General features: G+C 31.5%; 121 protein-coding genes, 1 tRNA gene, 3 pseudogenes and 1 riboswitch (1 of these 126 cut by a window edge). Of the genes and pseudogenes, 22 read left to right on the forward strand and 103 right to left on the reverse strand.

Annotated elements, in window-relative coordinates; all coding sequences use genetic code 11:
• The 10 genes and pseudogenes from TCEL_RS13515 to TCEL_RS08385 form a co-directional block, all read right to left on the reverse strand.
• Positions 1 to 378 (reverse strand): annotated as a pseudogene (locus TCEL_RS13515) (transposase); the annotation flags it as partial.
• Between the two features lie 131 nt (positions 379 to 509).
• Positions 510 to 2,858, reverse strand: a complete 2,349-nt coding sequence (locus tag TCEL_RS08345; protein ID WP_198010654.1) for a glycoside hydrolase family 65 protein — start codon at positions 2,856 to 2,858, stop codon at positions 510 to 512.
• A 61-nt stretch (positions 2,859 to 2,919) separates the two neighbouring features.
• Positions 2,920 to 4,155 carry a sugar ABC transporter substrate-binding protein gene (locus TCEL_RS08350; protein WP_018663116.1) on the reverse strand — a complete coding sequence of 412 codons (1,236 nt, stop codon included), beginning with the start codon at positions 4,153 to 4,155 and terminating at the stop codon, positions 2,920 to 2,922.
• A gap of 50 nt (positions 4,156 to 4,205) precedes the next feature.
• Entirely contained in the window at positions 4,206 to 5,024 is an 819-nt protein-coding gene (locus TCEL_RS08355; RefSeq protein WP_018663118.1) for a carbohydrate ABC transporter permease, read from the reverse strand.
• Positions 5,024 to 5,866 carry a carbohydrate ABC transporter permease gene (locus TCEL_RS08360; RefSeq protein WP_018663120.1) on the reverse strand — a complete coding sequence of 281 codons (843 nt, stop codon included), beginning with the start codon at positions 5,864 to 5,866 and terminating at the stop codon, positions 5,024 to 5,026. The genes TCEL_RS08355 and TCEL_RS08360 overlap by 1 nt, the downstream gene beginning before the upstream one ends.
• A complete protein-coding gene (locus TCEL_RS08365) occupies positions 5,866 to 6,903 on the reverse strand; it encodes a LacI family DNA-binding transcriptional regulator (protein ID WP_242823442.1) in 1,038 nt (345 codons plus the stop codon). The genes TCEL_RS08360 and TCEL_RS08365 overlap by 1 nt, the downstream gene beginning before the upstream one ends.
• 109 nt (positions 6,904 to 7,012) lie before the next feature.
• Positions 7,013 to 7,945, reverse strand: a complete 933-nt coding sequence (hflC, locus tag TCEL_RS08370; protein ID WP_018663123.1) for a protease modulator HflC — start codon at positions 7,943 to 7,945, stop codon at positions 7,013 to 7,015.
• A 2-nt stretch (positions 7,946 to 7,947) separates the two neighbouring features.
• Positions 7,948 to 8,916: an FtsH protease activity modulator HflK gene (hflK, locus tag TCEL_RS08375; RefSeq protein WP_018663125.1), complete on the reverse strand. Its 969-nt coding sequence runs from the start codon at positions 8,914 to 8,916 to the stop codon at positions 7,948 to 7,950.
• A 190-nt stretch (positions 8,917 to 9,106) separates the two neighbouring features.
• Entirely contained in the window at positions 9,107 to 9,427 is a 321-nt protein-coding gene (locus tag TCEL_RS08380) for a putative heavy metal-binding protein (protein ID WP_018663126.1), read from the reverse strand.
• 18 nt (positions 9,428 to 9,445) lie between these two features.
• Complete coding sequence (locus TCEL_RS08385; RefSeq protein ID WP_018656090.1) at positions 9,446 to 9,763, reverse strand: hypothetical protein; 318 nt, start codon at positions 9,761 to 9,763, stop codon at positions 9,446 to 9,448.
• Between the two features lie 170 nt (positions 9,764 to 9,933).
• Here TCEL_RS08385 and TCEL_RS08390 point away from each other — a divergent pair, with 170 nt between their 5' ends.
• Entirely contained in the window at positions 9,934 to 10,200 is a 267-nt protein-coding gene (locus TCEL_RS08390) for a hypothetical protein (RefSeq protein ID WP_341348978.1), read from the forward strand.
• Between the two features lie 157 nt (positions 10,201 to 10,357).
• On the forward strand, positions 10,358 to 12,472 hold the full coding sequence (locus TCEL_RS08395) for a methyl-accepting chemotaxis protein (RefSeq protein WP_018663128.1): 2,115 nt from the start codon (positions 10,358 to 10,360) through the stop codon (positions 12,470 to 12,472).
• A 35-nt stretch (positions 12,473 to 12,507) separates the two neighbouring features.
• Here the strand turns inward: TCEL_RS08395 and TCEL_RS08400 are convergent, their stop codons facing one another.
• The 9 genes from TCEL_RS08400 to TCEL_RS08440 form a co-directional block, all read right to left on the reverse strand.
• Positions 12,508 to 13,863, reverse strand: coding sequence for a glucose-6-phosphate isomerase (locus tag TCEL_RS08400; protein ID WP_018663129.1), 1,356 nt, complete (start codon positions 13,861 to 13,863; stop codon positions 12,508 to 12,510).
• Positions 13,864 to 14,077: 214 nt separating this feature from the next.
• Positions 14,078 to 14,635, reverse strand: coding sequence for a flavodoxin family protein (locus TCEL_RS12850; RefSeq protein WP_018663130.1), 558 nt, complete (start codon positions 14,633 to 14,635; stop codon positions 14,078 to 14,080).
• 125 nt (positions 14,636 to 14,760) lie between these two features.
• The gene (locus tag TCEL_RS08410) at positions 14,761 to 15,561 is read right to left on the reverse strand and encodes a pyruvate, water dikinase regulatory protein (RefSeq protein ID WP_018663132.1); all 801 of its coding nucleotides are present in this window, start codon (positions 15,559 to 15,561) and stop codon (positions 14,761 to 14,763) included.
• Positions 15,562 to 15,692: 131 nt separating this feature from the next.
• The gene (galT, locus tag TCEL_RS08415) at positions 15,693 to 16,634 is read right to left on the reverse strand and encodes a galactose-1-phosphate uridylyltransferase (protein WP_018663133.1); all 942 of its coding nucleotides are present in this window, start codon (positions 16,632 to 16,634) and stop codon (positions 15,693 to 15,695) included.
• Positions 16,635 to 16,677: 43 nt separating this feature from the next.
• Positions 16,678 to 17,493 carry a carbohydrate ABC transporter permease gene (locus tag TCEL_RS08420; protein ID WP_018663135.1) on the reverse strand — a complete coding sequence of 272 codons (816 nt, stop codon included), beginning with the start codon at positions 17,491 to 17,493 and terminating at the stop codon, positions 16,678 to 16,680.
• A gap of 12 nt (positions 17,494 to 17,505) precedes the next feature.
• On the reverse strand, positions 17,506 to 18,423 hold the full coding sequence (locus TCEL_RS08425; RefSeq protein WP_018663137.1) for a carbohydrate ABC transporter permease: 918 nt from the start codon (positions 18,421 to 18,423) through the stop codon (positions 17,506 to 17,508).
• Positions 18,424 to 18,469: 46 nt separating this feature from the next.
• Positions 18,470 to 19,696, reverse strand: a complete 1,227-nt coding sequence (locus TCEL_RS08430) for an ABC transporter substrate-binding protein (RefSeq protein ID WP_018663139.1) — start codon at positions 19,694 to 19,696, stop codon at positions 18,470 to 18,472.
• Between the two features lie 50 nt (positions 19,697 to 19,746).
• Positions 19,747 to 20,766 carry a LacI family DNA-binding transcriptional regulator gene (locus TCEL_RS08435; RefSeq protein WP_018663140.1) on the reverse strand — a complete coding sequence of 340 codons (1,020 nt, stop codon included), beginning with the start codon at positions 20,764 to 20,766 and terminating at the stop codon, positions 19,747 to 19,749.
• Positions 20,767 to 20,843: 77 nt separating this feature from the next.
• Positions 20,844 to 23,123 carry a glycoside hydrolase family 65 protein gene (locus TCEL_RS08440; RefSeq protein WP_018663142.1) on the reverse strand — a complete coding sequence of 760 codons (2,280 nt, stop codon included), beginning with the start codon at positions 23,121 to 23,123 and terminating at the stop codon, positions 20,844 to 20,846.
• A gap of 293 nt (positions 23,124 to 23,416) precedes the next feature.
• Between TCEL_RS08440 and pgmB the strand changes: the two genes are divergently transcribed.
• On the forward strand, positions 23,417 to 24,058 hold the full coding sequence (gene pgmB / locus TCEL_RS08445) for a beta-phosphoglucomutase (protein WP_018663144.1): 642 nt from the start codon (positions 23,417 to 23,419) through the stop codon (positions 24,056 to 24,058).
• A gap of 48 nt (positions 24,059 to 24,106) precedes the next feature.
• Here pgmB and TCEL_RS08450 read toward each other — a convergent pair whose 3' ends face one another.
• The 6 genes from TCEL_RS08450 to nhaC form a co-directional block, all read right to left on the reverse strand.
• On the reverse strand, positions 24,107 to 24,973 hold the full coding sequence (locus TCEL_RS08450) for a DMT family transporter (protein ID WP_018663146.1): 867 nt from the start codon (positions 24,971 to 24,973) through the stop codon (positions 24,107 to 24,109).
• A gap of 5 nt (positions 24,974 to 24,978) precedes the next feature.
• Positions 24,979 to 25,818: a YjjW family glycine radical enzyme activase gene (locus tag TCEL_RS08455; protein ID WP_018663148.1), complete on the reverse strand. Its 840-nt coding sequence runs from the start codon at positions 25,816 to 25,818 to the stop codon at positions 24,979 to 24,981.
• Entirely contained in the window at positions 25,815 to 27,299 is a 1,485-nt protein-coding gene (locus TCEL_RS08460) for a YjjI family glycine radical enzyme (RefSeq protein WP_018663150.1), read from the reverse strand. The genes TCEL_RS08455 and TCEL_RS08460 overlap by 4 nt, the downstream gene beginning before the upstream one ends.
• A gap of 98 nt (positions 27,300 to 27,397) precedes the next feature.
• Positions 27,398 to 28,288, reverse strand: a complete 891-nt coding sequence (locus TCEL_RS08465; RefSeq protein WP_018663152.1) for a D-alanine--D-alanine ligase — start codon at positions 28,286 to 28,288, stop codon at positions 27,398 to 27,400.
• On the reverse strand, positions 28,285 to 29,730 hold the full coding sequence (pdxR, locus tag TCEL_RS08470) for a MocR-like pyridoxine biosynthesis transcription factor PdxR (protein ID WP_018663154.1): 1,446 nt from the start codon (positions 29,728 to 29,730) through the stop codon (positions 28,285 to 28,287). Before pdxR ends, TCEL_RS08465 begins: the two co-directional genes overlap by 4 nt.
• Positions 29,731 to 29,823: 93 nt before the next feature.
• Entirely contained in the window at positions 29,824 to 31,230 is a 1,407-nt protein-coding gene (nhaC, locus tag TCEL_RS08475) for a Na+/H+ antiporter NhaC (RefSeq protein ID WP_018663156.1), read from the reverse strand.
• Between the two features lie 339 nt (positions 31,231 to 31,569).
• On the opposite strand from nhaC, the gene TCEL_RS08480 reads away from it, so the two are divergent.
• Positions 31,570 to 31,794, forward strand: a complete 225-nt coding sequence (locus TCEL_RS08480; RefSeq protein WP_018663158.1) for a DUF378 domain-containing protein — start codon at positions 31,570 to 31,572, stop codon at positions 31,792 to 31,794.
• A 6-nt stretch (positions 31,795 to 31,800) separates the two neighbouring features.
• Here TCEL_RS08480 and pyrE read toward each other — a convergent pair whose 3' ends face one another.
• The 8 genes from pyrE to TCEL_RS08520 all read right to left on the reverse strand — a co-directional run bounded on the left by pyrE (position 31,801) and on the right by TCEL_RS08520 (position 38,059).
• Positions 31,801 to 32,349 (reverse strand): orotate phosphoribosyltransferase, encoded by a 549-nt coding sequence (pyrE, locus tag TCEL_RS08485; RefSeq protein WP_018663160.1) that lies wholly within the window; start codon positions 32,347 to 32,349, stop codon positions 31,801 to 31,803.
• Positions 32,350 to 32,359: 10 nt separating this feature from the next.
• Positions 32,360 to 33,256 carry a dihydroorotate dehydrogenase gene (locus TCEL_RS08490; protein ID WP_018663162.1) on the reverse strand — a complete coding sequence of 299 codons (897 nt, stop codon included), beginning with the start codon at positions 33,254 to 33,256 and terminating at the stop codon, positions 32,360 to 32,362.
• On the reverse strand, positions 33,249 to 33,980 hold the full coding sequence (locus TCEL_RS08495; protein WP_018663164.1) for a dihydroorotate dehydrogenase electron transfer subunit: 732 nt from the start codon (positions 33,978 to 33,980) through the stop codon (positions 33,249 to 33,251). Before TCEL_RS08495 ends, TCEL_RS08490 begins: the two co-directional genes overlap by 8 nt.
• Positions 33,970 to 34,821 (reverse strand): orotidine-5'-phosphate decarboxylase, encoded by an 852-nt coding sequence (gene pyrF, locus TCEL_RS08500; protein ID WP_018663167.1) that lies wholly within the window; start codon positions 34,819 to 34,821, stop codon positions 33,970 to 33,972. Before pyrF ends, TCEL_RS08495 begins: the two co-directional genes overlap by 11 nt.
• Positions 34,799 to 36,010, reverse strand: a complete 1,212-nt coding sequence (locus TCEL_RS08505; RefSeq protein WP_018663169.1) for a dihydroorotase — start codon at positions 36,008 to 36,010, stop codon at positions 34,799 to 34,801. Before TCEL_RS08505 ends, pyrF begins: the two co-directional genes overlap by 23 nt.
• A 1-nt stretch (position 36,011) precedes the next feature.
• Complete coding sequence (locus tag TCEL_RS08510; protein WP_018663171.1) at positions 36,012 to 36,443, reverse strand: aspartate carbamoyltransferase regulatory subunit; 432 nt, start codon at positions 36,441 to 36,443, stop codon at positions 36,012 to 36,014.
• A complete protein-coding gene (gene pyrB, locus TCEL_RS08515; RefSeq protein ID WP_018663173.1) occupies positions 36,436 to 37,368 on the reverse strand; it encodes an aspartate carbamoyltransferase in 933 nt (310 codons plus the stop codon). Before pyrB ends, TCEL_RS08510 begins: the two co-directional genes overlap by 8 nt.
• 160 nt (positions 37,369 to 37,528) lie before the next feature.
• The gene (locus TCEL_RS08520; RefSeq protein WP_198010655.1) at positions 37,529 to 38,059 is read right to left on the reverse strand and encodes a hypothetical protein; all 531 of its coding nucleotides are present in this window, start codon (positions 38,057 to 38,059) and stop codon (positions 37,529 to 37,531) included.
• Between the two features lie 91 nt (positions 38,060 to 38,150).
• On the opposite strand from TCEL_RS08520, the gene TCEL_RS08525 reads away from it, so the two are divergent.
• Complete coding sequence (locus TCEL_RS08525; protein WP_040683790.1) at positions 38,151 to 38,345, forward strand: DUF378 domain-containing protein; 195 nt, start codon at positions 38,151 to 38,153, stop codon at positions 38,343 to 38,345.
• Between the two features lie 29 nt (positions 38,346 to 38,374).
• On the opposite strand, the gene TCEL_RS08530 is transcribed toward TCEL_RS08525, so the two are convergent.
• The 12 genes and pseudogenes from TCEL_RS08530 to TCEL_RS12860 form a co-directional block, all read right to left on the reverse strand.
• Positions 38,375 to 38,812 carry a hypothetical protein gene (locus tag TCEL_RS08530; protein ID WP_040683791.1) on the reverse strand — a complete coding sequence of 146 codons (438 nt, stop codon included), beginning with the start codon at positions 38,810 to 38,812 and terminating at the stop codon, positions 38,375 to 38,377.
• Complete coding sequence (locus tag TCEL_RS08535) at positions 38,793 to 39,545, reverse strand: EFR1 family ferrodoxin (protein ID WP_018663180.1); 753 nt, start codon at positions 39,543 to 39,545, stop codon at positions 38,793 to 38,795. Before TCEL_RS08535 ends, TCEL_RS08530 begins: the two co-directional genes overlap by 20 nt.
• Before the next feature lie 4 nt (positions 39,546 to 39,549).
• Positions 39,550 to 39,912 (reverse strand): hypothetical protein, encoded by a 363-nt coding sequence (locus TCEL_RS12855; protein WP_156874041.1) that lies wholly within the window; start codon positions 39,910 to 39,912, stop codon positions 39,550 to 39,552.
• Entirely contained in the window at positions 39,905 to 41,143 is a 1,239-nt protein-coding gene (locus TCEL_RS08545) for a DUF1576 domain-containing protein (protein ID WP_018663184.1), read from the reverse strand. The genes TCEL_RS12855 and TCEL_RS08545 overlap by 8 nt, the downstream gene beginning before the upstream one ends.
• 97 nt (positions 41,144 to 41,240) lie before the next feature.
• Positions 41,241 to 41,402: a hypothetical protein gene (locus tag TCEL_RS13855; protein ID WP_040683792.1), complete on the reverse strand. Its 162-nt coding sequence runs from the start codon at positions 41,400 to 41,402 to the stop codon at positions 41,241 to 41,243.
• A 457-nt stretch (positions 41,403 to 41,859) separates the two neighbouring features.
• Positions 41,860 to 42,270 (reverse strand): Hsp20/alpha crystallin family protein, encoded by a 411-nt coding sequence (locus TCEL_RS08555; RefSeq protein ID WP_018663186.1) that lies wholly within the window; start codon positions 42,268 to 42,270, stop codon positions 41,860 to 41,862.
• A gap of 91 nt (positions 42,271 to 42,361) precedes the next feature.
• Positions 42,362 to 43,036, reverse strand: coding sequence for a heparan-alpha-glucosaminide N-acetyltransferase (locus tag TCEL_RS08560; protein ID WP_018663188.1), 675 nt, complete (start codon positions 43,034 to 43,036; stop codon positions 42,362 to 42,364).
• A gap of 17 nt (positions 43,037 to 43,053) precedes the next feature.
• A complete protein-coding gene (locus TCEL_RS08565; protein WP_040683793.1) occupies positions 43,054 to 44,007 on the reverse strand; it encodes an acyl-CoA dehydratase activase in 954 nt (317 codons plus the stop codon).
• Complete coding sequence (locus TCEL_RS08570; RefSeq protein WP_018663192.1) at positions 43,995 to 45,083, reverse strand: 2-hydroxyacyl-CoA dehydratase; 1,089 nt, start codon at positions 45,081 to 45,083, stop codon at positions 43,995 to 43,997. Before TCEL_RS08570 ends, TCEL_RS08565 begins: the two co-directional genes overlap by 13 nt.
• Positions 45,055 to 46,044: pseudogene (locus tag TCEL_RS08575) on the reverse strand (acyl-CoA dehydratase activase-related protein); the annotation flags it as partial. The gene TCEL_RS08570 and the pseudogene TCEL_RS08575, both read right to left, overlap by 29 nt.
• Before the next feature lie 49 nt (positions 46,045 to 46,093).
• Entirely contained in the window at positions 46,094 to 46,858 is a 765-nt protein-coding gene (locus TCEL_RS08580; protein ID WP_018663196.1) for an exodeoxyribonuclease III, read from the reverse strand.
• A gap of 103 nt (positions 46,859 to 46,961) precedes the next feature.
• Positions 46,962 to 48,134, reverse strand: a complete 1,173-nt coding sequence (locus TCEL_RS12860) for a transglutaminase domain-containing protein (protein ID WP_018663198.1) — start codon at positions 48,132 to 48,134, stop codon at positions 46,962 to 46,964.
• A gap of 167 nt (positions 48,135 to 48,301) precedes the next feature.
• Between TCEL_RS12860 and TCEL_RS08590 the strand changes: the two genes are divergently transcribed.
• Positions 48,302 to 48,745 (forward strand): cell wall hydrolase, encoded by a 444-nt coding sequence (locus tag TCEL_RS08590; protein ID WP_018663200.1) that lies wholly within the window; start codon positions 48,302 to 48,304, stop codon positions 48,743 to 48,745.
• Between the two features lie 16 nt (positions 48,746 to 48,761).
• Positions 48,762 to 49,139 (forward strand): hypothetical protein, encoded by a 378-nt coding sequence (locus tag TCEL_RS14400; protein WP_018663202.1) that lies wholly within the window; start codon positions 48,762 to 48,764, stop codon positions 49,137 to 49,139.
• Positions 49,140 to 49,286: 147 nt separating this feature from the next.
• Here TCEL_RS14400 and TCEL_RS08600 read toward each other — a convergent pair whose 3' ends face one another.
• From TCEL_RS08600 to TCEL_RS08610, 3 genes are all read right to left on the reverse strand, one after another.
• The gene (locus tag TCEL_RS08600; RefSeq protein ID WP_040683794.1) at positions 49,287 to 50,234 is read right to left on the reverse strand and encodes a phosphoglycerate dehydrogenase; all 948 of its coding nucleotides are present in this window, start codon (positions 50,232 to 50,234) and stop codon (positions 49,287 to 49,289) included.
• Positions 50,235 to 50,351: 117 nt separating this feature from the next.
• Positions 50,352 to 50,933 carry an AAA family ATPase gene (locus tag TCEL_RS08605; RefSeq protein ID WP_018663205.1) on the reverse strand — a complete coding sequence of 194 codons (582 nt, stop codon included), beginning with the start codon at positions 50,931 to 50,933 and terminating at the stop codon, positions 50,352 to 50,354.
• 139 nt (positions 50,934 to 51,072) lie between these two features.
• Positions 51,073 to 52,221, reverse strand: coding sequence for a THUMP domain-containing class I SAM-dependent RNA methyltransferase (locus tag TCEL_RS08610; protein ID WP_018663207.1), 1,149 nt, complete (start codon positions 52,219 to 52,221; stop codon positions 51,073 to 51,075).
• Positions 52,222 to 52,324: 103 nt separating this feature from the next.
• On the opposite strand from TCEL_RS08610, the gene TCEL_RS08615 reads away from it, so the two are divergent.
• From TCEL_RS08615 to TCEL_RS08635, 5 genes are all read left to right on the forward strand, one after another.
• Entirely contained in the window at positions 52,325 to 53,134 is an 810-nt protein-coding gene (locus TCEL_RS08615) for an aminotransferase class IV (RefSeq protein ID WP_018663209.1), read from the forward strand.
• Positions 53,135 to 53,545: 411 nt separating this feature from the next.
• Entirely contained in the window at positions 53,546 to 54,586 is a 1,041-nt protein-coding gene (potA, locus tag TCEL_RS08620) for a spermidine/putrescine ABC transporter ATP-binding protein (RefSeq protein ID WP_018663212.1), read from the forward strand.
• A gap of 1 nt (position 54,587) precedes the next feature.
• Positions 54,588 to 55,403, forward strand: a complete 816-nt coding sequence (locus TCEL_RS08625; protein WP_018663214.1) for an ABC transporter permease — start codon at positions 54,588 to 54,590, stop codon at positions 55,401 to 55,403.
• On the forward strand, positions 55,397 to 56,179 hold the full coding sequence (locus TCEL_RS08630) for an ABC transporter permease (protein WP_018663216.1): 783 nt from the start codon (positions 55,397 to 55,399) through the stop codon (positions 56,177 to 56,179). The genes TCEL_RS08625 and TCEL_RS08630 overlap by 7 nt, the downstream gene beginning before the upstream one ends.
• Entirely contained in the window at positions 56,180 to 57,238 is a 1,059-nt protein-coding gene (locus TCEL_RS08635) for an ABC transporter substrate-binding protein (RefSeq protein WP_018663218.1), read from the forward strand.
• A 45-nt stretch (positions 57,239 to 57,283) separates the two neighbouring features.
• Here the strand turns inward: TCEL_RS08635 and TCEL_RS08640 are convergent, their stop codons facing one another.
• Positions 57,284 to 57,814, reverse strand: a complete 531-nt coding sequence (locus tag TCEL_RS08640; RefSeq protein ID WP_018663220.1) for an ECF transporter S component — start codon at positions 57,812 to 57,814, stop codon at positions 57,284 to 57,286.
• A gap of 181 nt (positions 57,815 to 57,995) precedes the next feature.
• On the opposite strand from TCEL_RS08640, the gene TCEL_RS08645 reads away from it, so the two are divergent.
• Complete coding sequence (locus tag TCEL_RS08645; protein ID WP_018663223.1) at positions 57,996 to 58,508, forward strand: hypothetical protein; 513 nt, start codon at positions 57,996 to 57,998, stop codon at positions 58,506 to 58,508.
• Positions 58,509 to 58,649: 141 nt separating this feature from the next.
• Here the strand turns inward: TCEL_RS08645 and TCEL_RS08650 are convergent, their stop codons facing one another.
• The 14 genes and pseudogenes from TCEL_RS08650 to TCEL_RS08715 form a co-directional block, all read right to left on the reverse strand.
• A complete protein-coding gene (locus tag TCEL_RS08650) occupies positions 58,650 to 59,138 on the reverse strand; it encodes a 4Fe-4S binding protein (RefSeq protein ID WP_018663225.1) in 489 nt (162 codons plus the stop codon).
• Positions 59,139 to 59,149: 11 nt separating this feature from the next.
• On the reverse strand, positions 59,150 to 60,295 hold the full coding sequence (locus tag TCEL_RS08655; protein WP_018663227.1) for an NADH-quinone oxidoreductase subunit D: 1,146 nt from the start codon (positions 60,293 to 60,295) through the stop codon (positions 59,150 to 59,152).
• Positions 60,295 to 60,780 (reverse strand): NADH-quinone oxidoreductase subunit C, encoded by a 486-nt coding sequence (locus TCEL_RS08660; protein ID WP_040683795.1) that lies wholly within the window; start codon positions 60,778 to 60,780, stop codon positions 60,295 to 60,297. Before TCEL_RS08660 ends, TCEL_RS08655 begins: the two co-directional genes overlap by 1 nt.
• A pseudogene (nuoB, locus tag TCEL_RS08665) lies at positions 60,761 to 61,249 on the reverse strand (NADH-quinone oxidoreductase subunit NuoB); the annotation flags it as partial. The gene TCEL_RS08660 and the pseudogene nuoB, both read right to left, overlap by 20 nt.
• A gap of 120 nt (positions 61,250 to 61,369) precedes the next feature.
• Positions 61,370 to 62,254 (reverse strand): respiratory chain complex I subunit 1 family protein, encoded by an 885-nt coding sequence (locus TCEL_RS08670; RefSeq protein ID WP_018663232.1) that lies wholly within the window; start codon positions 62,252 to 62,254, stop codon positions 61,370 to 61,372.
• On the reverse strand, positions 62,251 to 64,125 hold the full coding sequence (locus tag TCEL_RS08675) for a proton-conducting transporter transmembrane domain-containing protein (protein WP_018663234.1): 1,875 nt from the start codon (positions 64,123 to 64,125) through the stop codon (positions 62,251 to 62,253). The genes TCEL_RS08670 and TCEL_RS08675 overlap by 4 nt, the downstream gene beginning before the upstream one ends.
• A gap of 10 nt (positions 64,126 to 64,135) precedes the next feature.
• On the reverse strand, positions 64,136 to 65,584 hold the full coding sequence (locus tag TCEL_RS08680) for a complex I subunit 5 family protein (protein WP_018663236.1): 1,449 nt from the start codon (positions 65,582 to 65,584) through the stop codon (positions 64,136 to 64,138).
• Positions 65,581 to 65,940: a sodium:proton antiporter gene (locus tag TCEL_RS08685; protein ID WP_018663238.1), complete on the reverse strand. Its 360-nt coding sequence runs from the start codon at positions 65,938 to 65,940 to the stop codon at positions 65,581 to 65,583. Before TCEL_RS08685 ends, TCEL_RS08680 begins: the two co-directional genes overlap by 4 nt.
• A 2-nt stretch (positions 65,941 to 65,942) precedes the next feature.
• A complete protein-coding gene (locus tag TCEL_RS08690; protein ID WP_018663239.1) occupies positions 65,943 to 66,686 on the reverse strand; it encodes an MnhB domain-containing protein in 744 nt (247 codons plus the stop codon).
• Positions 66,676 to 66,921, reverse strand: a complete 246-nt coding sequence (locus TCEL_RS08695) for a Na(+)/H(+) antiporter subunit B (RefSeq protein ID WP_018663241.1) — start codon at positions 66,919 to 66,921, stop codon at positions 66,676 to 66,678. The genes TCEL_RS08690 and TCEL_RS08695 overlap by 11 nt, the downstream gene beginning before the upstream one ends.
• Positions 66,914 to 67,237: a monovalent cation/H(+) antiporter subunit G gene (gene mnhG, locus TCEL_RS08700; protein ID WP_018663243.1), complete on the reverse strand. Its 324-nt coding sequence runs from the start codon at positions 67,235 to 67,237 to the stop codon at positions 66,914 to 66,916. The genes TCEL_RS08695 and mnhG overlap by 8 nt, the downstream gene beginning before the upstream one ends.
• Position 67,238: 1 nt before the next feature.
• Complete coding sequence (locus TCEL_RS08705) at positions 67,239 to 67,487, reverse strand: MrpF/PhaF family protein (protein ID WP_018663245.1); 249 nt, start codon at positions 67,485 to 67,487, stop codon at positions 67,239 to 67,241.
• The gene (locus tag TCEL_RS08710; RefSeq protein ID WP_040683796.1) at positions 67,487 to 67,960 is read right to left on the reverse strand and encodes a Na+/H+ antiporter subunit E; all 474 of its coding nucleotides are present in this window, start codon (positions 67,958 to 67,960) and stop codon (positions 67,487 to 67,489) included. The genes TCEL_RS08705 and TCEL_RS08710 overlap by 1 nt, the downstream gene beginning before the upstream one ends.
• Positions 67,961 to 67,983: 23 nt before the next feature.
• Positions 67,984 to 68,253, reverse strand: coding sequence for an ArsR/SmtB family transcription factor (locus TCEL_RS08715; protein WP_018663250.1), 270 nt, complete (start codon positions 68,251 to 68,253; stop codon positions 67,984 to 67,986).
• Positions 68,254 to 68,505: 252 nt separating this feature from the next.
• Between TCEL_RS08715 and TCEL_RS08720 the strand changes: the two genes are divergently transcribed.
• On the forward strand, positions 68,506 to 69,459 hold the full coding sequence (locus TCEL_RS08720; RefSeq protein WP_018663252.1) for an arsenic resistance protein: 954 nt from the start codon (positions 68,506 to 68,508) through the stop codon (positions 69,457 to 69,459).
• An 88-nt stretch (positions 69,460 to 69,547) separates the two neighbouring features.
• On the opposite strand, the gene TCEL_RS08725 is transcribed toward TCEL_RS08720, so the two are convergent.
• The gene (locus TCEL_RS08725; RefSeq protein WP_018663254.1) at positions 69,548 to 69,928 is read right to left on the reverse strand and encodes a desulfoferrodoxin; all 381 of its coding nucleotides are present in this window, start codon (positions 69,926 to 69,928) and stop codon (positions 69,548 to 69,550) included.
• A 185-nt stretch (positions 69,929 to 70,113) separates the two neighbouring features.
• Here TCEL_RS08725 and TCEL_RS08730 point away from each other — a divergent pair, with 185 nt between their 5' ends.
• A complete protein-coding gene (locus TCEL_RS08730) occupies positions 70,114 to 70,539 on the forward strand; it encodes a flavodoxin family protein (RefSeq protein WP_018663258.1) in 426 nt (141 codons plus the stop codon).
• Between the two features lie 91 nt (positions 70,540 to 70,630).
• Here the strand turns inward: TCEL_RS08730 and TCEL_RS08735 are convergent, their stop codons facing one another.
• The 10 genes from TCEL_RS08735 to TCEL_RS08780 form a co-directional block, all read right to left on the reverse strand.
• Positions 70,631 to 71,392 (reverse strand): aminotransferase class IV, encoded by a 762-nt coding sequence (locus TCEL_RS08735; protein ID WP_051150552.1) that lies wholly within the window; start codon positions 71,390 to 71,392, stop codon positions 70,631 to 70,633.
• Positions 71,389 to 72,717, reverse strand: a complete 1,329-nt coding sequence (gene pabB, locus TCEL_RS08740; protein ID WP_018663261.1) for an aminodeoxychorismate synthase component I — start codon at positions 72,715 to 72,717, stop codon at positions 71,389 to 71,391. The genes TCEL_RS08735 and pabB overlap by 4 nt, the downstream gene beginning before the upstream one ends.
• A complete protein-coding gene (locus TCEL_RS08745; protein ID WP_018663262.1) occupies positions 72,710 to 73,285 on the reverse strand; it encodes an anthranilate synthase component II in 576 nt (191 codons plus the stop codon). Before TCEL_RS08745 ends, pabB begins: the two co-directional genes overlap by 8 nt.
• A gap of 82 nt (positions 73,286 to 73,367) precedes the next feature.
• Entirely contained in the window at positions 73,368 to 73,625 is a 258-nt protein-coding gene (locus TCEL_RS08750) for an ATP cone domain-containing protein (protein ID WP_018663263.1), read from the reverse strand.
• A 106-nt stretch (positions 73,626 to 73,731) separates the two neighbouring features.
• On the reverse strand, positions 73,732 to 73,911 hold the full coding sequence (locus TCEL_RS08755) for a hypothetical protein (protein ID WP_018663264.1): 180 nt from the start codon (positions 73,909 to 73,911) through the stop codon (positions 73,732 to 73,734).
• A 48-nt stretch (positions 73,912 to 73,959) separates the two neighbouring features.
• Positions 73,960 to 74,691: a radical SAM protein gene (locus tag TCEL_RS08760; protein ID WP_018663266.1), complete on the reverse strand. Its 732-nt coding sequence runs from the start codon at positions 74,689 to 74,691 to the stop codon at positions 73,960 to 73,962.
• Positions 74,692 to 75,117: a 6-carboxytetrahydropterin synthase QueD gene (gene queD / locus TCEL_RS08765; RefSeq protein ID WP_018663267.1), complete on the reverse strand. Its 426-nt coding sequence runs from the start codon at positions 75,115 to 75,117 to the stop codon at positions 74,692 to 74,694. It abuts the gene before it with no gap.
• Positions 75,117 to 75,794: a 7-cyano-7-deazaguanine synthase QueC gene (gene queC / locus TCEL_RS08770; RefSeq protein WP_018663270.1), complete on the reverse strand. Its 678-nt coding sequence runs from the start codon at positions 75,792 to 75,794 to the stop codon at positions 75,117 to 75,119. The genes queD and queC overlap by 1 nt, the downstream gene beginning before the upstream one ends.
• Positions 75,791 to 76,555 (reverse strand): acyl-CoA dehydratase activase, encoded by a 765-nt coding sequence (locus TCEL_RS08775; RefSeq protein ID WP_018663272.1) that lies wholly within the window; start codon positions 76,553 to 76,555, stop codon positions 75,791 to 75,793. Before TCEL_RS08775 ends, queC begins: the two co-directional genes overlap by 4 nt.
• Positions 76,552 to 77,550 carry a 2-hydroxyacyl-CoA dehydratase family protein gene (locus tag TCEL_RS08780; protein ID WP_018663274.1) on the reverse strand — a complete coding sequence of 333 codons (999 nt, stop codon included), beginning with the start codon at positions 77,548 to 77,550 and terminating at the stop codon, positions 76,552 to 76,554. The genes TCEL_RS08775 and TCEL_RS08780 overlap by 4 nt, the downstream gene beginning before the upstream one ends.
• Positions 77,551 to 77,800: 250 nt before the next feature.
• Between TCEL_RS08780 and TCEL_RS08785 the strand changes: the two genes are divergently transcribed.
• The gene (locus TCEL_RS08785) at positions 77,801 to 78,850 is read left to right on the forward strand and encodes a GerMN domain-containing protein (protein ID WP_018663276.1); all 1,050 of its coding nucleotides are present in this window, start codon (positions 77,801 to 77,803) and stop codon (positions 78,848 to 78,850) included.
• Between the two features lie 40 nt (positions 78,851 to 78,890).
• Here TCEL_RS08785 and TCEL_RS08790 read toward each other — a convergent pair whose 3' ends face one another.
• The 3 genes from TCEL_RS08790 to TCEL_RS08800 form a co-directional block, all read right to left on the reverse strand.
• Positions 78,891 to 79,610, reverse strand: coding sequence for a glycerophosphodiester phosphodiesterase (locus tag TCEL_RS08790; protein ID WP_018663279.1), 720 nt, complete (start codon positions 79,608 to 79,610; stop codon positions 78,891 to 78,893).
• Positions 79,611 to 79,733: 123 nt separating this feature from the next.
• Positions 79,734 to 81,026 (reverse strand): diaminopimelate decarboxylase, encoded by a 1,293-nt coding sequence (gene lysA, locus TCEL_RS08795; protein ID WP_018663280.1) that lies wholly within the window; start codon positions 81,024 to 81,026, stop codon positions 79,734 to 79,736.
• Positions 81,027 to 81,208: 182 nt separating this feature from the next.
• Positions 81,209 to 82,975, reverse strand: coding sequence for a sigma 54-interacting transcriptional regulator (locus TCEL_RS08800; RefSeq protein WP_018663282.1), 1,767 nt, complete (start codon positions 82,973 to 82,975; stop codon positions 81,209 to 81,211).
• Between the two features lie 97 nt (positions 82,976 to 83,072).
• On the opposite strand from TCEL_RS08800, the gene TCEL_RS08805 reads away from it, so the two are divergent.
• The 3 genes from TCEL_RS08805 to TCEL_RS08815 are packed head-to-tail and all read left to right on the forward strand — an operon-like array spanning position 83,073 to position 86,700.
• On the forward strand, positions 83,073 to 84,533 hold the full coding sequence (locus TCEL_RS08805; RefSeq protein WP_018663284.1) for a spore germination protein: 1,461 nt from the start codon (positions 83,073 to 83,075) through the stop codon (positions 84,531 to 84,533).
• The gene (locus TCEL_RS08810; protein WP_018663286.1) at positions 84,530 to 85,600 is read left to right on the forward strand and encodes a GerAB/ArcD/ProY family transporter; all 1,071 of its coding nucleotides are present in this window, start codon (positions 84,530 to 84,532) and stop codon (positions 85,598 to 85,600) included. Before TCEL_RS08805 ends, TCEL_RS08810 begins: the two co-directional genes overlap by 4 nt.
• Positions 85,601 to 85,605: 5 nt before the next feature.
• Complete coding sequence (locus tag TCEL_RS08815) at positions 85,606 to 86,700, forward strand: Ger(x)C family spore germination protein (protein ID WP_040683798.1); 1,095 nt, start codon at positions 85,606 to 85,608, stop codon at positions 86,698 to 86,700.
• Here the strand turns inward: TCEL_RS08815 and TCEL_RS08820 are convergent.
• From TCEL_RS08820 to TCEL_RS08840, 5 genes are all read right to left on the reverse strand, one after another.
• The gene (locus TCEL_RS08820) at positions 86,680 to 87,354 is read right to left on the reverse strand and encodes an ATP-binding cassette domain-containing protein (RefSeq protein ID WP_018663290.1); all 675 of its coding nucleotides are present in this window, start codon (positions 87,352 to 87,354) and stop codon (positions 86,680 to 86,682) included. The genes TCEL_RS08815 and TCEL_RS08820 overlap by 21 nt on opposite strands.
• Before the next feature lie 2 nt (positions 87,355 to 87,356).
• Positions 87,357 to 88,046, reverse strand: a complete 690-nt coding sequence (locus tag TCEL_RS08825; RefSeq protein WP_018663292.1) for an ABC transporter permease — start codon at positions 88,044 to 88,046, stop codon at positions 87,357 to 87,359.
• Between the two features lie 16 nt (positions 88,047 to 88,062).
• Entirely contained in the window at positions 88,063 to 88,872 is an 810-nt protein-coding gene (locus TCEL_RS08830) for an ABC transporter substrate-binding protein (RefSeq protein ID WP_242823459.1), read from the reverse strand.
• 1 nt (position 88,873) lies between these two features.
• Positions 88,874 to 88,991: riboswitch (molybdenum cofactor riboswitch) on the reverse strand.
• Between the two features lie 2 nt (positions 88,992 to 88,993).
• Complete coding sequence (locus TCEL_RS08835) at positions 88,994 to 89,410, reverse strand: secondary thiamine-phosphate synthase enzyme YjbQ (RefSeq protein ID WP_018663296.1); 417 nt, start codon at positions 89,408 to 89,410, stop codon at positions 88,994 to 88,996.
• Positions 89,411 to 89,579: 169 nt separating this feature from the next.
• Complete coding sequence (locus TCEL_RS08840; protein WP_018663298.1) at positions 89,580 to 91,619, reverse strand: alpha-amylase family glycosyl hydrolase; 2,040 nt, start codon at positions 91,617 to 91,619, stop codon at positions 89,580 to 89,582.
• Positions 91,620 to 91,802: 183 nt separating this feature from the next.
• On the opposite strand from TCEL_RS08840, the gene TCEL_RS08845 reads away from it, so the two are divergent.
• Entirely contained in the window at positions 91,803 to 92,870 is a 1,068-nt protein-coding gene (locus tag TCEL_RS08845) for a C40 family peptidase (protein ID WP_018663300.1), read from the forward strand.
• A gap of 13 nt (positions 92,871 to 92,883) precedes the next feature.
• On the opposite strand, the gene TCEL_RS08850 is transcribed toward TCEL_RS08845, so the two are convergent.
• The 3 genes from TCEL_RS08850 to TCEL_RS08860 form a co-directional block, all read right to left on the reverse strand.
• Positions 92,884 to 93,168 carry a hypothetical protein gene (locus tag TCEL_RS08850; RefSeq protein WP_040683799.1) on the reverse strand — a complete coding sequence of 95 codons (285 nt, stop codon included), beginning with the start codon at positions 93,166 to 93,168 and terminating at the stop codon, positions 92,884 to 92,886.
• 261 nt (positions 93,169 to 93,429) lie between these two features.
• On the reverse strand, positions 93,430 to 94,491 hold the full coding sequence (locus tag TCEL_RS08855) for an HD-GYP domain-containing protein (protein WP_018663302.1): 1,062 nt from the start codon (positions 94,489 to 94,491) through the stop codon (positions 93,430 to 93,432).
• A gap of 147 nt (positions 94,492 to 94,638) precedes the next feature.
• On the reverse strand, positions 94,639 to 95,271 hold the full coding sequence (locus tag TCEL_RS08860; RefSeq protein ID WP_018663304.1) for a hypothetical protein: 633 nt from the start codon (positions 95,269 to 95,271) through the stop codon (positions 94,639 to 94,641).
• Between the two features lie 158 nt (positions 95,272 to 95,429).
• On the opposite strand from TCEL_RS08860, the gene TCEL_RS08865 reads away from it, so the two are divergent.
• Positions 95,430 to 95,503, forward strand: a tRNA-Gly gene (locus TCEL_RS08865).
• Between the two features lie 3 nt (positions 95,504 to 95,506).
• Here TCEL_RS08865 and TCEL_RS08870 read toward each other — a convergent pair.
• From TCEL_RS08870 to TCEL_RS08945, 16 genes are all read right to left on the reverse strand, one after another.
• The gene (locus TCEL_RS08870; protein ID WP_018663306.1) at positions 95,507 to 96,085 is read right to left on the reverse strand and encodes a class D sortase; all 579 of its coding nucleotides are present in this window, start codon (positions 96,083 to 96,085) and stop codon (positions 95,507 to 95,509) included.
• Between the two features lie 11 nt (positions 96,086 to 96,096).
• The gene (gene glsA / locus TCEL_RS08875) at positions 96,097 to 97,014 is read right to left on the reverse strand and encodes a glutaminase A (protein WP_018663308.1); all 918 of its coding nucleotides are present in this window, start codon (positions 97,012 to 97,014) and stop codon (positions 96,097 to 96,099) included.
• Between the two features lie 2 nt (positions 97,015 to 97,016).
• Positions 97,017 to 97,868 (reverse strand): triphosphoribosyl-dephospho-CoA synthase CitG, encoded by an 852-nt coding sequence (gene citG / locus TCEL_RS08880; protein ID WP_018663310.1) that lies wholly within the window; start codon positions 97,866 to 97,868, stop codon positions 97,017 to 97,019.
• Positions 97,858 to 98,358 (reverse strand): citrate lyase holo-[acyl-carrier protein] synthase, encoded by a 501-nt coding sequence (citX, locus tag TCEL_RS08885; RefSeq protein WP_018663312.1) that lies wholly within the window; start codon positions 98,356 to 98,358, stop codon positions 97,858 to 97,860. The genes citG and citX overlap by 11 nt, the downstream gene beginning before the upstream one ends.
• Complete coding sequence (citC, locus tag TCEL_RS08890; protein ID WP_040683801.1) at positions 98,355 to 99,380, reverse strand: [citrate (pro-3S)-lyase] ligase; 1,026 nt, start codon at positions 99,378 to 99,380, stop codon at positions 98,355 to 98,357. Before citC ends, citX begins: the two co-directional genes overlap by 4 nt.
• Before the next feature lie 4 nt (positions 99,381 to 99,384).
• The gene (gene citF, locus TCEL_RS08895) at positions 99,385 to 100,926 is read right to left on the reverse strand and encodes a citrate lyase subunit alpha (protein WP_018663316.1); all 1,542 of its coding nucleotides are present in this window, start codon (positions 100,924 to 100,926) and stop codon (positions 99,385 to 99,387) included.
• A 4-nt stretch (positions 100,927 to 100,930) separates the two neighbouring features.
• Positions 100,931 to 101,806, reverse strand: a complete 876-nt coding sequence (locus TCEL_RS08900; protein WP_018663318.1) for an HpcH/HpaI aldolase/citrate lyase family protein — start codon at positions 101,804 to 101,806, stop codon at positions 100,931 to 100,933.
• 13 nt (positions 101,807 to 101,819) lie between these two features.
• Positions 101,820 to 102,080, reverse strand: coding sequence for a citrate lyase acyl carrier protein (gene citD, locus TCEL_RS08905; RefSeq protein ID WP_018663320.1), 261 nt, complete (start codon positions 102,078 to 102,080; stop codon positions 101,820 to 101,822).
• Positions 102,081 to 102,088: 8 nt separating this feature from the next.
• A complete protein-coding gene (locus tag TCEL_RS08910; protein ID WP_018663322.1) occupies positions 102,089 to 102,646 on the reverse strand; it encodes a Fe-S-containing hydro-lyase in 558 nt (185 codons plus the stop codon).
• Between the two features lie 10 nt (positions 102,647 to 102,656).
• Entirely contained in the window at positions 102,657 to 103,499 is an 843-nt protein-coding gene (locus TCEL_RS08915; RefSeq protein WP_018663324.1) for a fumarate hydratase, read from the reverse strand.
• Positions 103,500 to 103,642: 143 nt separating this feature from the next.
• Positions 103,643 to 104,920 carry a methylaspartate ammonia-lyase gene (locus TCEL_RS08920; protein ID WP_018663326.1) on the reverse strand — a complete coding sequence of 426 codons (1,278 nt, stop codon included), beginning with the start codon at positions 104,918 to 104,920 and terminating at the stop codon, positions 103,643 to 103,645.
• A gap of 16 nt (positions 104,921 to 104,936) precedes the next feature.
• On the reverse strand, positions 104,937 to 106,394 hold the full coding sequence (locus TCEL_RS08925) for a methylaspartate mutase subunit E (RefSeq protein WP_018663328.1): 1,458 nt from the start codon (positions 106,392 to 106,394) through the stop codon (positions 104,937 to 104,939).
• 12 nt (positions 106,395 to 106,406) lie between these two features.
• Positions 106,407 to 107,795, reverse strand: a complete 1,389-nt coding sequence (gene glmL / locus TCEL_RS08930) for a methylaspartate mutase accessory protein GlmL (RefSeq protein ID WP_018663330.1) — start codon at positions 107,793 to 107,795, stop codon at positions 106,407 to 106,409.
• A 15-nt stretch (positions 107,796 to 107,810) separates the two neighbouring features.
• A complete protein-coding gene (gene glmS, locus TCEL_RS08935) occupies positions 107,811 to 108,230 on the reverse strand; it encodes a methylaspartate mutase subunit S (protein WP_018663332.1) in 420 nt (139 codons plus the stop codon).
• 21 nt (positions 108,231 to 108,251) lie between these two features.
• The gene (locus TCEL_RS08940) at positions 108,252 to 109,211 is read right to left on the reverse strand and encodes a GntR family transcriptional regulator (RefSeq protein WP_018663334.1); all 960 of its coding nucleotides are present in this window, start codon (positions 109,209 to 109,211) and stop codon (positions 108,252 to 108,254) included.
• A gap of 214 nt (positions 109,212 to 109,425) precedes the next feature.
• Positions 109,426 to 109,959: a hypothetical protein gene (locus tag TCEL_RS08945; RefSeq protein ID WP_018663337.1), complete on the reverse strand. Its 534-nt coding sequence runs from the start codon at positions 109,957 to 109,959 to the stop codon at positions 109,426 to 109,428.
• Between the two features lie 325 nt (positions 109,960 to 110,284).
• On the opposite strand from TCEL_RS08945, the gene TCEL_RS08950 reads away from it, so the two are divergent.
• Complete coding sequence (locus TCEL_RS08950) at positions 110,285 to 111,532, forward strand: dicarboxylate/amino acid:cation symporter (protein ID WP_018663338.1); 1,248 nt, start codon at positions 110,285 to 110,287, stop codon at positions 111,530 to 111,532.
• Positions 111,533 to 111,558: 26 nt separating this feature from the next.
• Here TCEL_RS08950 and TCEL_RS13225 read toward each other — a convergent pair whose 3' ends face one another.
• On the reverse strand, positions 111,559 to 113,034 hold the full coding sequence (locus TCEL_RS13225; protein ID WP_242823460.1) for a sensor histidine kinase: 1,476 nt from the start codon (positions 113,032 to 113,034) through the stop codon (positions 111,559 to 111,561).
• A 107-nt stretch (positions 113,035 to 113,141) separates the two neighbouring features.
• Positions 113,142 to 115,343: the 3' portion of a YhgE/Pip domain-containing protein gene (locus TCEL_RS08960; protein WP_018663342.1), read on the reverse strand. Its footprint extends 303 nt past the window's final position; only the last 2,202 of its 2,505 coding nucleotides appear in the window; its start codon lies beyond the right edge, outside the window — the gene reads right to left on this strand; it ends in the stop codon at positions 113,142 to 113,144.

Raw genomic sequence — 115,343 nt, forward strand, 5'->3', positions numbered from 1 at the left:
TATCAAAAWTTTTTGTGCTATATCTGTATCCTTAAAACGTCTTCTCCTATTTTGACTTATAGTTGAATGATCAGGAATCTTATCTGTAAGTGAGAAACCTAAAAACCATCTATAGGCAACATTAACTTCAATATCCCTAACGAGCTGACGCTCGGATCTAATACCAAATAAGTAGCCTATAAATAACATTTTAAAAAGAACAACAGGATCAACAGCAGGTCGTCCATTATCATGACAATATAAGTCCTTAGTTAATTCACGAATAAAAGAAAAGTCAATATATTTATCAATTTTCCTCAGTATATGATCCTGAGGAACTAAATCTTCAATGTAAACCATTTCTAATTTTTGTTGTTTTGATTTAATTTCATTAATCATTGGGCACCTCCAAATTTATTTCTCTATATATAATTCTACATAGATGTTTAAAATCCTTTTTGCTACGCAAAAAAAACTGTTGACAAAATTTGTTTGTCAACAGCCTGTAGCCACCCATTAGGGTGGCTTAATTACATTTGCACCTTAATTACTTCAACATCCTTATTCTTTGAAAGAATTATAGGATTATCATACACATCAACCTTTATATCTTCCCCTTCTAAAAGAGATAATCTAACTAAATTCTTTTCTACCTCTACTTTAATTAAACGTCCTTTACAATTAACCCTAAATGAATATTTTTTCCACTTATCAGGTATAATTGGGTTAAACTTTATTTTTTCTTTATAAACTCTAAATCCTCCAAAACCAAATACTATCCCCATCCAAGAACCTGCCATATTTGCTGCATGAATTCCATCTTTGGTGTTTCCATGGTGGTCATCTAAATCCATTCTTGCTGTTCTCATAAAATAATCATATGCCTTATCCTTATAACCTATATCACAGGCAACAATACTAAATATACATGGTGAAAGTGATGAGTCATGGGTTGTTACCCTTTCATAATAGTCATAATCCCTTTTTTTCTGTTCCTTTGAGAATTTCTCGCTGTGTAAAAATAGCGCAAGAACCCAGTCAGCCTGCTTACATACCTGATGTCTGTATATAACAAGTGGATGATAGTGTAGAAGCAAAGGATATTTATCCTTTGGTGTATTTTCAAAGTCCCAAATCTTCTTATTTAAAAAAGTATCATCCTGTGGATGTATTTTTAATTTTTCATCATAAGGAATATACATATTATCTGCTGCTCTAATCCATTCGTCAAGCTCATTATCATTTAAGTTAATCTTTTGTTTCAATGCTTCATATTTTTCTATATATTTATCCTTTAACATTTTTGCAATTTCATAGGCAAAACTTAGATGTTCCTTTGCCATTATGTTTGTATAGGCATTATTGTTCACCATTGCAGTATATTCATCTGGTCCTGTAACACCATCTAAACAAAAACCTTTCCCTTCTACGTAGTGGCCCAAATCTACAAATATCCTCGCTGTTTCAAAAAGTATTTCTGCTCCATAATTTAATATAAAATCTACATCATCAGTCGCCTCATAATATCTTTTTATGGCATATGCAATATCTGCATTAATGTGGTATTGTGCAGTAGATGCTAGAAAGTATGCAGAACACTCCTCTCCATTTATTGTTCTCCATGCATAGAGCGCCCCATTTTTATGAGACATCTCCCTAGCTCTTTCCCTTGCCTTATCAAGAGTATTATATCTATATTCAAGGAGTTTTCTTGCTATAAAAGGCATTGTATAAGTAAATAGAGGAATAATATACATCTCAGTATCCCAAAAATAATGTCCTTCGTAACCCTCTCCAGTTAATCCCTTTGCACCTATATTGGTTAGACCATCTTTACCTGTTGACTGCAGGATATGGAAAATGTTAAATCTAAGGCCTTGTTGTAAAAAATCATCTCCTTCAATTTCTACATCAGCCCTATTCCAAAATTCCTTTACATATTTTATCTGTTCTTCCCTTAATCTATCATAGCCATATTCTAAAACTTGTTTTATTATTTCCTCCTTATTTTTGATAATATCATTTTCATTATATTCTCTTGAATTTACATAAACTATATATTTAATTAATTCAAATTCCTTTCCCTTTTCAGCCTCTATTTCATATGAAAATCCAACCTTTAAATCATCATTTAGTTCTTTCCTATTAAGAATGATACAGTTTTTAACATCTTCAGTTATAGAGCAAATTAACTTTAATCTTGATTTTTTGGTTGATGCATATATTTCGTAATAGTTTTCATCTATAACTTTTTTTTCTATTTCAAATGCTCTTCCAGTAATTCCTGAACCAACTCTTGGATCATCCTCTGCTGTTAAATTCTTTACATCAGCATCTAGTAGAGAGTCCACATTGATTTTTCCATCAAAATTAATAGGTTTTATTTTGACTCTTATCGCAGCAGAATTTTTTATAGTGAAACTTGCAAGTCTCTCAAAGTTAATTTCCAATTCTTTTCCTGATTTTGTCCTCCAAACTACTCTTCTTTTTAAAACCGCTTCTCTTAAATCTAATATTCTTTCATATTCCAAAATATCTGCATTCATCATATTAAATTCTTCATCATCAACCTTGATCTTTATTACCTTTGGATTAAATACATTTAACATAGTCTGGCCAATTTCAGGAAAGGCATAGGCCTTTTCACCATATTTTATATCATGTATTTCATAAAAACCATTTATATAATTACCTTCTATAGAATATTTTTTATCTAGACCTTCTTCAAATGTTCCCCTCATTCCTATATAGCCGTTAGCAATTGCGAATATTGTTTCATTCTTTACATTATTCTCTAAATCAAATTCCTTTTCAATTATCCTCCATTCATCAACAAGTATATTATTTCTTACTTCATTCATTGCAACATCTCCCTTCATATGACTTTTAATTGTCAACAATTCATCCTATAAATTTGGCATGCGTTACGCATGCCAAATTTTATTTTCCTGCTTTTTGTTTTGCATCTTCAATTACCTTATGGTATTTGTCTAAAGTAGCCTTAACATCCTTTCCTTCTAGAACAATTTCCTTTAATGCATCGTTTAAAGCCTTATCTACATCTGCCCAATATACTAAGTTTGGTCTTGGTTCAGCAACCTTCATAGCCTCATTAATTGCATTAAAATATGGTTTTTGCCATTCTTCAACTTGACCGTAAGCATCACTTCTTGCTGAAGGCCAAGCAAGTTTTGAAGCTAATTTTTCTTGAACAGGCTTTGACATTAAGTATTCAATAAACTTCAACGCTAAATCTTTATTTGGTGAACCAACTGGTATACCTAATACGTCTCCACCTAAAACCTTTGAAGCCTTAACAGGTCCTGCAAATCCTTCATATGCCTTTATTTCCTTCTTGCCACCATCTTTTACTATTACATTAACACCAAATGGCCAGTTTGCCGCAAGGTACATTGATTCTTCTGCAACAAATCTATTTGTTGTGTTCCAGTCAGCCTTTAATGAATCAGGTGATAAATATGGCCAAAGTTCCTTTAAGAATGTATAAGCCTTTATACTTCCTTCATCATTTAACACTAATGGATCTCCACCTGCTTGTCTTATAAATTCAAATAATTGTACAGTAGTATTTCCATCAAATACAGCCTTAATTCCAACCTTTCCTATTCCCTCTTTTTCCTTCAATACCTTAGCAACATTTAATAGCTCTTCCCATGTTTTTGGTGGTTTTAAACCATATTTATTAAATTTGTCTTCATTATAGAAATTGATTTCAACATTTGGTCTAAATGGTAGGAAATATAATTTTCCATCAAATTCGCCAACCTTAATTAATGATGGTATTATTTCTGCTGGTATTTTGCTTCTAAATTCTGATAAATCTTCAACAAGTCCCTTTTCAACAAGTGGAGCAAGTGCCATATTGTCTTGAGCAATTAGGTCAATTTCTGTCTTTCCTGCCTGTTTCATAGCTTCAAGCTTCTTTACAACGTCCCCTGATTCTACTTGAATAGCTTCAATCTTACAATTATTAGCCTTTTCAAACTCTGGGAAAATATCTTCCCTCATTACCTTCCATTCTTCTTCTCCTAATCCCATTGTAACTCTTAATGTTTTTGGTTCATTTGTAGTGCTCTCTTTTTTACCACATCCAGCAAATAACCCAGCTGTCAAAACCAATGCCAAACCAACAGCAAAGAATTTTTTTAGTTTCATCCAAATTCCCCCTTATTATTTAATTTTTATATAAACTGCATATTGCAGTTTTAACCCTTTATGGCTCCTCCAAGATAATCTGATCTTATATATCTTTGAAGTGCAAATGTAATTATTAATACTGGTATAGTTAAAATTGTTGAATAAGCTGCCTGTTGGAAGAAACCACCCCTTAGCACATAATAATAAATCTGAAGTGGCAATGTTTTAGTTGTTAAGGATAAATAAAGTGCATAAGTAAACTCATTCCATGAATTTAGCCAAGTAAACATAGCTGCAACTGCTAAACCAGGTGCTGCTAGTGGGAATACAACCTTAATTAATGTCTTAATCCTTCCTGCTCCATCTATAGCTGCTGCCTCTTCTAGGTCTATTGGAATCGTTTCAAAGGTTGAGACAAGTATCCATGCTATAAATGGAAGTTGCTCTATCAAATGAGCCATAATCAGACCAGTATTAGTATCTAATAAATGCCATTTTAAAAATGTAACCGATATAGGAAGTGCAATACCTACATTAGGAAACATTCTTGTAAAAAATAGTGTTAATATAACAGCATATTTTATTTTTTTATTAAATCTTGATATGGCATAAGAAGCAGGTGCTGCAATAATAAGTGCAAATATCATAGTGAAGGTTGCTACTATTAGACTTTTAAGAAGGGGGGGCCACAAGTTTCCTGACTTAAACACCTGCTCCCAATGTCTAAAATCAAATTTTGTAATCAAAAATTTAGGATGGCTTGTCAATACCTCTGACGGAACAGCAAAAGATATTCTAAATAGTATATAAACAGGAATAACCATAAACAATACTATTAATGCTATTCCAGTATAAAATAATATATTTTTTATAACTTTACTCTTCATTATTTATTCCCCCCTCCTTCTACAGCCCTTAGATAAATAAACATAAAAATTATAATTATAATTAGTAAAACAGTTGAAGCAGCCGCTGAAGCGTTAATATTGTTATATGCATATTCATCATAGGCAAAAGTTGCTAAGAACGGTGTAACCCTACCTGCAAGTATTTTAGGTAGCTCAAATATTCTAAAGGAATCCACCGCTCTTAATATAACTGTCATTGTTATGGAAGGCTTTAATAGTGGGAGAGTTATGTTAAAAAATGTTTGTATTTTGTTTGCACCATCAATAGCACTTGCTTCATATACGTCTGTCGGAATCGATTCCAAACCAGCCAATAATAAAAGTACTACAATGGGTAGAACCTTCCATGAATCTGCCACAGCAATCACGAATATATTTTTTATTCCTCCTGATGTCCAAGCAATAGGTTTTGTAATAAGTCCTAATCTATATAAAAATTCATTTAAATATCCTTGAGTACCAAAAATATAAAGTAGTGTTACACCTGAAACAAGCGTTGGTACACCCATAGGAAGAAGCACCAATGACCTTACAAGTCCCTTTCCTTTAAAGTTATATTTTAAAGCCATAGCTATAAACAGGCCTAAAATAAGCTGTAAGCTTACACCTACTACTGTAACAGCAATTGTATTTATTATAGACATATTAAAATCCTTTTTAGAGAATAAATATTTATATGTTTCAAAACCAAAATTACCAGCCTTATCTTGAAAACTCAAAAGAATAGTTTTTAAAATTGGTAAAATTGTAAAGCCCAAAATATATAAAGCAAGAGGCAGAATTAGTAGTATTTCTAAATAATACCTTTTTATTTTATTCATCAAATTCCCCCCATTTCTCTACATGACTTCCTTTCTATTATTTCATAATCCAAAACAACACTCTTTTGCTTTGTTTCTCCCCTTAAAATATCAATTAAAAGTTGCATCCCCTTTGAACCCATTTCATATCTTGGCTGCTTAACTGTTGTTATAGGTGGATAAAAATATTCTGCAAGTTCAACACCATCAAAACCAACTATTGAAAAATCCTCTGGAATATTAAACCCCTTTTGCATAGCACATGAAGCAGCACCAACTGCCATTGTATCTGAAGCTGCAAAAATTGCAGTTGGACGCTCTTTTAACATAAGTATTTTCTGCATAGCATCATAACCACTTTTAAATTTATAATTTCCATAGAAGATTAAATTCTCATCTACACTAATTCCACTTTCTAATAGAGCTCTTTTATATCCCTCAAGTCTTGTAATACCAGCATTAGGATCATCCTTTGGTCCAGAAATTATTGCTATTTTTCTATGTCCCATTTTGATCAAATAATTTGTAATATCAAATGCTGCCCTTTCATTATCAATTGTTACACTAGGGATTTCACCTTCTAAATCCTTTGTTGAAACTAAAACTACTGGTATGCCAGTTTTTTTAAATTCCCTCTTTAAATTTTTATTTACTGTGTTGCTTATAAATAAAATTCCATCTGCCTTTTTCTCCTTAAGCATATTTAAAGCTTCTTTTTCCTTTTCTCTTTTCAAATCAGTATTAAGTAAGATTATGTTATAACTTAAATCCTTTGCTGCATCCTCAATCCCTCTTACTATCTCAGGATAAAAGGCACTTGAAATATCTGGTATGATAACCCCTATAGTTTTGGTTGATTTAATTTTTAAACTTCTTGCTATAGCATTTGGCTTATAATCTAACTCCTCTATAGCCTGTAAAACCCTTTTTCTTATTTCATCTGAAACCGAAGGGTGATTATTTATTACCCTTGATACAGTTCCTACACCCACATTTGCTCTCTTTGCTACATCCTTTATTGTTGCAGTCATTTTATCACCCTCTTGGAAACGTTTCATCAATTTAATATTATCATAATTTTTCTAAAATTTCAACTAATTTAAATGAATATTTCATTTTCTTAAAGATTAAAGGTGTCGTACAACATTCTACGACACCTTCATTCTTTTACTTTGAATTAAATAAGTATTTAGCAAACTCACTGTCCTCTGGAATTACAAGTTTCACCTTTTCATTCATGATTTTTTTGTATGCCTGCATGCTTCTGTAGAATTTATAAAACTCAGGATCTCTATTGAAGGCTTCATTGTATATTCTTGTAGCCTCAGCATCTCCTTCACCTTTTAATTTCTGTGCCTTTTCATATGCTTCTGCCTCAATAATTGTTGCCTCCTTCTGTGCATTTGAAGTTATTTTTAAATATTCCTCTTCACCTTCACTTCTATATTTTTTAGCCATTTGCTCACGCTCTGTTTTCATTCTATTATAAATGTTTTCCCTATTTTCTGCTGGAAGCATTATATTTTTAATTCTAAAATCAAATACCTGAATACCGCTCGAACTTAACTCTTTATTTGCTCCTATTATAACATCATTTAATATCTTTTGATTTATATCCTTATTTCCTACTAAATCATCCGCATCAAATAAAGAAACCCTTTCCCTTATCTTTGAATAAAGTATATCATCTATTCTAATATGTGCATTTCGTATATTCCCCATTGTTATTTTAAAAAGAGCTGGATTGGTAATTCTCCATTGGGCATAATTGTCTAATATAAGCTTTTTCTTATCTCCTGTAATAACATCACAGGGACTTGTATCATATGTTAAAAGCCTGCTATCATAACTTGTTACAGAGTCAATAAATGGCACTTTAAAACATAGTCCCTTATTTGTCAATATACTTATTTTTCTAAACCTATTATCGTTACTAAGCTCATTTTTAACTGCATCATAATTTTCAACATTTACATAAATCTTTTTTATTTCCCCAAACCTACTAACAACAACTTGATCCTGTTCCTTCACTATAAAGGTAGAACTTGTAAAAAGAATTAATAAAGCAACTATTAAAATATACCTAATATATTTAAACATAATCACTCACCTGCCTTTTTATCCATGTTGATTATATTCCTTTCTAATGGAATATACTTTAATGTATTTCCTGATTTATCAACTATGTAAATCTCCATCTTTGGAAGAACCTCCTCCATTGTTTCAAGGTACATTCTAGCTCTTGTAACTTCTTTACCCTGTATATATTTTTCATAAATGCTTAAGAAACTTGCTACATCACCCTTTGCTTCTGATATTCTTTTTTGTTTATATCCTTCTGCTTCATTTATCATCTGCTGTGCTCTACCCCTTGCCTTCGGAATTATTTCATTGGCTACTGTTTTTGCTTGATTTATTCTACTCTCTTTATCTTCTCTCGCATTAATTACTTCCTTAAAGGCAGCATCCACAGCCTTTGGTGGAACAACATCCTGTAATTGAACTGCCCTTATCTGTATTCCTATTTTATATGTATCACAGAGCTTTTGTAGTTCAGTCTTCATCTCCTCCTGTATTTGTTCCTTCTTTGTAAGCATAACCTCATCTATATTGTAACTGGCTATAACCCTTCTTCTTACTGATTCTGCCATTAGTTTTAATGTACCTAGCTGATCATCAACCTTAAAAAGATAAAGTTCTGGATTGTTTATCCTATACTGAAAAACTGTTTCTGCATTAATGAGTGCACCATCCTTTGTTAGAAGCATAAGTTCCTCTTCTATTTCCTTGTATTGATTGCCGTCATCAGTTCTAAATCCAAATTCCAATCTTTTTATTTCATTTACATTTATAATAACCTTTGTTTGAATAAAAGGTATTTTAAAATGTAACCCTGGTTTGTTTATGGTTTTATGGTATTTTCCTAACTGTATGATAACAGCCTCTTCTCCTGTCTTTAATGTATATATGTTTGACATAATAAGCAATAATACTAAAATTGCAATAAAAATAAATATTATGCGTTTTAGTATTTTTGAACCAAGACTAAAATTAAATTTTTTATTATTCATCTTTTATCCCCCTTTAAATTTTTTAATCAAATGAACCTAATTTAGTTGTTTAAATAGAACTAGTAATTAATACGCATATATAAATCCAAATATTACCTTAAAAGTGTATTCGACACTTACATTTAATAACCTTTATTTGTTATTAAAACTTAAAACAAATTTTTTAAAAAAAAATAGGCAGTAATACTGCCTACTCTACAACAACTGCTGTACCTGATGCTGTTACCATTAGCATACTTCCTGACTGTCCTAAAACCTCATAGTCTATATCAACACCAACAACAGCATTAGCACCTAATGCCAATGCCCTCTGCTTCATCTCTTCTATTGCATTGTGCCTTGCATTTATTAACTCCTCTTCATAAGTAGTTGAACGTCCACCAAAAAAGTCTGAAAGTCCTGCCATAAAATCCTTTACAAAATTAACCCCACTTATAACCTCTCCAAAAACTATTCCCTTATATTCAACTATTTTCTTTCCTTCTACTGAAGGCGTTGTGGTTACTATCATTTTACTTCCCCCTTTTTATCATTTACATCCAAAGCAACTTGAACAACTTGATTTTATTGGTCTTAAAGAGGTTACAATAAATCCCTCTTTTGGTTCAGTTACATAATCAATTTTAATGCCATCTGAATACTTTAAAACATTTTCATCAGCAAAATATATAATATCTCCAACCTTTTCTGTTACATCCCCTTCTTTTATATCATCAAAGGCAAGGCCAAACTTTGCACCATGACAGGCTACAGCCTCTACATAAATTCTTAGTTGATTTTTTTCATTATAGGTCTTAATTGCCTCTAATATCTTTTCCTCTGCTAGTTTTGTAACATGAACTTCCATTTTGACACCTCTTTTTAAAATGTATTTTTAAAATCCATATGATCTTAAAATTATCATCTAACATATATCTTATTCCAATTTATAATTTGTCCAATAAATATTTTAATTTATTTTCATTCATGCTATTATTAATTATTATACCTTACTTTAAAATAAAAACAATAAGGGCGGTGCATAAATTGAGACTTTGGGGAAAGATATACAAAAATAACAAATTAATAAAACATGAAGAAGCAACATTTAATAATGGAAAAGATTATCAAGAAAATCTTAAAATGTGTATAACAGAAATTTGTCAAAAACTTGATATACAAAAACCCTATTGGCTTCCTAAAAATTTAGAAGAATACAATAGATATTCAAAAACATCCTTTAAACAGGATAATTTCATAGAAGAGATAGACTTTGACTATTTTGAAATTGTAGAACTTGAGTAAAACCTATTTTTTAAACACATAAACTTTCCCCTGTAAAAATACAGGGGATTTTTATATAATTACGCTGTTTATTAACTTTTATTAAAACGTTTGCATTATAATAATTTTTTTAATATAATTGATTTGCAGACATTAACTAAATTTGGGGGGAACTTAAATGAAGCTTCTACTTAAGAATAAAGAAATAGGTTTAAATTTTTCAAAATTCAAAAATTTTTATTATGGATTTAAACGTTTAAACAGATCTAGAAAATCAAACACCAATAGCTTTAAAATTAAACTAGTTATAATGCTTTGTTTAATTTCTCTTTTACCCATGTTAATTGTAAGTACATTTCTTAATAAAAAATCCATTGATATAACTAAAAATGACGCGTTTAAAAATCTAGAGACAATGCAGGCATATATATCAAATAATATATCAAAGACAATTAATCAATATATTAACTTTGCAACTATAATCACAACCAATGATATAATTAAAGATTATACATATAAAATACAGACACAACAAAATGATGAGCTAAGTACTTATTTAAACAACACCTTAAGTAGCTATATTAATAATATTGATGGGCTAAACTCAATCTTAATTACTGATAAAAATGGTAAAGTAATTGCAGAACCTAATAAATCAACAGGACTCAAATCCTTCAAGGATACAGATTTATCTAATTATGAATTTTTTAAAAAAGCAAAATATCAAACAAGACCTATAATATCTAATGCTATATTTGATCAAAATTTTATAAATCCATCAGTAGTTATTGCTGCACCAATAAAAAGCATTTATGGGGATTTTGCTGGAATATTAGTAATATCCTTAGACCTTCAAAAACTTTCAAATAGATATATAGAAGAAGTAAAGCTAGGTAAGAATGGATATATTTTTGTTCTTCAAAAAGATGGTACTACATTAGTACACCCAGATAAAAAGGAAATAATGAATAAAAACATATCAACCAAGGAATATTCCAAAATGATACTATCACAAAAGGTTGGAAGAATCGAATTTAAAGAAAATAATAGAAAATATATTGGCTACTTCAGTACAAATGAATTTTTGGGATGGAAGTTTACTGCTGTTATGCCCTATGAGGAGCTTTTAAATATTAGTAATTCTATTAAAAATACTACAGTTATAATAATAATACTTTTACTACTTATACTTCCTATCGTAGTATACTTTATAACTAAAATGGTAACAAAACCTCTTTCTCAAATATCTTGGGCCATGAAAAAAGTTTCTGAAGGAGATTTAACTGTAAATATTAAATCAAATAAAAATGATGAGTTTGGAGTTATAACTCAAAATATTAACTCTGTATTAGACCTTATTCAAGGTTATATATTAGAAATAAAAAATACATCCCAAAAAATACTTTCAGTTTCAAATACTCTAAACTCATCTTCAAATACAATGCTTATTTCATCAAATGAAGTTTCGGCTGCAATTGAGGATGTTTCAAGAGGAGCTCAAGAGCAGGCTTCAGATTTATTAAATATATCAAATCAGCTTCAAAGCTTTGCATTTGAACTTAATAACATTATATATGCACTAAACAATGTAAGTAATAAAACAAATGAAGCTGAAGAAAAGGCAGGTATTGGTAAGGAGAAGATATCAAATCTAATAGGATATTTTGAAGAAGTACTAACAGCCTATAGATTGGTAATATCACGCTTTGGTGAACTTGCAGATAGAATTAAGAGTATTTCAAATATATCAGATGTAATTAATAATATTTCAGAACAGACAAACCTACTATCACTTAATGCTGCAATTGAAGCTGCACGTGCAGGAGAAGTTGGAAGAGGCTTTGCAGTTGTAGCAGAAGAAGTAAGAAAGCTTGCTGAAAAGTCAAAGGAATCATCAAATGAAATTAAAAAATTAGTTGACTCTATTATCTACGAAACTGGAAATGTAATTAATACTTCAAATAAAGTAGATAGTTTAATAAAAGAACAGATAGCATTGGCACAGGATTCTATAAATTCATTTAATGATATAATAGACTCAATAGAAAACATTCCACCCTATATAGATGAAACATTTAAAGCAGTAAACAAAGCAATTGAGACTAAGGAAATAATTCTCTCAAAAGTTGATTGTGTAACATCTGTTTCTGAAGAAGTATCTGCCTCATCCGAAGAAATAACTGCATCATCTCAAGAAATGCAACAGATAATAAATAATGTTGCAGAGCTATCTAATGAGTTAAAATCTATATCTGAAAGATTAAATGAACAAATGAGTAAGTTTAAAGTATAAAAATCCAGTTTGGTCAACCCAAACTGGATTTTTAATTATCTCTTATTTAATCTTCTTTCAAGCTCTTCTTTTTGTGCTTCAAATCCTGGTTTACCAAGAAGTGCAAACATATTCTTCTTATATGCTTCAACTCCTGGTTGATCAAATGGATTTACTCCTAGAACATATCCTGAAACTCCACAAGCCTTTTCAAACATGTAAACTAGCTTACCAAAATAGTATGGTGTTATTTCTGGTATATTGATTACAATGTTTGGCACACCTCCATCATAGTGTGCAAGAAGTGTTCCTTCAAATGCCTTCTTGTTAACAAAATCCATTGTCTTTCCAACAAGGAAGTTTAAACCATCTATATTATCCTTGTCTTCCTTTATTTCAACATCGTATCTTACCTTTTCGATGTTAAGAACAGTTTCAAATATGTTTCTTAAACCTTCTTGTATGTACTGGCCAAGTGAATGTAGATCTGTTGAAAAATCTACTGAAGCTGGGAATATACCCTTGTTATCCTTTCCTTCACTTTCTCCAAATAGTTGCTTCCACCATTCTGCAAAGTAGTGCATACATGGTTCATAGTTTACCATTATTTCTGTTGTCTTGCCCTTTCTGTAAAGTGCATTTCTTACTGCTGCATAAAGGTATGCTGGATTATTAAACACATCACGAACTGCACATTCATCCATTGCATCCCTTGCACCCTTCATCATTTCTCTTATATCAACACCTGATACTGCAATTGGCAGAAGTCCAACTGCTGTTAATACTGAATATCTTCCACCTACATCATCTGGAATAACAAAAGTTTCATATCCTTCAGCATCTGCAAGCTTCTTTAATGCACCCTTTTGCTTATCTGTTGTTGCATAAATTCTCTTTCTTGCCTCTTCTTTTCCATATTTTTGTTCCATATACTCTTTGAAAATTCTAAATGCTATTGCTGGCTCAGTTGTAGTACCAGACTTTGAAATAACATTTACTGATATGTCCTTACCTTCTAAAACATCTAATAAATCCTTTAGATAAACTGGACTTATGTTATTTCCAACAAAATAAATTTCTGGAGTTTTTCTCTTATCCTTTGGAAGTACATTGTAGAATGTATGATTTAGCATTTCAATTGCTGCTCTAGCTCCAAGATATGAACCACCAATTCCTATAACAACAAGTACATCTGAATCTGATTTTATTTTTTCTGCAGCCTTAATAATTCTTTCGAATTCTTCCTTATCGTAATCTTCTGGTAGTGTAACCCATCCTAAAAAGTCATTTCCTGCTCCTGTTTTGTTATGTAACTTGTCATGTGCATCTAATATTTGTGATTCTAGATACTTTATCTCATGTTCACCAATGAAACCTAAAACCCTTGAATAATCAACTGTTATTTTAGACATATTTCTACCTCCATTATTAAATTTTGACTTTTATTTTAATACATTTTTGTTAAATTTGCAACCACAACCTGTATGAAATTCATTGGGTAAAATGAAATAAGAAAGGTTACATTTATTTATCTACATTAATAAAAAAGCCCCATGAATGGAAGGTATTTAATGCAATAATTCCTTTGAATGCATTCATGGGATTTTATTAGAAATTTTTATTTAATTATATAACCATCTTTTGTCCAACTCTGTAGGCATGTTCTAAAACGTTTTTATTAATATCTTCCACTTCAAGTGTTAGGCCAGCTGCAATTATTTGAGATACTGTTTCTATTCCATATGAGTTAAAGAAATTTATTAAGTCATCTGCTACTCTTCTATATGCACTTTCTACTTGATGCCCTTGTGTTAAAACAATAATTGCCTTCTTTCCCTTTGGAAGAGTAACTTCGAAATGTTCCTTCATATAAGCAAACATTCTATCCATAAAATTTTTGCCTGTACCAGTTATATGTCCCATATAAATTGGTGATGCAAATATAATTAAATCTGCATCGTTTAACTTACCATATAAAAGTTGCATATCATCCTTTTGAATACAACCTTCTCCCTTTTTACATGAATAACAAGCTTTACATCCATTTATATTCATAGTTGAAAGCTTATACTTATCTACTACTGCATCCTTATGGCCATCAAGTATTCCAGTAATTATTCTGTCTATTATTTTATCACAGTTACCGCCAACCCTTGGACTACATGAAATAGCAACAACCTTCATTTAATCATCTCCTTATTGTTAAAATTCCAACACATATATTATAACATAAATATAAGCATATTGCTATATTATTTTTCGCAATATGCTACATTATTTTACGTTTTTTATACATTCTTCGTCATATTTCAATCATGCCATCCTATATAGTCCATAATAATTGCAGCTGTATCTTCAATTGCCTTTTTAGTAACATCTATCACCTTACATCTTAGTTTTTTCATAACTTTATCTGCATATTCATATTCAAGCATAATTCTTTCAACAGTTGCATATTCAATTTGACTTAAGTTTCCTCCAAGTCTATGAATTCTATTTTTTCTTATTTCAATTAATTCCATTGGATCTATTGTAAGCCCAATTATTTTGCTTCTATCAATTTCGTAAAGCTCCTTTGGAAGTGGTACCTCTGGAACTAAAGGAACATTTGCAGCTTTAATCCCTTTATTTGCTAGATACACACAAAGTGGAGTTTTTGAAGTTCTTGAAAGTCCAAGAAGAACAACATCAGCATTTTTTATTCCTCTATCGTCTTTACTGTCATCGTAGGCTATTGCAAACTCCATCGCTTCAATCTTTCTAAAATAGTCATTATCAAGCTTTCTTACTGCTCCTGGTTTAAAAATAGGCATTTTATTTAGTATCCTTGCCGTTGTAGCAATACAAGGCCCTAATATATTTACAATATGTATCCCCTTTTCCACTGCTAAACTTGTTAAAAAATCTCTTATATCTGCCATAACAATAGTGGATATAATCAAACATTCTTTTGTATCCTCTATTGAATCTATAAAGGATTTAACATCGTCATATGTTGTAAGATAAGGAATTCTTTTAATCTTTATATCATGATCAAACTGACTTGCTGTAGCCCTTGCTACTTGATCAGCTGTTTCACCAATAGAATCAGAAACTGCATAAATTATCATACCCACACCCTCTTTAGTTTTATTTAAATATATTTTACTACAATTTTAAAAAAAATAAAATTATTCTTTCTATTGTTTTGAAATTACTTGATAATAAAAAAAGTAAACAAAAGGTAATTAGTACCTTTTGTTTACTTATCAAATGATTTTAATAGCTCTGCTGCATCCTCTGGGTAAACACTGTTTATTATGGCTCCTGTTGATATTTCAAACCCTGCATGAATATTAGTTCTAGGACATATATCTATGTGAAGATGATACTCTTTGACTTCCTTGGAAATAAAGTGAAAATACATATTATAGGCTATATCTCCTAAACATCTTCTATATCTATTTAATAAATCCTTAAGCATAGCAGATAAGGACTTAATTTCAGCATCAGTTAAGCTAAATAATGAACTTATATGCCTTTTTGGAAGTATCTGTGTTTGATATTGATACATTGATGCATAGGGACATATTACAATAAAGTGCTCATTTTCAATTACAATTCTTTTATTTACAACTATCTCCTTCTCAATTTCATCGCAATAAATACAACTTTCCTTTCCATAATAATAATCTCTTGATATATCAAGTTCCTTTAGTATATTATTAGGAATAAAGTTCACACCTATTATCTGGGAATGCGGATGTTCTAATGATGCACCAGCTTCTCTTTTATAGTTTTTAAATATCTGTACATATTGTATTTCTGGATTTTTATACATATCTGATGCTACAGTTATATAAAGCCTAATTAGTTTTTCTAATTCTTCAACATCAAAGCTGTCTATATTTCTATTGTGCTTATTACTTTCTATAACAACATAATGAATGCCTTTAACAAATTCATCTGTATTCATTGTTACGGCTGGAAACTTATTTTCAACAACTCTCATAATCCATGGTTCCCCTACTTTATATACAGTAGGCGGAGTATTCTCTTCATTACCTACACAAAACGGACAATCTTTTTTGTGCTCTAATGAATTAATGTCATCACTATAATTAAAATCCTTTGGTCTTGCTGCCCTTTTTGCTGAATATATTACCTGTTCTCCAGTTTCAAAACTTATTCTGAAGTTAGACATGATGACCTCCTAATTAATAGTGTACTACTATAATATGCTGAAATTATTCTTTCATTCCTGTAGTTGCAATTCCCTTTATAAAGTTCTTTTGGAATATCAAGAATATTATTATTGAAGGTATTGAAAGAATCATAACTCCTGCAAGTACCTGATCCCAGAACTGAAAATACTGTCCATAGAAGGAATTAAGTCCAACAGGCAATGTATACATCTTGTCACTTGTAGCAAGTAAACTTGGCCATAGGAAGCTGTTCCAGTTACCTGTAAACATTAATATAAATTGTGTTGTAAGGGCTGGTCTTGCAAGTGGAAGTACTATTCTAAAGAATATACCAAATCTGCTTAGTCCATCAATCATAGCTGACTCTTCAAGGGATTTTGGTATCGATAAAAAGAACTGTCTCATCAAAAATATTCCAAACAAACTTGTCAAAAAAGGTATTGTAAGGCCCTTGTAAGTGTTTACCCAGCCAAGCTTAGTTAAAAGAATAAATGTTGGTACCATAACAACTTGACCAGGAACCATCATAAATGCAAGTATTGCTAAAAACAACGCCTTTTTTCCTGGAAATTCTATTCTTGCAAGTGCATAACCTGCCATTGAATTAAAAAGTAGGTTACCAAAAGTAACAACAAGTGCAACCCATATACTATTAAACATCCATCTTGCAAACGGAAACTTTTTCCATAAGAAAACATAGTTCTTAAAACTTAGCTTACTAAAATCTATAGCCAAATTGTTGATCTCACTTGTAGGTTTTAATGATGTAATTACACTCCACAAAAATGGACCTATTGAAATTATCGCATATCCTATAACTAAAAGGTAAAATAGCACCTTTAATATTCTTTTTCCCATTATTTCACCACCCTATTGATATTGAGTCTCTTCGCCAAATAGCTTCTTTTGTATTAATGTTAATATGAAGATTATTGCAAATAATATAAATGCTATTGCACAGGCATACCCCATCTTAAAATCTCTAAATCCTGTTCTATATAGGTATAAAACAACAGTCATTGTTGAATTAAGAGGTCCTCCATTACCTCCTGATACAACATAGGCTTGGTCAAATACTTGGAAAGTACCAATAAGTGATACTACTAAATTAAAGAAAAATGTTGGTCTTAAAAGGGGTAATGTGACATACCAAAATTGCTGCCACTTATTCGCACCATCTATCCACGCAGCCTCATATAAAGAATGTGGAATATCCTGTAGCCCTGCAAGGAATATAATCATATATAAACCTACTGATGACCAAATAGCCATACCCATAATTGAAGGAAGTGCTAATCTTACATCTCCAAACCAATTGTATGGCGGTATCCCAAATAGCTTTAAAAATTTATTTAAAAGTCCATCGGTTTTAAAAATAAACATAAACATAACTGATACTGCAACAGTTGAAGTAACTGTTGGTATATAGTAGGCTACTCTAAAAAACGTCTTTCCTTTTATATCTGAATCCACAATCAAGGCTAATATTAAAGCAATAACAAGCTGAATTGGTACAACCCCTAATGAATAAAGAGTTGTATTAAGTAGGGCTCTTTTAAATATAGGATCCTTAAAGGCATTTATATAGTTATCAAATCCAACCCATTTAGCCTGCCATATTGTGTTTTGATCTAAAAATGAATACTCTTTAAAACTTAATATAAATGCAACAACAAGTGGACCTGCAAAAAAAACAAGTGTACTTATTACAAAAGGCATCACAAAAAGCCAACCGTCTATTTTTTCCCTTGTTTTAACTCTTGAAAGTGTACCTTTTTTTGAGCTCATAGAATACCTCCTTTAAAAAAGGAAGCACTCAAGGTGCTTCCTTTTATTATTGTCCTACTTCTTTGGCAGCTTCTTCTAATGCAGCCTTGCCATCTTTTACTTTATTAAATAATAGTTTTTCACCAGCTTTGTTTAAAGCATCCATAATCTTAGTTGTATTAGCACCAAATTGGAATACTTGTGCACCCTTTGTACCTTCTACAAGTGGAGTTCTTTCTGGATATTTTTCTGTATATAGCTTTTCCATTGACTTTCTTGATGGAATAGCAAGACCACTTTCTGCAACCATCTTTAATGCTTCTTTTCCTGTTAAGAACTTAATTACTTCAGCAGCTTCCTTCTTATGCTTTGAATTTACACTCATAGCATATGCAACTGTAAATGCAAGGTTTCCTTCCTTATCTCCCTTTGGAAGCTTAGCTATACCATACTTAACATCTGGACCTGCATCCTTCATAAATGGAATCATCCAGCCACCTTCTATAACCATAGCAACCTTCTTGTGAGCTAGAGCATCTCCATTCCAACCTTCTCCAAGATCCTTTGGTTGCTTTGCATATCCCTTCTTAATTAATGAGAAATAGAAATCTAATCCCTTTGCAGCCTCTGGAGTGTTAAATGCTACATTATCACCTTCGTTAATCTTTCCTCCAGCTTGAAGCATAAATGGTATAAATCTTGCTGCATCAGCACTTAGAGCCATTCCATATACTCCATCCTTAGTTAGCTTCTTTGCAGCCTCTTCAAGTTCTGCCCAAGTAGTTGGTTCCTTAACTCCTGCCTTCTCAAACATTTCTTTGTTATAGAATATTGCAAGTGAGTTGAAGTCTTTTGGAAGTCCATAAATTTTGCCATCCTTCTTAAATCCTTCTAGTAGGAACTCTTCAAAGTCCTTTACATCTTCCATATCAAGGTAGCTGTCTAATGGTTCTACAACTCCCTTTGATATGTAAGCTGGTGCTTGGAATACATCAAGGTAATAAACATCTGGTTCAGTCTTTGAAGCTATCTTTGCTTGCATTGCTTGGTTGTAGTCGCCAGTTATAACTTGCTTTTCAATCTTAATGTTTGGATGTGTTTCTTCAAACTTCTTAATTTGGTCATCTAGAAGTTGTGTTTCTGCAGGTGATGAACCCCAGCAACCAAGCGTAATTGTAACTTTTTCTTGTTTTGGCTGCTCTGTTGATTGTTCTTCCTTTTTACCGCAGCCTACAAATAAAGATGAAGCAATTACAAGTGCTGTAGCTGTAGCTACAAAGCGTTTGAATTTCATATATTTTCCCCCTCTTATTTTAGTTTTTATAATTACTGCTTAATGCAGCTTTAAACTGATTTAGTTGATTCCCTCTCTAATAGTTCTGGTTCAATTACTACTCTTCCTATCCTTTGTCCTTGAATTATATTAAATAGTAAATTTGCTGCCGCTTCACCAATTTTTGCTGTATCCTGCTTTACTGTTGTTATTTTTGGTGAAATGCACTGTGAAAGATAGATACCATCAAATCCAATTATTGATATATCATCTGGTATTGAGTATCCTAAGTCGTTTAGCCTGTTTACTACACCAATTGCCATGATATCACTTGCACAAAATATAGCAGTTACATCCCTATGCCTATTAATTAATCTTTCTACTGCTTCTTCTGCACCTTTATCTGTAAAATCAGCATATTCTATTAATGAATTATCAACGGTTAAACCATATCTATTATGGGCTAAAAAATATCCATCTAATCTTTCATAGCTTACATAGGCATCCTTGTGACCATTTATAAAACCTATCTTTTTATGACCTAACTTAATAAGATATTCAACTGCTAAGAATGCTCCCTTTGTATTATCAACTCCGACACATCCAACATATGGATTATTTATGTTTATATCATATAGAACACAAGGCTTATCTATCTGAGAAAGCTCTCTATAGTATTCATCTGTCATTTTAAGGCCCATTATAAACATTCCATCTAATTGCTTGTCTGTAAAAAGTTTAGATAACTTTTCATTTTTCTGTACATCAGATGTCGTTGATAAAAGCACTGTTTCATAACCTAATTTAGTAGCTGTGTTTTTAAAATTCATAAGTATCTCAAAAACAAGAGGATTTAGCATTCCAGATAGATCATAGTCTTCTACAAGCATGCCTAGTCTAAAATTTCTATTTGAGCTTAAACTTCTAGCAATTATATTAGGCTTATATCCAAGTTCCTCTGCAATTTTTAATATTTGTTCTCTTGTTTCTGGATTTATATCGCTATAGTTATTAAAGGCTCTTGAAACAGTGCTTACAGAAACACCTGCTTTTTTTGCTACATCCTTTATAGTTACAGTCTTGTTTTCCATAAATCCACCTCACAAATTACTTTTATATTAATAGTATTACATCTGTAAGCACCATTCAAGCTACAAAGCAGCTAAGCTTATCTTGATACAACCAACTTTTTATTTGCCTCAACTCTATAGTCTTTACCATAAACCTTAACATCAATATCCTTTTCTGAAGTGATATTTACATCATTCTTATCCACAGTAACAACAACCTTTGAGCCTCTCCAGTTTATTGTATAAGTAAATTCTTCCCAAACATCTGGTATCCATGGATTGAAGTTTGGAACTTCATTTTCATCAACGCTAAATCCACCAAATCCAAATACAGCACTTTGCCATGATCCACCAGTTGATGCAGCGTGTAATCCATGTCCTGCATTCCCTTGATTATCTTCAAGGTCTGTTAGTATAGTTTTTAAGAAGTATTTATATGAATTTTGAGTATCTCCAACAGTAAGCCCCATTATTGAGTACATTGATGGGCTAAGTGATGACTTATGCATTGTTCTCTTTTCGTAGTATTCGTAATTGATCTTCTTTGACTCTAGATCAAATTCTTCTCCTAAAACAAGCATGAGCATAACAACATCAGGTTGCTTTATAAGTTGTGTTTCGTGAAGCTTGTATCCTTTTAAATCTGGCCATACAGGCATTCCATTTTCATCGTATTCTGTAATTTGTATATCCACTAAATCAAAGTATCCTTCAAATTGCTCAATCAACTTTCCATCCTTAGCCATTGGTATATATATTTTATTTAGCTTATCTTCCCATTCTTTAAAATCTACATCTGATATTCCTAATTGATTACATAGAGTTTCATATTTTGTAAAGTCCTTTTCCTTTAGCCACTCTTTAACCTCTAGGGCCTTTTTCATATTCCATTTAGCAAGGTAGTTTGTGTAAACATTATTATTTACATGTTCATGGAATTCATCTGGTCCTATTACCCTATTTATCTCATATCTGTCTTCCTTCTCATTATATTCCAATCTACTATTCCAGAACTTTGCTGTATCAAGAAGTATTTCTGTACCATAGTTTATAAGGAACTCTTCATCTTTAGTTGCTCTAAAATATTCCCATATACCAAAGGCTATATCTGAGTTTATATGATATTCCTCATCACCTGTCCATATTCTAACTGGGTTGCCGTCATAATCAACTCCCCACTTTGGAGTAACCTCCATACCATCATCTGCTGACTCCCATGGGAATTGAGCTCCCTTAAATCCATTAAGCTGAGCGTTTCTTCTTGCTCCATCTAATGTGTTATATCTGTACATTAATAAAGACTTTGCAACCTCAGGGTTTGTATAAACAAAGAATGGAAGCATAAATATTTCTGTATCCCAGAAAACATGTCCCTTATATCCTTCACCATGAAGTGCCTTTGCTGCAACACTTACCCTTGGATCGTCAGCATAGGCAGATGATGCAAGCTGGAACATGTTAAACCTTATTCCCACCTGAGCTGTATCATCACCCTTTATTTTTATATCCATTCCATCCCAAAGCTTTGTCCAAACAATTGAATGTTCCTCTTTTTCCTTTTCATAACCTTCATTTACAAAATCAACAAGCTCCTTATGGGCTACTGCAAATAACTCTTCCTTTGTATCCCTTGATGTATATGTCACTCCATATTTATAAACCACATATTCTTTACCTTCTTCTACAAAGAACTCATAAAGCTCCCTTACTCTTTCACCTAACTTTGCATATTTTCTTATCTTAAATACATTTCCATGCTCATCTTTAGATAAAACCTTTGTAGCCTCAACTATTTCAATTTTGTTATCATATGTTCTTGTTTTTAATGCAATTCCAGGCTTTAAATCTAAAGCATCTACTACCTCAAAATGTTTTGTTAACCATGCTGGATCCTGAGCACTGTTTACCACAGTTCCATCTATAATATTTTCAATAAACATCTTAGCTTTAAAGTTTACTGGTATAATTGTGTATTTAGCTGCCCATCTATGAACATTCTTTCTGCTTACAAATCTTTCAGTTTTTATTTCAACAATTCTTCCACTTTTAAGTTCTAACTTATAGTTTGAATATAAAATACCATTTTTCATATCTAAAGTTCTATTGAAATCTAAAACATTTGCCTTATCTATATCAACTAATTCATTATCAACATATATATTGAACACAAGAGGATCTTGACAGTTTACAATTTCGGTAACTTGTGCTGTATTTTTATCAAATACTCCAGCTATAAAATTTCCTCTTTCGCCTACCTTTGAAAATTCTATTGCTCCTCTAATCCCTCTGTAGCCATTTGCTAATGTAAATATAGTTTCATATTTTCTATTTTGATTTGAATTGTATTCCTTTAGTTCAACATTCCATAACTTGTCCATTGCTCTCCTCCTGTTTCGTAAACGTTTTTGTTCATTTTCATTATATATTAATCCAAAAACGTTTTCAATAGTTTTTTGAAAAAATTTTTAGACGATTTAAACTTCAATTTTCTCTGTTTTTCATCAAAAATCTTCATTTTTCTATGTCTGAAAACATATCCTTTTCTCACTTATTTAATATATTAAAATTTTTTATCATTTTTTCAAAACATTTTTGTATAAAATCTACTTTATTTACAAAATCGTTTTTGTTATAATTGATTAAGAGTTAAGCTAAAAGGAGGCCAAAGAGGATGATAAAAGGATGTATATTTGACCTAGATGGAGTTATTGTTGATACAGCAAAATATCACTATCTTGCTTGGAAGAGACTTGCAAATGAATTAGGCTTTGAATTTACAGAAGAGGATAATGAAAGACTTAAAGGTGTAAGCAGAATGAAATCCCTTGAAATATTACTTGAAATCGGGAACAAACAATTTGATGAAGAAACAAAAATTAAACTTGCTGAAAAAAAGAATGGCTGGTATGTTGAATACATATCTAAAATGGATGAAAGTGAAATATTAGATGGAGTTAAAGATTTCCTAACTGAGCTGAGAGAAAAGGGAATAAAGATATCATTAGGCTCTGTAAGTAAAAATGCAATGACAATACTTAAGAACATAAATCTTCTTCCATACTTTGATGCAGTAATAGATGGGACAAAGGTTACAAATGCAAAACCTGATCCTGAAGTATTTTTAAAAGCTGCTCAAGAACTTGGATTAAAACCAGAAGAATGCTGTGTTTTTGAAGATGCAGTTGCTGGAATTGAAGCAGCAAGACGAGCAAATATGAAGGTAATTGGAGTTGGATCACCTGAAATTTTAGGTGATGCAGATAAAGTTATAAGCGGATTTAAAGGAGTTACATCAGATATACTAAATTTCTAAAAATAAAAGGATAAGTCTCTGCTCCCCCTTCGACTTATCCTTTTATTTTTAACTCCTTTTCAAATATATAATACTCATAACAACTATAACTATACCTATTATCTGTATTGGTTTAAGTACCTCGTTTAAAAATATAAAACCAAGCACAGCAGAGGAAGGTATCTCAAGTGTACTTATTATTGAAGTGTTAACGGGACCTATATGTTTTATTGCTGCATATAAAAGAGTTAGGGGAATTATTTCACAAAACAGAGCCAAGTTTAATGCATTGTTAATTGATACAACATCTACATAAGGTAGTTTAAATATAAAGTTATGATTAAATACTAACAATACTATTAGTGAAAATAATGTTGTGTAAAAAGTAATTACAAGCTCATTTACATCCTCAACAATCTCCTCTGCATATATGTTCATAGCTGAATAAAAAACAGCAGATAATAGACCGTATATAATACCTTTGTATATATCATAAGTTAATTCAATATTAAATAGATTCAAAACAAGTATACTACCTACAAACGCAAAAATTATAGATATTATTTTTTTATATCCAATTCTCACCCTTTTAAAAACAGAAGAATAAATCGCAACCATTGATGGATAGGTATAAAGAAGAAGGGTTGCCTCAGCTGCATTTAAATATTTAAAAGAAGTATAAAAAAATACAGTCATTAGGGTATTAAATATTGCACCCTGTATAAATAATTTTTTAAATAAACTTTTATTAAGTTTCAAAGATTCCCTATATTTTAATAGACAAATAATAAATAGAATTACTCCTGCTATTATATATTGAAGCATTAATAGATCTACAGGTGAAAAATTGTTGCTATATCCCTCTTTAACAAAAATACCGGCTGAACCAAATAGTACAGCCGAGACTATTGCATATATAAATCCCTTTGTCTTCATCTACATCAGTCCTTTTTTATTGCTCTATCTTTAAGCACTTTATAAATTTCGTCATAAATTATATCATACTTTTGCCTGTTATATAAAGGTAAATTTTTAAAATATGTTTTAACTCCAAGTGGTCTAAAGGGTATTAGTACAAGTCTAGTATAATCATTTAAGTTTTTTATAAGCTCTGCTAAATATTTAACCTGCTCTACACTATCGTTATATCCTTCTACTAAAACATATCTAACCTCATATAAAAGATCTGTTTTGGCAAGCAATTTTAAATTTTTAAGAACAGTTTCATTTGAAACCCCTGTTAGAAATCTATGAGTATTATCATCTATTGCTTTAACATCCATCATAAATCCATCAACACATGAAATCAACCTATTTAAATCATTTTCATTTATAAGCCCATTTGTATCTATAAAGGCTGTAAGATTGCTTTTTTGTTTAACCTTCTCTACAACATCAACAATAAAATCTGTCTGAAGAGTACACTCTCCACCTGAAAAGGTTATACCATCTAAAAAAATTTCATTATCAAGTATAATTTTAACAAGTTCATCCGACTGCATTTCAAAATATTTAGGAGAGGAAAATTCACTACATACCTCAAGACACCTATCACAGCCAATACACTTTTGCTTATTATAATTTATTTTACCTTCTTTTATACTCAAGGCTCCTTGGCTACAAACTTCTAAACATCTTCCACAATTAATACACATTCTTTGTGTCTCTGGATTATGACAATAAAGACAACCCATATTACATCCCTGCAAAAATATAGCCATTCTGTTTCCAGGTCCATCTATAAAACTATTTTCAATGATCTTATTTATATACCCCTTCATTCAACCTCTCTAACCCTTCTATCTAATGTTTTATTATTCTTTATACTCTCTGCACCAAGCTTTACAGTATCTTCACGAAGCACTTCACCGCGATTATACTTTTCTATATCACTTCTTTTAACAAGATATCCTGTTATTCTTATAAGCTCTGAATCACTTGTATTTAGAGCAAAAACTTTTATACCACTCTTCATTGCTGCATCTATTATTTTCATAACTCCATCAACATTTTGCCTTGCAGTTTTGTCAAAGACATAGATATCGCTTACACCTGTATTGAAGTATTTATGAAGCCTTCCTTCTGTTTTTATCTGATTATATATGCTTGGCTCATTACCTATTTTTATTCTAACTCCTGCAGTTACATCTATGTCAGAATCAATGCCTGATTGAGCATGAAAGCCTATTTTTCCGTCTGTTCCAAAGCATCCATATCCTTCATTGCTATCTATTACTTCCTTAATTTTATCTAAAATTTCTTCACCATATTTTAGCGCTTCTTCATCATGTCCAAGCTTAAGCCCTTTTAAAGTTTCAATACATTCATATAGACCAAATATACCTGCCATGGAAGTAAAGTTATTTATATCTATAAGCCCTTCTTTTGCAAGGAAGGATGTTTCAAAAAATTTTGCTTCTTCAACTATAAACTTTGCCCTAGCGTTTATTACTTCACAAAGAGAATCTACTACATTTGGTAGAACATTGTCTATAAAATCTCTATAATCCTTTGCCTCCTGAGATGCCTTCTTTAAATTCAACCTTACTAATGTATAGCTTCCTCCACCTATCTTTAGAGTATTATAACAGCTTGCAATTCCATAGTTTTCTCCTAGCAGATTCTTTATCTCCTCATGGTTTACAAAATATGGTTTACCAATCTCAAGTGCTACCTCTGCAGCGAATTTTGCAAAATCTAGAGGTGTTTCCTCCTTTGAATATTTAAGTGATATGTTTGGAACTGCCTTTTTAAGCTCTCTTTCTATTTCTAAAATAATCCTTCCTGCTCTTGTTTCCTTAGGACCTATATTCATGTGAACAAATGCATCGGGTAGAGTCTTTTCTATATTTATTAATAACATCTTAATAAGGTTTCTAGCTTCTCCTTCTGAAACAGTATCTAAAAAGTTTTCAAGTATATAGTCAAGCTGTCCAACATAGACAGGGTATCCTGTTATAGATGGAACATATTGATATATAACCATAAGTGCATTAACCACTTCATACATATCCTTTGGAGGTTTTATTCCTAAATACTCACTTCCATTTTTTATATACTTCTCATAGTCTGGAAGTATATATCTTGGTCTATAAGGAGCATGGCCCTCAAATATATCGCATAAAATACCCTTTTTTAAGTGTTTTTCAGTCTTAACACTTAAATTTACATAGCTTAAAGTATTCTCAGCAGCAAGCGCTAAAAGATGTCTTTTTTCCTTATAGTCTATGTTAGTGTTTGATATAATTTCAAAAACATTCATAAAATCACCTCAATTTTAGTATACCACAGCCAAGTATTTTGTAAAATAAATAATAGGTTACGTTAAGTTTAACTTAAACGTAACCTATAAAATACACATTACTTTGTAGATTTTTCAATTATAATATCTAGTAGCTGTGAAAAACTTATTCCTGCTGCCTTTGCACTCTTTGGGAATAGGCTGTTTCTTGTCATTCCTGGAAGCGTGTTAACCTCTAAAATGTATGGTACCCCTTCTTTTATAATCATATCCACTCTAGCATATACCCTGCATTTTAAAAGTTCATAAGTTTTAACAGCCATAAATTCTATCTTTTGCTGAAGCTCCTTTTCAAATTCCACAACAAATTCATCTGCTCCACCATCTGCATATTTTGAAGTATAGTCAAAGAAAGCTGATTTTGGCTTTATTGCAAGTATTGGAAGCATCTTACCATCAAGTATTGGGCAAGTTATCTCATCACCCTTAATATATTCTTCTATCATAACTTCTGTATCATATTTAAGGGCCTCTTCAACTGCCTCCATAAGTTCTTTATCGTTATTAACTATCCTTGTTGCAACACTTGAACCACCTGAATTTGGCTTTACAACAACAGGATATCCTATTTTGTTTACCTCATTAATATCAAAATTTAAATCCCTAACTACTATCCAATTAGCAGTATTTAGTCCACCAAATCTTAATATTCTCTTTGTCATATCTTTATCCATACAAACTGCACTAGATAGTACTCCACATCCTGAATAAGGTATATTTAAAGTTTCAAGAACACCCTGTACTGTTCCATCCTCTCCAAAGTGTCCATGAAGAGCTATAAATGCAAAGTCTATTCCCTTAACCTTTTCTATAAGCTCTTCCTTTTTATCTATTTGAATTGGTATAACTTCATATTTTGACTTATCTAGATTATTTACTATTTCCATTCCTGTTTTTAGTGATATTTCTCTTTCTGTAGATATTCCACCCATTATTACTCCAATTTTCATTCTAATCCCTCCATTTTTTTTACTACATCTCCTATTATTTTAAAACCTCTCTCTATTTCCTCGTTTGTTACCCTCGATATTCCAAGCCTTAATGTATTTTTTCCCTTTTCATCTATATAGAATATATCCCCTGGAGTAAATATTACATTTTTCTTTAGACATTCCTTCAACACATCCCTTGAAGATGCTCTATTTAGCTCCAAAAATAGATGCAATCCTCCCTCGCCTAATATTCTTTTATGAGGAATATACTTTTTGGCACATTCAAGTGCCCACTCAAACTTATCTCTGTAAATCCTCTTTACTTTATTAATATACTTTTCAAGATTTCCACCATTTAAATATTCGTATAATATAGCTTGATCTAAAAAGGATGTGTGTATATTAAGGCTTCTTTTTAAACTTTCAATATAGTTTATTAATTCTTCATCTGCCAGTATCCATCCTATCCTTAATCCTGGGAAGAGTACCTTTGAAAAACTACTTATATATATTATGCTATTTCCTTCATCAAGTGCAGCAAGTGGTAGTATATGGGAACTATAATATCTTAGCTCCTCATTAAATCCATCCTCTATTATAGGAATTTTATACATTCTTGTAATATCAAGTATCTTAAGCCTATTTTCTGGTGAAAAAACAACTCCTGTAGGATTATGATAGGATGGTGTTAAGTATAAAAATTTAGGATTTGATTTTTTAATTTTTTCTTCTAGCATATCTGTATTAAGCCCATAATCCTCAATATCAATAGGCCTTAAATTTAATCCCTTTAACTTCATTATATTTATTGCTGTGCTATGGGTTGGATTTTCACAAAGCACTACATCATCTTTTTCAACAACAGCATTTAAAACTAAATTTAATGCTTCTGTATAACCATTTGTAATTAAAACATCCTTCCCATCTAGGGATATCCCCTTTAACTTTAAGTATTTTTTTATTTCATCTATAAGAGGCCTATAACCCTTTGCATAACCGTAGTTTAATATTTTTCCTTCTTCTATTGAAATTCTACTTAAAAAGGCTCTCTTTAGCTCATCTATATCAAATATATTAGGATCTGGGGATATGCTTTTAAAAGAAATCATCCCCTTTTCCCATCTTGCTTCATGTTTTGTAATATCAAGCTTATCCGAAAGTATGGCTAAGTTTGTTACCCTTTCTCTCCAATTAATTCTATAGGATTTTTTCTCATGCTTTTGTATTTTAGAGACAAAATAACCCTTTGCCTTCCTCTGATATATAAATCCCTCATCTTCTAAATAATTATAGGCCTCAATGATTGTATTTCTTGAAACACCTAAAATCTTTGAAAGTTCCCTTGTAGACGGCAATCTTGTATCAGCCTGTATTATTCCTTTTAATATAAGCTCCTTAACATAATCTTTAACCTGAAGATAATAGGGCTTATCTTCATTTAACTTAAAATCATCAAACATACACTATCACCTAATTATATTGTGGCATATTTAAAACAAAAAATAAAGGACCACAGAATATATTTGTTTTATATTCTGTGGTCCCAAAATACATTATACAGTTACTGTTTCTGTTTTAACATTATCTATCTTTTCCATAGTTATTCCTGTATATCCATAGAATATTGAAACAAGTGGATTAATTAGATTTAAGAATGCATATGGTAGGTATGCAAATGGATGTACTCCTAATGTACTGTACATAAATGCTCCACATGTATTCCATGGAACAAGTGGTGATGTTAATGTTCCTGAATCTTCTAGGCATCTTGATAGATTCTTTGGATGTAGTCCTTTTTTATCAAATGCATTCTTATACATTCTTCCTGGTATAACAATTGATAGATATTGGTCTCCTGAAACAAAGTTAGTAAATATACATGAAATTATTGTTACTAGAACTAAGGAACCTGTGCTATCTGAGAATGAAAGCAGTCCTTCTGCAAGCACTTCAAGGAATCCTGCCTTTTCCATTATACCTCCAAATGTCATAGCACAAAGAATAAGTGATACTGTATACATCATGCTTTGAAGACCACCACGAGTAAGAAGCTTATCCACTATTTCAAAACCTGTTTCTGACACATAACCATCATTTAATACATTTATAATTGTACCAATTGATTGATGTTGGAATACTGCTGCAAATACTGCACCTAAAAGTGTTCCAGTAAATAATCCTGGTATTGCTGGAACCTTCTTAACAACCATTATAATAACAATAATTGGTGGAATAAGTAGCCATAAACTTATTGAGAATTGATTTGAAAGTGCATCTAATATTTGATTTATTTTTCCATAATCAAGTTCCTTACCTGCATACTTAGCACCCAATATTCCATATAAAACAAGTGATATAAGTAAGCTTGGACCAGTTGTATATATCATGTGTCTTACATGGTCAAATAATGTAGCTCCTGCCATTGCTGGTGCAAGGTTTGTTGTATCTGAAAGTGGTGACATCTTGTCTCCAAAGTATGCACCAGATATAATCGCACCCGCAACCATTGGTAGTGGAATTCCAAGTCCTTGTCCAACTCCAAGAAGTGCTATACCTACCGTACCTGCTGTTGTCCATGAACTACCTGTTGCAAGTGAAACTATACAACATATTATTGTTGTTGCAACTAAGAATATACCTGGTGATAAAATCTTTAAACCATAATAAATCATTGCTGGAACAGTACCTGATATTATCCATGCACCTATTACTGTTCCTATAATCATAAGAATGATGATTGCTTGCATTGACATTGAAATAGTATCTATAATTCCCTTTTCTAAGTCTTGCCACTTGTAGCCAACTTTAATTGCCATAAGTCCTGCAACTAATGCAGCAAATACAAGTGGAATGTGTGGGCTTCCCTGAAATTTAATGATTGTAACTGAAAGAAACACCACTAAAGCAATAACTGGAATTAACGCCTCCCAAACAGCAGGCCTTCTTGGAATGTTTGACATATGTTACCCCCATCCTTTCAATAAGGTTTATTTTAATATAATTTTAACATCATAATTATACACCCGCAAGAATTTTTGAAATATTCTTAAAATATAACAATTCGATAAAATACGACACATAAAATGCAAATACTTTTGCATATTTTAACAATTTAATATTTTATCATACTAAACTGTACTTTTAAGATTATACTATCAATCTTATAATTATGCAATACCTTTTATAAAATTAATTTTGTTAAATAATTGACTCTAAATATTAATTAAACATATTATTTTATTCAATTGGTTAACATAATAATAGAAATTTTTTCTAATAAAAATTTAGGGAGGTATTATATGAATAGACATGTTATTGATTTGCTATCACTTATTGCTGTTGTTGTAGGAGGTGTAAACTTAGGACTTACTGCACTTTTAGGATATGACCCTCTTGCAACTATACTTGGTGGATATACAACTTATTATACAAAGGTTGCATACATAATAATTGGAGCTGCTTCTCTTTGGACATTTTATGCATACCTTTTAACCCCAGGAGAACAAGAAGTGTCACCTAGGTGACACTTCCTATTTTCTACTTCCTGGCTTTATATATGGAATTCCTTCTTTACATAATGGACAACTTTCTGGATCATAGGTTTCTAAATCAATCTTTAGGGCACTAAACACTTTGTATCCTATATCTCCTACTGTTCTATCAACAAGACATGCTATTCCAACAACCTCTCCTCCACATTCCTTTACAACCTCTGCAACCTCTAAGGATGACTTTCCTGTTGTAACTACATCCTCTGCTATTAGTACCCTTTCTCCCTCCTTTATTTCAAATCCCCTTCTTAGATTCATAACCCCATCTTCTCTCTCTGTAAAAATTGCTCTTTTATTTAGCTGCCTTCCTATTTCATAGGCTACTATTATTCCTCCCATTGCAGGACCTACCACAACATCTATATCTAAATCCTTTATCTTTTCAACAACTTCCTTTACAACAATCTCTGCCTTATCTGGATACATAAGTACCTTTGCACACTGCATATATCTATTGCTGTGTCTTCCTGATGATAGTAAAAAGTGTCCCTCTAATATTGCCTCTGTCTCTTTAAATATGTTAATCATAATCTCCCTCCTATACTATTCCTCTTATCTCATCTAAGGATTTTATATTTTCCCTTTCCATAAACCTTTCAATTCCTTCAATTATTTCAATACTTGCCCTTGGGTTCATAAAGTTTGCTGTACCTATTTGTATAAGATGTGCACCTGCCATAATAAATTCTACTGCATCTTTATAATCAATAATTCCACCTAGTCCACATACAGGCACATCAACTGCCTTTGAAACCTCATATACCATCCTTAGTGCAATTGGCTTTATTGCTGGGCCTGATAAACCTGCAAAAGTGTTGTTAAAAACAGGCCTTCTTTTATATATGTCTATTGCCATTCCCTTAAAGGTGTTTACTAATGATATAGCATCTGCTCCAGCCTCGACACACTTTACAGCCATATCAACAATATCCTCTGCATTAGGAGATAGTTTAACCATAAGAGGCTTCTTAGTTGAAGCCCTTACAGATTTTACAACCTCCTTTGCAACGCTGGATTTTATTCCAAAATTCATACCACCCTCTTTTACATTAGGGCAGGATATATTAAGCTCAATCATATCTATATCTGTCTTGTCTAACCTTTCTGCTCCCTTTACATAATCCTCTATAGATGAGCCTCCTAAATTTGCTATTATTGGAACACCATATTTCTTCATCCCCTCAAGGTATTTTTCTATGAACTCATCTATTCCAGGATTTTGAAGTCCTATGCTGTTTAACATTCCTCCCCTTACCTCGTGTATCCTTATTCCTTCGTTTCCTTCCTTCTTATTTAGTGTAAGTCCCTTTGTAATAAGACCTCCAAGCCTTGATACATCTATGATTTTTTCATACTCCATTCCAAAGCCAAATGTTCCTGATGCCACAAGTACAGGGTTTTTAAAGTCTATTCCACAAAACTTTACATCAAGCACTAAACATCACATCCGTTCCCTTAAATACTGGTCCATCTACACACACCCTTTTTTTGCCCTCCTTAGTGTTGCAGGCACATCCAAGACAAGCTCCTACCCCACAGGCCATTTTGTTTTCCATAAGAACATATACAGGCGTTGCATAGTTTTTACACATCTCAACAACCCTCTTCATCATAACCTCTGGTCCACAGCATATTACAACATTATACTCAAAGGGATTAAAAATCTCTGTTATAAATCCCTTAAAGTAGCCTTCATCCTTTTCAGATGTAACATATATATTTGTACAATACTTTCTAAATTCATCTATTAAATAGGGGCTTTTATTAAATCCTGCATAAAGGTCAATCTCTCCATCTAGCCCCTTTGCTATCTGAAGCATTGGAGCAATTCCTATTCCACCAGATATTAGTGCTATTTTTCCTTTAAATTTTTGTGTATCAAGTCCATTACCAATAGGTCCTAATACATATACTTTATCCTCAGGCTTTAGACTACTTAATATTTTTGTTCCTCTTCCCTTTACCTGATAAGCAAACTTTACTACTCCATCCTCTACACTATGAACACTTATTGGCCTTGCAAGAATAGGCTCCTCATCCCAAGCCTTAAGCATATAAAACTGTCCTGCCTTAACATCATCACCTATTATTAAGCTTAAAACGTATATATCCTCTTCAACCTTTATGTTTGAATAGACTAAAACCTCTTTATATTCCATTTAAAATCTCCTCCCTCATATTTAATACCTCTTTTCTTGCAGACGCATCAAAGGCATCATCATACTTTTTATATGCAAGAAGAACTGCCCTTGAGGAATTTACAACTCCTCCATTTTTGCCGTTCATAAGTTTTCTTACATCCTCTTTAGTTCCTCCCTGTGCACCATAGCCTGGTATTAAGAAGAAGCTATCTTTATACCTTTCTCTTATATTTACTATCTCTTGTATGTCAGTACATCCTACAACAAAACCTATACTGCTGTATCCATACTCACCTTTATATTCTTTTGCCACTTTATAGAACAAATCTCCAACATGTTCATATACTCTCTTGCCATCATTTAGCCTCATCATTTGTATGTCCCTTGAACCTCTATTTGAGGTTTTTAGGAGTATAAATATGCCCTTCTCCTTATCCTTTACATAGCCTAAATATTCATCTATGCTATCTAATCCCATATAGGGATTTAGTGTTATAAAATCTCCCTCAAAGTCCCCTTCAAAGTGTGCCTTTGCATACATCTTTGCTGTACTTGAGATGTCACTTCTCTTTATATCACATATTGCTATAAGTCCCTTTTGTCTTAAATACTCTAAAGTCTTCTTATAAACTTCAAGCCCACAAATTCCAAGTACCTCATAATATGCTATCTGAACCTTGTAGCAGGAGGCTATATCTTCAGTTGCATCTATTATCCTTCTATTGAAATCAAATAGGGCACTATATTCATCCTTATGCTTTTTTATAAAATCTTGTGGTATATAATCTATTGAAGTATCAAGTCCAACACATACAGGACCTCTTTCTTCTACATATTTATACAACTTGTCTATTATCACTTTCATCACCTCTTTTATAAACAACCCTTCCTGCCTTTATTGTCATTACAACCTCTCCATAAATCTCCATATCGTTAAAGGGTGTGTTTTTACCCTTTGAAACAAAACATCTTGAATCAACTCTATACTTTTTATTTAAATCCACCAAAACAACATCCCCATCAAATCCTACATCTATCTGTCCCTTATTTAACCCCATAAGCTTTGATGGATTTTTAGACATTAGCTTACTTAGGGTTTTTAAGTCAATATGGCCCTCTTTTACAAGATATGTGTAGCATACCGAAAAGGCAGTCTCAAGCCCTGAAATTCCAGGTGCTCCCTTTTCCTTATCCTCCTTTGTATGAGGTGCATGGTCAGTTGCAATTACATCCACATATCCATTCTTTATTGCATATATTAATCTATCCACATCCTCCTTTTTTCTAATTGGAGGATTAACTTTGTAATCATTATCAAATAGAGCTATATGGTGGGGAGTAACCTCACAGGTAACATTTACACCCTCCTTTTTTGCCCTAATTATTTCATTTATCGATTCCTTAGTGCTAACGTGGGCAACATGAAGGGATGCTCCTGTAAATTTTGCAAGGGAGATATCTCTAATTGTCATTATGTTTTCAGACAGCCTTGTATCAACCTTTGAAATGTCCTCATCCTCTGCGTGAGAAATTACAGTTATACCCATCTTTTTTGCCTTCATCATAGCATCCAGCATAACCTTGCTTCTTAATACTCCCTTTCCATCATCTGATATAAACCTTGTTGGAAATTTCAATTCATCAAGATGTGATATATCCGTTCCTTCCATATTTCTTGTGATTGTAACGGTTTGATGAATATCAATTAGATTTATCTCCTTAGATTTTGATATGACGTATTCTAAAATACTACTATTTGAACAGGGTGGATTTGTATTTCCCATTAGATTTACTCCAGTATATCCTCCCTTTACAGCTGCTAAACTTCCTGTTAATATGTCTTCCTTGTAGGTAAACCCTGGGTCTCTAAAATGGCAGTGCATATCCACAAATGAGGGAAGAAGCACAAGGCCCTTCCCATCAATAATGCTACACTCCCTATTAATTCCTAATCCTACTTCCTTTATTACTCCATTTTCTATATAAACATCTAATATTTCATCCCTATTTAAATCTACAACCCTTGCGTTTTTAATTAAAATATTCATATTACACCTCCATATTTGAATAGGCCTCATCACAGTATAAGCATCTATATTCTCCTCTCTCGCTATCAACAAGGTAGAATATATGCTTTATATTAGGCTCTATGGAGGTTACACATCTTGGATTTTTACACTTTATAATATCAACAACCTCTTCTGGCAAAGTAAGTTTTATCTTCTTTGTTATAACTTCATCTTCAATTATGTTTATTGTTATATTTGAGTCTATTAGCCCTAAAACCTCATAATTTAAATCAATTATATTCTCAATTTTTACAATATCCTTTCTTCCAAGCTTACTACTCTCTGCATTTTTAATAAGTGCTACATTATAATCTGCCTTATCAAGTCCTAAATATTTAAATATGTGTATTCCAAGACCAGCCTTTATATGATCTATTACAATTCCATTTTTAATGCTATCTATATTAAGCATTTTCTTCCACCCCCAAAAGTTTCATAATAAGTGCCATTCTAACGTACATTCCGTACTTTGCCTGTTTAAAATAGCAGGCCCTTTTATCTTCATCTACCTCATAGTCAATCTCATTTACCCTTGGAAGTGGATGCATTATAATCATGTCTTCCTTTGCCCTATTTACCTTTTCCATATCAAGTATATAGCTGTCCTTAAGCCTTAAATATTCCTCTTCATTAAAGAACCTCTCTCTTTGGATGCGTGTCATATAGAGTATATCAAGTTCTCCTATAACCTCTTCTAACTTTTCTACTTCTACATACTCTATACCCTTTTTATCTAACACTTCTTTTCTTATATAATCTGGTACTCTTAATTCCTTTGGGGATATTAAAATGAACCTGTTGTTTTCATATCTTGACATGGCCTTAATTAAGGAATGAACAGTTCTACCAAACTTCAAATCTCCACACAGACCTATTGTAAGATTTGAAAATTGGCCCTTTAGACATTTTATTGTAAGAAGATCTGTTAATGTTTGAGTTGGATGTTGGTGTCCACCATCACCTGCATTTATAACAGGAATAGATGAGTACATTGAGGCAAGTTTTGGTGCTCCCTCTTTAGGATGCCTCATAACAGCGATATCTGCATAACAGGATATGGTTCTTATTGTGTCTCTTATGCTTTCTCCCTTTGCAACTGAAGATGAGTTTGGTTCTGAAAAGCCTATTACACTTCCACCCAGCCTTAACATTGCAGCCTCAAAACTAAATCTTGTTCTTGTGCTAGGTTCATAGAAAAGAGTTGCTAAAAGTTTTCCTCTGCAAGCATCTTTAAATCTGTCTTCATCCTCAATTATCTTTTCTGCTAGTGAAAAGATTTCATCAAGCTCGTAAGTTGTAAAATCCATGGGGTCAATTAGGTGTCTTCCCTTTAACATATTATCTCCTCCTTTTTAGCCTCACTGGGCTAATTTAAAGGTATAAAAAATCCTTCCCCTGCGGGAAGGCATAATACACCCGTTGATCTTCTCAACCTTCCCAGCCTCTCTGGACTGTTTTTAAAGGTTTTTATTATAGTACCATATTTTTTATTTCAAGTCAATTATTTTTCAACTCATTAACCAGCTGTTTTATTTTCTTCTTATCACTTTCACTCATACTGTTGTCCTTTAATAATTTCTGTAAATCTTCAACCATTTTTGGTTTTTCAATATATTTATCAGCAAAAACCTTAAGGAGCTTTGATACCTCATCTGTATCAAGTTTAAGTATCTGCCTCATGAATTCATCTGGATTTTTCTTGTATTTATTAAATATAATATCGTTATATATCTTCTGTGCTGATCCTTGTAAATTTTTACCTTGTTTTATAAATTTACTTAAATTATCAAAATCTATTAAATCAAAACTTTTAATTATGGAAAGTATATTATTCTGTTTGTCCTTATCTATTTTAGACAAATCAAGGCCATCTGATTTTATTATTTTCTTAACATCCTCTAGCTTTATATCTGAAAGCTTATTTATAGCCTCTATATTTAAACCTTTGTTCTTCTCTATGTTTTTATATACCATCAAAAGACCAAATACCAATAGCATGAATATTATCAAATTAATAATCCTTTTCAACATATACACCTCCCAAATAATTATATGTTTAGTAATATTTATATTATACATTAAATATAATTATAGTGTAAGTAATATTAGGAGGTCCACTATGGATAAACTCTGCAAGGTTGCATATGTTCTTGTACTTATTGGTGCCATCAATTGGGGACTCATAGGCTTCTTTAATTTAGACCTAGTTGCAACTATATTTGGTGGCCCAGAAGCTATCCTTTCAAGAGTTATCTATGCCCTTGTAGGTCTCTCTGGACTCATCCTAATCTACAAAAAATTAGCTAAAAAGTAAATATGGGCTTTATGCCCATATTTACTTTTTTATAACTTTATTTCATCACCTATTTTTATAACTCCATCTTGAATAGCCCTTATAAACACAGCTGATCTTAACGGGCAATAACTACCATCTTGTACAAGAATACACTCTTTAAAACATTCCTTTTTTCTTACAACTTCAAAATTAATTTGTCCTATTTTAAATATCTGTCCTAATTTTAAATCTAGCTTTTCATCAAGTAAAATATTATATTTATACCTTTTAGAACATAGTCCCTTTGGATTCAATGGCTCATCAAAATAAACTGCACAATCTAACAATTCCTTCCCTTTTTTATATGATCCCTTTATTCCTCCACCCTTTACTACTTCAACCTCTTTTAAATCCAATTCATTACCTGAAACATCTTCTAATCTTATCTTTATCAACCTACTCATTCTATCACCTAAAACACATGTATCATATTTTATATTGTTCAAAATGCTTTCCCTTATAGATAAATGCATTAACTGGGCATTGATGTATACACCTTTGACAACATATACAATTATCTTTAAATTCTATTTTTTCTTTAAAACTTATATTTTTAGTTGGACAATTTTTTACACACTTTAAACATCTAACACAAAGGCTGTAGTCAACATTTAATTTTTTCCTTGCCCATGATTTTGCATATTTTAAAAATAATTCATAGCTTAATTTAGCATATTTTTTCCTAATAGGCGTAACATTCTTAATCCTTGTTTTTCCATTCAAAAAATCTTCTACAATTTCACAGACATATTCCTTTGCTCTCTTCTTTCTTCTTTCAACCTCTTGTTCACTATCCTTATCAAATGCAACAACATAAAAATTATTAGGCATAGTTATATATTCAATTACATCAACAGAAAACCCTTTGTTTTTTAAAATGTCTGCTAATATATTTGCTCCTGATGCTCTTTTTGCTGCTTGGGTTGAAAAAACAATACATCTTCTTCCATTTCCATTTAAAACCTTCTCATTGACCCACTCCATAAAAGGTTTTGGGAACATTTCAGAATGAATACAACCTCCAAAAACTAAAAAGGAATAGTCATCATTAAAACTTATTTTTTTACTAGCATCTATCAAGGTTACACTATGACCTTTTTGTTCTAACGCATCCTTAAAGAGCTTTGCTACAAACTCCGTATTACCCGTTCCCGAAAAATATATAACTGCCCCCCTCAAGTCGTTACCTCCTTCTTACTAGATACAACCTTAAAACTTCATCTTCTGCCTCTATTTTAAAATCATCAACCATCATACCAACTAAATTTGTTTCATCTGATGTATAACAATCACCTGTCAAATTCCAATATAACTCTTCAACCTCTCTATATCTTTGAACAGAAAAAAGTTTATCTAAATGCTCTATAACATCCTGCATCTCTTTTTTATCCTTTAGCCTAACCTTAAATTTTATATTTGTTTCTGCCTCATTAAAATCTATTGTAGATGTAATGTGGCATGTATGAGTATGCTCTATAAAATATTTATATACTTCGTCTACGATCTTTAATATTTTGCTTCTTTCTTTGCTTAACATTTTATGCATTTCTCCTTTCAAATGCATTTATCAATGGAATTAAAAACATAGCTACAAGTCCACCTGCAAAACCGTTGTTATATAAGTTAATTCCTCCATGTAAATATCCAACGCTTAAAGACATAGATACATGTAAAAATCCTGCTAAAACACCCCATAGCACTCCAAATTCACCACTTATAGGTGCTAGTGTTGTGCAAAATAACATAGCTAGAACCACTGCTGGAGAAGTTACACTGTGTACATTTAAATACGATGATATTGCTGCTCCAAATACAACAGGCAATGTGTTATTAAAATGTTTTCCTAAAGCAGCAAAACCTACTATAGTAAATAAAGCTCCAATTGTTGGACCATTTAAGTTACTAATTAGTAGGATAAAAATCATATAAAATATCCCCATAATCCCCATATTAAGCAGTGCAACTTCTTCTCCATAAAGAACTGTAAAATCAGTTACAAGTTTACCTGATGTTTTATTTAATTCCCTTATACTATCTATTTTTAATTTACCTGAAATTTTAAGTGAAAATAAAATCATCAATAAAAATACCAGCATCAAAATAAACTCTACTCCGACATCATTTTTATTATACCACAAAAGCCTCTTTGGAATATCTCCACCAAATGCCCTAACATTACTTACAAGAACCGTTGCAATAAATCCTGCTGTAAGTCCTGTGTTATATAAACAATATCCCTGATGGAACTTTAAGCAGTATGCAGCAAGAGGTGGAAATATAAAACCTAATAGAATTGATATGCCTACACCAAGCATAGTACTAAATATTGGATGTAATATTTCAAGTCCCTTAAACTGAATGAGTGTAGGAGAAAGATTTGTTGAAAAGATAGCAATCAATGCATAATTTAAAAAACTTTCTTTTTTATATTTTGAATACAGCCATACTCCAAACATAACTGGCCAAATATTAACTATATTTTTACCAAACATTGCAAAACCAACACTAGTCCATATAGCTGCAATTATTGCTCCATTTGGTTTTGCCTTTAGAATTAGAAATATAATTGTATTTATTATACCTATTAACCCTGCATTAACAAAGGTTGCTCCAATGCCTCCAACTTCAAAATAGTCTGTTATTAATATATCTGGCTCTTTAATTATTTTAATTAATCCTTCAAAGACATTTAGGAAACCATCATGTACAAATCCAAATGTAATAAAGCATATAAAGATAAATATGAAGAAATAATGTAATCTGTAGTGATTCTTCATAAAATCCCCCTTTAATCCCTTTTGTCAAAATTATATCATAATTTAAAACATTTTGATATAATTTTTAATAAAATATAGGGGAAGTTAAATATTTTTATCAATCTTCAAAGACTACAGGCGATTCAGTTTCTCTACACCATCTAGTTATAATGCACATACTTAGGTTTCTTGGACAAAACTTACATATACAACTGTTATCCTCTCCATTACATTTACCTTCTTTGAAAAACAAACACTTTTTACAATTGCTAGTAATCACATTTACACCTCCAAAATAAAAGGGGTTGAAATTCAACCCCTAACAGCTGCTTCTACCACCTATTCTAAATCCTCTATAATCCTTATTTATTTCAAATCCATTAATTAAAAATGCAAATTCATCCTCTGCAACAAACTTTACCCCTTCATACTCATAAACTTCATCATTTTCACGTTGCTCATCCAGAACAACTCCAAATCTTGGTCCTGCTCATCCAAAACCTTCTAGTGTTATTCTAACAGCTGTCTTTCCCCTTTTTTCAAGCTCTTCCTTAAGCTCCTTTAGTACCTCATCTTTTATTTTAACCTTCATAGTACACCTCCGTCTATAGAATTTTTAAATAAATAACTATTTTCTATTGTTTATTTTAATTATATCATAATATCGCATTATATGGAAATAATTTATTTTCAAATAAAATCATTTTATTATACTAAAAAGCAGTGAGGATATTGCCTCACTGCAGCTTAATCCTTTTACCTCTACTTGACTGTACATCAGCCTTTGGTATTGTAATGGTTAATATTCCATCCTTGTAGTCTGCCTTTGCCTCTTCTGATTTTACTTCAGAAGGAAGAGGCACAACTCTTGAAAAGCTTCCGTAATATCTTTCTACTCTTCTTAGATTTTCGTCCTTATACTCATCAGACTTTTTAAACTCACCTGAAATTCTAACCTCTTCATCATATACAACTATATCTAGATCATCCTTTGATATACCAGGAATTTCTGCCTTAACCTTCACTTCTTTTTCAGTTTCAATTACATCTATTCTAGGCCTTTCAAATTCTTCATAAGAAAAAAGGCTGTCTAACTGTCTTCTTAATCTATCAAATTCCCTAAATGGTTCAATTGGTTTTAAATACATAAAGCTGCACCTCCTTTTATTTTATCTAATATTATTTTTGGAGGGTGCAGCCACATTTAAACAATAAACTTAGTGTTAATGATGTTAATTTTTATATAAGTTTCATAAAATATAAAACTAATAATATGACAGGCTGATGTAGTAGATATATTTCTAATGACTTTTTACTAATACCTTCAATTATTCTCGATTTAATTTCTATAGGTAAAATTCTTTTGCCCTTTTTATAAACTAACCTATAGATTAAAATTCCTAAAATATAATAAATAATATACGGAATAATAGGATAATAATCTATAGAAACAAATCCAGAATACGTGAACCCAAAAGGTATAAGTAAATATGTACTAACAAATACATGTAGTACCACGCGATATATAATATACGCTAAAACTTGTATTAAAATTAATAAATATGTTTTAACTTTGTTAAGTATAACAGAAAATATAGTCATTGTTCCTAAAAAATGTAAAACACCAAATCTAATATAACTATCTTTAAATAAAATATATGAAATTATATTTATCAAAAAAGCATATATAAAAATTTTAAAAGCATTTTTAATAGGTTTTTTGCTAAAGTTACTGCTTATTCCTGAAATTATTATAAAAAGCAAACCTGCTGCTTTACCTAAAAAATACCAAATTCCTGTTTCATAGTTTATATCGACACCTACAAACTCATTTAAATCATAAACAAAATGAAAAATAATCATCAATATAATAGCAATAGTTCTAAACAGGTCAATTTCTCCTATTCTGTTCATAAAATCACCTAAAAATATTATACAGCAACCCTACTCCATCGTCCACATTTGTCACCAAAATATCCAATATTTATATCATTTTCCTTTAGTTCGACTATCTCGCACATATTTGAACAACCATTGCACTTAAAAGTATTTGGTTTAACTGACATATCATATATTCTAAATCCTCTAAAGGAAGTTTTTCCTATATCCTCAATTTGCTCTTTTGCAAGTATAGCTGCTCCAATTGCCCCCATAACATCGTGGTGCTCTGGTACATAAATTTCCATGTTCAAGATCTCTTCGAAGGCCTTCTTCATTCCAATATTTGCTGCTACTCCACCTTGGAAAAATATCTTTGGCTTTATATCCTTACCCTTTGCAACATTGCTAATAAAATTTCTTGCAAGAGCATTACATAGCCCAGCTATAATATCACTTACATCATAGCCTAACTGCTGTTTGTGTATCATATCGGACTCTGCAAAAACAGCACATCTTCCTGCTATTCTAACTGGATTTTTGGATTTTAATGCATATTCACCAAACTTTTCAATAGGTATTTCAAGCCTTTCAGCTTGCCTATCTAAAAAGGAACCTGTCCCTGCAGCACACACGGTATTCATTGCAAAATCCGTAACAACTCCATTTTCAATTGTTATTATCTTACTATCTTGTCCCCCTATTTCAATAATAGTTCTAACTTCTCTATCTAAATTTATTGCTGCTATTGCATGGGCTGTTATCTCGTTTTTGGCTATATCTGCACCAACTAAAACTTTTGTTAGATATCTTCCACTACCTGTTGTACCTACTGCCTTTATATCACTATCTTTATAATACTTACTAAGTTCATATAACCCCTCTTGTACTGCTTTAATTGGTCTTCCCTTTGTTCTTAAATATAATTTATGCATAACATTTAGTTTTTCATCTAAAACAACTATATCTGTACTAACAGATCCTACATCTATTCCTAAATACATAATTTCTTCCTCCCCTCGATTAGATCTAAAAAGGCTTCAACACGTGTATAGTAACCTGCTTCACCAGTCATCTCATCAACAACTAATGATAAAATTGGTATACCGTATCTTCTTTCAATATCTGGCAAAATAGCCTTAGATACAATCTCAGGCATACAACCAACTGGGAAAATTTGAATAAGCCCATCAAAACCATGCTTATAGTTTAATATTGCTTCACCTATACACTCCCTTGCATGACCTCCTATACATAGGCCTAAATACTCTTTGCTTTCTTTATATATCTTGCTAAAATTGATTTTAAGACCAGAAAGCACAGTATTTTTAACCCACCAGCTCGGATATAATGTTCTTCTTGTTGATACTCCTAAATTCATAAGTATATCTTCTATATACATATTAGATAATGGATCTATTATGGTATATATTTCTCCAATTATGCCTATCTTAATTGGATTTTTAAAATTATCTATCTCTATCTTTTTAAGCTTTTCATAGTGCTCTTCTAAAACCTTTAAGGTTTTTTCTGCACCTTTAGCTTCAATTGCCTCCAATTTTACTGTTTTTAAAAGCCTTGCAAACTCTCCTTTATTTTTCTCAAATCCTGCAAAAAATCTACACTCTTTTTCTATGTTATCAATTAAATTGATGGTTTTTACAGCCATCGATAAGGCTTTTATTTTTTTAGCTTTTGATAGTTTACTATCCTTTGCCACCATACTTAATCTATTTAAAAATTCTCTTATACCTATCTTTGCTGGTTCGTCGATAACTATAAACTTTATATCCTTATCTAAAGATAAGAGTATTTTCTTTTGAAGTTCACAATATTCTCCAAATCTACAAGGGCCACAGCTTCCTGTAATAAGAACAGTATCGGCTCCCCTTTGTATACTTTCAACATAGTTTCCAATCATAATTTTAAAGGGCAAACAGACATCATCAGGAGAGTATAAACAGCCTATCTCTAATGTTTTCTTTGAAGAAAGAGGTGGTATTGTGTAGTCAACTCCAAGACCTTCAAACAAAACTTTAGCTGCAATATATGTGTTACCCAAGTGTGGAAAAGTTATATTCATTCTTGGCCCTCCTTTTTAGCAAATCAACAAAAGCTTCAAGTCTTGTATCAATACCCGCTTCGCCTGTGTGTTCATCTATTTTTAAGACTAGATATGGGAAACTTCCTATATCTTTTTTAATTAAGTCAATAGAAAATGAATCTATACCACAGGCAAAGGAGGATACATATATTATTCCATCTATTTTTCCTGTTTCTATAAGAGATATTGCACAGTTATATGTGTTTCTTAAAAAGGTCCAAAAGGGCTTTTTAATTAACCTATATGTATAATCATAAAAATCAACGTTGTCTTCTGTATAAACCGATACTCCAAAGGCCTTTAATTTTTTAATGATATTCATATTTATGAAGTCGTCGTATATTAAATATGGGTGTCCTAACAATAATACTTTTAAGTCGCTATTTTTATAATCTAGATTTCTATATTTATAAAGATTGCTTTTAAATGCTTCAAAGGCCTTTTCAAACTTTTCTTTTTTTATATTTAATGGTTTTACCAATTCATATAGGGATTTTTTTAATGTTTTATTGTCATATGCAACTATAGTTGGTGCAATGATATTTTTTATATCTAATGAATACTTTATCATCTCTGGTAATCCACAAAACTTTGGGCATATAAATTCATTTTTTTGTAGCTTCATTATTCTAGGTACTAATATAAAGTCACATCTATCTCTTAGATACTCTACATGTCCATGGAATACTTTAACTGGAAGACACGCTTCATCAACACAGTTTAAAACTCCTAAATCTAGTATCTCTTTGTTTGTCTTTGGACTTACAAAAGTCGTAACACCAATGTTTTGAAAGAATTCCTGTATAGCATCACGATACTTAATATTTAAAAGTGCATTTGGGATTCCAATAATCATATAACCACCCTCATAACAAAAATTCCCTTTTAATTGTGCCCAAATTTTAAATTTTTTATACGAAAAGCCCCATGAATGATTTGTTTATATTTCATTCATGGGGCTTTCTATATAAAAGTCTAAAAATAATCTATTAGCACTCTATTTCAAGCATTATAGGACAATGGTCTGATCCCATTACATCTGTCAATATTTTTACATCCTTTACCTTATCTATTAAGTTTTTTGAAACAAAATGATAGTCTATACGCCATCCTATATTTTTTTCTCTTGCCTTAAACTTATAGCTCCACCACGTATATTCTATTTTATCTGGATAGAAATATCTATATGTATCAATATAACCACTTTCAATAAACCTATCTATCCAAGCCCTTTCTATAGGTAAAAATCCCGAATACTTTTCATTTGCCTTTGGATTTTTTAAATCTATTTCTCTATGGGCAGTATTATAATCACCACATATAATTAGCTTCTTTCCTTTTTCAACTTCGCTGTTACAATATTCTAAAACTGCTTCATAAAATCTCAACTTATAATCAAGCCTTTCATCACTCATCTGACCATTTGGAAAGTAAATATTAAGTAGAGTAAACTCATCAAACTCTGTTATAACTATTCTCCCTTCCCTATCGAATTCATCAATACCAATACCATGTTTAACATTAATAGGCTTTATCTTTGTATAAGTTGCAACACCACTATATCCTTTCTTATCTGCAAAACTAAAATAGGAATAATATCCTTCTATGTTAGTCAACTCATCTTTAAGCTGATTTTCTTGAATTTTTGTTTCTTGTATACATAATATATCTGGTTTCTCCTTCTCTATCCATTCAAAAAAATTCTTTTGGGCAATAGCCCTAAGGCCATTTACATTCCAAGAATATATTCTCATAATACCACCTCTGTACGTCATTTGTAATTATGTTATCAAATTAATCTACAAAAGAAAAGATACCTAAAAGAAAAAGCTCCATTTTTATGGAGCCTTATACTTTCTAATTCCACCTATGTGTTCTTGCCATCTCCTCATCTGTTTTTAGGAAGTAGTCATATCTAATCATATTTCTATTTGGATATCCATATACAACAGGATCATCAAATGTTACATCTACATGTAGCCACATATCTCCAACCTTTACTTTATTCCATGCATGTGCATCACCATCAGCTGTTCCTATGACTATCAAAGATTCAATTCCAAAATACTTTGTAAGCCTTTGAAATGCTGAAGAATATCCTCCACAAATTGCTTTATTTGTAGTTAACGCATAGTATGCATGTGAATCCCTTGCATACTGAGCTTCATCGTTTGTTTTTAAGAAATCTACATCATAATTGAAGTTATAAGCAATATAATCATGTATAATTTTTATTTTTTCCTCTAAAGTATTTGAAGAATTTATCTGTGCCTCTATTTTAGATGCAGTATTCTTTACTACATCATAAAGACCTACATTCATCTTTAATATTTCATCTTGGCTTAAAGAATATCCAAAAGTTAGTGTTGCACCTTTTGTATCTACCGTATAGCCTATTCTTCTAAGATATCCAAAGTCTGAATAACTATATAGTACATCTTCTATAGCCTCTGTTAATTTTTTAATATCTCCTAAATACAGTTCTTTAGGAATATAAATAGAAGTTCTTGCATCAAATATAGCCTTTGCAATCTCATAACTTAGCTTATTTATATCCTCCTTATGTTTATCCAGAAGAAAAAAATTAAGAGATTTTTTATATGTTTCAGTTTCATATATAGCTTGTACATTATTTGAATTTACATTGTTTTGAGCTGTTTGTATCTTGTACTGAATCTTTAAAGTATATCCTATAAATCTTTTTTTAACAAACACTTTTGTTATATATACTCTATCCACATTATTAATACTACTTGTTTCATTTAATGCCTTCTTTAGTGCACTATCAGTTATAGCTACATTATACCCATTAGATGAAAGAGCTATCTTTGAAACTTTATTTTTCATTTGAGCGTTTAATACTGTTTTATACCTAGTTGCCAAAATCTCTACATGATTTATTTTTGCAGAATAAACCTTCTTTGTAGTTGTTGTCTTCTTTACGACTTTAGCATCAACTGAACTTATACTGAATAAAACTGCAATTAGAATTAGTATGTTAATTGTAAAAAATCTAAGGAGTTTTTTCATCCCATCACCCCTTTTAGATCATATTTTAATTATAATTTTAATATATTTAATACTGCAACTCAATACATTCAACAAATTATTAACACTGGTAATTATAAACTCAATGTCACTTTTTTACTTTAAATAGAATATATTAGTATTAGTTAGAATTCTTTGGAGGACTTAACATGCCACTATCAGATAGAGAACTATTTGCAAGACTTATAAAATGTGAGGCTGAAGGCGAAGGCGAATTTGGAATGAAGGCCGTTGCCACTGTTGTTATGAATAGAGTTCATGTAAGTTATGGGGAATATTTTAGAGTATGTCAAGGCAGCTTAAGAAGAGTAATTCTTCAACCATTTCAATTTACATGTGCACTAACTACAGTATATGGAAAATACAATCCTCAAAACATATACAACATGCGTCCAGATGACTTCCACTATCAAATAGCTGACTGGGCTTTATCTGGCAATAAATTATCAGGTCTCGGAAGCGCTCTTTGGTATTACAACCCATTTAGTGCAGTATGTGCAACCTACTTCCCAAAGACAAGAACAGGAATATATATAACAAGAATTGCTCAACACTGCTTCTATAATCCAACACCTTTGTATGCTAAAACTTGATATAAGGAGGTCCTTTATGAGCAAAAAAATTTCAAATGAAACTCTACAGGAGAAGAATATAAATAAAGAGGCTGAACCAGTTTATTTTGTACCTACTTTTTACCGCTATCCTTGTCCTTTTATCGATGACAGACAAGAGGATCTAACCTTCCAACCTGTTAACCCTGATGAAGACCCCACACTAAAAAACATAAACTTCACTCAAGCATACCTAAGAACCCAAATAGGAAAAAAGGTTAAGATTGACTTCTTAATTGGTACTAATCTTTTCATCGACAAGGAAGGAATACTTCTAGAAGTTGGTGTAAGCTATGTTGTAATTAGAGAAACAACATCTAATGCAAAGGTTATGTGTGACTTTTATTCAATTAGATTTGTAACAATATTTGATTAAGTATTTAACCTCTTTAAAAAAGTCGCCTTAAATTCAAGGCGACTTTTTTATATTTAAATCAATGAAGAAGTTCTAATGCACTTCTTTTAACTTTGTAAATTTTTATGGTATCAAATGGAAAATATCACATTTCACATGGGTGGCACTTTAATATCCCTTTATAATATCAACTATATTTAGAAGCTCTCTGCCTTCTATATACCTTTTCATATTTTCATATATAAGATTAAACCTTCTTTCGTTTCTCATTTCTGAAATCCAAGAGTTATGGGGAGTTATAATAACATTTTCCATATCCCATAAAGGACTGTCTTCACTTAATGGTTCTTCTTCAAAAACATCTAGGGCTGCCTTTTTTATTTTTTTAGTATTTAACGCCTTAATTAATGCATCTGTATCAATTACACTTCCCCTTGCTATATTTATTAAGAATACCCCATCCTTCATTGATGAAATAATATCATCATTAATTAAATGATAAGTTTCTTTAGTAAATGGAACTGCAACTACAACGATATCGCATCTAGAAAGCATATCCTTCAAGTTTTGCATACTAAAACATTCATCAAAATATTCAACTTTCCTTCCATTAGTGTTTACTCCAAGTATATTAACATCAAAACCCTTAAGCCTTTTTGCCGCCTCCTGTGCTATCGTCCCTGTTCCTATAAATCCAACTGTTTTATTATATAATTCTAAGAGGCTTGTATCCATCTTCCATACTTTATTCTTTTGTTTTTCATAAAATTCTCTGCTGTTTTTTAACATTTCAAGTATCTTTAAAACTATCCATTCTCCAATTGGAATGCTATAACCACCTTTATTGTTTGTAACAGTAATTTTTCTTGCTAAGACAACATCTTTGGGCACTTGATCTACCCCAATGCTTGATAGTTGTATCCATTTTAGATTTTGCATCAAGCTTATATCTAATGTAGAAAAGGGATTATAGCATACAAGTATATTAACATCATTAAATTCTTCCTCAAATACTACTTTATTTTCATCCCTTATTAAAACTTTATATCCTAATTCCTCAATCTTTTTCATCTTTTCCTTTCCATAATCGTATGTGAATAGTGCCTTTAACACCAAACCACCCCCTATATAAATTATAATAAATTTTCTGTATTTTAACAAAATTTATTTGAAAATTAACTATATATAAAAAAGCTGTCTTAAAAGTATATTCTTTTAAGACAGCTCTCTATCTTATGCACCCTTTTCTTCTTTTTCTCTCTTAGAAAGTCCTATTATATCGAATATCTTCTTTGCTCTTTCTTTTGTTGAACCCTCAAGTATAATATAAGGTACATTTTCAGCGTCTAAGAAATTCTTTACTGCTTCATCAACCTTTATTGCTGTTTCCTCATCCTGCCATCTTACGCCATCCTTTTCATAGCCAAATTCTCTTGGCAGGAAGAATATATAATCATACTTTGGAAGGTCTCTTATTGCAAGAGCATAAAGATCCTTTAATATTTCTATTTCTTTAGTTGTTCTCTTTTTATTTCCTAACATAAACCTTCCATATATATATGGCAGGAATGTTGCATAGTCTGTAATAGCATAATCGTAAACTTCTAGTTCATTTTCCAATCTTGCCTGTCCTAAATATATACCATATTGTTCTGCAAGATGTTCAATCATTCCTTTGTCCTTAAGATACTCTGTTGAATATTCTGTAGCACATCCAACATTTAGTCCCATTATCTTCATTTCAGCATATAGATATTGAATAAGTGTTGTTTTTCCACATCTCGGACCACCGATAATTGCTATTCTTACTGGCACTTCACTCACTCCATAACATAAATTTTTATTTTAAAAATTCACTTTTAAAAAAGCAATTTATATTATAACAGTTAAATATCATACATTCAATAACGAAAATTTTAACATTGAATTTTTTTATAATTAGCTTTATATAGTTTTAATCATTTTGAACTTCATGTTTTTTCTTTGGTGGTAGTGGTCCGAAGTATTGATATAGATAACATAAAAGCTTTCCATTATAGAGCTTTCTGTTTTTATCTGCCTTTTTGCCGAATAATTTTTCAAAATCTAAGTGATTTGTTAATATAAAATAGGACCACGTATCTAATTTACTAAAGACTTCTCCCATCCTTTTATAAAGCTTTTCAACCTGTTTTATCTCTCCAATTCTCTCACCATATGGTGGATTACATATTATGCACCCATATTTTTTCTTAGAACTTAACTCCTCCATAGGTAGCTTTTGAACAAAAACTAAGTTTTCAACTCCAGCCCTTTTTATATTTTCTCTTGCAACCTTTAAAACCTTACCATCAATATCTTGACCTAACAATTTAAATTCCAAATCATTTACTTCACTTTTTGCCTTTTCTCTAATTTGATTCCATATCTTTTTATCTATATGAGCCCAATTTTCTGCATCAAAACTTCTATTTAATCCAGGTGCTATGTTTTTCCCTATTAATGCAGCCTCTATTAATATAGTTCCTGATCCACAAAAAGGATCTATAAGCTGCCTATCTGGAGTCCACTTACTTAAAAGAACCATAGCAGCTGCTAATGTCTCCTTTAAAGGTGCCTCTCCAGCCATAGTTCTATATCCTCTTTTGTGTAGTCCAATACCTGATGTATCAAGGCTTATTGTCGCTATATCCTTAAGTAAGGCTACCTCTATTTTATATGTAGATCCATCTTCACTAAACCAATCTGTTTTATACTTCCTTTTCATAGCCTCAACAACAGCTTTCTTTACAATTGCCTGACAATCTGATACACTAAAAAGCTTGGACTTTACAGACTTTCCTATTACATGCATCTTGGCATTTCTAGGAAGAAAATCAGGAAAGTTTATAGACAAAGTTCCTTGGAAAAGGTCCTCAAAGGTTTCTGCCCTAAATTCATTAAGCTTTATATATACCCTATCTGCTGTTCTTAAATACATATTAAGTTTTGCAACGTCCTTATCATTTCCCTTTAATGTTATCTTTCCATTTTCAACTTTATAATCGCTATATCCTAATGTTTTAAGCTCGCTTGCGGTAACAGATTCAATTCCAAATGCCGTAGTTACTACTATATCGTACATTTTATCTCTCCTTTATAAATTTTCTCCATATATCATATCCCAAAAATAACTTATTTTGCAATAATAATGATATTAGTGTAAAATATCTTACGAGGTGATTTAAATGGGAGAAGCTGTTTTAAAATATTTTTTGCATAATGGAAAGGAATATGAGGTAAATAACTTTGATATTATATACAAGGAACTATCTCCAAGTATATATGAAGTTATACGATTAATAAATGGAAAGCCTGTATTTCTAGAAGACCATATAGAAAGGCTTAATAACTCAGCAAAGCTATTAGGTGTTAATTATTCTGCTGATTTAAATGAAATGAAAAGGCAAATAGTTCATTTAGCAAACATAAATAATATACAGAACTATAATGTTAAAATTGTTGTAAATAACTTTAACGATCCTAACGTATATTTATTTTTCATAAAATCAATTTACCCAACAGAATACGATTATGAAAATGGAGTTAAAACAACTCTATATAAAGCCACAAGAGAAAATCCAAATGCAAAGGTTATAAACTCACAGTTGCGCGAAAAGATAAATAATTATCTTAAGGAAAATAATTTATATGAAGCTATTCTTGTAAATAATAATGATGAAATAACAGAAGGAAGCAGATCAAATATATTTTTTATAAAGAACAATACCCTATATACAGCACCTAAAGAGGATGTTTTAGTTGGTATTACGCGAATAAAGGTAATTGAAATTGCTAAAAATTTAGGATTTGAAGTTGTTGAACGTAAAATAAAAGTTGATCAAATAAATGATTTTGAAGCATGCTTTTTAACAGGTACATCTCCAAAGGTGCTTCCAATCTCTCATATTGATGACAAAGCCTTTGATGTAAAAAATACAGTCCTAAAAAAGATAATGGCTGAATACGACAAAAAGTGCCACCCAAGTGAAATGTGACATTTTCCATATAATTACACACAATTTTTATAAAACTAATAAAGTATAAACAGATTCGAAGTGCACATAAAAAGGTCAGTTTAGCATTAAACTGACCCTTTTATTTTATAAAAATTAACTAAATACTAAAAAATTCTTGACTTTTTTTAACAAACTCTTATAATTGTTTTTGATGTTTAGTTATATTAAACAAAAAGTTTAATATAATATACATTTATATTTTTACTCTAGCAGGACCTTGTCCAAGTTTATTTTTAGTTTTTCTATATTGAATATACATTCTAAAATACTATGGACTTAAGGTCATTTTTTTATTCTAAAATTAACTAAAACTTATTATAAACTATAATGTAGATTTTATTATTTTTTTTATAAATAGTCCACCAATTTTTAAAAAGGGAGGTCTGAAAATTGGCAGAGAAGATTTTGGATTTGCAGAACTTAACAAAAGTATATGAAGGAAATACTGTACTAAATAATCTAAACCTTTATGTAAGAAAAAATGAGTTTATTACTCTATTAGGACCTAGTGGATGTGGTAAAACAACAACCCTTAGGCTAATTGGAGGTTTTGAAACTCCAACAAGCGGAAAAATATTTTTTGAAGGACAAGATATAACTAATCTTCCACCTTATAAAAGACAGGTAAATACTGTTTTTCAAAAGTATGCACTTTTCCCACATCTTAATGTATTTGAAAATATTGCATTTGGTCTTAGATTAAAAAAGGTATCTGAGTCTGAAATAAAAGAAAGAGTTAAAAAAATGCTGGCTTTGGTAAATTTAACAGGATACGAAAATAGAGAAATATCCTCCCTAAGTGGTGGACAACAGCAAAGAGTTGCAATAGCAAGAGCACTTGTAAACGAACCAAAGGTACTACTATTAGATGAACCTTTAGGAGCACTTGATTTAAAGCTTAGAAAAGAAATGCAAACTGAACTTAAAAAAATGCAGCAGGCACTTGGTATTACATTTATATTTGTAACTCACGACCAAGAAGAAGCATTAACTATGTCAGATACAATAGTTGTAATGAATGGAGGAACTATTCAGCAAATAGGTCGCCCAGAGGATATTTATAATGAACCTAAAAACGCTTTTGTTGCTGAATTTATAGGTGAAAGTAATATACTTGATGGTATTATGCTTGATGACTGTTTAGTTGAAATTTTAGGACAAAAATTTAGATGTGTAGATAAAGGATTTAATCAAAATGAGCCTGTTGATGTTGTTATAAGACCTGAGGACATTTTAGTTACAAGGGAAAATAATGGCAAGCTTGAAGGCTATGTTGAAAATGTAACATTTAAGGGAGTACATTATGAGATGATCATAAATTCTTCTGAATTCCATTTTAAAGTTCACAGTACTAAAATGGAACCTGTTGGTACAAAAGTCTACCTAGATGTAGAGCCTGAAAATATTCATATTATGAAAAAGGTGAAGTAATATGAAAAGACAAGCCTACTCTATTCCATATTTAACATGGATGACAATATTTGCTGTACTCCCACTATTTCTAGTTCTATTTTACGCTTTTACAACTAAACAAGGTTCATTTACTCTAGATAATTTAATAAGGTTCTTTGATCCACTTTATTTAAACGTGCTTGTACGTTCTATAAATCTAGCATTAGTAAGCACACTTATATGTTTAATATTAGGATATCCTATGGCTTATATAATTTCAAAGGCTAACATAAAAGCTAGAAATACATTGATTTTATTTTTCATCATTCCAATGTGGATGAACTTTTTGCTTAGAACCTATGCTTGGATGACTATATTAGAAAGAAACGGTATAATAAACAAATTTCTTTCTTTATTTGGAATAAAACCACTATCCCTATTATACACAAATGGTGCTGTAATATTAGGAATGGTATATAACTTTTTACCTTTTATGGTACTTCCAATATATACTGTTTTAATAAAAATAGATAAAAGTTTAATAGAAGCCTCCTACGACTTAGGTGCAAATAAACTAACTACATTTATTAAGGTTGTGTTCCCATTAAGCCTTCCAGGTGTTATCTCTGGAATTACAATGGTATTTATGCCTTCTGTAACTACATTTGCAATATCAAGGCTTTTAGGAGGAGGACAGTTTACTCTGATAGGAAATCTAATAGAAAGACAGTTTATTAATGTAGGAGATTGGAATTTTGGATCAGCCATATCCATTGTTATGATGGCAATTATTCTTATATCTATAGCAATAATGAATAAATTTGATAAGGATAAGGAGGGGGTTAATCTATGGTAAGTAGAGTATTGAAAAGAGTTTATGCAGCTTTAATTTATATATTTCTTTATGCCCCCATCCTAATACTAATTATTTTCTCATTTAATGAATCAAAATCTAGAGGTAGTTTTACTGGATTTACTTTAAAGTGGTATAAGCAATTATTTAGTGATAGACAAATTATGCAGGCAATGTACTACACATTAACTGTTGCATTTATTGCCTCACTGGTATCAACAATACTTGGTACACTAGCTGCAATAGGTATACATAACATGAAAAAAACAACTAAAAAAATATCTTTAAATATAACTTATTTACCAGTTTTAAACCCAGATATAGTTACTGCAATATCATTAATGGTTCTTTTTATAGCACTTAAATTAAAATTGGGATTATTAACAATGATAATTGCCCATATAACCTTCTGTTTACCTTATGTTGTTTTATCTGTACTACCAAAGCTTAAACAGTTAAACCCAAATATATATGAAGCCGCACTCGACTTAGGAGCAACCCCATCCTACGCATTAAGAAAGGTAATTATACCTGAAATTATGCCTGGAATTATAAGTGGTGCACTTTTGGCATTTACTTTGTCAGTTGATGACTTTGTTATAAGCTTCTTCACAACTGGGAATGGTGTTTCAAATCTTTCAATAACAATATATTCAATGGCGAGACGTGGAATTAAGCCTGAAATAAATGCACTTTCAACAATTTTATTTCTAATTGTTTTAGTACTTCTTATTCTAATAAACAAAACTACAAATAACGAAACAAAGGAGATGAGGTAATTGAAGAGAATAAAAAGAATAACATCCATAGTAACACTTATAGTAGTTCTGTTCACAATGGCACTATCATTTACGTCATGTTCAAAAGAAGAAAAGGTAACTTTAAATGTTTACAACTGGGGAGAATACATTGATGAATCCGTTATTAAAGAATTTGAGCAAAGATATGGAATAAAAGTAAACTATGAAACTTATGCAACAAATGAAGAAATGTATACTAAAGTTAAATCAGGTGGTACGGCATATGACATTGTAATACCATCAGATTATATGGTAGCAAAGATGATTAGAGAAGGATTACTTGAAAAGTTGGATTTTTCAAATATACCAAACTACAAATACATAGATCCAAAATTTAAAAATAGAGATTTTGACCCAAACAATGAATATACTGTACCTTATATGTGGGGTACTGTAGGTATTGCATACAATAAAAAAATGGTAACTGATCCTGTGGATAGCTGGAATATACTATGGAATGAAAAATATAAAGGACAAATATTAATGCTTGATAGCCAAAGAGAAGCAATTGGACTAACACTTAAAAAGCTTGGATATTCATTAAATACTACTGACAAAAATGCCCTTGAAAAAGCAAAGCAGGAACTTATAAAGCAAAAACCACTGGTACTTGCCTATGCAGTTGATGAGATAAAGGATAAAATGATTGCAAATGAAGCTGCTCTTGCAGTTGATTGGGCTGGAAATGCAGTATGTATGAAAAGACAAAACCCTGATATAGAATTTGCAATTCCAAAGGAAGGTAGCAATTTATTTATAGACTGTATGGTTATTCCAAAAACATCAAAGCATAAAAAGGAAGCAGAAATGTTTATAAACTTCATGTGTGAAACTGCAATTGCAAAGAAAAACGTTGAATATATTGGATACTCAACACCACATACTGAAGTATATAAACTATTAGATGAAAAAATTAAAAATGACAAGACAATATATCCTGATGAAGAAACATTAAATAGATGTGAAATTTATAAAGACCTTTCAGATTACTTATCAGAATATGATAGAATATGGACAGAGGTTAAGGCATCAAACTAATAAAAAACAGAGCATCTTCTAAATTAGATGCTCTGTTTTTTTATTCTAAATAACCCTTCTCCTTCTTAATAACTCTATAATAATCAATGCTAATGCACCACCTAAAAGAGCAGTTATAAGTTGTGGGAAGCTCATACTTGTAGCTAGTACCTTGGCAATTTTAGGTGGAAAACTCAATCCAACAAGTTTAATAAGTTTCGTAGAAGCAAATGTTAAAAAAACAAACTTAATTAAGGCTCCTAATATTACACCTATGGCCCTTTTAATCATATTCCCCTGTATAAACAAAGAAAATGTTAATACATATAATATATTTCCAATCATAATAAAAGGGATAAACGGTGCTAGAGGTGTCGCCAGTTGACCAACAAACCAAGCTAAAAGAGGTGTTAATGTTCCTACTCCTACACCCCACCATCTACCACAAATGAAGGCTGTAAGTATCAAAATACTGTTAATAATAGGCCCTACTAAAAATTGATTAAATTGTGGTATGTTTCTACCAATTATTTGAAAAACAATACCTATTGCCAAAAGTAAGGATGAATAAACAATTTTATTTGTTTTACTTATCATAATACCGCCTCCTAATAATATATATGATTTATCTTATTATTAAATTTTACATTTTTATCACTTACAAAATATATTCTTTTTAACCTTATATCTTAAATTTGATGCATAGCTTTTTAAGGTCAAGTTAATGCTATTATTACTTAAAACAATGGAATAGCATTTCTTTTTAATAGGAGGCAACATGAAAAAGGTTATATTTTTAATACTTAATCTTACCATTTTAGCCTTTCTATATAATGCATTCAACGAAAATACTTATACTAAAATTTATAATCCTAATAGCACTAGTCAAATGGTAGATAAGCAAGAAAAATATCTAGTAATTAAAATAGTTGAAGATTTTGGGAGAAGACTAAAAAATGTACCTCTTTTAGCACCAAAAGAAATATTAATTAAAAGCATTAAAGAAAACTATAGTATTTATGTAACAGATAGTCTCTTAGAAAAATGGATTAAAGACCCCTCAAAAGCTCCTGGGAGATTAACATCAAGCCCTTGGCCCGATAGAATTGAGATAAAAAATATATACAAGATAGATGAACTTACTTATAAAGTAAAAGGAGAAATAATTGAAATAACAAGTAATGAAGTGGTATCGGATGGAGTAGCAATAAGACGTCCTATAACCTTGATAGTAAGGAAGATTAATAATTATTGGCTTATTGATGAGGTTGTATTGGGAAACTATAAATGACTTAATCAAAATTATAATAGCCATAAGATGTTTAACTGTCAATAAAAAGGCGACCTTATAGCTCCTAATAAGGAGTATGAAGGTCGCAAATTTTTGTTGCATAAATTGGAAAATGTCACATTTCACTTGGGTGGCACTTTTTTATCCCAGTACCTTCTTACTTTTACCAGTATTGTATCCTATATCATCCCCTAAACTTTCATCTGGCATAATTTTAAACTTTTCCTTCACGTATTCTACTTCATCCTTTGCCGACATTGACATTACTGTCTTTATCTTATAGATGTAGTGCCTTGACATCTTTAGGGAATTCGTTGGACAAACATCTACACAAAAGGCACAAAAGCTACATCTACCATAGTCTACAACAGGCTTTTTTATTTCTCTTCCCTGTTCATTCTTACCTACTACCTTCATGGTTATTGCATCAAATGGACATATCCTTTTGCATGCAGCACATCCAACACATTTGTCTAAATCATTTGTATGAAGGCCTCTATAGGTTGGAGATACTCCATCTTTAGGAAATACCCTTAAAATCTGTTTTGGATACTTTATAGTAACAGGTCTTCTAAATAGATTTTTTAAAGTCGTCAGAGGAGAATAAACACTCTTATCACCTAATGCCATATAAACACCTCCTATTTATCTATATCTGGTGGACATATTGCAAGTGATGCCATCCACGCTGCCACATCATCTATTTTCATCTTTGGTAGGTGCTTTTGTGCATATAAAAGTCCTGCTGGAAGTGATGGCCCTCTAACTCCTACTCTATATGGCTTTAATCCTCCATCTGACACAACATAGTATCCAAACTCACCTTTAGATGACTCAACCTTTGCATATGCTTCACCCTTTGGAACCTTAAGCATTGAAAGGTTACCTAAATTTAATCTTACATCACCATCTGGCATTTCCTTAAGTGCCTGTCTTATTAATTTTATTGTCTCTTCAAACTCTAATCTAACTTGAACCGCACGAGTTAAGGCATCCCCACCATCTTGAGTTATAACCTTTACATCAAGATATGGATATGCTGCATAAGGGTCGTCAACTCTAACATCATAGGCAGCACCTGATGCTCTAAGGTTTGGTCCTGTTATTCCAGTCCTTATAGCCTCCTCCTTTGATATATATCCTAATCCCTTTAACCTCTTATGAATTATTGGATTTTCAAACACAAGCTTATCATATTCAATAAGTCTCTTTTCTAAATGATCTAATACCTCATTCAATCTTTCTACCCATCCTTCTGGAAGATCATTTCTCACTCCACCTGGAATATTGAAAATGTGATAAATTCTTGCACCTGTAAGCCATTCAAATAGATCAAGAATTAAATCCCTGTCTGCCATCATTATATACATTGGTGTATATAGACCAAGTGCTGCACCAAGTGCCCCCATTCCCATTAAAAATGAAGTTAACCTACTCATTTCAAGGGTTATTGTTCTTATAAACTTTGCCCTATCTGGAATATCTACTCCCATAATCTTTTCTATTGCTGTGCAGTAGGCAACTTCATTTGGGTCTGGATCAACAACACATATTCTTGGAACAAGTGCAATGTTTTGTACCCATAGTTTTTGTTCCATTAGCTTCTCAAATCCTCTATGAAGGTGTCCTGCATTTGGTCTTACCTTAACTATTTCAGTTCCTATCATCTCTAAAACATATCCAAAATTTCCGTGCATACCAGGATGGTTTGGGCCAAAAAACAATTCATATACTGCTAAATTATCCCTTTCAGCTATTTTACTTAGTGTATATGATGGTGCGTCCATTATCTATCACCTCCGTCTACTTCTGCATCATAAAGCCTTATTGAAAATTCCCTTGTATCAAAATCCTTTCTAAGAGGTGGTATATCCACCCAGTTTTCTAAAAATAGAGGTGATAGATCATTATTACCCTCAAACTTAATTCCAAAGAATTCGTGTACCTCTTGTTCATAAAATTGTGCCTGTTCCCAAAGGTTAATTATTGTTGGAACTACAGGATTATTTCTATCCACCCTAACCTTTACTAAAATGTGTACTTTATGTGTATAGGACCATATATGATATACAACCTCAAACTCACCTTCATCAATAAAATCAACTGCTGTAATAAATGATAGATGTTCAAATCCTATGCTTCTTAAAAATATTAGGTCATTTAATAGGTTTTCCTTTTTAACCGCAAGGGCTATTTGGTTATGGTATAAATCAAAAACACTATATCCTCTATCAAGTAATAGTTTCACAATATCACTCTTTTGCATCTTCATCTTTTCCCTCCAAATCATTTTTAGGAGTTTGTCCTAATACAGGTACTGTCTTTTTAAGTACCCTATCTTGATTTGCTTTATAGTATTCATAGTTTTCTTTATACTTTTTATAAGCCCCTGCTTCTCCAGATTGAATCATCTTCATTAATGTTTGAAGTGCATCAATTACAGCCTCTGGTCTTGGCATACAGCCAGACACAGTAATATCAACTGGAATATACTCTGCTAAGTTTGTTATTGTATTATATGAATCCCAATAGATTCCTCCATTTACTGTACAAGAACCAAAGGCCAATACCCATTTTGGTTCAGGCATTTGTTCATAGGTTCTTATAATCCTCTTTAAAGTCTTTAAGGAAACATACCCTGTAACAAGGAGTACATCTGCCTGTCTTGGTGTAGCCATAGGACCTACTCCAAATCTTTCAACATCCCACCTGGATGTCATTGCTGGTGGTAACTCCACCGCTCCACAACCTGTTCAGTAGTGAAGCATCCAAATTGATCTTTTTCTAAAAAAATCTATGATATTATCCATACAGCTTCTCTTTTTTTCCACTTTTAATTCCTGCATCTAAAACACCTCCTATTAAAGAAGAATTAGAAGAAGTTGAAGCACTGCAATTCCAATTGGAACAGTCCATAGGAACTTAACAGCCTGTTCAATTTTAAATCTTGGAAATACTGCTTCAATAAATATTGTTATTAGATATATCTCAAACTGCTTTAAAACAAATGTAAATATATTACTTGCACCGCCCATAAATAGATTTACTATGATTGCAGTTTCAACAAATATTGATACTGCATGAGTTAAAAAGGCAAGTCCAAGATATTTACCACTTAATTCAACCATAGGACCTGATGCAATTTCTGCAGGTGCAATCATTGCATCAAAGGGCTTTTCACCCATCATAGCCTGAAGTGCTATTTCTGCTGCAATAAAGGCAAGTGGGAATTTTATCATATTCCAATTTAATATTGAGCCAGCTTGAGATTGTGATATAAGCTCAAGTGATGATGTGCCATTTACTATAATAAGCCCTAATATTACTGTAAAAAATGGTACTTCATATCCAAGCATCATAGTAAGGGCACGGGATACACCTATTGTTGCATTAGGGTTTCCACTTGCCGCAACAGCCATTGCCATTCCTAAATATCCTATAGCCATAAGATACATAATCACTATTAGATTTGTACTTGTCTTTACAGCAACGTGTCCTGCAATTGGAACAAAGAGCATTGTTGCCAAAAGCCCACCAAGTGCCATAACCATACCTAAATCCATTACAAAATTGTGTGTTATAGATTTTCTTGCAAATAATTTTCCAACATCAAGAAAGGCTTGATAAAATGGTGGACCATATCTTAGCTGAATCCTTGCAATAACCTTTCTTCCAATTCCCATAAAAAGTAGTCCTATAAATATCGCAAATATACCAAATAAAAATACCCTTAATACCGCCATCATATAATCAACCCTCCTAATATCAATAGGAGAACTCCTATACTAAATAAAAGTACTGCACCTTCTCCTCTTTTAAATAGTCCTTGAATTGTTGAACTTAAAAATTCAAAATTTCTTCCTATACTTGCAAAGAAACCATCTATTGATACAGATTCAAGTAGAGGTTCAAACATCTCTTTAAATGGCTGATAGAAGGCATATGAGTAGTTAAACCTATCCGCATCTACTCCCCACTCTTCTGGATATTCACCTGCTGTATAGTTATCATTTTGAGGAACCTTCTCTGATTTATTACCAAAGAAGTACATTAGGGCTGATATTATTACTCCTGCAACAAACATATAGAATACAATTTTAAGGTCTATAACTGAATTTTTTAAACTTCCCTCAAGCGTAGTCCAAGAAGCTACTTCAACGTTATATCCTACTGCCTTTAATGCTGATGTAAGTGGCTTCATAACTACACCTGGCACTACTCCAGTTAATAGCATTATAACCATCATAATAAACATTGGAATTGCCATAGTAGGTGGTACTTCCTTTACATCCTTATATCTATCAGGAAGCTGCCCTAAGAATATTGAAGCAAGTGCCCTAAATAGATACATAAACGCACCTGTTGAAGCAAATATCATTGCTATAGCAAAAACAACCATCCTCTTTGACATAAGTGCCTGTATTATCATCCACTTAGAACCAAATCCATTAAGTGGTGGTATACCTGCTGCAGCTATTATTCCAAGAAGAAATGTCATAAATGTAAGTGGCATTCTGTAAACAAGTCCACCTAATTTATGCATTTCACTTTCTCCAGTTCTAAAAACTACTGCTGCAAGTGTTAAAAATATAGCTGCCTTTAAAATCATATGGTTTACAACATGAAATAGTGAACCTTCAAATCCAACTATAGTCATTGAAGAAAATCCAAGTAGAATATACCCCATATTTGCAACTGAAGAATATGCAAATAGTTTTTTCATATCAGTTTGAAATATGGCAAGTATAGTTCCAAGTATTGCACTTATTGCTCCAAGATAACCTATTGTATATTGAAGTACATTACCTGTGTTTAATATCATAGGAAGGTCTGCACTACCTACTACAGGAACAATAAATATAGCCATTGGATAAATTCCATATTTAATCATTACAGAAGACATAAATGTAATGTAGTCCTCTGGCCCTTCTGAATAGACCTTCTGAGGCCACATATAGAATGGGAATATTGCTGATTTTATTAAAAATGTTGTTAAAAACAATAGCAAAATCCCTATTCCAAGTTTTGTTGAAGAATTTATTATCTGTAGTAGCCCATAGGCTGATGCAAATATTTGAAAAGTACCTGTATATTGAGCTAAAACTGATATGGCAATCAGCATAAGTGCAGCACCAAATAGTGATAATGCTAAGTAGTATTTTGCTCCATCTAATGCTTTATCCTTGCCATTTGTAATTGCAAAGAAACTTGTCCATCCCATAAGTTCCCACATCATAAAGAAGGTAACCCAATCCTGTGCAAAGAAGATACCAAGATTAGAAAATATAATAAGCATCCAAATAACAGATACATTGCTCCTTGAATTTTTATTAAAGCCTATTGAAAACAGTGAAATTAATAAAGTTATTAAGGCAGAGAAAAATGCAAAATACCATCCTATCGGATTATTGGAAACTCCTAAAGTTAGCTCTGCTCCTAATATTTTATAGGCTGTATCTACCTTGTAGCTTAAATTCCATATTCCATAAATTGAGTAGAGTTTGTATAGTACAAAACCATTGGCAGCTAAAAACAAAGTCCAAGTTATTCTTTTATATCTAATAAAAAATGCCAACACGAGAGTTGTAATTAGAGGAACTAAAAGCAGCTCTATCATATTCTCAACCTCACTTTAATGATAAAATTATGTTTATATACTTATCTGGTGCGTTCTTTATTTCATCAATTACATTCCATAAAATCTGTTCAATAAAGTTTGGATATATACCTATTGCTAATATAATAGCAGCTAAAACAAATGGAATTAGGGAGTAGACTCTTGAAATATTCACACTATTCACATCCTTTTCTGCAAAGAATGTGTGTGAAATTCTTAAGTAATACACACCTTCAACAACTGATGCAATTAGGAGAATTGCTATACCTATGGTAGATAGCTTACCTAATGCAAGTGCACTTACAACTATTGAAAACTTTCCCCAAAAACCTGCAAAGAATGGCATACCCATAAGGCTAAGGGCTGCTATTGTAAATGATATTGCAAGAATTGGGTATTTTCTACCAAGTCCCTTCATATCAATATAGTTTTTACTTTCCACTGCATTTGAATATTGTTTAGTAACTAAAAACATCACTAATTTTGCAAGATAGTTAGATACAACAATATATAATGCACCCTTTATAGACTCAAAGCTTCCTAAGGCTATACCAAACATAAATACTCCCATTTGAGCCATTGAAGAAAAGGCAAGTATTTTAACCAAATTCTTTTCTTTAAGTGCTCCAACTTCGCCTATTAGCACTGTAAATACTGAAAGGATGATTAATACCTTTGAAATATTTGTACTATACATATTTGGAAAGACAATTAACAGTATTCTTATTGCACCATAAATTCCAGCAGTACCAAGCATTCCGTGTGTAAACATATTTACCGAAGTAATTGAACCTTCATAGGACTTAACAACCCAAAGATTAAATGGGAATATTTTAAGTTCTACAAGCATACTTGATAAGAACAAAATTAAAATTAGATTATAGGATGCTTGGTTTAATTTAGAAAGCTTTAATGCAATATCTGCAAAGTTTAAAGTCCCTAAAGTTTTATAAATAAGCCCAATAGAAGCAAGGCTAAACAAGGAAGCTGTTGATGATAAAATTAAAAACTTAAGTGCTGCACCTGTTGATAGCCTGTCTCTTTTATAGGCAACAAGTCCTGCAATAGCAAAGGTTGAAAGCTCTGTGAATAGATAAAAGTTAAACATATCGCCAGTTAAAACCATACCATTTGTAGCAGCTAAAAGAACAAAATAGAAGGAATAAAATTGATATTCCTTTATGTTATTAACCACTGTTATAGAAATTAAGGCTGCTATGTTTACAAGAAGTAAAAAGTAAATTGTAATATCAGTTACAACAAAGTTTATACCAAAGGGTGCCCTCCATCCTCCTATTGCAACATTAAATGGAATGTTTCCACTCATCAAAACTGTTATTGAAAATATTAAATTAAATAATGTAACTATATACATTGCAAGTTTATTTAATTTTTCTAAGAAAAGGGATAAAAATGCTGCAATTAGAGGGATTACTACTAAAAACACTATACTATTCATACGTTTACCCCCTCTTCATCTGTTGCTCTAATTGAAATTGAGTTGTGGGTATTTTTATATCTCATTGCAAGTGCAAGTGCAAAGGCTGTTGTTCCAAGACCTATTACTATTGAAGTTAGAACAAGTGCCTGTGGAACAGGGTCGACCATTTTATCTAAATTAGCGATACTTAAATCTGATTGAAGTATTGGAGTTAAACCACCTTCAATATATCCAAAGGCTACCAAGAGCATATTGATTCCTGTTTCTATAATGTTTAGTGCTATTAGAATTTTAACTATGTTTTTTCTTGTCAAAACTCCATATAGTCCAACAAACACAAGGGAAAGTGAAGATAATATAAAAACTTTTGTCATAATCAACACTCCTCATAAAATTCAAAATAAATATTTGATAGCTCTGCAGCCACCTTAAAGGCTATAAGACCATAAAACACAGGTATCAGACCACCTGAGAATAAATCACCTATTCTATCTCCTGTTATAAAGTTTTGGAAGAATACACCTTTAATAAAGAAGGAAGCTATTCCTATAGCAAATATTGATATTCCTGCAACTGCCTCTACTACCTTTAAAGTCTTATGGTTTACTGTTTTTCTACCTGCTAAAACTCCTATTAATACTGCAGTTGATATAATAGCACCTGCTGGGAATCCTCCCCCTGGTGATAGATGTCCATTAATAAACATATATCCTCCAATCATAAGCATTAAGATCATAAGAATTGGTGCCCATCTATAGAGGATTACAGAAGGCATTTTAACCCTTCTCTTATCCTTTGGTATAACAAAACCAAATCCTAATATAGTTACAAAGAGAACTATAACCTCTAATGTTGTATCAAATAATCTGTAGTCTACAACAACTGATGTAACTATGTTGGCAGATGTATCTTCTGCTGTTTGTGAAAACTTATAGGTGCTGTTTTCATTTAATACATTCTTATTTAAATATTTATCTGCCACCCTCATCTTTGGAGTAATGCTGTCTGTTATCTTAATTCCACTTCCAGTATCAATTGAAACCTTATAGATATAAAAGGCCATAAATGAAAGAATTAACAGAGCAACTATATTGATAAACAAAGACTTTTCATCTTTCATCTTTTCTTTCCTCCATTTTCTTATATGTGAATATAAATAATGCTGTTGTTATACCTGAACCTATTGCTGCTTCAGTTATAGCAACATCGGGTGCCTGCATTAATAAAAACATTACAGAAGACATAAGTGAAACTATTCCAAAAATAACAATGGCTTTAAAAACATCCTCTGTTAAAACTGTCCAAATCGCTCCTAAAAACATTACCACAGCAATAAAAATTGCAAGATTAATCATTTACTTCTCCCTCCTTTAAAAGAGGATTTGAATCTAATATAAAGTTTGCTTTATTTCTCCTAAGTGCAGCCTTACATATTGCGTGGGATGCAATTGGAGATGAAAATAGGAAAAATAGTGCCATTAGAATAAGCTTTGGTGAAGCTTGTGGATTTAATAGGGAAAACCCTACAAGCAGTGCCAATATTCCAAGTGTTGATGCCTTTGTTCCAGCTTGGGACTGATTAAGTACATCTGGCATTCTATATATACCAAGGCCCGCAAGAAACGAAAAGGTCGCCCCAACTAATATAAAAAACCAACCAACATATTGCATATTAAATTCCTCCCTCTAAATAACGTGCAACAGCAACAACGCCAACAAAGGATAAAAGCCCATACACAAGAGCAACATCTATAAGGAGCGTATTGTCTGTTAAAAATGCAAATACAATAATTAAGCTTGATGTTATTGTTGTTAAAACATCTATTGCAACAACTCTGCTTTCTATTGAATCTCCCTTGACCAATCTAATAATGCTAAGAAGCATTCCCAAAACAATAAGTGCTATTGTTACATAAAACATTATTCAAATGCCTCCTTCAGTATTTTTTCAAAGGGTCCCTTTAAGCCCTCTACATCATCAACCTTTTCACCTTCAACAACGTGTATATAAATAGTATCTTCATCTAAATCAACTGAAATTGTCCCTGGAGTTAATGTTATTGAATTTGCAAGAAGAGCCTTTGCTATGTTGGATTTTAGCTCTGTTTTAACTTCATATATCTTTGGTGAAATAGGAAGCGAAGGTGTTATAACAATTCTTGCCATATTCAAATTAGCCTTAACTAATTCAATTAAAAATACAATAAAATATTTTATTAAATGGTAGAGAGATTTTATTTTAAAACTTTTACTCTTTTGGTTATAATATTGAGTTAAAACTGATATGAATAAGGATAGAATTAAACCAAATATGATTTCTTGATTTGTAAGTGGGTAGCTTAAGGAAAACCACACTAAAAAGAGAGAAAAGAAAGTAAAAATAAAATTATTCAATAGGCTCACCTCCAAAAGTTTAGTTACTCTGCCATCAGTGAAAGAATCATATTCTTTACTCCATCATCTACAATACTGTATATAACCTCAAGTCCACTTCTTTCTCCTTCAATTAAACCTGCATTTTTTAAAATACCTAGATGCTTTGATACAGTTGACTGAGGTATGTTTAAACATTCTTGAATTTTAGTTACATTGGATTGTCCATTTAATAGGCATAGTAATATGGAAACTCTTATTGGATTTGAAAGAACTTTAAACTTATCTGCTAATTTTTGAATCTTCTTATTCACTTCTATACCTATACCCCCTTTAAGTATCTTTATATTATAATATTACAATATTATGCTCAATGTTTCAATTTAAATATTTTTTTAACAAATTGACTTTATTTTTGGCATTTGCTACATAATTATATGATTTTGAGAAATTGGATAAGATAACTAAAGATATTTAATAATAAACGAATTTGAATACCCCTATGTGGTATTTGAAATTTGTAGAATATATAAATATAATTAAATACGTCGAAGGGAGGAATTGGAATGTTAAAAAAGATATTTTACTATCCATCAAAAAATCTTGTTAAGGTTATACCCCTAGTAATGTTACTTGGATTTTTAACTGGACTCAAAATGGATTTGAATTTTATGAAGAGCTATATTTTAATATTTACTGTACTTATGATCTATCCAACAATGATTGGATTTAACTACAAAAGTGCCTTTGATTTATCTCATTCAAAATTAGTTCTACTATCCTTACTTATTAACTTTTTAATTATACCTGTTATAGCATACTTAATGGGAATTACATTATTTAAAGAAAATATGGATATGTTTGCAGGACTTGCAATAGCATCACTATTACCAACAAGTGGTATGACAATTTCATGGACAATGTTAAACAAAGGAAATGTATCAGCAGCAGTTAAAATTACTGCACTGAGCTTATTTGTAGGTTCTCTTGTTGCACCTTGGTATTTACTACTTATGGTTGGTAAGTATATTCCTATTGATATTGTAAAGACATTTATCACAATCATTCAAGTTGTTGTAATACCATTGATATTAGGTGTAGTTACTTATAAAATGCTTATTAAGAAATATTCAGTTGAAGAATATAACAAAAAAATAAAACCTATACTTCCAGCCGTAAGTATATGGTTCCTACTTGGAATAGTATTTATAAGCATTGGTATGAAATCAAAGGTTATAATATCTAAACCAGATTTAATTTTATGGTCACTTGTTGTGCTTGCGGTATTCTACCTAATAAACTACACAATAAGTACAGTTATAGGAAAAATGTTTTTAAACAGAGAAGATGCTATAGCACTTGTTTACAGCACAGTTATGCGTAATCTATCCTTAGCACTTGGAATAGCTGCATCAAGCTTTGGTTCTAAGGCTGCACTTATTGTGACACTTGCATTTATTCTTCAAGTTCAAAGTGCTTCTTGGTTTGGAAAGTATTTTGCAAATAGGGTATTTAAATAATTGATAGTTTTATAAAGTTTTGCCACCCAAATGAATTGTTTATGGTTTATAAATGGAAAATGTCACAATTCACTTGGGTGGCACTTTTTTATGCCTTCCAAAGTCCGTGAAGGTTACAGTATTCTCTTGCATATAGAACTTCTTCACCATCATTTAATTTAAAGAAGGCTTCTGGCTTATCACCTGGATTTAAAAATTTTCTGTATACCTTATCCTTTGTGTGTACTTCTATCCACTCAATATAATGTTTTTCTTCCATTGGATGTTCTACGCTTCCAACCTTAACAAGAACTCCACCATCAACCAATTCTACTACAGGTACATGCTTTTCCTTTGATGCATCCACTGTATTTTCAACCCTAAGTGTCATTGGTTTATTACAGCAAACTAAGGTGCCTGCCCCCTTATGAAGAACCTCTACGATATTACCACATACTTCACACTTATAAACCTGCCTAACCTCTGTCATTTTAACCCCTCCTTATCAGAAAATCATTTTCTTTTAATAATATTATATCACTAATTATGTGCATTACAAGCAACATTTTATTAATTTTTTTAAGAACAATTATATCATAATTTATGTGAGTTTCTTCCATTTTTTTGATAAAATAATTATATAATCAAAATTAAATATAAAAAGGAGTGAGGTAAATGGGGTATAAGGTTTTTTATTTCTCAAGATCAGGTAATTCAAAAAGAATTGCACAAAAAATAGGGGATTCTTTAAAAGTACAAGTATACCAAATAGAAGATGGTATTGATTGGAGTGGTTTTAAGGGCTACCTTAAAGCAATCTATTATTCTATAGCAAATAAAGATATAAAAGTTAATGTAAACACAAATTTCAATAAAGAAGATGAAATATTTTTAGTAGGTCCTCTATGGGTAGGAGGATTAGCACCTACAATTAAAAGCTTTCTTAAAAAATACCCATATAAGACTATTAACTTAGTTATTTCTTCTAAAGCTTCAAAAATACATTTAAAAAACAAAGATCAATTTAAATCAGTTACAGAAATAGTTGAAAAAGATAAAAATGAGGATGAAGTTATTAAAACATTAATAAACAGTTTATAAGATATTTGTTGTTTTGATAAGCTTTTTATATAAATTAACCGTAAAATAAATCACCATATATAGTTACATATACTACATATGGTGATTTATTTTAATGTATTGACCAGCAAGAAAAATATTTTTCCATAAATTGTTTAATTTCACATTTCACCTGGGTGGCACTTTTTGAAAAGGTGGTGTCGCCTATTTTTGATATGGGAAACACTCCTGCAACGCTGTTTGTAAAAAAAGCTGCCTCAAAATATTTAAGTTCGTCTAAAGTGATATTTGTTTTTACAACTTCTACATCATTTACTTTCAAATGTTCTATTAATTTTTTTCTAATAATACCTGGAAGGATTGAACAGGTAATACTTGGAGTGTAAACTAGGCTATCCTTTATAAAAAATAAATTGCCATAGGCTGCCTCGCTTATAAATCCTCTGTAGTCTAAAAATATGCAGGAATCATAACCTTTCTTTTTAGCCCTTAAATCCTCAATATAGTTTTGGCCATAATTAAATGTTTTTATATGATTTAAAATGCTCTTTGGCTTCCGTTCCTTTGAAATAGAAAGATTTAAGCCTCTTTTAAATTGTTCTTTGGTATAGGAGGGTTCTCTAAGTTTTATTTTTATGTCTCCTTCAATAAAAATGACTTTTATTACAATAGGATGATTAATTCCTTTAATCGAACTATATACCTCTCTATTAAATTTCTCAAAAGTTAGCTCATTCTTTACCCCAAGTATTTTTAAGCTTCTTTTAAGCCTTTTGAAGTGTTCATCTATAAAAAAAACTTCTCCTTTATATGCCAATAATGTTTCAAAAGGAGTAAGCCCAAAGGCTACTCCCCTATCGAATAGATCCATCATCTTGCTCCTCCTTTTACAAGGGAGTTATAAATTGCTCTTCCCTTATGGAGGGTTTCCTCATACTCATCTTCTGGGTTAGAATCCCACACTATTCCTCCACCTACATTGTATATAATATTTTCTTTATCCATAACAGCTGTTCTTATGGCAATGTTAAAATCCATATTTCCGTTGTTTGAAATGTATCCTATTGAACCTGTATAAATACCCCTATTTACCTTTTCAATCTCATTTATAACCTCCATAGATCTAAGTTTTGGAGCACCTGTTATAGAGCCACCTGGGAACATAACTTCTATTATCTCTTTAAAACCAACATCCTTTAATAACTTCCCCTGTATAGTTGAAACAAGGTGATTTACTGTTGAATACTCCTCAACATCAAATAGACTTTCAACCCTTACTGTACCTGGTATGCATACTCTTGATAAATCATTTCTCTCTAAATCTATAATCATCAATAGTTCAGAACGGCATTTTTCACTTTCATAAAGTTCCCTCTTTAGCCTTTCGTTTTCCTTTTTATCCTCAACCTTTTTTACAGTTCCCTTTATTGGTCTTGTGGTTATTAAATCTCCTCTTTTTCTTAAAAACTGCTCTGGAGAAGTTGATAGTATGTATTTATCCTTAACCCTTATTAGTGCGTTGTAGGGACCATAGTTTGCCCTTCTAAATTTTGAATAGATATATATTGGATTTAATTTGCCCCTTCCATAGAACTGATGTGAAATGTTTACCTGATATACATCACCACACCTTATATACTCTCTAACCCTCTCAACTGCCCTGCAGTACTCTTCAAACTCAAAATTAGACTTTAGATTAACATCTATATCCTCGTCAGGCTCAATATAATTAATATCTTTAATTTTATTTATAATATCCTTATCATCTGTAACTACATATGTAATATTATTTCTGTTATCTACAATTATAAAGTCTTCAAAGTATTCAAAATAGATGCTTGGTATTTTTATAGGAGAGTTGTCTTTACTTTTTATTCCCATGATCTCTTCACCAAAGTCATAGGACAAATACCCAACAAGTCCTCCATCAAAAACAAGCCCTGTTCCAAGCCCTTTATTTCCTTTTATAATTTCATCTAAAACATTCAAAGGAGGTTCCTTTACTATTTCAATTCTATCTCCATAATCAATAGATGTTTTACCATCTAAATAGGTTATGCTGTATTGGGGCTTAAAACATAAAATAGAATAATCTCCTGTATCCTTAACCATAAAACTGCTTTCTAAAAGTTGTGGATTAAAATCTATAAGTACATTATAAAGTTTAAAGACATCCAACTTGTAGTCTAGTCTAATCATTTTTGCTCCTCCTTAGGAAATTTTGAAGCATTTCAAGTCCATTTTCTGTTAAAATTGCTTCAGGATGAAACTGCACTCCCTCAATATCAAACTCCTTATGCCTTACCCCCATAATCTCTCCGTCTACAGTTCTTGCAGTAACCTCAAGACAATCTGGCAGCGTTTTTTCATCTATTACTAAAGAATGATATCTAGTTACATTTAAAGGGCTCTTTAATCCCCTAAATACACCCTTTCCCTCGTGAAATATTTTGTGAACCTTTCCATGTACAGGACTTTTTCCCTTTATAACCTTTGCACCAAAGAAATGCCCTATACATTGATGTCCAAGGCACACTCCAAGTATTGGTATTCTACCTTTGTATTTTTCAAGTATTTCTAAAGATAAAATAGATTCATCTGGTCTTCCTGGTCCTGGAGATAAAACAATATAATCAGGTTTTAGTTTTTCAATATCATCTATAGTTATTTCATCTCTAGATTTAACTATTGTTTGCTCTCCTAATATTAAAAAATAATGGTATAGGTTATATGTAAATGAATCGTAGTTATCTATTATTAAAACCATAATATCCTCCCTTAAGCTATATTTAATTTAATTTTAACATAAAAATACATAGCTGCCACCTATGTGACAGCTATTTAATAAACTAATATTCTAAATATGCCTTCGCAACATCCTTAAAACCTTCTCTGTTTAACGTATCTACTATTATTCTTCTTATTATTTCAAAGGAAACCTCATCTTTCCCAAGCCCCTTTAGTTCACCATCTATATCCTTTGCAATATTATGCAAATCTGATTCATTTAGTGGTTCCCCAATATCATCTGAAGCTGCTTGTATACTCTTTATTATCTTATCAATATCAAAATCCTGTAGGCTGCCATCCCTTTTTATAACCTTCACATTATCACCCCTTATACCCTTATTATATAATATTATATTATTTTTCTGAATTTTTCAATAATTAAATAACTCACACAAGACTATTTGTCTTGCGTGAGTTATTTAATTATCCTTGATCTAGTCCTGATAACACCTTATCAAAGGCATTTACTGTGCACTTATAACCATCAAAGTTTACACAGTTTTCACAGCTCTTATCAACTGCTCCTGCTGAAGATACAAATCCTTCTGCTTGATATTTCATGCAAGATGCTGCAACTGCTTTTAGTTGTTCTCTACTTGCCATAAAACCCCTCCTCTCAATCACTATTATTTTCCCTAAAAAACCCTCTATTTATACTCCCCTTTTATCCTTATCCCAGATGATTTTATGAAGTTGAATATTTACTCTTACATCTAAATTGTTTTCCATAAAAAATTTATTTTTTGCCTTTAAATAATCTACAATTTGACTTGGTTCTACCTTAGAAAACACTGATGAAAAGTTTAATGTAACCCCTTTAAAATATTCTTTATATTTCTCTACTACCTGCATTGAGTAATCTAAATCCTTTACATTTCCCACAACAAACTTTATTTCATCACCTAAAATCAGCCTTTTAAAGTTTTCTTCAAATATATTAAATTTATCCATATTTGAGGAGGGACATTTTATATCTAATGTATAAAATAGATTTTTTCTTTCTTTGGAACCTGTGAACTCTAAAATTTCTTCTTCATTATATAGTTTTACACTTCCATTTGTTTCAATTCTAACCTCATAACCATTTTGTGTAAGATATATTGGAATATATCTTTTTAATTTATCCTCCTCAAGAGGTTCTCCACCTGTTACAATAATTCTCCTACAGTTAAACTTATTTACCTCTTTTAATATATCACTTGGTGTCATTAGAATGTATTCTCCATCATAGCTGTATTTTGTATCACAATAGCTACACCTTAAATTACAGCCATATACTCTTACAAATGTTGTTAAAAACCCACTTGTTATACCTTCTCCAGATATACTGTTAAATATCTCAACCATAGGTATTTTTTCATCTAAAAACTTTTCCCTCTTCAATTATCCTACCACCTTTGCAAAGCTCTTTTGGGTTTCATAAAGTGTTATAGATACAACCTTTAATCCTTTATCCTTTAGATTATCATTTAAAATATTATAAAAGTGCATTGCCATATTCTCTGCAGTAGGTCTGTAATTAACCTCAAATATCTTCTTTCCTGACCCTTTTAAAACCTCTGCTATTTTGTGTTCTACATCATCCTTTGAACTATTATAGTAGATAAATGAATGGTCTATTTTATCTATAATGGTCTCTTTTACAATGTTCTTTAAATCCTTAAAATCAATAATCATTCCATTTTGAATGTCTCCTGTAGCTTCCACTATCAATTTATAGCTATGTCCGTGTAGATTTTTACATTCCCCTTCGTGTTCAGATAGCATATGTGCAGCCTCAAAGGTAAATTCTTTAGATACACTAAGCATTATTTTTCCTCCTTATATTCAATTGGATCCTCAAATCCTGCCTCTTTAAATGCCTTAAGCCTTAAAAGACAACTATCACATACTCCACAGGCCTTATCTTCCCCTTTATAGCAGGACCAAGTTAGAGAATAATCAACCCCAAGTTCCATTCCAAGCTTAATCTCCTCTGCCTTAGTCATATTTATAAATGGTGCGTTTATTTTTATTTTTCTACCCTCTACACCACAAACAGTTCCCTTGTTTATTGCTTGTTCCATTGCATCTAAAAACTCCTGTCTACAATCAACATATCCTGAATAGTCAACTTCACTTACGCCTATAAATATATCCTGTGCTCCAATCTTTTCTGCATAGGAGGCTGCAAAGGCTAAAAATATCATATTTCTTGCTGGAACATAGGTTATTGGTATATCAGTTCTATTTACATCACCCTCTGGAACATCAATGTTTTTGTCAGTTAAGGCTGAACCTCCCCAAGCGTCCATATTTGTTTTAACTATTATATGTTCCTTTACACCTGCTGCCTCTGCTACATTTTTAGCACATTGTAGTTCCTTATCATGTCTTTGTCCATAGTCAAAGGATATTGCATAGACTTCAAATCCTTGTGATTTTGCAAGATATAATGCAGTAGTAGAATCTAATCCTCCTGATAGAAGTACAACAGCCTTTTTCATTTTAATCCCATCCTTTCTCCATAATAACAACATCCTATTGCACCATTAAATTGTGCATCATCTAAAGTTATTATTTCTTTATAATCCCCTTTTAAATATTCAATTAATGCACTATTAAGCGATGCTCCACCTGATAGAACTATTCTATTTGACTTAAACCTTGTAAGCATTGGGCTTAACCTTTTATATAAAGAATAGTTCACACCCGCACAAAGTCTTTCAATCGGAACCCCTTCTGCAATTTTCCCTATAAGTTCAGACTCCGAAAAAACTGCACAGGTTGAATTTAGTTCAACAGGATCTTTATAAAATTTTGTCATATAGTCTAAATCAACCTCTAAAATGTTTGCCATATTTTCTAAATATCTTCCACAGGATGCTGCACACTTATCATTAAGTTCTATGTCCGTAATTACACCCTTTTCAACCTTTACAACCTTTACATCCTGTCCACCTAAATCAAGTAAAATAAAATCCTCAAGTCCTGTTTGAAATATTACACCATAAGTATGTGCCTTTATCTCATTAATTGGAGTAAAATCCTTTAGATTTATATTGTTTCTTCCATATCCTGTTGAAACTCCAACATCAAAATACCCCATATCTAGTTTTTCCCTATCTACAATTAACCCATTATCCTTTATACAAAAGTCTCTATAAAACCTCATTGTGCTTATTTTATTTTTCTTAACTATATTACCATCTTCATAAAGAACTATTTTTACTTCTCTACTTCCTAAATCTATTCCAAGTATCCTCACCTTCTCCATCCCTTTCTATCCTTTAGCATATCCACAAATGCCTCAAGCCTTAATTTTGTTCTTGCATCAAGTTCATTTAATTTGTCTCCCTCAATGTTTATAACAGGCACATCTAACTTGCTTTTTACTATTATATCCTCAATACCTCTATAACAGAAGGCTTGAGTGTAATGTATAACTCCATCTATTTTTCTCTCTTTAATCTGCTTTTTTATTTCCTTAAGTCTAAATTCAATATCGTAAGGATAGGTATAATCATAGTATTGATCATATATGTCTTTATTTTCTTTAAATCTTGGAAAGGAGAACTCCCTTTGGACTTCATTATATACTATTTTGGCTCCTATACTTTCCATGTAATCATATATGTCTCCCATCATAGGTGGAACTCCAATATATGCAAGTTTTACATCATATTCCCTTCTTTCTCTCTCTTTTATTTCTTTGATCTTCTGTCTCAACATAGCTTCAAATTCTATATAGTCACCATTAAAATCACTAGATGATACTAAATATAAATGATTTTCAAAACCTGTTGCATATCCTTCTACTGTTAAATTATCTACTTCAATTAAAAGCTCCCTTACTTTATTTAGCCTACTTCTTACATCCTCAACATCTGATTTTTTAACATTAAAAATATACATAAAATCATCTAAAGATTTTTTTACATCTTCTAGTCTGTGTGAATTTGGATATGCAAATGGATATACCATAATCCCCTTTAACCTTAAAACTTCAACTAAAGCCCTAGTATTAGAACAATCCCCTTCTATTACTCCTACAACCTCTTCTATGCCCTCCTTTACACAAACACCATAAAGTCCCTTAATCCATGCACACATACTCTTTGGAAAGCCATCTTTCTCAGCTATGTCTATATACTCCATGTAGCTATTTGATGTAACAAATATGTTATTTAAGTCAATTACTTTATATCCTGCTGCAATTAAAACCTCTTGAGGTACTGTTGTTGTTATTCCAATCTTTTTCATATTCCACCTCCAAAAAATCAAAAAAGGAGCTACCAGCCCCTTAAAAACTGCATATGCCCGCAGTAAAGGCCCGTAGTTTTGTTTAAGGACAGGATGGTCACGAACTGTCCTATTTAATTTTCCTATGTTAGTATATCATATTAAAATAAAAAGTAAACATAATAATTTTTAATTTTTCTGTAATCAATGTTTATGGTTTTTTTACCCTCCATGGGTGTATAATATAATTAGAAAAGAATGGAGGGATATTATGAAAAAATGGAAAATGTTATTTATGACTGCAATCTCAAGCGTTTTGATATTATCATCTTGTGCTAAAACGACTAAGCCTACAGAAAACAAACCAAATGAACCTACAAAACTAACAGTTAAAGATTTATTCCCATTTAATGAAAATGTTTATATGAAGTACCAAGGTATTGGAAATGAATTTGCTGAACATCAAACTTATGTTGACTATATTGCTGGAGATAGAATTCAAATAAGGGATATAACCCCTGGAACAACGCTTGCAAAGATTTATGAAATCAAAAATGGAGAATTAAGATTAATATCATCAAGAGAAGAATATTACTATAGAGAGAACTTACTAAACACCCAAAACACATCCTATGATGTATTACTTAAGGAACCTATAGAAAATGGAACTTCTTGGACTACTAAAGATGGGCTTAAAAGATATATATCAAATACTCAAGCTAAAATATCAACTCCAAGCGGAGAGTATACCGCAGTAGAAGTTATTACAGAAGGCAACGATTATAAATTATACGACTATTATGTTAAAGAATTAGGACATGTAAAAACTGTTTTTAAAACTGGTTCAACCACTATTGAAACAAACCTTGAAAAGATAGAAAAAAATGTTCCCTATATTCAAACAATAAAATTCTACTATCCAGATTTCAATAAAGAAAAGCTAGCATTTAAAGAGGAAAAGATATCTCTAAAGACAAATGAAAATATAGACAAAATAATAGAAAGCTATTTAAAAAATCCTCCAAAGGAGGAGTTGAATAAGGTATTTTCAAAAAATACCAAAATAAACAAGCTGTATTTAAATAACAGCCAAAATAAAGTCTATATAGATGTTAGTAAAGAATTTGTTCAAGAAATGAATGCAGGTTCATCCCTTGAATCAATGATACTTCAAAGCCTTGTTAACACCCTTGGTAATTACTACAATGTTGATAAGGTATATATTTCAGTAGAAGGAAAACCATACGAATCAGGCCATATTGCAATAACTGAAAATGAGGTATTCTATGTTGACTATAAAAATGTATATGAAATAAAGTAGAGAGGCTCCAATATGCCTCTCTTTTTACACTGCCTCTTTTTTATTTAATTATAAGTTTATTTAATTTCTCTGGATAATTTGTCATTATACCATCTACACCTATACTTATTAAATACTTCATGTAGTTTGTATCGTTAACTGTAAAGGTGTTTATCATAATTCCTTCTTTTTTAACCTGATTTACAACATCTCTACTTAAAGAATAAAAATATGGATGAAGTGCATCTGCCCCAACATATTTTGCATACTTTTCAGGACAATATAGATTTTCCATATATAAAAGTCCTGTTTTTACTTCACTAGCTAATTTCTTTACCTTTACAACAGAATAATGATTAAAACTTGATATAATTACATTTTTCTGCATGCCATAACGATATATTAAGTCTAATAACTTCTCTTCAATACCCTCATACTCAATTATAGAATTTTTAATTTCAAAATTAACTACCACGTTTTTCCCCTTAACAAGAAGAAGTAGCTCCTCTACAGATGGAACCTTTTCATTAAGATACTCTTTTGAAAACCATGAACCTGCATCAAGCTTCTTTATTTCACTGAAGGTATAATCTTTAACAAATCCTATACCATCTGTTGTTCTATTTACCATCTCATCATGCATTAGGATTAATATACCATCCTTTGTCATCTGAACGTCAGTCTCTATTCCATCTGCTCCAAATTCAAGTGCCTTTTCAAAAGCAAGTATTGTATTCTCTGGATAGCGACCACTTGCACCCCTGTGAGCAAAATTAATCAAATAACCCACCCCCTTATTTTTATTATTCTTCAAAAAAATAAAAAATCCTCTATGTACGATCCATTTTTTACAATAAGTTAGCTCCATGATAGATTTGCATCTTCTATCCTGGAGCTTGTTAACTTATAAATCATTTTTTATAATATCTTCATACGTTTCTCTTTTTACAATTAACACATCTTGGCCTCTGTTTACCATAACAACTGCTGGCCTTGGAATTCTATTATAATTGCTAGCCATTGAAAAATTGTAGGCTCCTGTACTTAAGACTGCTATTATATCTCCTCTCTCAAGCTTTGGTAATTTAATATCTTTAATCAATATATCTCCTGATTCACAACACTTACCACAGATAGTAACCTGTTCTTCATCTTTATTATTTAGCTTATTTGCTGGAACAGCAGTATACTTTGCAGAATACAAAGCTGTTCTTATATTATCTGTCATTCCACCATCTACGCTAACATACTTTCTTATACCTCTTATATCCTTTATAGATCCAACTCTATATAGAGTAATACCTGCTTCTCCAACTATCCATCTACCAGGCTCTATGAAAACAGTAGGCTTTCTTAGGTTATATCTACTAAAGCATTCTTCAACTGCTTTATGAATAACATCTGTAAAATAGCTAATAGAAAGTCTTTTATCTCCTTCTGTATAGTATATACCAAACCCTCCACCACAGTTTATTTCTTCTATTTCATAGTCAAATAAATTCTTAATGCTGCTTATAAATTTTGCAAGCACCTCTACCTCTAATTTATATATATTATTTTGATGAAGCTGTGAGCCAATGTGGGCATGTATACCCTTTAGTTTAAGAGCTGGAGAATTCAAAATCCTTTTTACTGCGTGTAGTGCACTTTCATCATGCATTGGAAAACCAAATTTTGAATCTACTTGTCCTGTTTTTATAAAGTCATGGGTATGTCCGTCTATTCCAGGAGTTATTCTTATTTGAACATCTATGCTTCTTTTCTTTTTTAACAAGATATCCTCTAAAATATCTATCTCATCAAAATTATCTATAACAACTCTTCCAACCCCAAAATCCACAGCCATTTCTAATTCTTCATAAGTTTTATTGTTGCCATGAAAAATTATATTTTCCATCGGAAAATCAACAGATTTTGCTGTATAAAGTTCTCCACCCGATACAACATCTAACCAAAGACCTTCCCTCTTTATTAATCTACACATATATTTTGTTAGAAAAGCCTTGCTCGCGTATGCTGCGACACCTCCATATTTTACTATATGGTTTTCCTTAATCTCCTTTATTCTATTTAATATCTCCTCCTCATTAAAAACATATAGTGGAGTTCCATATTTTTCAACTAAATAATCACACCTTACACCTGAAATTTCAAGAATACCATCATCTGAAATAGTTAGACCTCTATATCCAAACATTTCTATCCCTCCATTTCATTTATAAACATTATCATGCAAATTTAATGCCAAAACATCCTTATAACTAATTAATAATTTTGAATTTTATTTTTCCGTAAAATCGGAATACTCATTTTTACTTTCCTATAATGCATATAAAAAAGAACCATTCCACATTTTCGGAATGGTTCCACAAAATCGGATTAGCATATATCATATTTCTTTAACTTCTCATAAAAAGCAGATTTTTTTATGCCTAGCTCCTCCATTGTCTTCTTTTTATCTCCATTATTTCTCTTTAATGCTTCTGTTATAATGCTTTTTTCAGTTTCCTCTAATATATCCTTTAATTTTCTTCTCTCTACACTTTTTGTAAAATCAAGTAATATATCATCAACCTCAATAGTGTCTGTTATCGACAAATTTATAGCTCTCTCTAATATATTTTCAAGTTCTCTAATATTTCCCGGGAAATCGTAATTATACAACTTATAATATGCAGCATTCGATATTTTTTTAGTAGGAACTCCATACTTATTACAAATTTCTCTAGTTATGAAATATATTAAATCATATAGGTCTTCCTTTCTTTCTCTAAGTGCAGGAAGCTTTATGGGAAATACATTAATTCTATAGTACAAATCCTCTCTAAACATACCTTGCTTTACACGTTCATGTATTTCCTTATTAGTTGCACATATAAACCTAACGTCTACTTCTATATATTCATTACTACCTATAGGTTTTACCCTTCTGTTTTGAATTACATCTAAAAGTTTTACTTGTAAATTTAATGGTAATTCAGCAATTTCATCTAAAAATACGGTTCCTCCATCTGCGCATTCAATTAGCCCTTTTTTCCCCTTACTTAAAGCACCTGTAAAGGCCCCCTTAGTATATCCAAACAGTTCACTTTCAATTAGAGCCTCTGGTATAGCACCACAATTGATTTCAACAAATTCTCCCTTTCTTCCGCTAATTTGATGTATATGTTTTGCAAGACTACTCTTACCCGTACCACTTTCCCCTAGAAGTAATATAGTACCATCTAACTTTGCAATCTGGTGTATATATTTTTCAATCTGTTTCATTTGATTTGTTTTGCCAAAATAGAAATTATTATTTATTATGCTAAATTTAGATATCTCCCTTAAAAGTTCTAACCTTTCTTGATGTAATTTCTTTATTTCAGATATATCCTCTATTTTTACAACTACAAAATCATCAATGTTATAAAATGAACATCTAACAGGCAATTTATTAATTTCGTCATATATTGACTTAATAACTTCTTTTGTGGTTATAACTTTGTTGACATAATTATATATATTACCTTCTTTAAATACCTCATCAATTTTCCTATTTAATACATTAATTTCAAAATACTCATCTTTAGATTTTTCCATAAATTCCTTACCTAATAGTATCTCTCTTATGCTTTCTCCTCTTATTGTATATCCCTTTGATTGATAAAACTTAAGATTTAAATCATTATCAAGTATAACCATATGTCCAACTGATTTAATAAATTCATATGGTATATTAATTCCATTTATATTTATGTTTACAACCTTTTTGCTATAGTCTATTTCAACTAAAAAATTATTATTATTTATTTTATCCTCTAATCTACAAACTGCCGAAGCCGGTCTTCCATAATTACATTTACCACCATAACCATATCTTCCAATAAATAAAAAGAAATCTCCTTTATTTATCTGAATATTTAATCCCAGCTTTATTAAATCCTTAGAGTTTAACCCCCCATCATCATCTCCAAAGGATGTATCACCAATTATTATGATATCGCCTTTTTCTAAAATACCTTTTTTATGGGAAATATCGTATTTATTTCTTAAACCTAATATATCCTTTGCCTTGCTATTTAAATAAACTATATTTAAATTTTTATTTATTATTACAATCCCTTCTGAAGAAATTTCAATTATATCTTTAAAATCAAAACCCATATTATCACCCCTAAAATATTGCTTATAAGAATTATACATAATTTTATAAATTTTAGCTAATCATATTTTTAAAGTAAAAAATAAGAGGTGTTAAAATATGGAACCTCTAAGCAAAAATATATATCAAAACATAAATAAAATAATTTCACATCTCCCAAATAGTGCTACACTCATAAAACGCGAAATTTTAATAAACAAAAAAACTAAATGCTTCATCATCTATGTATCAAATCTTTGCAATCGTAAATCAATTGAAATGCACATAATTCATCCGCTCCTGTACAATCTAAACGAGGACATAGAAAATATAGAAAACGCAGCAGAATATATAGCACAAAACTATATATCAATAAGCGAGGCCCAAATAATTAAATCCTTTGATAACATTGCAGTTGAACTCCTACGTGGTAAATGCTTGATACTTATCGACAAAATAAATACAGCTATACTTTGTGACACATCTGATATACCTCATAGACAAATTCAAGAATCTAATGTGGAAAAAACTATAAGAGGTGGACGTGAATCCTTTGTTGAAAATATTGAAATAAATCTTGCCTTGATACAAAACAAAGTAAAATCTAACAAATTAAGAATTGAAAGAATGTTGCTTGGAAATGAAAACAAAACTGATGCAGCTATAGTATATATGGACGGAATAATAGACCCAATAGTTTTAGATGCCATTAAATTTAAAATGAATAGGATTAAAAACCTCCCATATATTTTATGTACTGGATATATAGAACAGCTAATAGAAGACTTCCCCTATGGTTTCTTTCCACAACTTAAAAATACAGAAAAACCAGACAAGGTTGTATCTGATTTATTTCAAGGTAAAGCTGCAATATTAATATCAGGTGCACCATATGCCCTAATTGCACCTGCTGTGTTTATAGAGTTCTTTCAAGGATTTGAGGATTATTCCCAAAGGCTTTTAACATCGGTTTTTGTTAGACTTACAAGGGTTTTGTCAGCTCTACTTGTGCTTTTAGCAACACCTATATATCTAACTGTACTCTCCTATAGCTCTGGATTAGTACCAATAAAACTAATTAAAGTAATATATAACTCAAGGCTTGGAATACCACTGCAGCCCTTCTTAGAAATTTTGACGATGGAGATTGCTGTTGAGCTTTTACGCGAAGGTGGATTAAGACTACCATCACCAATTGGTCAAACACTTGGTATTGTTGGTGGTATAGTAATTGGAGAAGCTGCTACAAAGGCTGGACTAGTTAGCCCTACAACTTTAGTTGTGGTATCTACAACAGTTATTGCATCCTTTTTAATCCCTAATTACGAAATGGCTCTTTCAATTAGATTCTTAAGATTTCCTATGTTAATATTAGCAGAACTTTTTGGTTTTTTAGGCGTTATATTGGGGTTTTATCTTATTGTGATAATATTAATAAATATGAATTCCTTTGGCATACCATATTTTTCACCCTTTGCACCCCTTAATCCTTCAGATTTAAAGGACACAATAGTTAGATTATCATTAAAAGAAATATTAAGAAAACCTAAAAGCCTTAAAATGAAGAAGGGAAAGATATGAGTAAAGTAATAGAAAACAAAATAACTCAAAGGCAATATATATTTATTCTAGTAAGTGCAGTCGTTGGAATAGGCATACTGTCTGCTCCAAACTCCATCTGTCAAATTGCTGAACAGAGTGGCTGGATATCCATGATAATAGGTGGTATCTATCCCTTAATTATTTGCTACTGCTCATACCTAAATTATAAACACTTTAATAATACACACTTTTACCAGTTAAACGAAAGGTTATATGGAAAATTTATAGCTAAAATTATATTCCTTTTTTTTCTAATCACAATGATAATATATGAAGCCTCTGTTTTAGCAGGTTTTTATAACATTCTTAGCAAAGAAATAGCCTTTTTTCTTTCACCTTATGCTGTTTTAATTCTTGTTTCTTTGGTAATTATATATACTGCTAGCTTTGGGCTTCAATCTATAGGGAGGTTATCAGAAATTGTATTTTACTTTTCATCGATTTTATTCCTTTTTCCTCTTGCTATAATTGGTAAAGGCAGTTTCTTAAATATAAAGCCCATAATCTCTTCAGTTGAAAATATTTTAAACTCTGTGCCCTCTTCATTTTACTCATATGCAGGAATAGAGATATCCTTCTTCATAATGCCCTATGTTGTGAACAAAAAGAACTTTAAAAAAGCGGGATTTGTATCGACTGCAATTATAGTATTTATATATACCTTCTTAACATTTATCTGTATATACTATCTTGGATATGAACTTACAACTAAAATATATTATCCTGTATTTTTTATTATGGAGACCATAGAAGTCAGCATAATATCTGATTTCAAGGTAGTTTTTATATTCCTATGGAGTGGTATGATATTAAAAATAATGGCCTGTGATCATTATGTTGTTTCCTATACATTTTCAAGACTTACAAGAATTCCATATAAGAAGAGCTGCATAATTACATGGCCATTTATACTAATGTTTGCAATTTTTATGATACCAGAACATGGTAGAAATGTATTTCTAGGCAAATCTGTACCTATTATTGTATTTACTATCCTGACCTACTCCATCATTACTGCAATAATGGTAAAAATAAAAGGTAGGTAGTGTATATGAAGAAAAAACTGCTTATAATATTTAACATATTAATACTGTTATTTTCCAGCTGCTACGGAATGGAGCCAATTGAAAACATATCTATAATGATTGGAATAGGCTATGACATTGATAAGGAAAAAAGTAAAAAAATAAGTGATCCAATTGAAATGTTCGTATTTAAGGGTGACGGAGAAATTGAACGTCATATATCTAGTGGTGTAGCAGAAACCATTTATAATACAGTTAATGATAGACAAACAATAATGAGCAAAAAATTCGTAGTAGGTACAGAAAAATTATATTTAATAAGCGAAGAAAGGGCAAAATATGGTATAGAGGATTTACTTGAAGTACTAATAAGAGATGAAAATAGAAATGAACTTGCCTACGTTGCAATAACTGAAGGAAGAACAGAGCACTTTTTTAAGATGACACCTATAGACAACACAAGTATGTCTGAAGCAATAGCAGGAATACTCAAGTTTTGTTATCTTGCAAACTTCTTCCCAAGGGAGGTAAATATAAAGGAACTTCTTTTTATGTACAATCAAAGCGGAAGAAGAATTATACTTCCTTATATTATCGATGATAATGGAAAACCAAAGGTAACTGCAATTTGCGTATTTGAGGGCAGTAAATTAAAACATAAAATCCCATTAGAAGAGGCCTTCTATATAAATATGCTAAGGAGTAGAAAAAGTGAAGGTTATATAAGCGTTCTAGAGGATAACAACCCTAAAAAATGCTATACAATTAAGGCTAAAAATTTTGTAAATGTTTCTGTAGAATACAAAGACACACTAATTTATAATATTGATTTAACCCTTAAGGGAGTTTTAAAGGCAGACTCAATAAATAATAAACCCCTAACCGATAAAGATGCAAAAAAGATAGAAAAAGCCTTTGAAGAAAATATTAGTAAAGAGATTGAGAAAACAATAGAAAAAGTTCAAAATAACTATAAGATAGATTGTTTTGATATAACTAAATACGCTGCTGCAAAGTTTGGAAAACATAGCCCTCTATTAAGTGATGAAGAATTTCAAAAGGCTAAAATAAACGTTAAGGTGAAGGTTATACTAGTTGATTTAGGAAGAAGTATAAAGTAAATATTCATTTATTATATTGCTCTCTTTTGTGCTCTCTTTGTCAATTTCCTCTACAATCCTCCCCTTGTTAATGAATATTATTTTATCGCATATTCTCAAAGCTTGATAGATGTTGTGGGTTACAACCACAATGCATCTATCATTTTTTTTGCTATTTAATATAGCCTTTTCTATAATCCTTGTATTAATCGGATCAATACTAGCAGTTGGTTCATCTAATAGTATAAGCCCCTTATCCTGTGATAAAACCCTTGCTACTGCTACCCTCTGCATCTCCCCACCAGATAGATTTGTTGCATTTCTTTTTAGCAAGTCCTTTAACTCTAAAATTTCAACAATATTATTGAAGTTATCTAAATCTGCCTTAGCCCACTTTACACTCATTTTAATGTTGTCTTCTACAGAACAGTTAAAAATATACGGTTTTTGAGAAAGCACTGAAATTTTAGTATAGGGATTTTCTTCTTCAATATTGAATTTAATGCTCCCATCTATATCCTTTATTTTACCACTTAATATCTTTAAAAAAGTACTCTTACCAGAACCATTTGGTCCTAATATACCATATATATTCCCATCCTTTAAATTTAAACCTTCTATCTCAAGGTCAAATCCACCTGTTTTATATCTTAAATTATTAATATATACCTCCATAATTAACTCTCCCTATTAAGCTTTGATATTATTAAATTAACCATAAAAGAGACAATCAATAAAATAATTCCTATTGCAATTGCTCTATCAAAATTACCCATGCTCGTTTGAAGCACAATATAAGTTGTCATAACTCTTGTTTTATGTTCAATATTGCCTCCAACAAGCATAACTGCACCAACCTCAGATATTGCTCTTGAAAAGCCTAAAAATACTGTAGATAATATATTTTGCCTTAATTCTTTAAATATCAATATATATCTACTTTTTCTATCTGCATTTAGATTATATAATTCATCTAAAATATAACTTCCCTTTGTATTGATTATATTTATTGCTGTACCAGTTATTATTGGAACTATTATAATAACCTGTGCTACTATCATTGCTTTTGGAGTAAACAATATCCCAATATAACCTAATGGACCATTTCTAGAAAATAAAATATATACTATAAGCCCTGCTACAACTGGAGGAATAGACATTAGTGTATTAATTATACTTATTAATCTTTTTTTAAATTTAAAATCCTCTATTGTTATAAGCAAAGCTAAAAAAATACCTATTAAACTTGAAATTGCTGTAGACATAAAAGAAACATAAAGAGATAATAGAACTATCTCTATTATGTTTCTATCGAAAGAAATAATAAGCTTTAATGCTCCTATAATTCCCTGATAAATATCCTTCAATTAAAAACAACTCCTTTTACCTTTTGGCATTAGGTATGAATAGACTTTCACCAAATTTGTCTTTTCCAAATTCTCCTATTAATCTTTGAGTTTTATCTGATAAAATCCAATTAATAAAATCCTCTGCTCCCTTTTTGTTTATTTTGCTATTTTTATTTGGGTTGACTGCTACAACGCCATATTGATTTTTTAAATCTTTGCTTCCCTCAACTAATATTACTAAATCTAGTTTATCCTTCATAGTAAGATATGTTGCTCTATCTGAAATAGTATAAGCTCTTTTTTCACTAGCCATTAAAAGGGTTTCTGCCATACCTCTTCCAACCTTTATATACCAATCACCCTCGGGCTTAATGTTTGCTCTGTTCCATAATTTCATTTCAAACTTATATGTTCCAGATTCATCTGCTCTCGAAACAAATTCGGCTTTAGATTTATATATCCTTTCTAGTGCCTGCGAAGCTAAAGATAAACCCTTTACGTGTGCCTTATCTTCACTTGGACCTAAAAGTACAAAATCATTATACATCACATCAAAGCGGTAAGTTCCATGGCCATCCTTAACAAACCTTTCTTCATCCTCTTTAGAATGAACTAAAAGAACATCTGCATTGCCATCCATTCCAAGCCTTAATGCTTGTCCTGTACCAACAGCAATGACACTTACTTTATACCCATATTCCTTCTCAAACTCTGGCAATATGTAATCTAAAAGCCCAGAATCACGAGTACTAGTTGTTGTAGCTAATATTAGTTCATTATTAGCTTTTTTAGTACAAGATGTATTTAATAACAATATTAAAGTTAATAAAACTACTAAAAACATTCTTTTCACAAGATCAGCTCCTTTCCTAAATGGGAGGTATATTTGTTTCCAAATATACCCTATCGGCTGTACTCCTTAGCATAAGCCTTAGGATATACAGCTCGAAGCTGAACTAATTATATCACTCTCCAATTATTTTAACAAGAACACGCTTCTTTCTCATTCCATCAAATTCACCATAGAAAATTTGCTCCCATGGTCCTAAATCTAACTTACCGTTTGTGATGGCTACCACAACTTCTCTTCCCATAATTGTTCTTTTAAGATGAGCATCTGCGTTATCTTCAAATCCATTATGCTTGTATTGGCTATATGGCTTCTCTGGTGCTAACTTTTCTAGCCAAACTTCAAAATCATGGTGTAGACCGGACTCATCATCATTTATGAACACACTTGCAGTTATATGCATAGCATTACAAAGCAGTAGCCCTTCTTTAATACCACTTTCTCTAACGCATTGCTCTAATGTCTGTGTAATATTTACAAATCCCCTTCTCTTTGGTATTTCAAACCACAACTCTTTTCTATAGCTTTTCATTTTATCCCTCCTATTAAAACATAAAAAGTTTGTTTTTATATATTATACCAAAAGTTAATTATTATGGTATTATTATTAAACTACTTACAGACTATTTTAAAAGCTCCATGTAAGGATTTTAATACTTAAAAATCCTTGCATGGAGCTATATTTAGTAGAACCCTTTTTATTACTTAACAACAAAAATTGCAACTTCTCCATATTTTAATACAATATCTTCTTCTGTATTATTTACAAATTTAAAATCTCTGTATATTGAATTTATAGAAGCAATATCTAAACCTAAAGCCTCTTCTAACTCTTTCTTATTAACTTTAATTGAATCTTCAAAATCCATATTACCAAGTACAAGTAATATTCCTTCTCGTACCTTATATGCAACAGATAATATATTATCATATGGTAATTTACATTTTACATAGTTTGATGAATCTGTTATATAATTTATATATTCTGCCCTTAATTTTGAAACATCCTCTAAAATACGCATTACTTCTGTATTTTCAGCATTTTCCCAATGAAGTGCATATCTATCAAAGAAGGCTAATTTTCCATATAGTGGGTCATTCTTATCTAATAGGTATCTATTCTCTTCCTTTGCATCTAATCCTAAGTTCATAGGCTGTTTTTCTAGTATTTCAAAACCTGATGTTATAAATGGAACTCCATTTGGTAAAAATGCATTCATTACTGCAACAAACTTTGAGAACTTCTTTCCTCCAAGTCTTGATGCTGCTCTTGGAGTATCTGGAGTTTCTGCAGCTGCAAAAATAGGTGCCTTTAAATTCTCCATTTCTTCTAAAAGCTTATTAAAATCTCCCTTATAAAATCTTGGTTCAGCAGCCCATGCTGTTCCTATAATCATATTGTATCCTGCTTCTCTTGCAGAAACATCTCCTTTATTATCTAAAACTTCAGCAATAAAGCAGAAGTCCTCATCAAATTCTCTTGGGTTTTTAAGAATCATTTCTTCAAGTTCCTTTGGAAGAGCGTGTCCCATATCAATACGTGCACCATCTATACCATATTTTCTTTGATAGCTTGGTATGATATCAGCTATTCTCTCCCAAAGTTCAGTATTCTTTTGTTTTCCTTTAAATAAATTTGACTTTATTATGTCAAATAATATATATGGAGGTTGATCTTCATCAACATATTTTGAAGATTCCTCTGGATTATCAAGGTATAGCCTTAAAAATGTTACATCTGTCCAAGGTGGTTGTGGATCGTTAATACAGTCTGAAAAAGCTGGAGCAGTAGTTATTCCATACTCTTCTTGAATTAGTTCAAAAAAGTCTAAACTGCTGTCCTTTAAACATTTCTCCTTAATGCTATTCCATTTTTCAGGATCAATTACATTTGGTGCACTACAGAACTTTTTAATGTGCTTTTTAACATTTTCACTTACATATACCTTTGGTAGATTTTCTATTGAAGGCTTATCTCCAGCATTAATTCCTTCTACATATGGTGGAGCATATGTATCTAATTCATCAATTTTTACCCAATAAAACCATTCAGGATGTTCAAAGATTAAATCACTATCCCTTGCAGATGTCCTTGGTATTATGTCTATCATTATTCTTATACCAAGTATGTGACAAGCTTCAACTAATGCTTTAAATTCTTCATCTATTGTAATATCATCTCCTAACATTGGATCCTTTAAGGTAGGATCTAGTTCAAAAAAGTTTTTAACAGCATATGGAGAACCCATCTCTCCCTTTTTATATCTCATACTGTTTTTTGAAATAGGAAGTAGGTATATTGCATCTATTCCCATTCTTTTTAAGTGAGGAAGAAGGGCTATTGTCTTTAAGAATGTTCCTGTATCCTTTAGACCATACTTATTATTTAATTCTAACTCTCCACTTGCGTCATGGTCATAAGCACTTGTTGTTCTTATTTGCATACCATATACATTTGCCCTTTTTATCCAGTCTCCACCAATGTATCCCTTCCATCTTCTAGTTGGAACTAATTTAGATAGAGGTTTGCTATAATCCTTGTCCTTATCATAATGAGGTATTATTGTCTTTTTTATACACTCACTGTAGAATTCATATGGATTGACTGTAATAATTCCTTCTGTCTCATTTAATCCCTTATAACCAAATGAATTCCAAATTGCAGGTACCCTAAACTCAATGTTTTTTCCTTTTTCAATATTTTCTTCAAGCCTATTTAATATTTTCAATAAACTACTCATAATATGCCTCCTTATTGTACAAACGATTGCACATACCTATTATAAAACATTTTTTTCAATAAAACAATATATCAAAACATTTTTATACATAATACATAAAAAGTTTACTATTTATACCGATTTTTTTATACCAATATGAATAAAAACATGTTATAATATACATGGGAGAAAAGGGGGTATAATATGAAACTTAAGAAGATTGCATTAGGTTTGTCATTATTCTTTATTTTTAGTACAAGCCTAGCCTTTGCAAGCCCAATACAACAACTAGAACAACAACTACAGGAAACAAAAGAAGAATATAATCAAGTTTTAGAAGAAATTGGACAGATAGAATCTGTTATAGAAGAAATAGATAATCAGGCATATGAAATACATCTTGAGATAAATAAAAATGAGGATGAAATCCAAAGAATAAATGAAGAAATAGAACTAAAACAAGAGGAAATAAAAAAAGCTGAGGAAGAATTCGAAAAAAGGAAAAAGATCGCTGATGAAAGAATTAAAAATATGTATATGAATGGAACAGAAAATTACATTGAACTAATCCTTGGTTTTACAAGCTTTAGCGATCTTATATCAAGAATAGAAACTGTAAAAACAATAATCCAATTTGACATAAATGCTCTCGAAGAAATAAATAAAGGTATTGAAGAACTTAATAAGAAAAAAGAAGAGTTAGAATTATCAAAGGCAAAAATACTTGAACTTAAAAAACAAAACGAACAAAAACTTGCCCTTATAAACGAAAAGAAAAAAGAACAACAGAGGTTAATTGCTGAGCTTGAAGCTAAAAAGAAAAAGTATGCTAATCAGATTAAGAAATATCAAGCTCAAATATATCAGCTATATAATCAAGTTAAAGCAAAAACACAAAAATCTGCATCAAGAGGTTCAACAAATTTTTCTTCTGATGATGTTATTGAATATGCGATGAGATTTTTAGGAACACCTTATGTATGGGGTGGAACTACACCATCAGGTTTTGACTGTTCAGGCTTTGTAAAATATGTATATTCTCATTTTGGAATAAACTTGCCAAGAACATCTAGGGAACAGGCAACCGTCGGACAAGCAGTAAGCTTATCTGAAGCACAACCTGGGGATTTAGTATTCTTCCATAGTCCAATAAGCCATGTTGGTATATATGTTGGAAATGGAATGTATATTCACGCTCCAAGAACTGGAGATGTAGTAAAAGTATCCTCACTAGCTGGAAGAAAAATAACTGTAATTAAGCGTATAAAATAAGCCATAGGCTAACCTATGGCTTATTTTTTTGATACATACTGCTTACACTACCTAATAGATCATGAATAAAGTTAGAACCTCTGCTAATTAAAATACCTGTTAAAATAGGACCTAGGTATTTAATAGATAATGGTTCACCTAAAATAGAAAACATGTCTACTTTTGCAGCTATACATATTAATATGCCTACTAGTGTTGCACCAATTCTATCATAATTAATCTTATCCTTTTGTTTAAATAACTTAAGTGTTTCCCATATAGCTTCAGTTATTAGTGCTAACAAAAAAATCCTTTCCATAATAAACTCAATAACTTGCTCTATGTTATTATATTATATAGATTTCAATTTTATAACAAATGAAATTTGAAATTTTTATTGACTCATCCTTCATTTTATGTTATCTTTATAACAGAAAGTAACTCCATATTCCCTCATTCCCCATATCCGGATTTATTCCGGATTTATTTTTTTACCTTAAGTTAAAAGTTAACATTAACGTTCTTTCATAATAATAATATAGCCCCATTAATACATAAAAACATTCATGGGGCTTAAAATTTAAACTATAACATTTACAATAGTTATATTGGTCTGCTTTGCAAGGTCTATCTCAAGAGGTTGTATTGAATTACCTCTTTCATCATATATTATCCTTACAATTGGCTTATCAGGTAAACCCTTGTTATGCTTTACTACAAATCCCTCTAAACCATTTGATAGCTTTACGCATACGCCCAATGGATATATTGAAAAGTTATCCTTAAATATCTTAACTAATTCCATATCAAAAAATGTTCCACTACCACCTAATATAAACTCATAGGCCTCATTTGCTAAAAATCCCTTTCTATATACCCTGTCACTTACAATAGCATCATAAACATCACTTATACACGCAATCCTTGCAAATTTTGATATGTTTTCTCCCTTAAGTTGCATTGGATATCCTGAACCATCATATCTTTCATGATGCTCTAATACCACTAATCTACTTCTTTCACTTAAGTAGTTTATATTTTTTACAATATCATATCCATAAACAGTGTGCTTCTTCATTATTTCAAATTCTTCTGGAGTAAGCTTGCCTTTTTTATTTAATATCTCTGAAGGTATTTTTGTCTTTCCTATATCATGAAGCAATGCTCCCATGCCTAAGTCCACAAGCATATTTCTTGTATAATTTAAATTAACTCCAAAAAATAGGGCCAATACACATGTATTTAATGAGTGTATAAATGTATAATTATCAAATGTTTTAAGTTCTAAAAGATAGGTTGAATTTATATCTTTGTTTTCAAGCAGATACTCAACTATATTTAATATAGTATCTAATGTATTTCTAACTTCATTTACGTTATTATATTGAAGTTTAGAAAATACAGTAGATACAGACCTCACAGCTTGAGATTTTAGCTGTAGAAACTCAGTATCCTGAGCCTTTATGTCATCGAGGTTGTCATCCTTTATATATAGATACTCTACACCTATGCTTTTAAGTCTTTTAATATATGTTTCTGTTAATATTACACCTTCTCTTAAAAGTATTGCTCCATCTGCTCCAAGTATGCTTTGTCCTAACTCGTCTCCTGGCTTAACTCTTTCTATGCTGACTAGTCTCATTAATCTACACCTCGTAACAAAAAGTGACACATTTTTATTTTAAAATTTATTTTAATTAAAATCAATACAATTATTTAAAATTTTACTTAAATTAACTAATTTTAATAAACTAATATTTTAATGCACTAAAAAGTTAAAGAAGGACAACTATCCTGCCCTTCTTGCAAAGGATAATGAATTTAACTTCCTTGGTTCAAATTTCGGTACCTCATATTTTGAAATAAACTCTATTGTCTTGTCAAAATCCTTGATTAAATCTATTTTTTTATCTATAAGTTCCCTCTTTAGTAGTTCATTAAAATAATTCATGTAGGAATAGTAATCCCTTCTCTCCTTTGAAAACATTCTATATTCGTCTCCACAATAATCTATAACCTTCCTACATAAATATAAATTACATGGATGAGGACGCAGTTTAAAATCTATACTACAGCCCTTTTCTGTCGAAAAGGGACAGAGCCTAAAGAAGAGTTTAGTATCAAAGTCTTCTATTGTTTTTACTCCATAATTGTTATATCCCTCTTCATCAAAGTAACCCTTTACCTCTAAATGATAATTGCTGATTACAGTTTTTTCATTTTCCTTAAGTTCATGAATGAAATCTACTCTTCCTATTGAAAGTATATTTTTTAAATCCATCAGAGTATACTTAGGAAAATACCAGCAGCATCCCCTATTTTTTATGTGAATTAATGAAGTAGATTCTATGAAACCATCACATTTTCCACATAAGCTGCAACCAAATAATGGTATATTATCCTCAAAATAATAAGATAACATATTAACCCCCTCCTCAAAAATACTTAAAATTAAAAGCACTTTTGAGAATTACCCATGTAAATACAATTTTTTCTAATAAAATATAGATTAATTGTAAATTTTAAATTTTATAGAAATTGATTAAATTTACTAATTATGGATATAATAAAAATAAAGGTGCAGGTATAGCTCAATGGCAGAGCTCCAGCTTCCCAAGCTGGCTATGCGGGTTCGATTCCCGTTACCTGCTCCATTTTTATTTTTTAAGTTCTCCTACCACAATCAACCTCTGTCTATTACTATATAGAGGATGGCAAGTTATTAAAGTTGCTAAAGACTTGCCCTCTATAGGATTTAAAACCTCAACCTTATCTGGCGTTACAACCATTTTATTTACAACTGTAAATATAAACTGTTTGTCCTTTGTTTTAATTGTAAATTGGTCTCCTATTTCTACTTCATCAAGTCTGTTAAAAAATCTTCCAGTTGTATGAGATCTATGTCCAGCAATACAATAGTTGTTATTAATTTCTCCAAGTCTCCCTGTTCCTTCAATATGTCCTACTGCATTTTTTAAAGTTTCTTGCGTTGCTCCTTCTACTATTGGAACCACCAAATTTATCTTTGGTATTTCAAGTATTCCAACTGGATTTTTAGCATTATACTGAATTGAATTTTGATCTTTAATATTTTCCTTATAATCTCTTTTTTCTTGACTTTTCACCACAGTTTCAATTAGTGCTTCTCTTTCTTTATAAGCCATATACTGTTCTATTCCAACAAAAGCTAAAATTGAAATACCTATTATTATTAATAAGATACCTAATTTTTTCATCTATCTCCCCCTTAAAATATGCTCAAGTCAAGTTCCCTTGATAACTCCTCAAGAACTTTAAGCCCTGCTACGCTATTACCCTTTTTATTTAAAGCTGGCCCAAAAACTCCTATTCCCATTCTATTTGGAACAGCTGCCATAATACCTCCACCTACACCACTTTTACCTGGAATTCCAACCTTTACAGCAAACTCACCGGATTCATCATACATTCCACATGTAACCATAATAGTCTTAACTATTCTTGCATACTGTGCTGGAATAATCCTCTCTCCACTCCAAGGAAGTATTCCATTATTAGCAAGCATTGCTGCTATTCTTGCAATATCTTTACATGTTACTTCAATAGAACACTGCATAAAATAAGCATCTAATATATCTTCTACATCTCCTGTTAAAACCCCTGTGCTTCTCATATAGTAAGCCAATGCTCTGTTTCTGTGTCCAGTCTCTTTTTCAGATCTAAATACATCATAATTTATTCCTATCTCCTTGTTTCCTGTGATCTTTCTAGTAAACTTAAGTATTCTTTCTATCTTTTTATCACAGCTTTCTCCATAAATTAAAGATGTAGCTGCAATAGCACCTGAATTTATCATCGGATTTAGAGGCTTTTGAGGATTTCTTGTCTCAAGAGAACTAATTGAATTAAAAGTATCTGCTGTAGGTTCCATGTCTATTTTCTCAAATACCTTTTCAGGTCCATTGTCTAAAAGTGCAAGCATCAATGTCACAACCTTTGAAATACTCTGCATTGTGAACTTTACATCAAAATCTCCCTCACCATATTCTTCTCCATCAAGAGTAACTACATATATCCCTAAATGATTTTTATTTGCCTTTGAAAGCTCTGGAATATATGTTGCTACTTCCCCTAATTCTGTATATTTTCTATTATGGTTTATAATTGATGATAGTAGTATTTGCATGCTCATTCCCCCATATCTTTTTCTATTTTGTATATCATGTATGTAGCAGCTAGCATATCTGCACATCCGCCTGGACTTATATTCCTTTCTTTGAAATCTTCATCCATTCTATTTATAATTGAACGTCCTTCTTCTGTAAGCATCCCGCCAGCTTCTAGAGCCATTTTTGCATATTTTCTTACAAACTCCAAACCTTCTATAGAAGAACGATGAACTATAGTTGTATCTTCAACCCTTGTCATTAAAGCAAGTAGTGTATTAACAAGGGAATCGTTTAAATTTAATACTCCTATTGATTTTTCAAAAGTTGGTAGTCCACATTCTATAATAGACTTTAACCCTTTTTCAACTTCTCCACGAATTCCTGTTAAGCCATATTTCTTATATATCCTTTGACCATTAGTTAACTTTTCATCTTCTATATTTTTCAATTCCCTTTCAACAATTCCCTCTGTAATTCTCTTGACTTCATACGATAGACTCAATCTATCTATTTTTATTTTTTTTCTATATAAAGTCCCTGATGCAGCACATATTAGACCAATTAAAAATATTAATCCCTTGTGGGTATTTACTCCTCTTGTTGCTCTAAACATATCCCTCTCTGCCATTACTCCTATTGGCCTTAGTTTATTTAAAATATGATCCTTATAATTTAATCCTACCTTAATAAAATCTATAAAATAAGGTGCAATGGCAGAGGCACTTTTAATAAAGGTTACATAATCCATATCTTTATGTGAACCATTTGAAAATGGAGTCACTAACCCAGGTTTTGGATGTGTTGAAACCTCAAGTAACGTTGACTCAAGTGCTATTTGAGAAATTTTTATAATAAAATTTTCATTTTTCATAACCCTCTCCATATTCCTCTACTGCATTGTTTATAATTTCTATTACTTCATCTATACTATGGCTCTTATTTATAATACATTCCCTTGCTGATCTATTACAAACTATACACTGCCTTTCACTAAATCCAAATTGTTTTCTGCTTAATGGTTCACCATTTTTATCATATACATCTATATCAAATATTCTTCCTAGAGGATGATTTAACTCTAAAAATATACTCCTCTTTTTTACTTCTTCCTCAGGTAAATCAATAATAAGTAACATGCTTTCTCCATCATAACCATTTAGTATCTTTTCTTTTATGATAGATTTTTTAAACTCATTATATATTTCTTTTCTTAAAATACAAAAGGCCTTTTGTGAATGCTTTGTATTTTTATTAGTACCGGGATAGTTTATTTTAGCACAAAGCACTGTCCCTCTACTCTGCTTAATCAAACTTAAAATTTCCTCATATCTTTTTTCTCTATCCTCTAGTATTTTTATCAATGGGGCAAATCTCTCCTTTTTATATTTTCTATTATTCTTTTTCCTTCATCTGTATTTAAGAATTCAAATGTTGTTATAGGCACTAAATTTTTTACTTCGTCAATCTTACCTTCCTTTAAAAGTTTTCTTACAATAGATGCACTAACCGGCCTACCATCCTTTGTAAGCCTTTCTACTAAACACACCTCTATATTATAACTTGGAAGGACTGAAAGCATTGCTTTATTGTATTCATTTGTCACATCACAGTAGGGTTCTGTGCCTACATACCTTTTATTAATATTAAAAACTTTGGCAATGTACTTTCCAAAGATAGTGGCATCTAATTTTGTATATACATTTAATTTTTCGTCCTTTTTTCTTAAAAAATAAGATGGGAAAGTATTAGAAGATATAATATACCTTCCTCCCTTTATTACAACAACATTTTTTAAGTGGCTACATCCCTTTTTTACAAGACTATACCTTATGTCTGTAGGAAAGGCTGACCTATCCTCCTCAACTACAAAAACAATAACCTCTTCATTTTCCATTGCAGCCCTTTCAATAAGATAAAGGTGTCCTAATGTAAATGGATTACAATTTACAACCAATGCAGCCCTATTTTTTGTTTGATCAACTCCACTTTGTTTTAACATGTTATTTAAATATTTGTTTATATCTGCTATTCCTCCCTCAAGAAGAACAACCGAATCTGCTTGGGCAACTTCTTTAAATCCAAGTGATTTAAATATTTGCACATTTTTATCTAATGTGAATACAAAATATTCGTATATCCCCTTATCAAACATCCTATTTTGAATCTTGGTAATTAGAGAGGAGGCTATGCCCTCCCCCCTATACTCTTCCTTGATGCCAAAACATTTAATCACATTTTTTGAATATGAACAAGTTCCTATCATTTGACCATTTTCAAAACAGCATAAAGTTTCATCAACATCATTTTCAAGTTCTAATCCTATAGATTTTAAAAATTCATCCGCCATTTGTCTTTCAAAATCCATTAAAAATCTGTACTCCATGCTATCATTCCTTTACCTTCTTTACAACATCTATAACTGTTCCATCTCTATATTCTACAACTGCAACGATCTTATCATCAAATTCAATTTTTTCAGGCACTCCAACCATTTTTTCAGCTATTGACTTTAATTCTTCTATTGTCATTATAGGTAGGTTGGTATTCTTTAATTTTTCAATTAAATCCTGTCTCTTTGGATTTACTGCTATTCCCCTTTCAGTTACAACAACATCTATAGTTTCGCCTGGAGTTGTTACTGTTGTAACCTTATCCACTACAATTGGAAGTCTTCCTTTTAAAAGTTTAGTTACTACTATTGCAAGCTTTGATCCTGCAGCAGTATCACTATGTCCACCTGAACCTCCCATAATAATTCCATCTGATCCAGTAGTTACATTAACATTAAAATCTAAATCAATCTCTGTTGCACCAAGTATCATTACATCAAGTCTGTTTACAACAGCTCCCTTATTGTGTGGATTTCCATAAAGAGATGCCGACATTCCTTGATGTGCCACATTTCTTCTATAGGACTCAACAGCCTTTAAGTCAAAACATTGCACATCAAATAGAGCTTCAAATAGTCCTTCTTCAAACATATCTACAATATATCCTGTAATTCCACCTGCTGCAAAACTTCCCTTAATCCCTTTATTTTTCATCAGATCTCTTACATATTTTGCAACAGCAAGAGAAATTCCACCTGCACCTGTTTGGAATGAAAATCCATCCTTAAGTAGCCCAGATGCTTCAATAACCTGTGCCGCCATTTTTGCAATCTTAAGCCCTACAGGATCCTTTGTAATTTTTGTAGTACCTGAAACTATACCTTTAGGGTCACCTATTGAATCAACCTTTACAATAAAATCCACATATTCCTGACTTATTTCTATAGGACAAGCAGGATAAGAAACTAAATTATCTGTTATAGCAACAACCCTTTTAGCATACATAGCATCTGGAATTGCATATCCTAAACTTCCACACGCAGAAGGTCCGTATACACCATTTATATTTCCATACTCATCACAGGTTGGAGCAGCTATAAATGCTATATCAATCTTCAGATCTCCTGATTCTATTGCCCTTGCTCTTCCACCATGGGTATGCATTATAGCTGGATATTTTAATAATCCTTTCGATACTGCCTCTGCAACAGGTCCTGACATATAATTTGCATATATTCCTGTTACAACTCCATTTTTTATATGTTCAACAAGTGGAGCATGAACAGGAAATATTGAACTTGCTGCTACCTTTATGTCCTTTATACCCATATTTGCAATTTCATCCATAACCATATTTAATACATAATCTCCATTTCTTAAATGATGGTGAAAGGACACAGTCATACCATCTTTAATTTCACATTTCTCAAGTGCCTCTCTAATTGAATTCAAAAGCTTAACATCTCTTGGAGAGACACATTTTACAAAAACTTGGCTTTTACCTTTTACACCCAAGTTACTAAATGCTCCACTAAAGGGTTTAACCTCACCATAGCCCTCTATGTAATCTGGTAAAACTCTACCTAAAATATTTTCCATAAAATCACTCCCTTATAATACCTGCAAGTTTAGCTTTCATAATTATATTTTCCGCTCTTTGAATAACTGGTGCATCTACCATTTTTCCATCAAGTGAAAATACGCCCTTACCTTCCCTTAAAGCCTCTTCTTTTGCATGAAGTACTCTCTTTGCATACATTATCTCTTCCATTGTAGGTGAAAATACGTCGTGTATATAATCTATCTGTCTAGGATTTATAGCAGCCTTTCCTGTCATACCTATTGCCTTTGCTCTTTTTGTATCTTCTATCAAACCTTCAATATCATTTACATCTGCAAAGGGAGTATCTATAGCATCTATTTTAAACGCTCTACAAACTGAAGCTACCTTACTTCTTGCATAGAAAATCTCATTTCCTTCTCTTGTTCTTTTTATTCCCATATCTGCTGTTAAATCTTCAGCTCCAAGCAATACTGCTATATTTCTCTTTGATGCTAAAATGGTTTCCCTTATGTTTTCAAGCCCTAGAGCTGTTTCAACCAGTGGAATTAGTTTAATTGAACCTAGTTTAAACTTTTCTTCTCTTTCTATTGTTGATAATATCTCATCTATTTCCTCTATGTCCTCTTCTGTAGCCTTTGGAACCAATATGGCATCTGGCTTTACCCTTGCTATAACATTAAGATCATCATATCCGAAATCACTCTTTATTGAATTAATTCTAACTACAACCTCACAACCTGTAAAATCTAATGTCTCTAGAGCGTTTTTAACTAATAGCCTTGCTGCATCCTTTTCATCTAAAGAAACAGCATCCTCTAAATCTAAAATAATACTGTCAGCTCCAAGTATTGGAGCGTTTTGTATCATACCTGGATTATTCCCAGGCATAAAAAGCATAGTTCTTCTAAGCTTCATATTAAACACCTCACTACATTGCTCTTCTTATTGCAGTTTCAACTCGAGCTTTTATAGTATAATCTAATGCACCTCTATCCTTAGCAATTACCTTTACATTTTCAACCTCAAGTTCCTTTAATGTGTCCTCAATTACTTTTCTAATCTTTTTACCAAACTGCTTTATAACTATACTTTCTAGCTCAATTTCTATTCCCTTCTCATTTGGAAAAACCATTATAAAAATATCATTGGATTCTAAACTTCCTGCCTTTGCTGGATTTACGATCTTCATAACATCACCTACTTAATAGAATTTTTATATTCCTGTTGGCCTATCTCATAATAATTATTTCCTTCTGCATCAATAACAACTATAAGTGGCAGATCTTCTACATATAATTTTCTAATAGCCTCAGCTCCTAAGTCTTCATATGCAACTAATTCTGATTCCTTAACGCATTTTGCAGTTAATGCAGCCGCTCCTCCTATTGCTGCGAAATAAACCGCTCTATTTTTCTTCATTGATTCTACAACCTCTAAACTTCTTTTCCCCTTACCTATCATTCCCTTTAATCCTTTTTCTAAAAGGGTAGGTGTATATGGATCCATTCTATAGCTTGTAGTTGGTCCTGCTGAACCTATTGGCATTCCTTCCTTAGCCGGTGTAGGACCAACATAATAAATTATTTGGCCATTAATATCAAAGGGCAACTCCTCACCCTTTTCAATTAACTCAACAAGCCTTTTATGTGCAGCATCCCTTGCTGTATATATATACCCTGTTAAAAGAACACTATCTCCAGCCTTTAAATCTTCTATACATTCATTAGTTAATGGCGTTGTTATCCTCTTTTGCATTTTATCCCTCCTAAATTACGGCCTCTTTATGTCTTGTAGCGTGGCAGTTAATATTTACTGCAACTGGAAGGCCTGCAATATGAGTTGCATAAACTTCTATATTCACCCCAAGACAAGTTGTCAATCCTCCAAAACCTTGAGGACCTATTCCAAGCTTATTTATTTCTTCAAGAAGTTCCTTTTCAAGCTGTGCATAATATGGATTTTTGTTTTCTTCATCTACACTTCTTAAAAGGGCTTTTTTGGCAAGAAAAGCTGCCTTTTCAAATGTTCCACCTATTCCAACTCCAACAACAATAGGAGGACATGGATTTGGACCAGCCTCTTTTACTGTCTCAAGAACAAATTTTTTAACACCTTCAACTCCATCTGCTGGTTTTAACATTTTTAATCTACTCATATTTTCACTTCCAAATCCCTTTGGAGCAACCGTAATCTTTATTTTATCTCCTGGAACTATGCTGTAGTGTATAATAGCAGGGGTATTGTCCTTTGTATTTACTCTGTCTAGAGGATCTTTTACAACTGACTTTCTTAGATAACCTTCAATATACCCCTGCCTTACCCCTTCATTTATAGCATCCTCTAAATTTCCTCCAACTATATGTACATCTTGACCTATCTCCATAAAAACAACCGCCATACCTGTATCTTGACACATTGGCATTTTTTCATTTTCAGCAATTTCACTGTTTTTGATTAATATATCTAATATTTCTTTTCCAAGTTTAGACGTTTCCTTCTCTTTAAATTCATAAAATTTATTTTTAATATCTTCACCTAAATAATAATTTGCGTCCATACAAAGCTGCTTGACTGTCTCCGTTATTTTTGAAACATGTATCTCTCTCATATTAATCCTCCTAAATAATTAGTGGGGTTATCAAAAACTAATTATTTGTAAGTTTTGGTGCCATGAACACTACTTAACTTTATTATTTGTTCATGGCACCTTAAATCTATAAAACTATTAACATTTTTATTTACCCATTTATATTACTTTGTTAAAGCTGCTTCTCTTTTAGAATTTATTCTCTCTCTTGCCTTTGCTAGAGTTATTACTCTATTCATTTCATTGTATACTATCATAAATCCTTCATCTACACCCATACCTGGCTTTGCAAGGCATTGGTCAGCACCACAAGCTATTGCAATATTTGTACATATTTGTGCTGAACGGTCTGTTTCATTACATGTTCCACCGCAGTATGCTCCAACACCATGCTTTTTACAGTATAGTATAGATTCTACTATATTGTTAATTCCTCCAAGGTCTGGTGTCTTAATTTGAATCATATCTGCCGCACCTTCATCAACAAACAGCTTTATATCTTCCCAAGTGTTGCACCATTCATCTGCAACAATTTCAACTCCAATATTTCTCTTCTTTAACTCCTGTCTTAGTTCCTTAAGAGCTTTAAGTTGTCCTTCTCTGTTTTCTACATCCATTGGACCTTCTATTCTCAACTTAAATGGAGCTGCTATCTTTTCAAGTTCTCCTAAATATTCAGCCATTTTTTGTGTATCATTATTAAATGCAATTCCTATTGTTCCATAAACATCTATGTGAAGAACTGGATTATAATTTTCATCTGTTCTAAGATGCTTTATTCTATCCCTAAGCCATGCAACATATTCCTTTAGAAGTTCACCATTTCTTCCAAGCTTTTCATCAACGTTGTTTATAAGCCCATGTGGTAGAACATCTGCACCCTTTATAATCATCTTATCAACATTTATATATCTGTCATCACCTGATTGAGTAAATATTGGAACCCTCTTTATTTCACCCTTTATATTGTATTCTTCCTTAATTACTTCTGCCATAGTTAGTCTTCTTACCTTTGAAACTGCATCAAGAATTGCTTGAGTTACACCATATCTTATAGCTGTATGAAGCCTTTTGCCTTCTATTTCCATAGAATCTATTTCTTCTGCTAGCTCTTTAAATCTTGTTACTTCTCTTCCAATTAGCTTTGGTGCAATATATTTTTCAATAACAGGTATAAAATCTTCAGCTAAAAATAGTGGATCTCTTCCGCCAGCACCTGAATATTGAACAGCTGCACAATCTCCATAGGCTATTTGTCCGTCTTCAAGTACAAGCATAACAGAAATTGATTCTCCTGCTTGTCTTATCTTCTTAAATCCTTCAGTTACTGGCTCTCCAACATATGTAAATCCATCGTGCTTTGCTCCTTTTTTAATTGCCCTTTGGTCATCAAAGAAAAATCCTGTTCTTCCTGCTGAACAAATAACATCTATAATTCTCATATTTATTTCCTCCCAATTATCTCATATTTTCTGGTCTTCCTACTAATACACCTTTTCCAACTGCAAATATATCATCTACTGCCATTTGGAAGCTTACAGGTCTTCCCTCATACTTTGCTCTCTCTTCAAGAAGTTGTCTATTATAGTCCTTTATTTCTTTTGTAAACGGTATATTACCAAATTCTAAATATCTTACAGCACCATTGTTATCTCTTGCTGGTATTATTTGTCCTGCATTATACTTACTTGGAGCAAATGGTATATCTAATACTCCTGCTTCAAAGGCCTTAACTGTACCTACTGCTAAATCACCATTTCCAAGTTCAAAAACCTTGTCAAGTATGCACTTAGTCTCTGCCTTAATTAGTTCTATTTCTGCCTTTAATTCCTTTGATTCTGGAAGTCTTTGACCTCTTAATAAGTTTAGAGTTTGCTTTGTAGCCTTAATTCCTGCAGCATTTGCCTCTTTAGTTGGTATACCAACAGCCTCATGTGGAGTCTTTACAATAACCTTTGTTGCACCCGCAAGTGCTGCTGTTGCTGAACCCCAAGAGATTACTCCAAAGGCCTTTGACTCATCATGTGGGAATCCACCCATCCATTGATGGAATACTGTAGTTAGATAAACATCATATCCATACATTTTAAAATATTCTTCTGCCTGTTCAACAAGTGCTCTTATTGCTGCAACGTCTTGTATTAGATTACCGCATTGTCCATATCCAAGTGTTAAGTTCTTTACTCCCTGTTCTGCAGCAAGAAGTCCTTCTATTATAGCAACTGCATTTGACATACTAGGTGGTACTAATGTTCCAGTTAGTGGTCCAAATGGCTCACGGTTTAATTCAATTCCCATTTCTTGATATATACCAACTAGCCTATCACAGTATTGCCAATCCCTAATTGATTTTTCAACTGGTACACTCTTTGCATAAGGAATGTTATAGGATATTCCTCCACCTTCATTTGAAGTCCAACCTGAAGCATGTATTATTTCCGAAAGCAATCTTGCATCTGGTGTACCATGTCTAGCTTGAAGTGGTAAATCAACAGCCTCATAAACCCTTCTACATCCCTCAACACCATAGTTAACTGCTGGGAATCCATTTAACATTGAACGACCCGCTTTTTTACTTTCCTCTATACCAACTTCACATTCATTATATCTATTTTGTCTTGTATAGCTGTCTATAGTTGATGGAAGAAGATCTGCTTCTCCTTCATTTTGAAGATATCTTAATAGATTAATGTGTTCTTCAACTAATGCAACACCCGCTCTTGGTTGGGCTAAAGTTATTCCATTTTCCTTTGCATATCTTAATTTTTTACTAAACTGTTTATGTTCTGGAACCTTCTTTAAATACTCTGCAGCCTCTTCTAAATTAACACCAGCACCAGTTGGCCATTGTCTTAATACTTCTTCTCTTTGTTTAAAAAACTCATCATGTGTAAGCTTTTTATTTCTTAGTTCCATAAGTTTTCCTCCTTAAGCCCTTACTATATATTTTTTCATTATTCTAACAGCCATATCAGGATATTCCTCTGCTAAAAGTCCCATTGCAGACAATATATATGTCTTGTCAATCATAATAACTGGATTTGTAGGTTTTAAATAATTTGGTGTTTCCATTGTAAACAATCCAGCCTTTAATATCTTTTCTGGGTTTCTGCTATGAACCAAAACCCCACCAGTACCTATTAAATATTTTACATTTAAGAGGTCCTTACCAACCTGTGAGTAGATTATTCCCATTGGAGTATAAACACTCTCTATTGTACCCACATGCCTTTCCATTGCAATTTCTGTTGCAACCATTCCAAGTGCTTCATCAAATTCATATTCTTCTTCAGTTTGTGGAATTATATTAACATTTTGTTGTAAAAACTTACATCTTTCTTCAATATCATACTTTGTATTAGGTATATACTTTTTTATTCTCCTTGTGCCTGCTGCCTCAAATAAAGACATGGCACTTACTCTCATCCCAAGGTCACCTTCAACAGTTCTCTTTGCATAAGGTTCCTGAAGTCCTCTTAATGTTACACCTGGCTTTGAAGGATCACCCTTTGCAATTGAGTGAACATCTGTTGTGGCTCCACCGATATCAACAATAACTAACTCTCCAATTCCCTCTTCTTTATCAGTTCCATCTGCTAATATCTTTGCAGCCTTTAAAACTGCAGCAGGTGTAGGCATTAATATACCATTTATAAAGTTTTCTGCATTTTTCATTCCCTTTGCTTCAACTATCTTTTGCATAAATATATTTCTTATAACCTCTCTTGCAGGTTCAACATTGATTGTGTTTAGCTTAGGCATTACATTCTCTGTAATCTTATAAAACACACCTGCACTGTTAAAAATCTCTTCTATCTCATCATTTGCATTTTTATTTCCAGCTACAACAATTGGTACATCCTTTATATATTCTGCTAAAAGTTTGGCATTATGAATAATACAATCCTTATTACCTCCGTCTGTGCCTCCTGCAAGGAGAATTATGTCTGGCCTTTTGTTTTTTATTTCTTCTATTTCATGTTTATTTAATTCATAACTATAAACTCCTAGTATTCTTGCTCCTGCTCCAAGTGCAGCTCTTTTGGCAGCTTCTGCTGTAAGTTCTGGAACAAGTCCAATTGCAACCATTTTTAGTCCACCTGCAGCACTTGAACAAGCAAGTTTTTTTACAAAATTAACTTCCTTATCACCAATATTCTTTAAAAGTTTTTCATAGGCCTTATTAAAACCAATCATAATATCTGTGTTTACTGTAGTTAAATCCTTTGCTGTGGCCAGTATTTCTTCATTTTCAATGTCTACTGCTGTAAGCTTTGTATAGGTACTACCAAAATCAATTAAAAGAATAGCATCCATAAAATCACCTTCAAATTATTCTTCTATCCCCAAGTCCTTCTTTAAATCTTTAATTGATAGCTTTATATCAGTTCCTGGTGGATAAGCTCTATTAAATCCCATATCTAAAAATCTTTTTTCTACTTCCTTCCAATCTTGTTTTCCTACAACTAGGTTTCCCCCAACATATAATATTATGTCCTTTAGTCCTGCTTCATTGCACTTTTCTCTAAAACCTCTACAGTCAATTTCTCCATGTCCATATAGAGAAGAAACTAAAATTGCATCTGCATTTGTTTCAATTGCTGCATTGATGAAATCTTCTTGAGGGCTTAATACCCCAATGTTTACAACATTAAATCCCTCTTCCTTTAGTGCGTGTTCAATAATTTTGTTTCCAACTGCATGACAGTCAGCTCCAATTACTCCTATTACTACAGTCTTTCCATTTTGCATAAAGATCCTCCCTCACTATTATTAATTTTTTAGTTCTACCATTTTTGAAATTATTGCCTTTACACTTCCTTGATCTAAATTATAATCAAAGCTAATAATTTCTTTTTTATCTCCTGCAACTGCCTTTACCTCTTTACGTCTACCAGGAGATACTATTATTACATCTGATGTATCAATAATATTTTTAACATCCTTAACTTCTCGACTTGTTGTTGCAGTTATATCAACTTCAAGCCCAGCTGATTTTAATGCACTTTGAACTTTAAATTGAAACTCATTTGATATACAAACAAGTCCAAACTTAGTTCCCTTTGGATATTTTGCAATTTTTACAATAGTTTCAAGGCATGGTGTGATTGCAACACCTAAGACCTCCTTATCAAAATCAGATGTGAGTTCCTTTACTTCATTTACATGATTAAATGTTGCTATTATAACCTGTGCATCACTTAAAGCCTCTTCTATCTCTTTACTCTTTTCCTCTAAATCCTTTAATGTAAGAGGCATTATATTAAGTCCAGTTTCTCTTGAAAGCTGCTTTGAAAAATACTTTGCCTGTTCAATATTGCATTCTATAAAAATTGCATTTATATTCTTTAATATTTCCTGCTTCTCCCTAACTCTATCCATTACAAGTGCAGAAAACTCATCATAAGAAAGTCCCATTTCTAGTGCCTCTTCAAGCGCTATATCTATTATCTTTAAAAGTTTATCATTTATACTATGCCTCTTCCAAGTTTTTGCTTCTTCTGCAACAAATGTCCCCCTGCCTTGATAAGAAACAATTACTCCATCCTGCTCAAGCAGTTTATAGGCTGCACTTACTGTATTCCTACTTGTATTTAACATAGCAGCCAATTCCCTCTCTGTTGGCATTTTAGTACCAACCTTTAAAGTACCATTTTTGATCTGCTCCATAATTTGGTTTTTTACTTGTATATACAAAGGAACTCCACTCTTTTTATCAATCTTTATATTCATCTAACACACCTCTTAAGCTAGTTGGATTATTGGATTAATCCATTAGGTCCAATTTCATTTTACCATGTAACAATTATTTTAACTAACTTAATTTTCTGTCAAATTTTAATGTATTTTAGGAAAAATACAAATTAAAGATAAATATATATATTTTTTATTGTTTTCATCTGTTTTTCACCTATGCTTAATTTTGGGCAAAAAAATAACTGTATCTTTACACAGCAAAAGATACAGCTCTTTTAATTGATAATATTTTATTATTTCTTTCTTCTATTTCTCTCCTCAATTTATCTTCTTCCTCTATGCACTCTTTTATAAATTCATTTGTATTTATAGTTGTAATGTTTATATCTATATTAGTTGTGCTATGGTATTGACCTACTATATTAATTTTAAGAGGTGTTGAATCTACAACTAATAAAATATTCTTCTCCCAAACTCTTTTTAGTTCCTTATATTCATCCCTAACTATTTCAATACTTGAAAATTCAGTACCAACATGCTGAATAATGGTATCAATTAGCATAATATAAAAAAGTCCATTTAGTGCCTTAGGTAGAGAAATCTTAAGTATATCTCTGTGCATAATAATAAGCTCCTCATTAAGAGTTAAATTAAAAAACTCAACATCTTCAAATCTTGCTAACACCTTATCTTTTTTAGAACCTACATATTTATAATTAATTATGTCCACCTCAAACTGCCTACCATAAAATAAACTATTCTTGTTTATAACCCTAGCTTTCATAGTGCACCCCCTTAAAAAACAATAAACCAATTATAACACTAAATAAGTCATGCATCAAATGTAATACTTTCTATAAACGTAAAGTTTATCATGTATATATTTTGCAAGCAAACCATGTATTTATTGCAAATTTTTCTCCATCTTTCCCCTTACCCCTAATTCAAAAACAATTATTTTTCTTATAATTTCGACAATACGTCTTAATTATGTTTGTTTTATTTTTTTAAATTAAAAAATGAATGATTTACAATTTTGTTATTGCATTTGTCTTAATTTTTAGTTTATAATTAGTTTGTATTATTAATTTTAGGGGGGAGGAAACAACATGAAGAAAACATCATTGGCAAACAAAATACTTATTGCTCTTATTTTAGGTCTTATTTTTGGTATAGTAGCAAATACTCTATTCCCAGAAGCTTTAAATTCAACATTATCTAAATGGGTTCTTGTACCTATAGGTAACATATTTTTAAGAGGAATTAAGCTTATAGTTGTTCCACTTGTTTTGTTTTCATTGATTGTAGGAACTGCAAGTTTAGGAGACATAAGAAAACTTGGAAGAATTGGAGGAAAGATTATTACATATTATCTAGCCACTACTGCCCTTGCTATAACAATAGCTATTATACTTGCCAAAATAACTAATCCTGGTATAGGACTTAACCTACCTAAACCTACTGAATTTAAAGCAACCCAACCACCTTTTATAATGGATATATTTGTTAACATGGTGCCAACAAACCCATTTGATTCACTTGTAAAGGGTGAAATGCTTCAAGTAATTGTATTTTCAATCTTATTTGGTATATCAATTACTCTTGTTGGTGAAAAGGCAAAGGGGCTTTTAAACTTAATAGAACAGGCAAATGAAGTATGTTTAAAATTAATTGGTGTTGTTATGCTATTTGCACCATATGGTGTTTTTGCATTAATATCTAATGTTATAATGTCTCAAGGAATTAAAGTAATACTTCCTCTACTAAAATATGGATTTACAGTATTATTTGCACTACTTCTACAATTAATTCTTGTGTATGGAACTGCACTTACAGTTATTGGACGAGTTAATCCAATTACCTTCTTTAAAAAATTCTGGACTGTTATGGTTGTTGCCTTTAGTACATCAAGTAGCAATGCAACATTACCTGTAACATTAAAAACATGTGAAGAAAAGCTTGGAATACCTGAATCAATTGCCAGCTTTACAATACCATTAGGTGCCACAATTAACATGGACGGAACAGCTATCATGCAGGGAGTTGCAACAATATTCATTGCTCAAATATTTGGCATAGACTTAACTGTAAAACAGCTACTAATTGTAGTTTTAACTGCTACTCTTGCTTCAATTGGTACAGCTGGAGTACCTAGTGCAGGCATTGTAATGCTAACGATGGTTCTACAACAAATTGGTGTTCCTGTTGAAGGTATTGCACTTATTATACCAATAGATAGAATACTTGATATGTGTAGAACAGTTGTAAATGTTACTGGAGATGCCGTTGGAACAACTATTGTTGCAAACTCTGAAAAGGAACTTGATATTACAACATACAATACATTAAACGTGTAAAAAAGCCGTGAAATTCACGGCTTTTTTTATGAATATATATCTGAAAACTCAACATGTATTTTTTCTATGTTTAGTCTGTGTTCTTTAATTTCATTATCATCTAATGTATCTATAGTTTTTATAGGTAATGAGAAACTGAATTCACTTCCACTTCCTATTTCACTCTTTACATCTATTAATCCACCATGTAGTTCAATTAAACCCTTTACAAGCGACAACCCTATTCCACTTCCTAAAGTATTTTTGCATGTACTATCTTCAACCTGTTTATATCTATCAAATATAACATCTAACTTCTCCTTTGGTATTCCACAACCTGTATCTTTAACACAAACTTCTACATATTCATTTTTAACAGTTAAGTTTACAAAAATATTCCCACCAGCTGGTGTAAATTTAATAGCATTTGATAAAAGATTTAATAACACCCTCTCAATCTTATCTGGATCACAAGCAACTATTAGCTCTTCAACATCTGTATCAAAAATAACCTCTATACCTTGTGTATTTGCATATTCAACTATTGACTGAACTATATTCTCAACTATATTTACTATATTATAATTACCTAGATTTAAAGTTAAAAATCCAGCATCTATTTTAGATGTATCAATTAAATTATTTATTAATCTTAAAAGCCTCAAACAGTTCTGTCTCATTATTTGTACATATTTTTGTATATTGTCTTCTCTATTTAAATTCAAATTAATCATTTGCAATGCTGCTAAAATTACATTTATTGGAGTTCTAAGTTCATGGGTTAAATTGGCATAAAATTCTGTTCTGTTTTGCTCATTTTTATATAACTCATCTATTATCCTTCTCATATTACTTGCAATAGCATCATTTATACTGTTAAATATGATACAAAGATACAATTTTCTATTAAAATATGCCAGAGGATGAAATATTACTGTGCAATAATCCAACCCCTGCTTTAGTTTTACATTAGTATATGAAGGTACTTTCTTATTAATAGCTACTGTAAAAACCTTTTTTATTTCATTTAAATATTCATATTCCACAACATCTAAAATATTGTTTGTGTTTTTCTCATATAAAAGTAGCTCTTCAAAGGTTTTGTTATACATAACCACTTTACCAAAACTATCAACCAAAGTAATGGGCATATTGAATTTATCTAAGGCTAGCCTAAATATCTTCTTTGAATCATCAAACTCCTTTAAAGGTTTTGTCTTATATAAATGAAAAATTAGAACGAGCATAAAAGGAAAAACTATATCAATTAATATTGAATTAACTCCTACATTCATATTGATAATATTTTTTATAATAAAACCATTAAATATTAAAGAATTCATCAATGTTATATATGTGTCAAATAAGTAAATTGATATGAGATAAAACATGTTTAACATACTAGTGAATACTTCTAATTTAAAATTTAAGCTTAAGTTTAATAAAATTATAACAAATAAAATGTCGACTAAATATTTTACGAAATTTCCCCTTAATTTTACCTTATTTTTTAATGATGCCATTATCTCCACACAAATCCCCCCACATTTACATAATTATACATAAAATTAAAAATTCCTCTTTTTTATTTTCAAAAATTTAAAAATAAAAGCATAAGAGGAAACTCCTCTTATGCTGCTTGAGGGTTTTGATTTGAGTTCACAACATTTTTTAATATTTTATTTGCTAATAGTTGTAAAATAGAAGCTACCATTAAAGATGAAATCATAAATATTGTTAGTACAATAACATCATTTGTTAATATATCATAATCTATTCCAGAGATTATTTCTCTGAGGGCTGATGTAGCATAGGTCATTGGAAGATATGGGTTTATCTTTACAAAGAAGTTTGGAACAAGCTCAAGTGGGAATGTTCCTGCACAAGAAGTAAGTTGTAACATTAGTAATACTAGTGATAAAAATCTACCTGCATCCTTAAATATTAGTATTAAAGCTTCAATTACAGCTATAAACACAAAGGATAGTAAAATATTAAATCCATAGAATAAAGGTAAACTCTTCACCTGTAGTTTTAATACATGTATTAAAATAAAACTTGATGCTAAAGCTTGTAGTGTACCTAGAAAAGCAAATGTAATAAATTTTCCTAGTACAATTGATGCAGGATGTCCTTTAAATTCATCCTCAACTTCATTAGATACTATAAAGAACATTATTAAAGCTCCAACCCATAATGATAATGGGATAAAATAAGGTGCAAAACCTGTACCATAGTCAGGAACATGGTTTATTGGTTGTTCATTTAATCTAACAGGTTCTGACATAAACTTTGACATATCTTGTGAAGAGAACTTCAATTTGTTATTTATTTCTTTATATCCTTCAGTTAATCCATCTTTTAGCTCAGCTGTTCCATCAGCAAGTCTTATTAATCCATCATTTAGTCTAACTGATCCATCATATAATTTTTCTGCTCCATTTTTTAAGGTTGTTAATCCTTCATTTAACTTTGTTGAACCATCATAAAGCTTTTCTGCTCCATCTTTTAATGAAGCTGTACCATTTTTAAGCTCACATGAACCTAAATAAAGCTTATCTAATCCTATACTTAATTCTCCTGTTTTGCTTTCTGCAAGATCTAATCCATCTCTAATCTTTTCTGCTCCAATTTTTAATTCAGCAACACCATTTGAAAGCTTAGTCGCACCTTCATTTGAGGAAATTTGTACAACCTGACCAAGTCCATCTTTTAATGATGTAGCTCCTGTTTTAGCTTCATTTAAACCGCCTAATAGAGCTGTAAGACCATCAATTGAACCTTTAGTTGAAGCTGCAAACTTTTGGGTTCCTTCTGCAACCTGCTTTGTACCTTCTGAAAGGATTGATGTAGCTTGTATTAATCCATCTACTTTAGTAGCAGATTGTCTAAGTGGTTTTGATAAATTATCCTTTAGATTCATCTGTTGTATTTGTGTTAATACCCTTTTTGCCCCTTCAACATCACCTAAGTCTAAAAGTGTCTTAGCCAAGTCAATTGCATTTGATACGTCATCAATACCTTGAGCTGCACTATTTAGTTTTGCTGCCATATCAAGGGATCTAACTTCCTCGTCTAACTTCTTTGCACCATCTGCTACCTGATTTGCACCGTTTATAAGCTTTTCTACATCCCCCTGTGAAGCCTCTATTTGAGATTTAAAAAGTGAAACCTTATTAACTATTTGACTTAATCCCTCTTCAAGCTTTATTGAACCTTCATATAACATCTGAAGTCCTGATTTTGCGTTTAATATATTTGGTGCAAATACTGACATACCTTGAGCTACCTTCTCAAGTCCCTCAACTAAACTTACTTGGCCATTTTTTAATCTGTTAAGTCCTTCCTTTAAATTTTTTGAGCCATCACTTGCTGTTTTTAATCCACTGCTTAATTTTTCTGCACCATTATCAAGTTTTTGTACTCCACTATTTAAAGCACCTAATCCATCCTTTAATTGTTTAGAACCATCATTTAATTTTGTTACTCCATCCTTTGCTGTTTTTAATCCATTAGATAGCTCCTCTGAACCATCCCTTAGCTTAACTGCTCCATCATTAAGCTTGACACTCCCATCCTTTGCCTCTAAAAGCCCATCCTTCACATCATAAAGGCTGTCGATTACAACCTTTGATGCTTCTTCTGTAATTGATTTTGCAATTTCATCCTTTAATTCAAGCATTATTCTTGAAGATACTTGAGCAGCTAGGAAGTTTTTCTTTTCATTAGGGATATAAATAAGCTCTGCTTTATCTATTTTTCCTTCTGCTGCATCTGTAATTTTAGTTGAAAAATCCTCTGGAATTATTACTGCAGAATAATATCCCTTCTT

This window comes from Thermobrachium celere DSM 8682, from assembly GCF_000430995.1.
GTDB classification, from domain to species: Bacteria; Bacillota; Clostridia; order Clostridiales; family Caloramatoraceae; genus Thermobrachium; species Thermobrachium celere.

Coding starts and splice junctions, on each gene's coding strand:
- TCEL_RS08345 (WP_198010654.1), bottom strand. CDS start 2,858: ATGAAGGGAGATGTTGCAATGAATGAAGTAAGAAATAATATACTTGTT.
- TCEL_RS08350 (WP_018663116.1), bottom strand. CDS start 4,155: ATGAAACTAAAAAAATTCTTTGCTGTTGGTTTGGCATTGGTTTTGACA.
- TCEL_RS08355 (WP_018663118.1), bottom strand. CDS start 5,024: ATGAAGAGTAAAGTTATAAAAAATATATTATTTTATACTGGAATAGCA.
- TCEL_RS08360 (WP_018663120.1), bottom strand. CDS start 5,866: ATGAATAAAATAAAAAGGTATTATTTAGAAATACTACTAATTCTGCCT.
- TCEL_RS08365 (WP_242823442.1), bottom strand. CDS start 6,903: ATGAAACGTTTCCAAGAGGGTGATAAAATGACTGCAACAATAAAGGAT.
- hflC (WP_018663123.1), bottom strand. CDS start 7,945: ATGTTTAAATATATTAGGTATATTTTAATAGTTGCTTTATTAATTCTT.
- hflK (WP_018663125.1), bottom strand. CDS start 8,916: ATGAATAATAAAAAATTTAATTTTAGTCTTGGTTCAAAAATACTAAAA.
- TCEL_RS08380 (WP_018663126.1), bottom strand. CDS start 9,427: ATGATAGTAACCACAACGCCTTCAGTAGAAGGAAAGAAAATAGTTGAA.
- TCEL_RS08385 (WP_018656090.1), bottom strand. CDS start 9,763: ATGGAAGTTCATGTTACAAAACTAGCAGAGGAAAAGATATTAGAGGCA.
- TCEL_RS08395 (WP_018663128.1), top strand. CDS start 10,358: ATGAAGCTTCTACTTAAGAATAAAGAAATAGGTTTAAATTTTTCAAAA.
- TCEL_RS08400 (WP_018663129.1), bottom strand. CDS start 13,863: ATGTCTAAAATAACAGTTGATTATTCAAGGGTTTTAGGTTTCATTGGT.
- TCEL_RS12850 (WP_018663130.1), bottom strand. CDS start 14,635: ATGAAGGTTGTTGCTATTTCATGTAGTCCAAGGGTTGGCGGTAACTGT.
- TCEL_RS08410 (WP_018663132.1), bottom strand. CDS start 15,561: ATGATAATTTATGCAGTTTCTGATTCTATTGGTGAAACAGCTGATCAA.
- galT (WP_018663133.1), bottom strand. CDS start 16,634: ATGTCTAACTTCAGAATAAGTTTTGAAACTGGAGAACAGGTAATATAT.
- TCEL_RS08420 (WP_018663135.1), bottom strand. CDS start 17,493: ATGGGAAAAAGAATATTAAAGGTGCTATTTTACCTTTTAGTTATAGGA.
- TCEL_RS08425 (WP_018663137.1), bottom strand. CDS start 18,423: ATGAGCTCAAAAAAAGGTACACTTTCAAGAGTTAAAACAAGGGAAAAA.
- TCEL_RS08430 (WP_018663139.1), bottom strand. CDS start 19,696: ATGAAATTCAAACGCTTTGTAGCTACAGCTACAGCACTTGTAATTGCT.
- TCEL_RS08435 (WP_018663140.1), bottom strand. CDS start 20,766: ATGGAAAACAAGACTGTAACTATAAAGGATGTAGCAAAAAAAGCAGGT.
- TCEL_RS08440 (WP_018663142.1), bottom strand. CDS start 23,123: ATGGACAAGTTATGGAATGTTGAACTAAAGGAATACAATTCAAATCAA.
- pgmB (WP_018663144.1), top strand. CDS start 23,417: ATGATAAAAGGATGTATATTTGACCTAGATGGAGTTATTGTTGATACA.
- TCEL_RS08450 (WP_018663146.1), bottom strand. CDS start 24,973: ATGAAGACAAAGGGATTTATATATGCAATAGTCTCGGCTGTACTATTT.
- TCEL_RS08455 (WP_018663148.1), bottom strand. CDS start 25,818: ATGAAGGGGTATATAAATAAGATCATTGAAAATAGTTTTATAGATGGA.
- TCEL_RS08460 (WP_018663150.1), bottom strand. CDS start 27,299: ATGAATGTTTTTGAAATTATATCAAACACTAACATAGACTATAAGGAA.
- TCEL_RS08465 (WP_018663152.1), bottom strand. CDS start 28,288: ATGAAAATTGGAGTAATAATGGGTGGAATATCTACAGAAAGAGAAATA.
- pdxR (WP_018663154.1), bottom strand. CDS start 29,730: ATGTTTGATGATTTTAAGTTAAATGAAGATAAGCCCTATTATCTTCAG.
- nhaC (WP_018663156.1), bottom strand. CDS start 31,230: ATGTCAAACATTCCAAGAAGGCCTGCTGTTTGGGAGGCGTTAATTCCA.
- TCEL_RS08480 (WP_018663158.1), top strand. CDS start 31,570: ATGAATAGACATGTTATTGATTTGCTATCACTTATTGCTGTTGTTGTA.
- pyrE (WP_018663160.1), bottom strand. CDS start 32,349: ATGATTAACATATTTAAAGAGACAGAGGCAATATTAGAGGGACACTTT.
- TCEL_RS08495 (WP_018663164.1), bottom strand. CDS start 33,980: ATGGAATATAAAGAGGTTTTAGTCTATTCAAACATAAAGGTTGAAGAG.
- TCEL_RS08505 (WP_018663169.1), bottom strand. CDS start 36,010: ATGAATATTTTAATTAAAAACGCAAGGGTTGTAGATTTAAATAGGGAT.
- TCEL_RS08510 (WP_018663171.1), bottom strand. CDS start 36,443: ATGCTTAATATAGATAGCATTAAAAATGGAATTGTAATAGATCATATA.
- pyrB (WP_018663173.1), bottom strand. CDS start 37,368: ATGTTAAAGGGAAGACACCTAATTGACCCCATGGATTTTACAACTTAC.
- TCEL_RS08525 (WP_040683790.1), top strand. CDS start 38,151: ATGGATAAACTCTGCAAGGTTGCATATGTTCTTGTACTTATTGGTGCC.
- TCEL_RS12855 (WP_156874041.1), bottom strand. CDS start 39,912: ATGCATAAAATGTTAAGCAAAGAAAGAAGCAAAATATTAAAGATCGTA.
- TCEL_RS08545 (WP_018663184.1), bottom strand. CDS start 41,143: ATGAAGAATCACTACAGATTACATTATTTCTTCATATTTATCTTTATA.
- TCEL_RS08555 (WP_018663186.1), bottom strand. CDS start 42,270: ATGTATTTAAAACCAATTGAACCATTTAGGGAATTTGATAGATTAAGA.
- TCEL_RS08560 (WP_018663188.1), bottom strand. CDS start 43,036: ATGAACAGAATAGGAGAAATTGACCTGTTTAGAACTATTGCTATTATA.
- TCEL_RS08570 (WP_018663192.1), bottom strand. CDS start 45,083: ATGAATATAACTTTTCCACACTTGGGTAACACATATATTGCAGCTAAA.
- TCEL_RS08580 (WP_018663196.1), bottom strand. CDS start 46,858: ATGAGAATATATTCTTGGAATGTAAATGGCCTTAGGGCTATTGCCCAA.
- TCEL_RS12860 (WP_018663198.1), bottom strand. CDS start 48,134: ATGAAAAAACTCCTTAGATTTTTTACAATTAACATACTAATTCTAATT.
- TCEL_RS08590 (WP_018663200.1), top strand. CDS start 48,302: ATGCCACTATCAGATAGAGAACTATTTGCAAGACTTATAAAATGTGAG.
- TCEL_RS14400 (WP_018663202.1), top strand. CDS start 48,762: ATGAGCAAAAAAATTTCAAATGAAACTCTACAGGAGAAGAATATAAAT.
- TCEL_RS08610 (WP_018663207.1), bottom strand. CDS start 52,221: ATGTACGATATAGTAGTAACTACGGCATTTGGAATTGAATCTGTTACC.
- TCEL_RS08615 (WP_018663209.1), top strand. CDS start 52,325: ATGGGAGAAGCTGTTTTAAAATATTTTTTGCATAATGGAAAGGAATAT.
- TCEL_RS08625 (WP_018663214.1), top strand. CDS start 54,588: ATGAAAAGACAAGCCTACTCTATTCCATATTTAACATGGATGACAATA.
- TCEL_RS08630 (WP_018663216.1), top strand. CDS start 55,397: ATGGTAAGTAGAGTATTGAAAAGAGTTTATGCAGCTTTAATTTATATA.
- TCEL_RS08640 (WP_018663220.1), bottom strand. CDS start 57,814: ATGATAAGTAAAACAAATAAAATTGTTTATTCATCCTTACTTTTGGCA.
- TCEL_RS08645 (WP_018663223.1), top strand. CDS start 57,996: ATGAAAAAGGTTATATTTTTAATACTTAATCTTACCATTTTAGCCTTT.
- TCEL_RS08650 (WP_018663225.1), bottom strand. CDS start 59,138: ATGGCATTAGGTGATAAGAGTGTTTATTCTCCTCTGACGACTTTAAAA.
- TCEL_RS08655 (WP_018663227.1), bottom strand. CDS start 60,295: ATGGACGCACCATCATATACACTAAGTAAAATAGCTGAAAGGGATAAT.
- TCEL_RS08660 (WP_040683795.1), bottom strand. CDS start 60,780: ATGAAGATGCAAAAGAGTGATATTGTGAAACTATTACTTGATAGAGGA.
- TCEL_RS08670 (WP_018663232.1), bottom strand. CDS start 62,254: ATGATGGCGGTATTAAGGGTATTTTTATTTGGTATATTTGCGATATTT.
- TCEL_RS08675 (WP_018663234.1), bottom strand. CDS start 64,125: ATGATAGAGCTGCTTTTAGTTCCTCTAATTACAACTCTCGTGTTGGCA.
- TCEL_RS08680 (WP_018663236.1), bottom strand. CDS start 65,584: ATGAATAGTATAGTGTTTTTAGTAGTAATCCCTCTAATTGCAGCATTT.
- TCEL_RS08685 (WP_018663238.1), bottom strand. CDS start 65,940: ATGACAAAAGTTTTTATATTATCTTCACTTTCCCTTGTGTTTGTTGGA.
- TCEL_RS08690 (WP_018663239.1), bottom strand. CDS start 66,686: ATGAAAGATGAAAAGTCTTTGTTTATCAATATAGTTGCTCTGTTAATT.
- TCEL_RS08695 (WP_018663241.1), bottom strand. CDS start 66,921: ATGATTAATCTTGCAATTTTTATTGCTGTGGTAATGTTTTTAGGAGCG.
- mnhG (WP_018663243.1), bottom strand. CDS start 67,237: ATGCAATATGTTGGTTGGTTTTTTATATTAGTTGGGGCGACCTTTTCG.
- TCEL_RS08705 (WP_018663245.1), bottom strand. CDS start 67,487: ATGTTTTATGTAACAATAGCACTTATTGTTTTGGGAATGCTTCTTAGC.
- TCEL_RS08720 (WP_018663252.1), top strand. CDS start 68,506: ATGTTAAAAAAGATATTTTACTATCCATCAAAAAATCTTGTTAAGGTT.
- TCEL_RS08725 (WP_018663254.1), bottom strand. CDS start 69,928: ATGACAGAGGTTAGGCAGGTTTATAAGTGTGAAGTATGTGGTAATATC.
- TCEL_RS08730 (WP_018663258.1), top strand. CDS start 70,114: ATGGGGTATAAGGTTTTTTATTTCTCAAGATCAGGTAATTCAAAAAGA.
- TCEL_RS08735 (WP_051150552.1), bottom strand. CDS start 71,392: ATGATGGATCTATTCGATAGGGGAGTAGCCTTTGGGCTTACTCCTTTT.
- pabB (WP_018663261.1), bottom strand. CDS start 72,717: ATGATTAGACTAGACTACAAGTTGGATGTCTTTAAACTTTATAATGTA.
- TCEL_RS08745 (WP_018663262.1), bottom strand. CDS start 73,285: ATGGTTTTAATAATAGATAACTACGATTCATTTACATATAACCTATAC.
- TCEL_RS08755 (WP_018663264.1), bottom strand. CDS start 73,911: ATGGCAAGTAGAGAACAACTAAAAGCAGTTGCAGCATCTTGCATGAAA.
- queD (WP_018663267.1), bottom strand. CDS start 75,117: ATGCTTAGTGTATCTAAAGAATTTACCTTTGAGGCTGCACATATGCTA.
- queC (WP_018663270.1), bottom strand. CDS start 75,794: ATGAAAAAGGCTGTTGTACTTCTATCAGGAGGATTAGATTCTACTACT.
- TCEL_RS08780 (WP_018663274.1), bottom strand. CDS start 77,550: ATGAAAAAGATTGGAATAACAACAACAGTACCTCAAGAGGTTTTAATT.
- TCEL_RS08785 (WP_018663276.1), top strand. CDS start 77,801: ATGAAAAAATGGAAAATGTTATTTATGACTGCAATCTCAAGCGTTTTG.
- lysA (WP_018663280.1), bottom strand. CDS start 81,026: ATGTTTGGATATAGAGGTCTAACTATTTCAGATGATGGTATTCTTGAA.
- TCEL_RS08800 (WP_018663282.1), bottom strand. CDS start 82,975: ATGGGTTTTGATTTTAAAGATATAATTGAAATTTCTTCAGAAGGGATT.
- TCEL_RS08805 (WP_018663284.1), top strand. CDS start 83,073: ATGGAACCTCTAAGCAAAAATATATATCAAAACATAAATAAAATAATT.
- TCEL_RS08810 (WP_018663286.1), top strand. CDS start 84,530: ATGAGTAAAGTAATAGAAAACAAAATAACTCAAAGGCAATATATATTT.
- TCEL_RS08815 (WP_040683798.1), top strand. CDS start 85,606: ATGAAGAAAAAACTGCTTATAATATTTAACATATTAATACTGTTATTT.
- TCEL_RS08820 (WP_018663290.1), bottom strand. CDS start 87,354: ATGGAGGTATATATTAATAATTTAAGATATAAAACAGGTGGATTTGAC.
- TCEL_RS08830 (WP_242823459.1), bottom strand. CDS start 88,872: ATGTTTTTAGTAGTTTTATTAACTTTAATATTGTTATTAAATACATCT.
- TCEL_RS08835 (WP_018663296.1), bottom strand. CDS start 89,410: ATGAAAAGCTATAGAAAAGAGTTGTGGTTTGAAATACCAAAGAGAAGG.
- TCEL_RS08840 (WP_018663298.1), bottom strand. CDS start 91,619: ATGAGTAGTTTATTGAAAATATTAAATAGGCTTGAAGAAAATATTGAA.
- TCEL_RS08845 (WP_018663300.1), top strand. CDS start 91,803: ATGAAACTTAAGAAGATTGCATTAGGTTTGTCATTATTCTTTATTTTT.
- TCEL_RS08850 (WP_040683799.1), bottom strand. CDS start 93,168: ATGGAAAGGATTTTTTTGTTAGCACTAATAACTGAAGCTATATGGGAA.
- TCEL_RS08855 (WP_018663302.1), bottom strand. CDS start 94,491: ATGAGACTAGTCAGCATAGAAAGAGTTAAGCCAGGAGACGAGTTAGGA.
- TCEL_RS08860 (WP_018663304.1), bottom strand. CDS start 95,271: ATGTTATCTTATTATTTTGAGGATAATATACCATTATTTGGTTGCAGC.
- TCEL_RS08870 (WP_018663306.1), bottom strand. CDS start 96,085: ATGAAAAAATTAGGTATCTTATTAATAATAATAGGTATTTCAATTTTA.
- glsA (WP_018663308.1), bottom strand. CDS start 97,014: ATGCAAATACTACTATCATCAATTATAAACCATAATAGAAAATATACA.
- citG (WP_018663310.1), bottom strand. CDS start 97,868: ATGAAAAATGAAAATTTTATTATAAAAATTTCTCAAATAGCACTTGAG.
- citC (WP_040683801.1), bottom strand. CDS start 99,380: ATGGAGTACAGATTTTTAATGGATTTTGAAAGACAAATGGCGGATGAA.
- citF (WP_018663316.1), bottom strand. CDS start 100,926: ATGGAAAATATTTTAGGTAGAGTTTTACCAGATTACATAGAGGGCTAT.
- TCEL_RS08900 (WP_018663318.1), bottom strand. CDS start 101,806: ATGAAGCTTAGAAGAACTATGCTTTTTATGCCTGGGAATAATCCAGGT.
- citD (WP_018663320.1), bottom strand. CDS start 102,080: ATGAAGATCGTAAATCCAGCAAAGGCAGGAAGTTTAGAATCCAATGAT.
- TCEL_RS08910 (WP_018663322.1), bottom strand. CDS start 102,646: ATGCAAAAGAGGATAACAACGCCATTAACTAATGAATGTATAGAAGAT.
- TCEL_RS08915 (WP_018663324.1), bottom strand. CDS start 103,499: ATGAGAGAGATACATGTTTCAAAAATAACGGAGACAGTCAAGCAGCTT.
- TCEL_RS08920 (WP_018663326.1), bottom strand. CDS start 104,920: ATGAGAATTATAGATGTTATTTGTTCAGCAGGAAGAACAGGATTTTTC.
- TCEL_RS08925 (WP_018663328.1), bottom strand. CDS start 106,394: ATGGAACTAAGAAATAAAAAGCTTACACATGATGAGTTTTTTAAACAA.
- glmL (WP_018663330.1), bottom strand. CDS start 107,795: ATGGATGCTATTCTTTTAATTGATTTTGGTAGTACCTATACAAAGCTT.
- glmS (WP_018663332.1), bottom strand. CDS start 108,230: ATGCAAAATGGAAAGACTGTAGTAATAGGAGTAATTGGAGCTGACTGT.
- TCEL_RS08940 (WP_018663334.1), bottom strand. CDS start 109,211: ATGAATATAAAGATTGATAAAAAGAGTGGAGTTCCTTTGTATATACAA.
- TCEL_RS08945 (WP_018663337.1), bottom strand. CDS start 109,959: ATGAAAGCTAGGGTTATAAACAAGAATAGTTTATTTTATGGTAGGCAG.
- TCEL_RS08950 (WP_018663338.1), top strand. CDS start 110,285: ATGAAGAAAACATCATTGGCAAACAAAATACTTATTGCTCTTATTTTA.
- TCEL_RS13225 (WP_242823460.1), bottom strand. CDS start 113,034: ATGGCATCATTAAAAAATAAGGTAAAATTAAGGGGAAATTTCGTAAAA.